Annotated in this window: 103 protein-coding genes (1 of these 103 running past the window's edge); 64 read left to right on the top strand and 39 right to left on the bottom strand. The window is 68.5% G+C overall.

The window, feature by feature from the left end; translation table 11 throughout:
• Positions 1-141: 141 nt before the first annotated feature.
• The gene (locus AC1DVU_RS12310; RefSeq protein WP_476922728.1) at positions 142-315 is read left to right on the top strand and encodes a hypothetical protein; all 174 of its coding nucleotides are present in this window, start codon (positions 142-144) and stop codon (positions 313-315) included.
• Positions 316-318: 3 nt separating this feature from the next.
• Here the strand turns inward: AC1DVU_RS12310 and AC1DVU_RS12305 are convergent, their stop codons facing one another.
• A complete protein-coding gene (locus AC1DVU_RS12305) occupies positions 319-1,566 on the bottom strand; it encodes a YibE/F family protein (protein ID WP_476922727.1) in 1,248 nt (415 codons plus the stop codon).
• 9 nt (positions 1,567-1,575) lie between these two features.
• Here AC1DVU_RS12305 and AC1DVU_RS12300 point away from each other — a divergent pair, with 9 nt between their 5' ends.
• Positions 1,576-2,334, top strand: coding sequence for a phosphotransferase (locus tag AC1DVU_RS12300; protein ID WP_476922726.1), 759 nt, complete (start codon positions 1,576-1,578; stop codon positions 2,332-2,334).
• Positions 2,331-2,753, top strand: coding sequence for a cupin domain-containing protein (locus AC1DVU_RS12295; RefSeq protein ID WP_476922725.1), 423 nt, complete (start codon positions 2,331-2,333; stop codon positions 2,751-2,753). The genes AC1DVU_RS12300 and AC1DVU_RS12295 overlap by 4 nt, the downstream gene beginning before the upstream one ends.
• Here AC1DVU_RS12295 and AC1DVU_RS12290 read toward each other — a convergent pair.
• The 3 genes from AC1DVU_RS12290 to AC1DVU_RS12280 all read right to left on the bottom strand — a co-directional run bounded on the left by AC1DVU_RS12290 (position 2,712) and on the right by AC1DVU_RS12280 (position 6,385).
• Positions 2,712-3,485 carry a YqjF family protein gene (locus AC1DVU_RS12290; protein WP_476922724.1) on the bottom strand — a complete coding sequence of 258 codons (774 nt, stop codon included), beginning with the start codon at positions 3,483-3,485 and terminating at the stop codon, positions 2,712-2,714. The genes AC1DVU_RS12295 and AC1DVU_RS12290 overlap by 42 nt on opposite strands.
• Before the next feature lie 65 nt (positions 3,486-3,550).
• Positions 3,551-4,792, bottom strand: coding sequence for an FAD-binding protein (locus tag AC1DVU_RS12285; protein WP_476922723.1), 1,242 nt, complete (start codon positions 4,790-4,792; stop codon positions 3,551-3,553).
• A 21-nt stretch (positions 4,793-4,813) separates the two neighbouring features.
• Entirely contained in the window at positions 4,814-6,385 is a 1,572-nt protein-coding gene (locus AC1DVU_RS12280) for an ABC-F family ATP-binding cassette domain-containing protein (protein ID WP_476922722.1), read from the bottom strand.
• 129 nt (positions 6,386-6,514) lie between these two features.
• Here AC1DVU_RS12280 and AC1DVU_RS12275 point away from each other — a divergent pair, with 129 nt between their 5' ends.
• Positions 6,515-6,781 (top strand): hypothetical protein, encoded by a 267-nt coding sequence (locus AC1DVU_RS12275; RefSeq protein ID WP_476922721.1) that lies wholly within the window; start codon positions 6,515-6,517, stop codon positions 6,779-6,781.
• 127 nt (positions 6,782-6,908) lie between these two features.
• On the opposite strand, the gene AC1DVU_RS12270 is transcribed toward AC1DVU_RS12275, so the two are convergent.
• A complete protein-coding gene (locus AC1DVU_RS12270) occupies positions 6,909-8,990 on the bottom strand; it encodes a S9 family peptidase (RefSeq protein WP_476922720.1) in 2,082 nt (693 codons plus the stop codon).
• A 70-nt stretch (positions 8,991-9,060) separates the two neighbouring features.
• Between AC1DVU_RS12270 and mshB the strand changes: the two genes are divergently transcribed.
• The 4 genes from mshB to AC1DVU_RS12250 are packed head-to-tail and all read left to right on the top strand — an operon-like array spanning position 9,061 to position 12,914.
• Positions 9,061-9,966, top strand: a complete 906-nt coding sequence (gene mshB / locus AC1DVU_RS12265; protein ID WP_476922719.1) for an N-acetyl-1-D-myo-inositol-2-amino-2-deoxy-alpha-D-glucopyranoside deacetylase — start codon at positions 9,061-9,063, stop codon at positions 9,964-9,966.
• A gap of 1 nt (position 9,967) precedes the next feature.
• Positions 9,968-10,303 (top strand): hypothetical protein, encoded by a 336-nt coding sequence (locus AC1DVU_RS12260; RefSeq protein ID WP_476922718.1) that lies wholly within the window; start codon positions 9,968-9,970, stop codon positions 10,301-10,303.
• Complete coding sequence (locus AC1DVU_RS12255; protein WP_476922717.1) at positions 10,300-10,833, top strand: flavin reductase family protein; 534 nt, start codon at positions 10,300-10,302, stop codon at positions 10,831-10,833. Before AC1DVU_RS12260 ends, AC1DVU_RS12255 begins: the two co-directional genes overlap by 4 nt.
• Positions 10,830-12,914, top strand: coding sequence for a VanW family protein (locus AC1DVU_RS12250; protein WP_476922716.1), 2,085 nt, complete (start codon positions 10,830-10,832; stop codon positions 12,912-12,914). Before AC1DVU_RS12255 ends, AC1DVU_RS12250 begins: the two co-directional genes overlap by 4 nt.
• A gap of 21 nt (positions 12,915-12,935) precedes the next feature.
• On the opposite strand, the gene AC1DVU_RS12245 is transcribed toward AC1DVU_RS12250, so the two are convergent.
• Positions 12,936-13,778 carry a dioxygenase family protein gene (locus tag AC1DVU_RS12245; RefSeq protein ID WP_476922715.1) on the bottom strand — a complete coding sequence of 281 codons (843 nt, stop codon included), beginning with the start codon at positions 13,776-13,778 and terminating at the stop codon, positions 12,936-12,938.
• Positions 13,779-13,819: 41 nt separating this feature from the next.
• Positions 13,820-14,788 carry a GNAT family N-acetyltransferase gene (locus AC1DVU_RS12240; protein ID WP_476922714.1) on the bottom strand — a complete coding sequence of 323 codons (969 nt, stop codon included), beginning with the start codon at positions 14,786-14,788 and terminating at the stop codon, positions 13,820-13,822.
• A gap of 94 nt (positions 14,789-14,882) precedes the next feature.
• On the opposite strand from AC1DVU_RS12240, the gene fdxA reads away from it, so the two are divergent.
• Positions 14,883-15,206: a ferredoxin gene (gene fdxA / locus AC1DVU_RS12235; RefSeq protein WP_476922713.1), complete on the top strand. Its 324-nt coding sequence runs from the start codon at positions 14,883-14,885 to the stop codon at positions 15,204-15,206.
• Entirely contained in the window at positions 15,203-16,309 is a 1,107-nt protein-coding gene (gene dapC / locus AC1DVU_RS12230; RefSeq protein WP_476922712.1) for a succinyldiaminopimelate transaminase, read from the top strand. The genes fdxA and dapC overlap by 4 nt, the downstream gene beginning before the upstream one ends.
• 76 nt (positions 16,310-16,385) lie before the next feature.
• Here dapC and AC1DVU_RS12225 read toward each other — a convergent pair whose 3' ends face one another.
• Genes AC1DVU_RS12225 through AC1DVU_RS12215 form a run of 3 tightly spaced genes read right to left on the bottom strand, consistent with a single transcriptional unit; the run spans position 16,386 to position 19,308 of the window.
• Positions 16,386-17,210 (bottom strand): VldE C-terminal domain-containing protein, encoded by an 825-nt coding sequence (locus tag AC1DVU_RS12225; RefSeq protein ID WP_476922711.1) that lies wholly within the window; start codon positions 17,208-17,210, stop codon positions 16,386-16,388.
• A 7-nt stretch (positions 17,211-17,217) separates the two neighbouring features.
• Complete coding sequence (gene dapD / locus AC1DVU_RS12220; RefSeq protein WP_476922710.1) at positions 17,218-18,162, bottom strand: 2,3,4,5-tetrahydropyridine-2,6-dicarboxylate N-succinyltransferase; 945 nt, start codon at positions 18,160-18,162, stop codon at positions 17,218-17,220.
• 24 nt (positions 18,163-18,186) lie between these two features.
• A complete protein-coding gene (locus AC1DVU_RS12215; protein WP_476922709.1) occupies positions 18,187-19,308 on the bottom strand; it encodes an LCP family protein in 1,122 nt (373 codons plus the stop codon).
• Positions 19,309-19,465: 157 nt separating this feature from the next.
• Here AC1DVU_RS12215 and AC1DVU_RS12210 point away from each other — a divergent pair, with 157 nt between their 5' ends.
• Positions 19,466-20,899, top strand: coding sequence for an LCP family protein (locus AC1DVU_RS12210; RefSeq protein ID WP_476922708.1), 1,434 nt, complete (start codon positions 19,466-19,468; stop codon positions 20,897-20,899).
• Between the two features lie 194 nt (positions 20,900-21,093).
• Entirely contained in the window at positions 21,094-22,401 is a 1,308-nt protein-coding gene (locus tag AC1DVU_RS12205; protein WP_476922707.1) for an LCP family protein, read from the top strand.
• A gap of 92 nt (positions 22,402-22,493) precedes the next feature.
• Here the strand turns inward: AC1DVU_RS12205 and AC1DVU_RS12200 are convergent, their stop codons facing one another.
• From AC1DVU_RS12200 to AC1DVU_RS12185, 4 genes are all read right to left on the bottom strand, one after another.
• Complete coding sequence (locus AC1DVU_RS12200; RefSeq protein WP_476922706.1) at positions 22,494-23,285, bottom strand: ABC transporter ATP-binding protein; 792 nt, start codon at positions 23,283-23,285, stop codon at positions 22,494-22,496.
• Positions 23,275-24,132 (bottom strand): ABC transporter permease, encoded by an 858-nt coding sequence (locus tag AC1DVU_RS12195; protein ID WP_476922705.1) that lies wholly within the window; start codon positions 24,130-24,132, stop codon positions 23,275-23,277. The genes AC1DVU_RS12200 and AC1DVU_RS12195 overlap by 11 nt, the downstream gene beginning before the upstream one ends.
• 82 nt (positions 24,133-24,214) lie before the next feature.
• Positions 24,215-24,880: a TIGR03089 family protein gene (locus AC1DVU_RS12190; protein WP_476922704.1), complete on the bottom strand. Its 666-nt coding sequence runs from the start codon at positions 24,878-24,880 to the stop codon at positions 24,215-24,217.
• A complete protein-coding gene (locus AC1DVU_RS12185; RefSeq protein WP_476922703.1) occupies positions 24,877-25,647 on the bottom strand; it encodes a 2-phospho-L-lactate transferase CofD family protein in 771 nt (256 codons plus the stop codon). The genes AC1DVU_RS12190 and AC1DVU_RS12185 overlap by 4 nt, the downstream gene beginning before the upstream one ends.
• Before the next feature lie 117 nt (positions 25,648-25,764).
• On the opposite strand from AC1DVU_RS12185, the gene AC1DVU_RS12180 reads away from it, so the two are divergent.
• From AC1DVU_RS12180 to AC1DVU_RS12170, 3 genes are read left to right on the top strand one after another with little or no spacing between them, the layout of a single operon-like run.
• Positions 25,765-26,019, top strand: coding sequence for a WhiB family transcriptional regulator (locus AC1DVU_RS12180; protein ID WP_056212467.1), 255 nt, complete (start codon positions 25,765-25,767; stop codon positions 26,017-26,019).
• A gap of 38 nt (positions 26,020-26,057) precedes the next feature.
• A complete protein-coding gene (locus AC1DVU_RS12175) occupies positions 26,058-28,856 on the top strand; it encodes a glycosyltransferase (protein ID WP_476922702.1) in 2,799 nt (932 codons plus the stop codon).
• The gene (locus AC1DVU_RS12170) at positions 28,853-30,202 is read left to right on the top strand and encodes a DUF5719 family protein (RefSeq protein ID WP_476922701.1); all 1,350 of its coding nucleotides are present in this window, start codon (positions 28,853-28,855) and stop codon (positions 30,200-30,202) included. The genes AC1DVU_RS12175 and AC1DVU_RS12170 overlap by 4 nt, the downstream gene beginning before the upstream one ends.
• Positions 30,203-30,206: 4 nt before the next feature.
• Here AC1DVU_RS12170 and AC1DVU_RS12165 read toward each other — a convergent pair whose 3' ends face one another.
• Positions 30,207-30,653, bottom strand: a complete 447-nt coding sequence (locus AC1DVU_RS12165; RefSeq protein ID WP_476922700.1) for a metallopeptidase family protein — start codon at positions 30,651-30,653, stop codon at positions 30,207-30,209.
• Positions 30,654-30,701: 48 nt separating this feature from the next.
• Here AC1DVU_RS12165 and AC1DVU_RS12160 point away from each other — a divergent pair, with 48 nt between their 5' ends.
• From AC1DVU_RS12160 to AC1DVU_RS12145, 4 genes are read left to right on the top strand one after another with little or no spacing between them, the layout of a single operon-like run.
• Positions 30,702-31,031 carry a DUF3499 domain-containing protein gene (locus AC1DVU_RS12160; RefSeq protein ID WP_476922699.1) on the top strand — a complete coding sequence of 110 codons (330 nt, stop codon included), beginning with the start codon at positions 30,702-30,704 and terminating at the stop codon, positions 31,029-31,031.
• Entirely contained in the window at positions 31,028-32,386 is a 1,359-nt protein-coding gene (locus AC1DVU_RS12155; protein ID WP_476922698.1) for a phosphomannomutase/phosphoglucomutase, read from the top strand. Before AC1DVU_RS12160 ends, AC1DVU_RS12155 begins: the two co-directional genes overlap by 4 nt.
• 10 nt (positions 32,387-32,396) lie before the next feature.
• Positions 32,397-32,567 carry a Trm112 family protein gene (locus AC1DVU_RS12150; protein WP_476922697.1) on the top strand — a complete coding sequence of 57 codons (171 nt, stop codon included), beginning with the start codon at positions 32,397-32,399 and terminating at the stop codon, positions 32,565-32,567.
• Entirely contained in the window at positions 32,567-33,547 is a 981-nt protein-coding gene (locus AC1DVU_RS12145) for a cation diffusion facilitator family transporter (protein WP_476922696.1), read from the top strand. Before AC1DVU_RS12150 ends, AC1DVU_RS12145 begins: the two co-directional genes overlap by 1 nt.
• A gap of 85 nt (positions 33,548-33,632) precedes the next feature.
• Here the strand turns inward: AC1DVU_RS12145 and mctP are convergent, their stop codons facing one another.
• Positions 33,633-35,300: a monocarboxylate uptake permease MctP gene (mctP, locus tag AC1DVU_RS12140; protein ID WP_476922695.1), complete on the bottom strand. Its 1,668-nt coding sequence runs from the start codon at positions 35,298-35,300 to the stop codon at positions 33,633-33,635.
• Positions 35,297-35,557, bottom strand: coding sequence for a DUF3311 domain-containing protein (locus AC1DVU_RS12135; RefSeq protein ID WP_476922694.1), 261 nt, complete (start codon positions 35,555-35,557; stop codon positions 35,297-35,299). The genes mctP and AC1DVU_RS12135 overlap by 4 nt, the downstream gene beginning before the upstream one ends.
• A 162-nt stretch (positions 35,558-35,719) precedes the next feature.
• On the opposite strand from AC1DVU_RS12135, the gene ahcY reads away from it, so the two are divergent.
• The 9 genes from ahcY to secA all read left to right on the top strand — a co-directional run bounded on the left by ahcY (position 35,720) and on the right by secA (position 47,476).
• Positions 35,720-37,147 (top strand): adenosylhomocysteinase, encoded by a 1,428-nt coding sequence (ahcY, locus tag AC1DVU_RS12130; RefSeq protein WP_476922693.1) that lies wholly within the window; start codon positions 35,720-35,722, stop codon positions 37,145-37,147.
• 79 nt (positions 37,148-37,226) lie between these two features.
• Positions 37,227-37,925: an MtrAB system response regulator MtrA gene (gene mtrA, locus AC1DVU_RS12125; protein ID WP_476922692.1), complete on the top strand. Its 699-nt coding sequence runs from the start codon at positions 37,227-37,229 to the stop codon at positions 37,923-37,925.
• A gap of 34 nt (positions 37,926-37,959) precedes the next feature.
• Positions 37,960-39,489, top strand: coding sequence for an MtrAB system histidine kinase MtrB (mtrB, locus tag AC1DVU_RS12120; RefSeq protein WP_476922691.1), 1,530 nt, complete (start codon positions 37,960-37,962; stop codon positions 39,487-39,489).
• Complete coding sequence (locus tag AC1DVU_RS12115; protein ID WP_476922690.1) at positions 39,486-41,246, top strand: LpqB family beta-propeller domain-containing protein; 1,761 nt, start codon at positions 39,486-39,488, stop codon at positions 41,244-41,246. Before mtrB ends, AC1DVU_RS12115 begins: the two co-directional genes overlap by 4 nt.
• A 60-nt stretch (positions 41,247-41,306) precedes the next feature.
• On the top strand, positions 41,307-42,014 hold the full coding sequence (locus AC1DVU_RS12110; RefSeq protein ID WP_476922689.1) for a ComF family protein: 708 nt from the start codon (positions 41,307-41,309) through the stop codon (positions 42,012-42,014).
• Positions 42,015-42,132: 118 nt separating this feature from the next.
• Positions 42,133-42,759 carry a ribosome hibernation-promoting factor, HPF/YfiA family gene (gene hpf / locus AC1DVU_RS12105; RefSeq protein WP_476922688.1) on the top strand — a complete coding sequence of 209 codons (627 nt, stop codon included), beginning with the start codon at positions 42,133-42,135 and terminating at the stop codon, positions 42,757-42,759.
• 42 nt (positions 42,760-42,801) lie between these two features.
• On the top strand, positions 42,802-43,464 hold the full coding sequence (locus tag AC1DVU_RS12100) for a response regulator (protein WP_476922687.1): 663 nt from the start codon (positions 42,802-42,804) through the stop codon (positions 43,462-43,464).
• Positions 43,465-43,508: 44 nt separating this feature from the next.
• The gene (locus tag AC1DVU_RS12095; protein ID WP_476922686.1) at positions 43,509-44,720 is read left to right on the top strand and encodes a winged helix-turn-helix domain-containing protein; all 1,212 of its coding nucleotides are present in this window, start codon (positions 43,509-43,511) and stop codon (positions 44,718-44,720) included.
• A 35-nt stretch (positions 44,721-44,755) separates the two neighbouring features.
• Positions 44,756-47,476: a preprotein translocase subunit SecA gene (secA, locus tag AC1DVU_RS12090; protein WP_476922685.1), complete on the top strand. Its 2,721-nt coding sequence runs from the start codon at positions 44,756-44,758 to the stop codon at positions 47,474-47,476.
• Positions 47,477-47,549: 73 nt separating this feature from the next.
• Here the strand turns inward: secA and AC1DVU_RS12085 are convergent, their stop codons facing one another.
• The 3 genes from AC1DVU_RS12085 to AC1DVU_RS12075 all read right to left on the bottom strand — a co-directional run bounded on the left by AC1DVU_RS12085 (position 47,550) and on the right by AC1DVU_RS12075 (position 49,074).
• Positions 47,550-47,939, bottom strand: coding sequence for a VOC family protein (locus tag AC1DVU_RS12085; RefSeq protein WP_476922684.1), 390 nt, complete (start codon positions 47,937-47,939; stop codon positions 47,550-47,552).
• A gap of 62 nt (positions 47,940-48,001) precedes the next feature.
• Positions 48,002-48,484: an Rv3235 family protein gene (locus AC1DVU_RS12080; RefSeq protein WP_476922683.1), complete on the bottom strand. Its 483-nt coding sequence runs from the start codon at positions 48,482-48,484 to the stop codon at positions 48,002-48,004.
• The gene (locus AC1DVU_RS12075) at positions 48,481-49,074 is read right to left on the bottom strand and encodes a LysM peptidoglycan-binding domain-containing protein (RefSeq protein WP_476922682.1); all 594 of its coding nucleotides are present in this window, start codon (positions 49,072-49,074) and stop codon (positions 48,481-48,483) included. Before AC1DVU_RS12075 ends, AC1DVU_RS12080 begins: the two co-directional genes overlap by 4 nt.
• A gap of 137 nt (positions 49,075-49,211) precedes the next feature.
• On the opposite strand from AC1DVU_RS12075, the gene AC1DVU_RS12070 reads away from it, so the two are divergent.
• Positions 49,212-49,715, top strand: coding sequence for a hypothetical protein (locus AC1DVU_RS12070; RefSeq protein ID WP_476922681.1), 504 nt, complete (start codon positions 49,212-49,214; stop codon positions 49,713-49,715).
• Here the strand turns inward: AC1DVU_RS12070 and AC1DVU_RS12065 are convergent.
• The gene (locus AC1DVU_RS12065; RefSeq protein ID WP_476922680.1) at positions 49,699-49,950 is read right to left on the bottom strand and encodes a helix-turn-helix domain-containing protein; all 252 of its coding nucleotides are present in this window, start codon (positions 49,948-49,950) and stop codon (positions 49,699-49,701) included. The genes AC1DVU_RS12070 and AC1DVU_RS12065 overlap by 17 nt on opposite strands.
• Positions 49,951-50,059: 109 nt before the next feature.
• On the opposite strand from AC1DVU_RS12065, the gene AC1DVU_RS12060 reads away from it, so the two are divergent.
• The 4 genes from AC1DVU_RS12060 to AC1DVU_RS12045 are packed head-to-tail and all read left to right on the top strand — an operon-like array spanning position 50,060 to position 53,620.
• Positions 50,060-50,722 (top strand): hypothetical protein, encoded by a 663-nt coding sequence (locus tag AC1DVU_RS12060; RefSeq protein ID WP_476922679.1) that lies wholly within the window; start codon positions 50,060-50,062, stop codon positions 50,720-50,722.
• Positions 50,722-51,870 carry a CpaE/TadZ family protein gene (locus AC1DVU_RS12055; RefSeq protein ID WP_476922678.1) on the top strand — a complete coding sequence of 383 codons (1,149 nt, stop codon included), beginning with the start codon at positions 50,722-50,724 and terminating at the stop codon, positions 51,868-51,870. Before AC1DVU_RS12060 ends, AC1DVU_RS12055 begins: the two co-directional genes overlap by 1 nt.
• A gap of 41 nt (positions 51,871-51,911) precedes the next feature.
• The gene (locus AC1DVU_RS12050) at positions 51,912-53,315 is read left to right on the top strand and encodes a WS/DGAT/MGAT family O-acyltransferase (RefSeq protein WP_476922677.1); all 1,404 of its coding nucleotides are present in this window, start codon (positions 51,912-51,914) and stop codon (positions 53,313-53,315) included.
• Positions 53,312-53,620 carry a hypothetical protein gene (locus AC1DVU_RS12045; RefSeq protein ID WP_476922676.1) on the top strand — a complete coding sequence of 103 codons (309 nt, stop codon included), beginning with the start codon at positions 53,312-53,314 and terminating at the stop codon, positions 53,618-53,620. The genes AC1DVU_RS12050 and AC1DVU_RS12045 overlap by 4 nt, the downstream gene beginning before the upstream one ends.
• Positions 53,621-53,630: 10 nt before the next feature.
• Here the strand turns inward: AC1DVU_RS12045 and AC1DVU_RS12040 are convergent, their stop codons facing one another.
• The 6 genes from AC1DVU_RS12040 to AC1DVU_RS12015 all read right to left on the bottom strand — a co-directional run bounded on the left by AC1DVU_RS12040 (position 53,631) and on the right by AC1DVU_RS12015 (position 60,430).
• Positions 53,631-54,116: a DUF2505 domain-containing protein gene (locus AC1DVU_RS12040; protein ID WP_476922675.1), complete on the bottom strand. Its 486-nt coding sequence runs from the start codon at positions 54,114-54,116 to the stop codon at positions 53,631-53,633.
• The gene (locus AC1DVU_RS12035) at positions 54,113-54,859 is read right to left on the bottom strand and encodes a PspA/IM30 family protein (protein WP_476922674.1); all 747 of its coding nucleotides are present in this window, start codon (positions 54,857-54,859) and stop codon (positions 54,113-54,115) included. The genes AC1DVU_RS12040 and AC1DVU_RS12035 overlap by 4 nt, the downstream gene beginning before the upstream one ends.
• 93 nt (positions 54,860-54,952) lie before the next feature.
• Positions 54,953-56,131 carry a glycosyltransferase gene (locus tag AC1DVU_RS12030; RefSeq protein ID WP_476922673.1) on the bottom strand — a complete coding sequence of 393 codons (1,179 nt, stop codon included), beginning with the start codon at positions 56,129-56,131 and terminating at the stop codon, positions 54,953-54,955.
• A 59-nt stretch (positions 56,132-56,190) separates the two neighbouring features.
• Entirely contained in the window at positions 56,191-58,218 is a 2,028-nt protein-coding gene (locus tag AC1DVU_RS12025; protein WP_476922672.1) for an ArnT family glycosyltransferase, read from the bottom strand.
• A 74-nt stretch (positions 58,219-58,292) separates the two neighbouring features.
• Positions 58,293-59,708, bottom strand: a complete 1,416-nt coding sequence (locus AC1DVU_RS12020) for a sensor histidine kinase (RefSeq protein WP_476922671.1) — start codon at positions 59,706-59,708, stop codon at positions 58,293-58,295.
• A gap of 5 nt (positions 59,709-59,713) precedes the next feature.
• Positions 59,714-60,430 (bottom strand): response regulator transcription factor, encoded by a 717-nt coding sequence (locus tag AC1DVU_RS12015; RefSeq protein WP_476922670.1) that lies wholly within the window; start codon positions 60,428-60,430, stop codon positions 59,714-59,716.
• 140 nt (positions 60,431-60,570) lie between these two features.
• Between AC1DVU_RS12015 and AC1DVU_RS12010 the strand changes: the two genes are divergently transcribed.
• Complete coding sequence (locus tag AC1DVU_RS12010) at positions 60,571-60,846, top strand: hypothetical protein (protein ID WP_476922669.1); 276 nt, start codon at positions 60,571-60,573, stop codon at positions 60,844-60,846.
• A gap of 23 nt (positions 60,847-60,869) precedes the next feature.
• Complete coding sequence (locus AC1DVU_RS12005; RefSeq protein WP_476922668.1) at positions 60,870-61,463, top strand: TetR/AcrR family transcriptional regulator; 594 nt, start codon at positions 60,870-60,872, stop codon at positions 61,461-61,463.
• Here AC1DVU_RS12005 and AC1DVU_RS12000 read toward each other — a convergent pair.
• Entirely contained in the window at positions 61,460-62,038 is a 579-nt protein-coding gene (locus AC1DVU_RS12000) for a hypothetical protein (protein WP_476922667.1), read from the bottom strand. The genes AC1DVU_RS12005 and AC1DVU_RS12000 overlap by 4 nt on opposite strands.
• 97 nt (positions 62,039-62,135) lie before the next feature.
• Positions 62,136-63,416 (bottom strand): HNH endonuclease signature motif containing protein, encoded by a 1,281-nt coding sequence (locus AC1DVU_RS11995; protein ID WP_476922666.1) that lies wholly within the window; start codon positions 63,414-63,416, stop codon positions 62,136-62,138.
• 148 nt (positions 63,417-63,564) lie between these two features.
• Between AC1DVU_RS11995 and AC1DVU_RS11990 the strand changes: the two genes are divergently transcribed.
• Entirely contained in the window at positions 63,565-64,569 is a 1,005-nt protein-coding gene (locus AC1DVU_RS11990) for an aldo/keto reductase family protein (RefSeq protein ID WP_476922665.1), read from the top strand.
• A 9-nt stretch (positions 64,570-64,578) separates the two neighbouring features.
• The gene (gene treZ, locus AC1DVU_RS11985; RefSeq protein WP_476922664.1) at positions 64,579-66,279 is read left to right on the top strand and encodes a malto-oligosyltrehalose trehalohydrolase; all 1,701 of its coding nucleotides are present in this window, start codon (positions 64,579-64,581) and stop codon (positions 66,277-66,279) included.
• Between the two features lie 5 nt (positions 66,280-66,284).
• On the opposite strand, the gene AC1DVU_RS11980 is transcribed toward treZ, so the two are convergent.
• Both AC1DVU_RS11980 and AC1DVU_RS11975 read right to left on the bottom strand, forming a co-directional pair.
• On the bottom strand, positions 66,285-67,307 hold the full coding sequence (locus tag AC1DVU_RS11980) for a hypothetical protein (RefSeq protein WP_476922663.1): 1,023 nt from the start codon (positions 67,305-67,307) through the stop codon (positions 66,285-66,287).
• A gap of 89 nt (positions 67,308-67,396) precedes the next feature.
• Positions 67,397-68,227: a PhzF family phenazine biosynthesis protein gene (locus AC1DVU_RS11975; protein ID WP_476922662.1), complete on the bottom strand. Its 831-nt coding sequence runs from the start codon at positions 68,225-68,227 to the stop codon at positions 67,397-67,399.
• Positions 68,228-68,484: 257 nt separating this feature from the next.
• Between AC1DVU_RS11975 and AC1DVU_RS11970 the strand changes: the two genes are divergently transcribed.
• Both AC1DVU_RS11970 and AC1DVU_RS11965 read left to right on the top strand, forming a co-directional pair.
• Positions 68,485-69,345: an NHL repeat-containing protein gene (locus tag AC1DVU_RS11970; RefSeq protein WP_476922661.1), complete on the top strand. Its 861-nt coding sequence runs from the start codon at positions 68,485-68,487 to the stop codon at positions 69,343-69,345.
• Between the two features lie 138 nt (positions 69,346-69,483).
• Positions 69,484-70,023 (top strand): universal stress protein, encoded by a 540-nt coding sequence (locus AC1DVU_RS11965; RefSeq protein ID WP_476922660.1) that lies wholly within the window; start codon positions 69,484-69,486, stop codon positions 70,021-70,023.
• 70 nt (positions 70,024-70,093) lie between these two features.
• On the opposite strand, the gene AC1DVU_RS11960 is transcribed toward AC1DVU_RS11965, so the two are convergent.
• Entirely contained in the window at positions 70,094-72,199 is a 2,106-nt protein-coding gene (locus AC1DVU_RS11960; RefSeq protein WP_476922659.1) for an acyltransferase family protein, read from the bottom strand.
• A 105-nt stretch (positions 72,200-72,304) separates the two neighbouring features.
• The gene (locus AC1DVU_RS11955) at positions 72,305-72,511 is read right to left on the bottom strand and encodes a hypothetical protein (RefSeq protein WP_476922658.1); all 207 of its coding nucleotides are present in this window, start codon (positions 72,509-72,511) and stop codon (positions 72,305-72,307) included.
• A gap of 150 nt (positions 72,512-72,661) precedes the next feature.
• Here AC1DVU_RS11955 and glgX point away from each other — a divergent pair, with 150 nt between their 5' ends.
• The 17 genes from glgX to AC1DVU_RS11870 all read left to right on the top strand — a co-directional run bounded on the left by glgX (position 72,662) and on the right by AC1DVU_RS11870 (position 100,844).
• Complete coding sequence (gene glgX / locus AC1DVU_RS11950) at positions 72,662-74,791, top strand: glycogen debranching protein GlgX (RefSeq protein ID WP_476922657.1); 2,130 nt, start codon at positions 72,662-72,664, stop codon at positions 74,789-74,791.
• Between the two features lie 150 nt (positions 74,792-74,941).
• Positions 74,942-75,415, top strand: a complete 474-nt coding sequence (locus AC1DVU_RS11945) for a VOC family protein (RefSeq protein ID WP_476922656.1) — start codon at positions 74,942-74,944, stop codon at positions 75,413-75,415.
• A gap of 125 nt (positions 75,416-75,540) precedes the next feature.
• On the top strand, positions 75,541-77,547 hold the full coding sequence (locus AC1DVU_RS11940) for a maltotransferase domain-containing protein (protein WP_476922655.1): 2,007 nt from the start codon (positions 75,541-75,543) through the stop codon (positions 77,545-77,547).
• 7 nt (positions 77,548-77,554) lie between these two features.
• On the top strand, positions 77,555-79,384 hold the full coding sequence (treS, locus tag AC1DVU_RS11935) for a maltose alpha-D-glucosyltransferase (protein ID WP_476922926.1): 1,830 nt from the start codon (positions 77,555-77,557) through the stop codon (positions 79,382-79,384).
• Between the two features lie 79 nt (positions 79,385-79,463).
• Positions 79,464-80,873 carry a maltokinase N-terminal cap-like domain-containing protein gene (locus AC1DVU_RS11930; RefSeq protein WP_476922654.1) on the top strand — a complete coding sequence of 470 codons (1,410 nt, stop codon included), beginning with the start codon at positions 79,464-79,466 and terminating at the stop codon, positions 80,871-80,873.
• A 115-nt stretch (positions 80,874-80,988) separates the two neighbouring features.
• Positions 80,989-82,854: a 1,4-alpha-glucan branching protein GlgB gene (gene glgB / locus AC1DVU_RS11925; protein WP_476922925.1), complete on the top strand. Its 1,866-nt coding sequence runs from the start codon at positions 80,989-80,991 to the stop codon at positions 82,852-82,854.
• 213 nt (positions 82,855-83,067) lie between these two features.
• Positions 83,068-85,887, top strand: a complete 2,820-nt coding sequence (locus AC1DVU_RS11920) for a hypothetical protein (protein WP_476922653.1) — start codon at positions 83,068-83,070, stop codon at positions 85,885-85,887.
• Entirely contained in the window at positions 85,829-87,463 is a 1,635-nt protein-coding gene (locus AC1DVU_RS11915) for a hypothetical protein (protein WP_476922652.1), read from the top strand. The genes AC1DVU_RS11920 and AC1DVU_RS11915 overlap by 59 nt, the downstream gene beginning before the upstream one ends.
• 188 nt (positions 87,464-87,651) lie before the next feature.
• Positions 87,652-88,431: an electron transfer flavoprotein subunit beta/FixA family protein gene (locus AC1DVU_RS11910; protein ID WP_476922651.1), complete on the top strand. Its 780-nt coding sequence runs from the start codon at positions 87,652-87,654 to the stop codon at positions 88,429-88,431.
• Between the two features lie 15 nt (positions 88,432-88,446).
• Positions 88,447-89,394, top strand: coding sequence for an electron transfer flavoprotein subunit alpha/FixB family protein (locus AC1DVU_RS11905; protein ID WP_476922650.1), 948 nt, complete (start codon positions 88,447-88,449; stop codon positions 89,392-89,394).
• A gap of 267 nt (positions 89,395-89,661) precedes the next feature.
• On the top strand, positions 89,662-91,305 hold the full coding sequence (locus AC1DVU_RS11900; RefSeq protein WP_476922649.1) for a peptide ABC transporter substrate-binding protein: 1,644 nt from the start codon (positions 89,662-89,664) through the stop codon (positions 91,303-91,305).
• 168 nt (positions 91,306-91,473) lie between these two features.
• Positions 91,474-92,400, top strand: a complete 927-nt coding sequence (locus AC1DVU_RS11895; protein ID WP_476922648.1) for an ABC transporter permease — start codon at positions 91,474-91,476, stop codon at positions 92,398-92,400.
• Positions 92,393-93,376, top strand: a complete 984-nt coding sequence (locus tag AC1DVU_RS11890; protein ID WP_476922647.1) for an ABC transporter permease — start codon at positions 92,393-92,395, stop codon at positions 93,374-93,376. The genes AC1DVU_RS11895 and AC1DVU_RS11890 overlap by 8 nt, the downstream gene beginning before the upstream one ends.
• Entirely contained in the window at positions 93,373-95,085 is a 1,713-nt protein-coding gene (locus AC1DVU_RS11885; protein WP_476922646.1) for a dipeptide ABC transporter ATP-binding protein, read from the top strand. Before AC1DVU_RS11890 ends, AC1DVU_RS11885 begins: the two co-directional genes overlap by 4 nt.
• A 139-nt stretch (positions 95,086-95,224) precedes the next feature.
• Positions 95,225-95,875: a hypothetical protein gene (locus AC1DVU_RS11880; protein ID WP_476922645.1), complete on the top strand. Its 651-nt coding sequence runs from the start codon at positions 95,225-95,227 to the stop codon at positions 95,873-95,875.
• Positions 95,876-97,399 (top strand): DNA polymerase Y family protein, encoded by a 1,524-nt coding sequence (locus tag AC1DVU_RS11875; RefSeq protein WP_476922644.1) that lies wholly within the window; start codon positions 95,876-95,878, stop codon positions 97,397-97,399.
• 49 nt (positions 97,400-97,448) lie between these two features.
• Complete coding sequence (locus AC1DVU_RS11870; RefSeq protein ID WP_476922643.1) at positions 97,449-100,844, top strand: error-prone DNA polymerase; 3,396 nt, start codon at positions 97,449-97,451, stop codon at positions 100,842-100,844.
• A 73-nt stretch (positions 100,845-100,917) separates the two neighbouring features.
• Here the strand turns inward: AC1DVU_RS11870 and AC1DVU_RS11865 are convergent, their stop codons facing one another.
• From AC1DVU_RS11865 to AC1DVU_RS11850, 4 genes are read right to left on the bottom strand one after another with little or no spacing between them, the layout of a single operon-like run.
• Complete coding sequence (locus AC1DVU_RS11865) at positions 100,918-102,432, bottom strand: ATP-dependent DNA ligase (RefSeq protein ID WP_476922642.1); 1,515 nt, start codon at positions 102,430-102,432, stop codon at positions 100,918-100,920.
• Between the two features lie 48 nt (positions 102,433-102,480).
• On the bottom strand, positions 102,481-102,996 hold the full coding sequence (locus AC1DVU_RS11860) for a hypothetical protein (protein WP_476922641.1): 516 nt from the start codon (positions 102,994-102,996) through the stop codon (positions 102,481-102,483).
• Positions 102,996-104,966, bottom strand: coding sequence for a DUF6571 family protein (locus tag AC1DVU_RS11855; protein WP_476922640.1), 1,971 nt, complete (start codon positions 104,964-104,966; stop codon positions 102,996-102,998). The genes AC1DVU_RS11860 and AC1DVU_RS11855 overlap by 1 nt, the downstream gene beginning before the upstream one ends.
• Before the next feature lie 43 nt (positions 104,967-105,009).
• On the bottom strand, positions 105,010-105,321 hold the full coding sequence (locus tag AC1DVU_RS11850) for a hypothetical protein (protein ID WP_476922639.1): 312 nt from the start codon (positions 105,319-105,321) through the stop codon (positions 105,010-105,012).
• Between the two features lie 158 nt (positions 105,322-105,479).
• Here AC1DVU_RS11850 and AC1DVU_RS11845 point away from each other — a divergent pair, with 158 nt between their 5' ends.
• The 7 genes from AC1DVU_RS11845 (at position 105,480) to AC1DVU_RS11815 (ending at position 112,615) form a co-directional block, all read left to right on the top strand.
• Positions 105,480-106,178, top strand: coding sequence for an NUDIX hydrolase (locus AC1DVU_RS11845; protein WP_476922638.1), 699 nt, complete (start codon positions 105,480-105,482; stop codon positions 106,176-106,178).
• A complete protein-coding gene (gene nadA / locus AC1DVU_RS11840) occupies positions 106,175-107,434 on the top strand; it encodes a quinolinate synthase NadA (protein ID WP_476922637.1) in 1,260 nt (419 codons plus the stop codon). Before AC1DVU_RS11845 ends, nadA begins: the two co-directional genes overlap by 4 nt.
• Before the next feature lie 10 nt (positions 107,435-107,444).
• Entirely contained in the window at positions 107,445-108,983 is a 1,539-nt protein-coding gene (nadB, locus tag AC1DVU_RS11835) for an L-aspartate oxidase (protein WP_476922636.1), read from the top strand.
• The gene (gene nadC / locus AC1DVU_RS11830; protein WP_476922635.1) at positions 108,976-109,821 is read left to right on the top strand and encodes a carboxylating nicotinate-nucleotide diphosphorylase; all 846 of its coding nucleotides are present in this window, start codon (positions 108,976-108,978) and stop codon (positions 109,819-109,821) included. Before nadB ends, nadC begins: the two co-directional genes overlap by 8 nt.
• A gap of 145 nt (positions 109,822-109,966) precedes the next feature.
• A complete protein-coding gene (locus tag AC1DVU_RS11825) occupies positions 109,967-111,094 on the top strand; it encodes a cysteine desulfurase family protein (protein WP_476922634.1) in 1,128 nt (375 codons plus the stop codon).
• A gap of 82 nt (positions 111,095-111,176) precedes the next feature.
• A complete protein-coding gene (locus AC1DVU_RS11820) occupies positions 111,177-111,737 on the top strand; it encodes a hypothetical protein (protein ID WP_476922633.1) in 561 nt (186 codons plus the stop codon).
• Positions 111,734-112,615, top strand: coding sequence for a hypothetical protein (locus tag AC1DVU_RS11815; protein WP_476922632.1), 882 nt, complete (start codon positions 111,734-111,736; stop codon positions 112,613-112,615). Before AC1DVU_RS11820 ends, AC1DVU_RS11815 begins: the two co-directional genes overlap by 4 nt.
• A 31-nt stretch (positions 112,616-112,646) precedes the next feature.
• On the opposite strand, the gene AC1DVU_RS11810 is transcribed toward AC1DVU_RS11815, so the two are convergent.
• Positions 112,647-113,003 (bottom strand): hypothetical protein, encoded by a 357-nt coding sequence (locus tag AC1DVU_RS11810; RefSeq protein ID WP_476922631.1) that lies wholly within the window; start codon positions 113,001-113,003, stop codon positions 112,647-112,649.
• A 169-nt stretch (positions 113,004-113,172) separates the two neighbouring features.
• On the opposite strand from AC1DVU_RS11810, the gene AC1DVU_RS11805 reads away from it, so the two are divergent.
• Positions 113,173-113,478, top strand: coding sequence for a hypothetical protein (locus AC1DVU_RS11805; RefSeq protein WP_476922630.1), 306 nt, complete (start codon positions 113,173-113,175; stop codon positions 113,476-113,478).
• A gap of 115 nt (positions 113,479-113,593) precedes the next feature.
• On the opposite strand, the gene AC1DVU_RS11800 is transcribed toward AC1DVU_RS11805, so the two are convergent.
• A protein-coding gene (locus AC1DVU_RS11800) for an FtsK/SpoIIIE domain-containing protein (protein ID WP_476922629.1) crosses the window boundary here: on the bottom strand, positions 113,594-115,343 show its 3' portion. It continues 2,816 nt past the right edge of the window; only the last 1,750 of its 4,566 coding nucleotides appear in the window; the start codon falls outside the window, past its right edge — the gene reads right to left on this strand; it ends in the stop codon at positions 113,594-113,596.

Raw genomic sequence — 115,343 nt, 5'->3', positions numbered from 1 at the left:
CATAGGGTGACTCTACGCTGCTAAAGCCTGTCGCGTTGCCGAAAAGGTCACCGATGTGCGGGACCTAGGTCCCTGTCGATCGCACCTGGATCGGGCGGCGACTCAGTGCTTGGCGATCGGACGCCGGGGTACGCCGTGCCCATGGCTGATCCCGAGGAAGCACACAACGACACGACCGACGAGACCCGTTCCGACGAGGACGGCGAGCTCGCCAACCCAGGCCCCGTGCCGCCGGAGCCTGAGGACGCCACCGACACCGGCGAGCGGCCGGGGGACCTGGCGCCGCAGGCCGGCGGACCGGCGCACGAGGACTGAGCGTCAGGCGCCTGCGGTCCCGGCGTGACTGCCGCGGCGCGAAGGGGGCGGGTCATAGGTGGCGTGCTCGTCCTCGCCCTTCGGCGCCAGCAGCACCGCGAAGGCCGTGGTGATCGGGACGGCGAGGACGAGCCCGATGGCGCCGACGATCGTACGGACGATCTCGGTGCCGATCTCCTCGGTCGTGGCCATCGTGCCGAGGCTCTGCTGGTAGGCCGTGATGAGCAGGAGGATCGTCATGGCCGAACCGGCATACGCGAACACCAGTGTGTAGACGCTCGAGGCGATGTGGTCGCGGCCGATGCGCATCGCCGACGCGAACAGCGTTCCGGCGCGCATCGCCGGTTGCAGCGCCCGGAGCTCCCACACCGCACTGGCCTGGGTGACCGTGACGTCGTTGAGCACGCCCAGCCCGGCGATGACCATCGTGGCGGCAACGACGCCGGACAGGGGGATGCCGGGGACTGTGGCGAGCAGGCGCTGATCGTCTTCAGAGCCGACGCCGGACAGACTCGTCCATGCCGTCGCGCCGAGGCCCATCAGGCCGGTCAACCCGATGCCGACGAGTGTCCCGAACAACGCCGACGTCGTGCGTATGGATATCCCGTGCGCCAGGTAGAGCACGACGATCATGATGACGGTCGAGCCCACGATCGCGACGATCAACGGCGACTCGCCGGCGAGGAACGCGGGGAGGATGAACTTGGTCAGCGCCAGCATCGTCACCGCGATGCCGACCAACGCGAACAGACCCCGCCAGCGCGCGACCACGACCACGAGCACCGAGAAGATCGCGGCGAGCGCCGTGAGCGGCAGCCCGCGCCGGAAGTCGAGGAACTCGTACGAGACCGACTGGCCCTTGGGCGCGATGCGCAGGATCTTGACCTCGTCGCCCGGCTTGATCCCGGCCTTGTAGCGCGCCGCGTCGAGGTCGAACGTCGCCGTGCCGTCATCGACCGTGGCCGTGATGTGGGCGCAGTCGCCCTTGACCTGCGGCATCCCGTCGGGACCCTCGCCACCGCTGTTGCAGTCGAACGGATCCACGCCGGTGACCTTGGCGTTGATCGTGCTCACGCCTTGCCCGCCGTACGGGTTCTTGTCGTGCGGCACCTTGTCGGACTCCGGCCAGAGGACGAACATCGCGGCAATGGCGATGGCGGCGATCGCCAGCACGATCACGGTGAGGATGACGGCGAGCCCGCGTCGGGGAGGTCCGTAGTCGGCCACGGCATGCGAGTGAGAATGTGCCACGATGAAAGAGTGCCACGTGACGACACACAGCCTGAGCACCTGCCCGGCGCGGTAGGAGGCGCGACGCGCGTCGGACGCACGGTTCGTCGCCCCACCGGAGCGTGGACTCCCGCCGTCCATGAGCTGCTGAGCTACCTGCACGACAACGGGCTGCGCGGCATCCCCGAGCTGCACGGCATCGACGACGACGGCCGCGAGATCCTGGAGTACGTCGAGGGTCGTGGCGTGCCGGTCGACAAGGAGATCGTCCTCGACAACGTGCTCTCCGAGGCCGTCACCTGGCTGCGCGACTTCCACGACCTCGTCGAGGGCTTTCGGCCGGATGGCGTACGCCGCTGGCGTGGCGGCGAGACCCAGCTCGCGGACGACGAGATCATTTGCCACCACGACCCCGGGGCCTACAACTGGATCATCCAGAGCGGCCACTTCGTCGCGATGATCGACTGGGACATGGCCGGGCCCGGACGTCCGATCGAGGACCTCGCGTTCCTGGCCTGGACGGGCATCCCGCTCTATCGCGAGATCCCCATCGATGACGTGGCCCGCCGGCTCGACCTGCTGGTCGACGCGTACGGCGAGTGGGGCCCGATGACGGTGCTCGACGCCGTGGTCGAGCGCATGTCCGCGGCCGGCGACCGGATCGAGGCTGGTCAGGCTCGCGGCGACGAGGGCTTCCTCAACCTCGGCAAGGTCGGCGAGCCTCAGCGGACCCGCGACCGCGTCGAGGCGTTCCGCGAGCGCATCCCTGCGATCGAGGCGGCGCTGTGACGCGCCCGCCGCTGGCCGAGGCCCTCGACCTCGAGCCCCACCCGGAAGGCGGCTGGTTCCGGCAGACCTGGGCCTCGCCCGTCGCGGTCGCGCTGGCTGACGGTCGCGTACGTCCGACGGCGACCTTGATCTACTTCCTGCTGCCGGCGGGAGAGGCGTCTGCGTGGCACCGGGTCTCGTCGGACGAGCAGTGGCTCGCCCACGAGGGCGCGGTCGTGCTCGAGCTCGGCGGATACGACGCGGAGCCTGGTCTCTGCGAGGCGCACGTCGTCGGTCTCGACCTGGGAGCCGGTGAGCTACCCCAGTTCCTGGTGCCGGCCGGTGTGTGGCAGCGGACCCGGCCGTCAGAGACGGACGCCCTCGTCAGCTGCCTGGTGTCACCTGGCTTCGACTTCGACGACTTCGAGCTCGCCGACTGAGCTGCGCACCACGACCGGGACGCCGAACTCGGTGCGAACCGTGTCCGCGTGCACGACCGAGTCAGGGGCGCGGCCCACGATGCCGGGCAGTCCGGCCGCCGCCACCAGGTCGTCGTCGAGCGACTCCAGCGTTGCGGTCCGAAGCGGCCAGGGTGCGTGGTGGTTCGGGATCCAGAGCGTCCGGCCGAAGTAGCGGCTGTGCAGCCCGAATCGGGCGGTGACGAACTCCTCGACCTCCGACGGCTGGGCGATCGGATCGCCGACCGTGACCGAGATCCGCGCCCCGGCTCGCCGTGGTCCCGGCCAGCGGCGCCGCGTCGTGTAGTCGATGCGGGCGCCGTCCTGACGGATACGCATGCGCGCCCACATGTAGGGCGTACCGAACGCGATGCGCGCGCCGAGCGCGACCAGGAGCCGGCTCGTCTCGAGCGACCGGAACACGATGCCGTGGTGGCCTTCGTCGTCGACGGAGTAGAGGCGGACGTTCGTCTCGGCGAAGTCACCGAAGAACGGGACTGCGGGCCCGCGGCCGAACCCAGCGCGCCGCATCTCGAACGGGATCAGCCCGACGTACGTCACGCCGTCGAGGACGTCGGGCCGGGTGCCGGCGGGCAGCAGTGGCGCGACCAGGGCAGGGTCGACGGCCCAGTGGATGAACGTCAGCCGGGTCCAGTCCTGGCGCATCAGCCGAGGCCCCATGAGGTCGACCGGCAAGGAATTGAACGCGTTCATATCTTCAGTGTGCCAGTGCGCGAGGTGGTTCAGGGCCCGAATCGGCAACGACTACGTCACATGGTTCAGAGGCCGAGCCACTCGGACGTCTGGGCGTTGCGGAACGTGGCGGTCGGGTCGAGCCGCTCCGCGAGTGAGCGGAAGTCCGAGATGCGCGGGTACGCCGTGTCGAGGTGGGCGCGGTCGCTCCGGAACACCTTGCCCCAGTGTGGTCGCGCCGAGAACGGCGCCAGCGCGTCGTCGAGCGCCGGGAGGAGCGCCGTCACCTCCGGCACATGCATCCGCCAGGTGAAGTGGATCCCGAGGCTGTCGACGTCGTGGCTCGGGCTGAGCCACAGGTCGTCGGCCGCGATCGTGCGCAGCTCGCTCACGAACAGGTGCGGCCGGATGGCGGCAGCCAGCGAACGTACGGCGTCGATCGCGGCGAGCGCGTGGAACCGCGGCACGAGGTACTCGGTCTGCAGCTCCTCGCCGTTGCTCGGTGTGAATCCCAGCCGGAAGTGTGGCAGTCGGTCCCACCACACGCCCGGAGCGCCGAGCTGACGCGTCGTGAACTCCGCCGACTCGTCGGGCAGGGGATGGAGCTCGCGCGTCGCAGGAGATGCGCCGAAGAAGTCGGCGGGCGGCGTCACGTCGGCGCGCGACTTAAGCCAGGCTTGCCCCGCGCCCGCGTCTCCCCAGTCGGTGAACATGCTGACGCTGTACGCGCTGGCGGTGATCGCGTCGAAGTTGTCCGCGATCGACTCCCACGACACGCCTTCGTACACGTCCTGGCGGACCTGGAAGGTCGGCACGATGTCGAGCGTCACCTGGGTGACGATGCCGAGGCAGCCGAGGGACACGACCATGCCGGCGAAGTCGGGATCGCCGCGTCGTACGCGCAGCACCGAGCCGTCACCCGTCACGAGCTCGAGCGCGGCGACCGAGCTGGCGAGGCTGCCGTTGTGGTCACCGGAGCCGTGAGTGCCGGTGGCGATCGCGCCGGCAACGGAGATGTGGGGGAGCGACGCGAGGTTGTGCAGCGCCCAGCCCGCCCGGTCCAGCTCCTCGACCAGCTCGCCGTAGCGGAGCCCGGCCGACACGGTGACCTGGCGCGCAGCCGGGTCGACCTCGATCACGGCTGGGAGGGCAGCGACCGACACCTGCACACCGGTGGTGTCGGCGATCGGGTTGAACGAGTGCCGGCTGCCCAGTCCGCGTACGAGCGGCTCAGTGGCGACGATCTCGCAGAGCTCGTCGACCGAAGTCGGCTCGAGCAGCTTCGATGCGCCGTACGTCAGGTTGCCCGCCCAGTTGGTCCCAGTCATGGCACCAGTGTGCTGGTCGCGTCACACGTCGATCCTCCGGGTGAGGGCGAGGTCGTCGAGGAACCTCCGGTCATGGCTGACGACGATGAACGCGCCGCGGTACGACTCCAGCGCCTCGACCAGGTGGCGGATGCTCGGCAGGTCGAGGTTGTTGGTGGGCTCGTCGAGAAGCAGGAGCTGCGGTGCCGGCTCGGCCAGCAGCAGGCACGCCAGCGTCGCCCGCAGCCGCTCGCCGCCCGACAGCGTCGACGCCGGCTGGTCTGCCGCCCGACCGCGGAACAGGAACCGCGCGAGCTGGGCCCGCCGGTCGTTCTCGGTCGTGCTGGGCGCGATCCGGGCGACGTTCTCGGCGACCGTGAGCGTCCCGTCGAGGAGGTCCATCCGCTGCGGCAGGTGGCGGATGGGCACGTGCGTCCGTACGGTCCCGACAGCAGGCTCGAGCTCACCCGTGATGGCCCGCAGCAGCGAGGTCTTGCCGGTGCCGTTGCGGCCCGTGAGCCCGACGCGCTCGGGTCCGCGGAGCTCGAGGTCGAGGGTCAGGTCGCCGTACGCCGGACGGACCCCGTCGAGCACCAGGACGTCGCGGCCGGCCGGGACGACGGTGTTGGGGAGGTCCACCCGTATCTCGCGGTCGTCGTGGACGAGCTCCTCGGCCTCGGCCAGCCGGGCGTTGGCGTCCTCGATGCGGTCGTCGTGCACGCCACGCAGCTTGCCGGCGGACACCTGGGCCCGGCGCTTGTAGTTGCCCATCGCGATCCTGGGCATCCGCTTCTCGGCCCAGGCCTTCTCGCCCTGCTTGCGCCGGGTCGCGAGGACCGACTCGGCCTCGATCCGGTCTCGCTTCTGCGCCCGCAGGTCGGACTCGGCCGCGCGTACCGCCCGTGCGGCGGCCTCCTGCTCGACCTCGACCGCGGCCTCGTAGTCGTCGAACCCGCTGCCATACCAGCGCACCGCTCCGCCGCGCAGGGACCCGATGTCGTCCATCGTGTTGAGCAGGTCGCGGTCGTGGCTCACGACGAGCAGCGTGCCCTTCCAGGCGGCGACGATGTCGATGAGTCGCTCCCGGGCGGCGCTGTCGAGGTTGTTGGTCGGCTCGTCGAGCAGCAGGACGGACGGACGCGTCAGCAGTCGTGCGACGAGCGAGAGCAGGACGAGCTCACCACCCGACACCGAGGCGACCGGGCGATCGAGTCCGAGGTGGCCGAGTCCGAGCCGGGCGAGCTCCGCCTCCGTACGCTCCGCAATGTCCCAGTCGTTGCCGATCGCGTCGAAGTCCGCCATCGCGGTCGACCCGGCCTCGACGTGTTGCAGTGCAGCGAGGGTCTCGGCAATGCCCAGGACGTCGGAGACCGTCCGGGTGGGGTCGGCGCCGGGGTCCTGCGGCAGGTAGGCGACGGGGCCGTCGACACCGATCGAGCCCTGCTGTGGCGTGAGCTCGCCGGCGATCAGCCGCAGCAGCGTGGACTTGCCGGACCCGTTGAGGCCGACGAGGCCGTGCCGGCCGGGGCCGACGCCGAGGTCGAGGCTGTCGAGGACGACGGTGCCGTCAGGCCAGGAGAAGGAGAGGTCGTTGACAGAAAGTGATGCACGCATGTGCGCTCCATGAGGTCGATGGGTGCGCAGGCCGCTGTGGGCTGCTGCGCGGGATCTGACCTCAGAGCTTCAACGGACCGGCTACCTGTTCCTCAGGGAATGTGTGCGAGCCCATCATACGATCTGACCGTGACAGGAATCTACTTCGACTCCGACGACGACGCTGAGGAGCTGGTCAAGGCCCTCGAGAGCGAGGGCTACTCGAGCGCGCTGAGGCGTGAGGCGTTCGCCGGCGAGGAGGACTGGGAGGACCGTGCCTGGGTGCTGCTGGTCGAGCCGTTCGACGACCGGGTCGTGGAGATGGTCGACGTCTACGGCGGCTGGATGCCCGGTGACGACCGCCTCCCGGAGGACCCGCCGGAGCTCCCCGGAGGCCCGAAGCGCCTCAAGGATTGATCTCGATACACCGCCTCATCCCGCCCCCTACTCGCTGCGCTCGTGGGGGGACCCCCAGGCGATCACTCGATCAGCGAGTGCTCGCTGGTCGAGTGATCGCGAGGAACGAGCGATCGTATCGAGACCACTAAGCTCCCAGGTGGTCCTTGAGGAACTGCACCTGCAGGAGCTTGAGGTTCTCGGCCACGACCTCCTGCGGCGTCATGTGGGTGACGCCGGACAGGGGCAGCACGGTGTGCGGCCGACCGGCCGCCAGCAGCGCCGACGACAGCTGGAGCGTGTGTGCCGCCACGACGTTGTCGTCGGCGAGGCCGTGGATGATCATGAGCGGCCGCTCGAGGCGCGGCGCCAGCGGCAGCAGCGAGTTGTGGTCGTAGACCTCGGGCTGCATGCGCGGATCACCCAGATAGCGCTCGGTGTAGCACGTGTCGTAGAGCCGCCACTCCGTCACCGGCGCACCGGCGACCGCAGCGTGGAACACGTCGGGTCGCTTGAGCACTGCGAGGGCTGACAGGTAGCCGCCGTAGGACCAGCCGGTGATCCCGACGCGGGCCGTGTCGACGTCGTCCGGGTACGCCTCGGCCACGGCGTCGAGCGCCGCGACCTGGTCGTCGAGCGTCACGGTGGCGAACTCGTGGAGCACCGCGCGCTCCCAGGCGTGACCACGGCCCGGCGTGCCCCGGCCGTCCGACACGATGACGCAGAACCCCTGGTCGGCGAGCCACTGTGCCTCGAGGAAGGCACGCGCCGACGCGAGCACGCGCTGGGCGTGCGGGCCGCCGTACGGGTCCATCAGCACCGGCAGCCGGCGTGATCCGGGCTCGTGGCCGGAGGGGAACAGCACTGCCGTGCGGAGCTGGTGCTCGCCCGCAGCAACCAGTGTGACGGCCGGCTCGTGCGGGGCCGGCTCGGCGAGCACGTCGACCGGCGAAGGCTCGGCGTCCTCTCGGTGCACGACGACGGTGGTGCCGACAGCCTCGAGGCCGGATCGGACGATGACCGTCGTGGGCCCGCCGATCACGGCACCGTGCACGGCGGCGCCCTTGGTGATCTCGGTGACGGTGCCGTCGAACCCGAAGCGGACGATGTGCACCTCGGTCGGCTCCTGTGACGCTGCCGCGACGACACAGTCCTCGAACACGTCGACGATGCTGCGGACCTGCCAGCCGTCACCGGAGACGGCCACGCCGTCGCGCAGCACCCGACGCCAGCCGTCGGCATCCTCGACCGAGACGAGGGAGCCGTCGGGCGCGAACCGCGGCGCCGACGAGAGCTCGACCCACGCAGGATCGCTGAGCTCGCGCAGGACGCTGGTACGTCCGGAGGTGGCGTCGACCGAGAGGATCTGGGACGACTTCTGGTCGCGGCTGAGCACCTGGATCACCGGCGCGCCGTGTGGTGTCCAGGTGACGCGGCCGAGGTACTCGTATGTTGCGTGGTCCCACGTGATCTCGGTGCGGTTGCCGTCGAGGTCGACGTGCCAGAGGGTGACATGGGCGTTGGGCGTGCCGGCGGCCGGGTAGCGCTGGGCGACGGGTTCGCGCTCGGGGTGCTCCGGGTCGGCGATGTGCCACGTCTGGACGGGCGCCTCGTCATACCGCTCGACGAGCAGCGAGCGACCGTCCGGTGCCCACCAGAACCCGCGGAAGCGATCCATCTCCTCCGCGGCGATGAACTCGGCCTGCCCCCAGACCTCGGTCGCCGACTCGGGTTCGACGAGGGCGCGCTCGTCCTGGCCGTTGACGCCGACGACGCGCAGTGCGCCGCCCGAGGCGTACGCGATGAGGCGTCCCGTCGGGTCGAGTCGGGGGTCGATGACCGCGCCGACGCTCGGCAGCGCGTGCACTGCCTTGGCGCCCAGGTGCACGGCCCAGAGCTGTCCCGACAGGGTGAAGCAGGCCCAGCGCCCGGTCTCGTCGACGTCGTAGCCGACCAATCCTGCGGCGGACTCGCGGCTGCGCTCGCGGCGGGAACGCTCCTCGGCGGACAGCTGCTCGCCCTCCTCACCCAGCAGCGTGGTCGGGTCGACCAGGATCGACTCGGTGCCGCTCGCGACGTCGTACTCCCACAGCTGGCCGGTGCGCGTGACGCCGTCGGGGGTACGGATGAAACGCACCGTGCCGCCGTCGGGCGACACCGTGATGTTGCGGGGGATGCCGAGGGTGAAACGCAGGGTGCGCGCGGCCAGACGGGGATACGAGACGGTCATGCTTTCGATCCAATCACGGAGCCTCTTGTGCGACGACATTGCTGTCGGCGCTGGTCAGTAGCCTTGGGGCATGACCTTGAGCGACCGGCGGATCCTCCTCGTGCATGCCCACCCCGACGACGAGTCGATCGGCAACGGCGCCACGATGGCCAAGTACGCCGCCGAGGGCGTGCAGGTCACCCTCGTCACGTGCACGGCCGGCGAGGAGGGCGAGATCCTCATGCCCGAGATCGAGCACCTCGCCGCGGATCGCGAGGACGGGCTCGGTCCGCACCGCGTCGAGGAGCTCGCCGCGGCGATGAAGGCACTCGGTGTCACCGACCACCGCTTCCTCGGCGGCCCAGGACACTTCCGCGACTCCGGCATGAAGTGGGCCGAGGACGGCAGCGCGACGGTCGCCGACGAGACCCGCCCCGACACGTTCTGGCATGCCGATCTCACCGTCGCAGCGGACCTGCTGGTCGAGATCATCCGCGAGATCCGCCCTCAGGTCCTGGTGACCTACGACCAGTTCGGCGGCTACGGCCACCCCGACCACATCCAGGCCCACCGGGTCGCGACCTATGCGACGTCGCTCGCGGCCGTGCGCTCCTACCGGCCCGAGCTCGGCGAGGCGTGGGACGTCCCAAAGGTCTACTGGGATGCCATGTCCAAGTCGCAGATGGCCGAGGGCATCCGCAAGCTCCGCGAGGCCGGCGACGAGACGAGCTTCGAGGGCTGGGACCCCGACAACCTGCCGTGGGGCGCCACCGACGAGGAGCTCGACGCGAAGGTCGAGGCCGACGACTACGCCGACGCCAAGATGGAAGCCATGAAGGCGCACGCCTCGCAGATCGCCGTCGACGGGCCGTTCTTCGCGCTGTCCAACAACGCCGGCTCGCAGGTGTGGGGCACCGAGCACTACCGGCTCGCCAAGGGCCAGCTCGGACCGGTCGGGCCGGATGGTCTCGAGGAAGACCTGTTCGCCGGCCTCTGAGGTGAAGCGTGCAGCGGTCGCCCTCCTGGGGGCCTACGTCGGCGTCATGGGCGCGTTCGTCCACCGGCACACCTGGCGATCACATGGGATCGACTGGCCGTGGGGACTGCTCCTCGCCATCGTCGCCACGTATGCCCTGGCGCTGGCCGCCGACCGGGTCACGGCGGTGGGCGGCGCCTGGTTCGGGCTTGGCTGGGGGCTTGCCCTGCTGGCACAGCAGTTCTCGCCCGGCGGCAGCTATCTCGTCGCGTCGGACTGGCTCGGCTGGTCGTTCACCCTCGGTTGCCTGGGGGCCATCGTCGTCGGGGTGTTTCGCACTCCTAGGCTGGGGCAATGACCGCGTCGGTGGACCAGCCCGCGTTTCGCGGTGCACTGGCTCGGTTCGCCAGCGGGGTCACGGTGGTCTCGACCGTGCAGGACGGTGTCGATCACGCCATGACGGCGAGCGCCTTCACCTCGGTGTCCCTCGACCCTCCGTTGGTCCTGGTGTGCTCGCACAAGTCGAGCCGTTTCCATGAAGCGGTGCTCGAGACCGGCTTCTGGGCGGTGTCGATCCTCGCTGAGGAGGGCATCGCGGCGTCCGCATGGTTCGCGCACCGCGGCCGGCCGCTGGAGGACCAGATGCAGGGCATCGTCTTCCATCGCGGCGAGTCGGGCGCCGCCCTCCTCGACGAGTCGCTGGCCTGGTTGGAGTGCACCACGGTTTCCGTCACGGACGGTGGTGACCATACGATCTTGGTCGGTGCGGTCACCGGAGCGGCGGTCAACGACAAGATCGACGATCCACTGCTCTACTACCGCTCGCACTACGGCACGATCGTGCGTCTGCCTGACTCGGAGAAGACCGTCTACGGGAGCAACACATGACCGACAAGCCTGACAAGGACCTCACGCTGGACGAGGTGCTCATGGATGACGCGCCCGCCGACGACGAGGTGGCGGCCCATGACGAGGTGGCCGAGCCCGACCTGGCCCACGAGGGTGACGGCGCCGTCGAGCCAGGCCTGGTGGTCGAGCACGACGAAGAGATCGAGCTCGATGAGGTCCCAGACGTCGCACCCGCCTACCAGCTGCAGCCCGGCGAGGACACGGTGCTTGAAGACGCGGCGTTCGCGTACGACCGCGACGCCGAGGACGACGATCTCGACGACGTCGTGGCCCCTCCGCTCGAGTCGGAGCCCGCGGCGAACGATGCCGGCGACGACAGCAGTGACCTCCGGCCTCTTGCCACGGACGATGGCGACGGTGGCTCGGCCCACTGGGGCCGGCGCGTCCTCCTGGGGCTCGTCCTCGCGCTGGGCGTCCTCTACGTCGGGGGCTACTTCCTGACAGGCGCCCGTATGCCGGCCAACGCGACGATCGGTGGCGTCGACGTCAGCGGCAAGTCGCCGTCGGCGGCACGTGAGGCCGTGGACAAGGCGCTGACCCCCGACGTCGACCGCGAGATCGTGCTGACCCACGGCAAGACCGAGTTCCGCATCAAGCCCAAGTCCGCCGGACTCGCATTCGACCTCGACCGGACGATCAGCGAGGCCGGTGGCGAACGCAGCTGGAAGCCCAAGGACATGGTGGGGCTGTTCTTCGGCGATCACGAGACCGATCCAGCCCTCGACGTCGACGACAGCAAGCTCCAGAGCACGATCGGCACGATCGGGGAGACGGTCAACCGGGACGTGGTCGAGGCGCTGATCACGTTCCCCAAGGGCAAGCCGACGCCGCGTGAGCCCAAGGCCGGACGCGTCATCGCCCGGGCGGACGCTGCCGATGCGATCCGCGGGGCATACCTCGTCAGCGACAAGCCGGTCGCGGTCCCGACGGCCGTTGTGGAGCCGGCGGTCGACGAGGCCGGCCTGGACGAGGCCATGAAGACGATCGCGAAGCCGGCCGTCAGCGCGCCCATCACGATCCGGGTCGGCGACAAGAAGGTGTCGCTGCCGGTGACGGCGTACGCCCCGGCGCTCCTCGTCCGCGTCAAGGACAACAAGCTCCAGCCCTACCTCGACCCCAAGAAGCTCGCCGAGCCCCTGACGGACTCGACGACCGGCATCGGCAAGAAGGCCGTCGATGCGACGGTCAAGATCGAGAACAACAAGCCGGTCATCGTTCCGGGCAAGGAAGGCGTCGGCCTGCAGCCCAAGGAGATGGCGGTCAAGCTGCTCCCGGCGCTGACCGAGTCCGGGTCGAAGCGGGCCGTCGAGGTCGAGGCCAAGGTCGTCGAGCCGTTGTTCTCGACCGAGGACGCCAAGGCGCTCAAGATCAAGGAGAAGATCAGCAGCTTCGAGACCCGGTTCCCCTACGCCGCCTACCGCAACACCAACCAGAGCCGGGCCGCTGCGCTGATCAACGGCACGATCCTCAAGCCGGGGGAGACCTTCAGCTTCAACAACACGGTGGGTGAGCGCACCGCCGCCAACGGTTTCGTCAACGGGTTCGTGATCAACGGCGGAGTGTTCCGCGAGGAGCTCGGCGGCGGCGTCTCCCAGGTGGCCACGACGACCTACAACGCCGGCTTCTTCGGTGGCATGGACGACGTCGAGCACCACCCGCACGCCTTCTACATCGACCGCTATCCGGTCGGCCGCGAGGCGACGGTCTACTACGGCAGTCTCGACCTGCGGTTCAAGAACCCGACGAAGTACGGCGTGCTGATGCGTGCCTACGTCGTCAAGAGCACCCCGTCGTCGCCGGGCATCATGCACGTCGAGCTGTGGAGCACCAAGGTGTGGGACATCAAGGCCGGCCAGTCCGCCCGCCGCAACGGTCGCACGCCCGGCAAGCAGTACGACGACACCGACCGCTGCGTGCCGCAGGACCCCATCGCCGGCTTCGACATCGACGTCTACCGCTACTTCTACCAAGGCGGCAAGAAGGTCAAGACCGAGACCGACACGGCGAACTACCAGGCCGCCGACCACGTCATCTGCGGCAAGAAGCCCAAGACCGAGTAAGGCTCAACCAGCTGCGACCACTTACACCGCGACGTTGAGCTTGATCGTCATGCCGTCGTCGACGTTGCCGGTGACGGTGGCCAGCTGCAGCGAGTGGCCGTCGCTGAAGACCATGTCGGAGTCCAGCGAGGTCTGCGCCAGGTTGCTGAGGCTCTGCTCGTACCCGGACGTCGCGTAGACCAGCTTGCTGGCATCCTCCGGCAGCGCGATCTGCGACGTGCGGAGCTTGTTGGTCGCCTTCTGGGCGTCTGCTGCCGTTTTGTAGACCTCGAAGTGGATGTGCGGCCAGCGTCCTTGGTAGGCGGCGGGAAAGATCGACGTGAACGTCAACTTGCCGTCAGCATCGGCGGCCTGCACGCCGCGGAGGTAGTTCTCGTCCGCGATCTCCGAGTCGTACATCGAGTAGCGGCCCTCGCGATCGCAGTGCCACACGTAGACGGCGGCGCCCTCGTACGGTGTGACGTCGCTGCCGTTCATGTCGAAGATCGTGAGCTCGATCGTCGTCGGGACCCCCTCGGCGGTCGTGCTCGTGCCGCCGAAGCTCGACCGGACGTCGCTGCGGACGACGCCGCTCTCGGTGAGGACGTTGACCCCGTTCGAGCCGTCTCCCGGGAAGGGGCCGCCAGTCTCCTCGGGCACCTCATCCTCGACGGCCGACGTGGCGCTGCCCGATGCCGAGGGTGACGTCGGCGTGCTCGTCGTGCTCGACCCGCCGGACGAGTCGCTGCCACTGCAGGCAGCCAGCGCGGCCGCCAGGCCGGCTCCGGTCAGCAAGCCCAGGGCGCGGCGGCGATTGAGCAGCGCCGGCAGGTCGTGGGACAGTCCGAGGTCGTGCTCGTGGGAGCCATCGTGATCGTGAGTCATGTCCTCACCGTACGAAGGTGGGCTGGGCGGCCGCCATGGCTTCACTGTGCGGAGTCTGTGTCCCCGGGCTCGAGGTAGCGGTAGTCGTGGTGGTCCACGAATCCGTACGGCCGGTAGAGCGCGATCGCCGCGTGGTTGGAGTGCATCGTCTGCAGGTATGCCTTGTCGGCTCCGTGCTCGACCGCCCAGGCCAGGGACGTCTCCACTACGCGGCGGGCCAGGCCTTGGCGGCGGTGCTCGGGGGAGACCTCCACGCCGGCGATCCCGGCCCACTCGCCCGTGACGACGACGCGGCCGATCGCGACCGCAGGCGTACCGATCGAGACGAACCCGACCGTCGCGGGTCCCTCCAGCACTGCCCGCGCGGCGACCGGATCGTTGACGCGTCCGTAGTTGGCCAGCCAGTCGTCGTCGGCGGTCGGTGCGATGCGCGCGGTCGGATCCGCTTCGTACGCGGGATCGAGATCGGCGACCTGCACGACGGCGCCACCGTGATAGCCCGACATCGGCACCCACCCCGCACGAGTGAACGCGCGCTCCTCGGCGGAACCGACAACGACTTGGGCAAGCGCAGGCGAGTCATGCGCCGCATAGAAGTCCCGCACCCGTTCGAGCGCGTCGTCGAAGGGCAGACCGGGATCGCCGTGCACGGCGACGGAGTTGGCGCGCCCGGTGAAACGCCCGGAGGAGCGCAGCTCCCATTCGCCGAGCGCGACCGACTCGATCGCCGGCCAGCCGCGCGACGTGATGCGGGTCAGCTCTGCAGGGTCGACGTCGATGGCCTTGCGGCGCCGGAGAGGGCGATCCGGGACGGGCTTCCACGTCACGACGTCGGCCAGGGCGACGACCTGCGTACGACCGTCCCGGCGCTCGATCGTCACGGCGGTCCCGTCGACAGCCTGGACCCGTCCGATGACGTCGCTCATGGCCGGTCCGCCCGAGGGTCCGGTGCCACCCACGGTGTACCGGACCACGACGCGATGGCCGACGGAGGCAGCGTCGAGAGGCATGGCACAACCCTTCCATGTCATGAGGTGGACCTCATGTGCGGGAGGTGGAGTGGAGGCGTGATACTAGTGCCAGCCCCTTGAAGGAGAAATGCTCGTGACGTACGTGATCGCCCAGCCGTGTGTGGACCTCAAGGACCGCGCTTGTGTGGACGAATGTCCTGTGGACTGCATCTACGAGGGCAACCGCATGCTCTACATCCACCCCGACGAATGCGTCGACTGCGGTGCGTGCGAGCCGGTGTGCCCCGTCGAGGCGATCTTCTACGAGGACGACACGCCGCCGGAGTGGAAGGACTACTACGCCGCCAACGTCGACTTCTTCGACGACATCGGTTCACCCGGTGGTGCGGCCAAGCTCGGTGTGATCGACAAGGACCACCCGCTGATCGCCGCGCTGCCCCCGCAGATCCAGGAATGACCTCCCGGGCCAACGTCTCGGCGAAGTTCCCGGACTTTCCCTGGGACACCCTCGCGGCTGCCAAGGCTCGTGCCGCCGCGCACCCTGGCGGGCTGGTCGACCTCTCGATCGGTACGCCGGTCGACGCCACGCCCGAGGTCGCCCGCGAGGCGCTCATCGCTGCGGCGGACGCCCCGGGCTATCCCACGGTGTTCGGTCCGGAGTCGCTGCGCCAGGCCGCGGTCGACTGGATCGAGCGTCGCTTCGACGTGACGGGCCTCAGCCCCTCGCAGGTGCTCCCGACAGTCGGCTCCAAGGAGCTCATCGCCAACCTGCCGACCCAGCTCGGCCTCGGCGCCGGCGACTTGATCGTCGTGCCCGAGCTGGCCTATCCGACTTACGAGGTCGGTGCGCGCTACGCCGGCTGCGAGGTCGTCGCGACCGACTCGACGCTGTCGCTCGGCCCGCGGGTGCCGGCCATCATCTTCCTCAACTCGCCGGCCAATCCCACGGGCCGCATCCTGCCGCCGGACCACCTGCGCAAGGTCGTCGACTGGGCTCGCGAGCGGGGCACGCTGGTCGTCTCCGACGAGTGCTACCTCGAGTTCGCCTGGGAGGGCACGCCCTACTCGGTGCTCCATCCCGACATCTGCGGCGGCTCGTTCGACGGCATCCTCGCGGTGCACTCGCTGTCCAAGCGCTCCAACCTCGCGGGCTACCGCGATGCGTTCGTGACCGGTGACCAGTCATTGATCACCGAGCTGCTCGAGGTCCGCAAGCACCTCGGCTTCATGGTGCCCACGCCGATCCAGGCGGCGATGGCCGCGGCCCTCGCCGACGACGAGCACGTCGACCTGCAGCGCAAGACATACGCGGCCCGCCGTCACGACCTGCGTCGGGCCTTCGAGTCCGCCGGCTTCACCATCGAGTACTCCGACGGAGCGCTCTACCTCTGGATGACCCGGGGTGAGCCGTGCCGCGACACGATCGACTGGCTCGCCGAGCGCGGCATCCTGGCAGCGCCGGGCGACTTCTACGGCGCCGCCGGTGCGCAACACGTACGTGCGGCATTCACCGCGACCGACGAGCGCGTCGCCGAAGCCGTCACCCGCCTGACCCACTGAGGCGCGACCCCACGATTTGTGGACTTGCAGGCGTCACATCGGCCGGATAGCGCCTCTAACCTCACAAATCGCGGGGCTAGTTCGTCGAGACCCTGACCGTGTCGGAGTCGGTGCCTGAGCGCGCGGTCCAGCCCTGGTCGGAGTCGTCGGCGCTCCACTCCCGGTTGCCGAACGAGATCTCGGTGATCCGCAGGCGTGAGGCATTCGCGACGAGGTAGTGGGCGAGTGCCCAGCCGCGTGCCTTGATGTCGGAGGCCTTGCCGGTCAACGGGTACGAAGCGTGGTCGCCTTCGGTCGAATACGGAATGCCGCCGAATGCGGCCTTGACGTCCTTGGTGACTCGAGTGATCGTGCCGCTGCCCTCGCGGTTGATCTGGCACGTGAAGCTGGCGGGGCTGTAGCCGCGGAGTGCCGACGCGAGCGCGCGGGAATAGTCCTCGTGCTGCGCGTAGGCACCCGGAAACGCCGACCGCTGGACTCGCTGGGCGGCCTCGGTGATCTTCATGGACTGATAGCCCTTGACCTTGACCAGAGCGTCGTAGAACCGGCCGATCGAGTAGTGCGGATCGCTGATCTGCGCGATCGTGCCCCAGCCCTGCGACGTCCGCTGCTGGAACAGGCCGACGGAGTCGCGGTCACCGAAGCTGATGTTGTGGATCTTGGACTCCTGGAACGCGGTGGCGATCGCGATCGACGTCGCGCGCGGGGGCAGCCCGCGGCGCTGCGAGATCGCCGCCATCAACGACGACCACCTGGCCTGCTCGAGGTCGATCTCGGCCCGGACCTGGCCGACCTCCGCGACGCAGTTCTCGGGGCGCAAGGGCTCGCGGTCGCGCAGCACGACAGCGACCATCACCGTGGCGGTGACGAGGCTGAGAACGACGATCCAGCGAAAGCGCACTGGAGCGTCAGTTGGCGTGGAGGTCAGCGTTGAGCTCGATGCCCGTACGCTCGCCGCGCGGCCGGGCCTCGATCGCGCCGGTCTGGCTGTTGGTCAGGAACAGGATGCCGTCCTGGCCGGACAGCTCGGACGCCTTGATGATCGAACCGTCGGGCATCGTGACCTTGGAGCCCGCCGTGACGTACGTTCCGGCGGCGACGACGCAGTCGTTGCCCAGCGAGATGCCGATGCCGGCGTTGGCGCCGATCAGGCTGTTCTCGCCGACCGTGATGACGGCCTTGCCGCCGCCCGACAGCGTGCCCATGATCGAGGCTCCGCCGCCGACGTCCGAGCCGTCACCGACGGTGACACCGGCTGAGATGCGGCCCTCGACCATGGCCGTGCCGAGAGTCCCGGCGTTGTAGTTGACGAAGCCCTCGTGCATCACCGTCGTGCCCTCGGCGAGGTGGGCGCCGAGGCGTACGCGGTCGGCATCACCGATGCGGACGCCGGACGGGATGACGTAGTCGGTCATGCGCGGGAACTTGTCGATGCTCGTGACCTGGACGTGCAGTCCGGCTCCACGGGCGCGGGCTCGGATCGCCTCGAAGCCGTCGACCGGGCAGGGTCCGAGCGAGGTCCACACGACGTTGGTCAGCAGGCCGAAGACACCGTCGAGGTTCTGGCCGTGCGGCGCGACGAGCCGGTGCGACAGCAGGTGCAGACGCAGGTAGACGTCGTATGCGTCCGTGGGCGGCGCCTGCAGGTCATCGATCGCGGTGTGGACGACGACCTTGTGCACCTCCCGGATCGCGTCCTGGCCGGCCAGCGCGGTCAGCTCGGCCGGCTCGGGGTCGCCGTCAGGCGCGGCGCCGAGCCGAGGCTCCGGGTACCAGACGTCGAGGACCGTGCCGTCGAGGGTCAGCGTGGCGACGCCATAGGCGTACGCGCCGGGGTGATCCGCAGAAGTCATGCCACCAAACCTATCTGGGCGACGTCAGCGCTTCGGCAGGCCGTCCTTGGTGCAGAGGTTGCCGATCTGGTCGGTGCGATCCTTCTTGATGAGGTCGAACATCTTGGGAGCGCGATCAGGGTCCCAGTTGACCGCGAAGTCCCGCAGCGGCACGGTGCAGTTGAGGCCGTCGCCGCCCATCGATGCCGACAGCGCGAGGGCGAACCGGAACAGAGCGATGGGGCTGACGTCGTCGCCGATGCGCAGCGAGCCGGAGGCACCCTTGGCCACGCTGAGGTAGCGGACGGGGTTGATCACGGTCCACGGCGACTTGGCCTTGTCAGCGATCGACCCCAGCACCTCGCGCTGGCTCTGCACGCGCTGGATGTCCTGCGTGGCGTACGTGTGACGGTTGCGGGAGTAGGCGAGGGCGGTCTTGCCRTCGGCGTTCTGGCAGCCCTTCTGGACGTCGAGGCCGGAGTCCTTGTCCTTGATGCGCGACTTGGGGCAGATCTCGACGCCGCCGAGGGAGTCGACGACCTTGACCAGGCCGCCGAAGCCGACCTCGATGTAGTCGTCCACCCGGATGCCGGTGTTGCCCTCGATCGTCCTCACGAGCAGCTTGGGTCCACCGAAGGCATACGCGGCGTTGATCTTGGTGCGTCCGTAGCCCGGGATGTCGACGATCGAGTCGCGGGGGAGCGACATCAGGACGCTCGGACCGCTGCCGGTGTGCAGGAGCATGATCGTGTCGGTGCGGCCACGGCCACCGCTGTCGCCGCCGGTCGCGAGCTCTTTCTGCTCCTCCTTGGTCAGACCGCGGCGGCTGTCCGAACCCACCAGCAGGTAGGTCGTGCCGGCCTGGTCGGCAGGGCGGCCGGAGGCGGGGGAGGCGTCGACCTTCTCGATCTGGCCCCAGGCCCATACCGGCACAGCGACGAGGAACACGATCCACGCCATCAGAGCGACCTCGATGATCCGGCGCCATCTGGGGCGCTTCCTCACCTTCCTGGGCTCGTCGGGCGGGACGTCGTCGGTGCGGCGACCGGGCGGCGGAAGGTTCGGCGGGGGCAGGTCGGAGGACGGGCCTTGCCGAGGTGTCGGAAGTGCCCCTTGGTCGTCGCCGTACAACCATCCGTAGTCACCGTCGGGACGCTGGTCTGACATGAGCAAGACCGTACCTGACCTCGGCTCATGCGCCCGGCAACCGCCCGTGTGCACCCCGAGGAAATTCCCCACCGCTCCTCGGCGCGCCCTCAACCTCAACTGGAGAGTTTGTGTGGATACTGAGAATCGCCTCAGCCTTCTTCCCCGTGAGGACACCATGTCTGACGTTCGCTCGAGTGTGATGGGTGGGTCGTATGCCCGCCCGGCCGACACCTCTGCTCGCATCCAGTTCCGCCGCGCACTGACCCTCACGGCGATGACCCTCGTCATGCCCGGATCCGCTCAGCTCGTCAACGGCAACAAGCGCATCGGCCGCATTGCCGTACGCGTGTGGCTGGGCTTCCTGGCTGTCGGCGCGGTGCTGCTGTTCCTGGCGATGAACTCCCGCAAGCAGCTGTTCTCGCTCGTCATCGAGACCCCGCTGCTGCCGGTCGGCCGGTGGATCCTCATCGCCGGAGCCGTCGCCTGGGTCGCCCTGATCATCGATGCGTGGCGCCTCGGCCGCCCGCTCGAGCTGCGCCGCAACCACCGGCTCTGGATGACCGGCATCAACAGCGTCCTGTGCTTCGCGACCGCCGGGGCGCTGTTCTTCGCAGCCCACCTGGTCTCCGTGCAGACCTCGTTCGTCGGCAGCGTCTTCGTCGCCGACACCGTCTCCAAGCCTCTGGAGGGCCGTTACAACGTGCTCCTGCTCGGCGGCGACTCCGGCCCCGAGCGCAGCGGTCTGCGCCCCGACTCGCTGACCGTGGCCAGCATCGACAAGGACACCGGCCAGACCGTGCTGATCGGCCTGCCGCGCAACCTGCAGAACGTGCCGTTCCCCAAGGGCTCGGTGATGGACAAGGAGTTCCCCAACGGCTTCAACGGCGAGGGCCAGTACCTCAACGCGATCAACACGTGGGCCAACGACCACGCGTCGATGTTCAAGGAGAAGAACCCCGGCCTCAAGGCGACGATGGGTGCCGTCGAGGAGATCACCGGCCTCAAGCTCAACTACTACGCCATGGTCAACATGCACGGGTTCTCCAAGCTCGTCAATGCCGTCGGCGGCGTACGCGTCAACGTCCAGCAGCGCACCGCGATCGGCGGGATCGGCTCACCGATCCGCGGCTGGATCGAGGCCGGCGAGCAGAAGCTGACCGGCGACCAGGCGCTCTGGTACTCCCGTAGCCGCGTGCAGAACGACGACTTCTCGCGCATGGGCCGGCAGAAGTGCGTCATGAACGCGATGCTGCACCAGCTCAGCCCGCAGAAGGTGCTGTTCAACGTCGAGAAGATCGCCAGCTCCAGCAAGGCGCTGCTGACGACCAACATTCCCAAGTCCGACCTCGACGTGTTCGTCGACCTCGCGCTCAAGGCCAAGGCCCAGAAGGTCTCGACCGTCTCGCTCGTACCCCCGGTGATCTACACCGGCAACCCCGACTTCAAGAAGGTCCGGCGCCTGATCGATCGCGCGATCGACAAGGCCGAGGGCCGCCCCTCGGTCGCGGGCGGCATCACTCAGGCCAAGCTGGCGCTGCCCAAGGCTGGCGGCGAGACCAAGGACCCGCGCAAGGCCAACCAGAGCTCGGACCTCGGCGCGGCCTGCTGACCGCCTGAGTTGTCGCTGAGATCACCAACGCGATGTCACCAAGGCCCCAGGCGTCGGTGATAATGGATGCTTCGTCGGTCACTCCGTAAAGGGAACTCATGTCGCATCGCGCGAGTATCCTGGGCCGCGGTTACCAGGACAACCACCTGGATTCGCCGCGCGTCCGGTTCCGCCGTGCCCTCCTGTTGTGCCTGATGACGGTGATCGTCCCCGGCTCCGGACACATCGCGGTCGGCAAGCGCGTCGTCGGCTGGTTCGCCTTCACCCTCTGGCTCGGCGCGCTCGGCGGCGGCGGCTATCTGCTCTGGAAGTACCGCACGGATCGTGCCCAGGTCCTCAGCTGGTTCACGGACACCGACGTCCTGCTCCTGGCCAGGGCCGGCATCGTGGCGATCGCGGTGCTCTGGGTCATCCTGTTTCTCGATGCGTGGCGCCTGGCGTCGCCGGGCCGGCTCAACTTCATGCGAGCAGCCCTCATCACGGTGCTCAACCTCGCGATCATCGGCGGTGTCGCCGGCTCCACGGCGTACGCCTCACAGCTCATCAAGGTCTCGCGCGACACGGTCAAGGTCGTCTTCAAGGAGACCAAGACGTCGGCTCCGCTCAAGGGCCGCTACAACATCCTGCTCGTCGGCTCGGACGCCCGCGCCGATCGCACCGGCATCCGGCCCGACTCCATGACCGTCGCCAGCATCGACGCCGACACCGGCAAGGTCGTGCTGATCTCGCTGCCGCGCAACCTCGAGAACGTGCCGTTCTCCGAGGGCTCCCCGATGCGCAAGCTCTACCCCTACGGCTTCAACTGCGGCTCGGAGTGCCTGCTCAATGCCGTGCACACGACGGCCCAGAACCGCACGGACCTCTATCCCAACAGCAAGGATCCGGGCCTCGACGCCACGATCGATGCGATCCAGGGCGTCACGAACCTCAAGATCAACTACTACGTGATGGTCAACCTCAACGGCTTCAAGGGCCTGGTCGACGCAGTCGGCGGCGTCACGATCGACGTCAAGTCCCGCATCGCGATGTTCGGCCACGACGACTCCTGGAAGAACACCTACATCGAGCCGGGCCGGCAGAAGCTCAACGGCCAGCAGGCGCTCTGGTACGCCCGCAGCCGCGTGCAGTCCGACGACTACACCCGCATGGGCCGGCAGAAGTGCCTGATGGCCGCGATGGCCGAGCAGCTCAGCCCCCAGACGGTCCTGCTCAACGCGACCAAGATCGCCAAGTCCGGCAAGGAGCTGCTCAGCACCAACATCCCGGCCAAGGAGCTCGGCCGATTTGCGGACCTCGCGCTCAAGACCCGCGGGCAGAAGATCCGTACGGTGTCGGTCGTCCCGCCGGCGTTCAGCACCGTGACGCCTGACTTCCCGGCGATCCAGGCGGCGATCCAGAAGGCCATCGACAAGTCCGAGGCGACGGCCGCGCCGACCAAGAAGCCCAAGGACACCTCGGGCCGGGCGGCCAACCAGACGGACGACCTCAAAGCCGTCTGCTGACCAAGGCCCGAGGGCGCTCTGCGCCCGACCGGTCGAGGTGGTTGAGGTGCAAGCGCGCTCCGCGCGCGAAGCCTCGAAACCGTCGTGAGGTCCTAGGCTCGGTCCTGGGCCTCTTCGTAGGCGTTGATGACCTCGTCGGTCTCGCCGTCCATGATGAGCGTGCCCTGGTCGAGCCAGACGACGCGGCTGCACGTGTCCCTGATGGACTGCATCGAGTGGCTCACGAGGAACACCGTGCCGGCGTTGTCGCGAATCTCCCGGATCCGCTCCTCGCTGCGGGCACGGAACTTTCGGTCACCGACAGCCAGCGCCTCGTCGACGATGAGGATGTCGTGGGTCTGCACACTGGCGAGCGCGAACTTGAGTCGAGCCGTCATGCCCGAGGAGTAGGCGCGCATCGGCAGGTCGATGAACTTCTCGAGACCGGAGAACTTCACGATCTCCTCGTAGTTGGCGTCGATCTCGTCCATCGTGAAGCCCATGGCCAGGCCGCCGAGGATGATGTTGCGCTCACCCGACAGGTCCTTCATGAGGGCGGCGCCGACGCCGAGCAGACTCGGCCGCGACGAGGCGTAGATCGCACCACGGCTGACGGGTGTGAGCCCGACGATGGCCCGCATGAGCGTCGACTTACCTGAGCCGTTGGTGCCGATGACGCCGATGCTGTCCTGCTCGTATGCCGTGAACGACACACCCTTGAGGGCATGGACCGTGCGCATCTGCTTGCCGCGGCCGCGCAGAACGTTGGAGCGGCGGTCGGCAGCTGTGGGACGCTTGCCGGTCGCGAAGACCTTGTACTCGACATGGACGTCATCGATGATGACGACCGGCTTCCGGTCTGCCGGCGGTTGGGGTGCTTGCACCCGGGTCTCGTCAGTCGACACGGCCGTACCTTTCCTCGGCACGCCAGAAGAACCAGACCCCGAACGTGAACAGGGCGATGGACCAGACAGTGGCGTAGAGCCAGTAGCGCTCGTCGATGGAATATGTGTCGCCGGCAAGAAGCGCCGAGCGGGCGAGGCTCAGGAACTCGTTGACGGGCTGGAAGTCGGCGATCCGCATGATGACGGGATAGTCGCCGAATCGCTCCTTGACACTGAAGAAGATGCCGGTCGTGTAGAAGAAGAACCTGGTGAGGAACGGCAGGAAGTTGTTGAGGTCGCGCCAGTGCGCCGCCAGTCGAGCCGTGACGAGCGCGAGCCCACAGAGGAAGACGTAGTAGAGGGCGACGATCGGGATGAGCAGGAGCCAGTGGATGTGCGGCGAGTTGCCGTTCAGGAGCAGGAACACCAGCATGATCGCGAGGGTGGGCACGAACTGCAGGAAGCGCTGGGTCACGGCGGCCAGCGGCAGGACCATGCGCGGGAATGCGAGGCTCTGGACCAGCGCGGCGTTGTTGGTGACCGACTTGCCACCCGCGGTCCACGCCTGCGAGAAGAACTCGAACAGGAACACGCCGATGATCAGGAACTCGACGAAGTGCGGGGGCCGGCCGCTCTTGCCGAGCAGGAAACCGAAGATCAGGCCGTAGACGAGGGCATTGAGGAGCGGCTTGAGGATGACCCAGAACATGCCGAGCGAGTTCTGCTGGTTGTCCGACTCGATCTTGAAGCGAGCCATCGAGAAGATGAAGACCCGGCGCTTCCAGACGTCAGTGACGTAGTCGCGCAACGGGGGCCGGCCGCCGACCCGGTGAAGGCCTAGGCGCGCCGCATCCTCGGCGGTTGTCATCCGTGTGGTTTCCCTACTGCTCAGACATTCGGGGGAGCCTGACGTCCTGCCGTCGAGGCATCGTTGAGTGTAATGGATCGACCTACTCGCCTCGGGCGCCCTCCTGCGCGCTCACGCGTGAAACCTGCTCGGGTGTGGCAGACGCCACGATCACGATCGAGCCGCCACCCAGGCAGGCGGCAGCGATCAGCTCCGCGTCGCGACGGGCGCTTCCCGGCACCACGAGTCGGCGGGCGCTGTGAGGCACGACGGAGGCGAGGAGGTCGGCGTGGGTGTCGGTGGTGCCCTCAAGGTCGAGGGCGAGTGTCTCCGGCTGCGGGGGGTCGAGGGCGACGAAGTGGTCTCCGTGTCCTGGCACCTCCGCTGCGAGGTCCAGGAAGCCCGTGGGCGGTTCGGTGAATCGGCCACCGAGCGGGCGCAGCGACGCGGCCACCCTCTGGGGCTCGTCGGCGACGAGGTCGGGACCACTCAGCCCGATGTCTGCGGTGTGATCGACGACCGCCGCGCCGACGTTCCACGCAGCAAGGAGCCACACTGTCGTGAGCCAATGGCTCGGCAGGCCGATGCGGATGCGGGTGCCGGGCGCGGCGTCGAGGTCGTCGACGAGGAAGTTGCTGGTCTTGGCGACCCAGTTGGCGGTCGTGATCGTGCTGAGCTCGACGCGTTCTCCAGTGGCCATGTCGTAGTAGGTCACCAGGGGCTGCGAAGGATCCTTCGCGGTGCGCAGCAGGCCGTCGAGCGTCCTCATGCGGCCGCGACCTTCCGTGCATGATCGAGCACCGCGCCCGCCTCGGCGGCCACGGGCCGGGGCCGGCCAGGATCGGCCTGCCGCAACCCGGCCACTCGTACGAGCTGGGCGGGCGCCGAGTCGTCGTGATCGACGACCAGCACCGGATGGTCGTCGTCGACCAGGTCGAGGAAGCCCGGTGTGCGAAGGACGGGGTCGATCGCGAGGGTGCGACTCGACGGCCCCAGTACCAGGACGTCGCTGTCGAGCAGCGCTTGCGAGACGGCCGAGGAGACCGAGATCTGGTCGGCGATCAGGAGCAGCTGCGTCGCGTCATGTGCTGCAGGGTCGTCGAGGTATTCGTCGACATGGACAGCGCGAGGCTCGTCCGAACCGACGACGACACGGAACTCGGCTCGGTCCTCGCACATCGGCAGCAGGCGGTAGGGGAGTGCAGCACGGATGCCGGCCGCGATCGTCGCGTCGGTGAGGGTGCTCCCGGTCATGACGAGCTCCGTGCGGACCAGCCGAGCCGCCACGTCCTGGTCGCTGGCCCGCTGCCAGCGCGGCAGGTAGCCGACCGACTCGAGGGCGTCGGCCACGGCGTACGTCGGACTGCCGGGGGTCGCGAGGAGGCCGTCGAGGTCCGGGCTCGCCTGCAGGCCGGCGGCGACGTGCCCACGGACGGTTGGAGCGATGACGGTCAGCTCGTCGTTGGAGCCGAGGAGGCCTCCGAGCTCGCGGGCGAAGGGTGCGCCGTCGGCGCCGACGACCAGCAGGATGCGCATGTCGGCCATTGTGTCGTGCCCATCGCGGCGTCGAGCAGGCGGGCGACACGCCGGGGATTTCATGAATCTTGCCATTCGGCTTGACTTGTGACAGGTGACAGGACTGTAATTCCATGTATGTCATTCGATCTGGGTCTGCCGCAAGAGCTCGATGAAGAACTCATGTGGCAAGAGCGCGCGCTGTGCGCTCAGACAGACCCCGAGGCGTTCTTCCCTGAGAAGGGTGGATCCACACGTGAGGCGAAGCGAGTCTGCCTGACGTGCGATGTCCGTGGAGAATGCCTCGAGTACGCCCTGGCACATGATGAGCGGTTCGGCATCTGGGGCGGTCTGTCCGAGCGTGAACGTCGCAAGCTGAAGAAGCGGGCTTAGAAGAGCGCGCTTTCCCTCGTCCACTAGAGTCGCTCTACGTGGACGAGACCAGCACGACGCGCCATTGGCTCGACGATCCGCCCACAGTCGGTGCCATCCTCGTGGCCCACAACGGTGCGACCTGGCTTCCCAAGGTTCTCGCGTCGTTCGCCCACATGTTCTACGCACCGACGACGTGGCGGGTCGTCGATGTCAGCTCGACGGACGGCAGCGCGGAACTCCTGCGCGACTCCTTCGGGGCCGAGCGCATCACCTACGCACCCTCGGGCACCGGGTTCGGCGAAGCCGTCCGACTGGGTCTCGAGTCGATGCCGCGTACGGACTGGATCTGGCTCCTCCACGACGATTCCTCGGTGCTGCCGGGCACGTTGTCGGGCCTGCTCGACACCGGGACCTCCGCACCCGACATCGCGGCCGTGGGCCCCAAGATCCGAGAGTGGCCCTCGTTGCGCCGCCTCCTCGAGGTCGGCCTGACGATCACCGCGACGGGCTCCCGTGAGACCGGCCTCGAGACCGGCGAGCCGGATGCCGGCCAGCACGACCGGCCGCGTGACGTCCTCGCCGTCAACACCGCAGGCATGCTGATCCGCCGCGACGTCTGGGACGAGCTCAACGGTCTCGACCCCAACCTGCCGCTGTTCTACGACGACATCGACCTCGGCTGGCGGATCGCCCGGGCGGGCTACCGCACGAGGACGGCACCGACCGCCGTGGTGTTCCACGCCGAGTCGAGCCGGCGGGGCACCCGCACGCGTACGGCTGGGGACATGCCGCACTGGGAGGAACGCCGGGCCGCGATCTACACGCTGCTGGCCAACACCCCGATGCCGCGCTCCCTGTGGCAGTACGTCCGATTGTTCTGCGGGTCACTCCTGCGCGTCGCCGGGCTGTTGATCGGCAAGGATCCCGAAGCCGCGAGCGATGAGCTCCTGGCGCTGCGCTCGGCGTACACGCATCCCTTCAAGCTACTCAAGGCCAGGCGTCGGAGAAGGGCGACCGCCAAGCGCTCGCACCGGTCGATCCGTCACCTGCTTGCGCCGTTCTGGCTGCCTTATCAGCACGGTTTCGACATGGTGCGCGACACCGCCACCGCGCTGATCAAGCCCGAGGCGGTCGAGACGATCGGCCGACGGTCCACGACGCTCGACCAGGCACCCGATGAGGCGGAGGACCTCGACGACGGTCCGTCATTGCTGCAACGCCGCCCGTGGCTCGCCACCGTGCTGGTGCTCCTGGTGCTCTCGGTGGTGGCCGGCCGCGGCCTGTTCGGCGCCGACCTGCATGGCGGGGCGTTGCTTCCTGCCCCGGGATCGTCGGCGGGATGGTGGGACCTGCTGTTCGGTGCGCGTCACGACGTCGGGCTCCCCAGCGACACGCTGCCGCCGATCTTCGCCCTCCCGCTGGCTGTGCTCTCGACACCGGTGTGGTTCCATCCCGGCCTCGTGATCACGACCGTCATGGTCTTCGCGGTGCCGCTCGCGGCCCTGACGGCCCACCGGTTCGGACGGCAGATCAGTCCGCACCGCATCCCGCGCATGGTCTGGGCGGTCTCCTACGCGTTGTGCGTCGTCGCGATCGGAGCCGTGAGCCAGGGCCGGCTCGGCACCGTCGTCGCCCTCGTCGTGCTCCCGATCATCGCCAACACGGCGTGGCAGCTGGCCGAGAACCCGGGCTGGCAGCTAGCCCTCCGGCTCGGCATCTGGGTCGCCTTCGCCTCGGCGTTCGCCCCGATCGTCCTTGCGATGAGCCTCGGTGGCCTGTTGATCCTCTGGTACGCCGAGGGTCGCTGGGTGCGCGGGCAGCTCGTCATCGCGGCGGTCGTGCCGCTCGTCCTGCTCGGCCCGTGGCTGGCCCAGCGCGCCCTCCGCCCGTGGCGAGCCTGGTGGGAGGCCGGCTATCCGATGCCCGGCTCCGCCACGGTCCGTGACGTGGTGCTCGGACGCGCGGGAGGACCCGGTGCGGCCCCCGAGTGGCTGACTGTCGGTGTGCTCGTCCTGGCGCTCGTTGCGCTCGTGCCGCGTCGCACCCGCACGGGCGTGTTGCTCTCGTGGCTGGTCGCCCTGCTCGGGCTCGGCGCGGCTCTCGCGGGGACGCTCGTCACATACTCGACCCACGCCGGTCCTGCCGACATCACCCCGTGGGTCGGCATCCCGACCGTCGTGTGGATCGGCGGCCTCCTGACCGCGGTCCTGCTCGCAGTCCCGGCGACGCTGTCGTGGCCCCGACCCGCGCTCGCAGCGGTTGTGGTCATTGCGCTCGTCCTGCCGGTCGGCACGGCCGGCTGGTGGCTCGTTCGAGGCGACGCGGATCCGATCGACGACGGCCGAACCAATGTCGTGCCGGTCTTCCTCGCCGAACGTCCCGGCGACACCCTGGTCGTGACGGGGAGCATCGATGACGGCGTCGACTACCGCGTCGTCGCCGGAGACGGGCCGTTCCTGGGCCAGGAGGCCGTGACCGCGTCGTCGTCGGACTCGGCCAGGCTCACAGCGGTCGTACGCCGGATCCTCGCGCAGGCGACAGCCGCCGACATCGACGCCCTCGGGGCGCTCGGCATCGACTCGATCTACGCCCCGAGCGCCGACCCCGAGGTGAGCCGGCGGATCGACGCCGCGCCACGGCTCTCACCGGCGGGCAGCGACCAGCCGGGCTCGCGCGTCTGGACACTCTCGCCGCAGCCGAAGAACGACGTCGCCACGGCACCGTGGTGGCACCGCTGGTTCATCGGGGTCCAGGCACTCGCCTGGCTCGTGGCGATCGTGCTGACCGCCCCCGTACGCCGTCGCGCCGCGCCCGAACCGTTGGACGAGCAGGACGAAGCGGAGGTCACCGCATGAGCGGCATGAAGGACTTGCGCATCCTGATCCTCCCAATAGCGGCCGTCGCCCTGGTGCTGCTGGCCCTCGTCGCCCCGTCCAGCTCCGAGTCCGCCCGGCCGCCGTCGCGGGTCACCGTCACCCAGGCGTCGTACGCCTGCCCGGCAGGTTCGACGATCACCGTGGCCGCCGGGCAGGTCAAAGCCGGCTCCGGTGCGGCGGCCCACGTGTTCCCCGGCCGCGGTCGCGATGCCGAGCTCGAGGACGCATCGTCCTGGCGTACGTCTGTCGTCAGCGGTTCGGGGGTCATGGTGCAGCAGGAGGGCCGGGCATCCGGCCCCGTCGGGTTCTTCGCCGGCACGGCGTCCAAGAAGGGCGGCGGAGGACTGGTCGTCGGCTCGTGCCCCGGCGTCGTCGACGACGCCTGGCTGCTGGGCCTCGGCTCCGGGGGGAAGCACTTCTCGACGCTGATCCTGACGAACCTCGCCGACACACCCGCAGCCGTCGACCTCTCGCTCTGGGGTCCCAAGGGCAAGATCGACGCCGTCGGCTCCGAAGGCATCGTCGTCCAGCCGTCCTCGGTCAGGCGCATCCGGCTCGACGACCTGGCGGCCGGCGAGGCCGAGCTCGCGATGCACGTCCACCGTCGCCGTGGGTCGCTGTCGGCCATCGTCAACGACAGCTCGACGTCCGTCTTCAGCGGCACCGAGCCCGTCGCGGCGACCATGGCGCCACGACGCTCCCAGGTCGTCGGGGGACTCGTGCAGGGCGCCGAGGGCCGGACGCTCATGATGGTCAACCCCGGTCAGTCGACGGCCCGGGTCGACGTCAAGGTCATCGGCCCGAAGAACACGTTCTCGCCCTCGGGGCTGGACCAGGTCAAGGTCCCGGCGGGTTCGACGCGGTCGATCACCGTTCCCAAGTCGGCCGGCTCGGGTGCGCAGGCGTTGCGCTTGACGTCGGACCAGCCGATCTCCGCCACGGTGCGGATCGCGCCAGGCGACAAGGACTATGCCTATGCCGAGGCGGTGCCGGCGTTGACAGGCCCGGCGATCGTGCCGGTCCAGGTCGGGCCCAAGATCGGCGCGCCGAGGCTCCTCCTGACTGCCCCCGGTGGCGCGGCGTCGGTCGACGTCCAGGCCTACGACGCCTCGATGCGGCCGCTTGCGTCGAGCACCCTGAAGATCAAGGCCGGCACCACGACGTGGTCGCGGCTCGAGACATCTGGCGCGGCCTACTTCGTCGTCACCCCACATGGCAAGGTCGTCGCGGCGGCGACGTACGTCAAGGGTGACGGCATCAGCTCGCTGGCCCTCACGCCGGCGCCGGTCACGGTGCTCAGCCCTCAGGTCCGGCCGGTCTCCTGAGCGACTAGCGCGGCCGCGGGTCGAGGTCGTCCGGTGACATGTGCCAGACCTCGGCGAGCCGGTCGAGGACGACCGACCACACGAGGTCTTCGAGGTCCTCGTTGCTGGCGCAGCGCTGAGCGATCGGGATGCGGAACAGCACGACGCGAGCCCCCTCGGGCTCCGGCGCGACGATGCTGAGCGGAACGTCATCGGTCCATTCCGGCGGCAGCAGCGGCGCCTCCTCGACGACGACCTGCACGTGGTCCGGCTCGACGGCGAAGTGTGGCTCCAGCGCCGCGATCACGTCACCGACCAGCAGGTCGAACGCCGCCCGCGCGGGCCGGTGCACCGGGACGCTACGGGGCGAGAGCGGGCCGGGCAGGGCCATCGGACCCCGGGGCCCACGGCCTCGCCGGTCACGCATCCGGCCGGGTCGTGGACCGCTGACGGCGCCGCCGAAGTGATCCATGCGGTGAGCCTAACGCGCAGGGTCGGGAGTGGGGGATAACCTCGCCTCGTGGGTGCGGTGAGACGATGCACGCGTTCGGCGTGCTCCCAGACGGCAGTGGCGACGCTGACCTATGTCTATGCGGATCAGACGGCGGTGCTTGGTCCGCTCGCGACCTACGCGGAGCCACACACGTACGACCTGTGTGCCGAGCACTCGCAGCGCATGTCGGCGCCGCAAGGGTGGAACGTCCTGCGCCTGGCTCCCGACCCGGCGGCTGCCGAGCCCACCCGCGACGACCTGCTGGCGCTGGCCGACGCGGTCCGCGAGGCCGGCCGGCCCCCAGCACCAGCTCCTGATGGACCACCCACCCTTCGACTCGTGAGGCCCGAATCTTGATCGACCCCCGTCTGGCTGAGGTGGTCAAGGCGTACGACGTGCGCGGCCGCTCTCCCGAACAGCTCGACCCTGCCCTGACCCGTGCCCTCGGCGAGGCGTTCGCCCTCGAGACCGGCGTCACCGATGGCGGCAAGGTCGTCATCGGGCACGACATGCGCGACACGTCTCCGCTCCTCGTCGAGGCGTTCTCCGACGGCGTACGCGCGCAGGGCGGCAACGTCATCGGCATCGGCCTGGCCTCGACCGACCTGCTCTACTTCGCCTCCGGCGACCTCGACCTGCCCGGCGCGATGATCACCGCGAGTCACAACCCTGCGGCCTACAACGGCATCAAGCTGTGCCGCGCTGGCGCCAAGCCGATCGGCTACGACACGGGCCTCTCGGCGATCGCCGAGCAGGCGACCACGTTCCTGGCCCGCACCGAGCTGCCCGAGCCGACCGGCACATACGAAGAGCTCGACGCGTTGAGCCGCTACGCCTCCTACCTCCACGAGATCGTGCCGATCCCGGATCGCCGCCGGCTCAGGGTCGTCGCCGACGCCGGGAACGGCATGGCGGGTCACACCGTGCCGTCGGTCTTCGCGACGCTCAACGTCGAGCTGACCCCGATGTACTTCGAGCTCGACGGCACATTCCCCAACCATGACGCGAACCCGCTCGACCACAGCACCCTGGTCGACCTGCAGGCCAAGGTCCGCGGGACCGGAGCCGACATCGGCCTGGCATTCGACGGCGACGCCGACCGCTGCTTCGTGATCGACGAGCGCGGCGACGTGGTCTCCCCGTCGGCGATCACGGCGCTCATCGCCTCGCGCGCCCTGCTGACGACGCCCGGCGCGACGATCCTGCACAACGTCATCACGTCCAAGGCCGTTCCGGAGATCATCGCCGAGAACGGCGGCACCGCAGTCCGTACGCCGGTGGGCCACTCCCTGATCAAGGCCGAGATGGCGCGCACGGGCGCGGTGTTCGGCGGCGAGCACTCGGGGCACTTCTACTTCAAGGACTTCTTCCTCGCCGACTCCGGCATGATCGCCGCGCTGCACGTCATGGCCGCACTGGCCGAGACCGACGGCACGGTCTCCGAGCTCATGGCCCAGTACGAGCGCTACGTCTCGTCCGGCGAGATCAACAGCACGGTCGAGGACGGCCCCGCGATCCTCGAGGAGCTGGCCCGCTCCTACGCCGACCTGCCGCAGGACACTCTGGACGGCCTGACGATCACGGGCGATCGCTGGTGGTTCAACGTACGGGCGTCCAACACCGAGCCGTTGCTGCGACTCAATGTCGAGGGTGACGACGAGGAGACCATGGCCCGGGTACGTGATGACGTCCTCGCCGTGATCCGTCGGTAGGCTGCTGAGCATGAATCTTGACCCCGCCCTGCTCGAGATCCTGGTGTGCCCGCAGTGCCGGGCCACCCTGGCGGTCGACGACGAGGCCAGCGAGCTCGTCTGCTCCGCCTGTGCCTTGGCCTATCCGGTCCGTCGCGACATCCCCGTGATGCTCGTCGACGAAGCCCGGACCATTGGCTGATGGCGACTGAAGGCGGCAACAAGGCGGTCATTGCTGCGCTCCTGGCCAACACCGGCATCGCGATCACCAAGTTCATCGCGTTCCTGCTCACGGGCTTCTCATCGATGCTCGCCGAGTCGATCCACTCGCTGGCCGACTCCGGCAACCAGGTGCTGCTGCTCGTCGGCAGCAAGCGGTCCAAACGCGAGGCGACCGAGGAGCACCCCTTCGGCTTCGGCCGTGAGCGCTACATCTACGCGTTTGTCGTGTCGATCGTGCTGTTCAGCGTCGGAGGCCTGTTCGCGCTCTACGAGGCCTATCACAAGTACCACGAGATCCACGACGGTCACGACGGCGGACTCGACAGCAAGTGGCGGCTCGTCCCGCTCGTCGTCCTGGGCATTGCGATCGTGCTGGAGTCGCTGTCGTTCCGCACCGCGATCATCGAGAGCAACAAGGTCCGCGGCGCGCAGAGCTGGTGGTCGTTCATCCGCAGGGCCAAGTCGCCCGAGCTCCCGGTCATCCTGCTCGAGGACTTCGCTGCGCTGCTCGGCCTCGTCGCTGCGTTCCTCGCGGTGAGCCTTTCGTTGATCACCGACAACGCCTACTTCGACGTCGTCGGCACGGGCTTCATCGGCGTGCTGCTGATCGTCGTCGCGGTCATCCTGGCGATCGAGGTCAAGAGCCTGTTGATCGGCGAGGCAGCCAGCAAGGACGCGATCGGCAGGATTCGCACGGCGATCGAGTCGACGCCCGGCGTCACCCAGATCATCCACATGAAGACGCTGCACATCGCGCCGGAAGAGCTGCTCGTCGCGGTCAAGATCGGCATCGAGGCCGACGCCACCGGAGCCCACATCGCGGCGGTCATCGACGCGGCGGAGCGCAATGTGCGCGCGGCCGAGCCGATGGCCCAGCAGGTCTACGTCGAGCCGGATGTGTTCCGGGCCGACCACGTCACGGACGAACGCCCGGCGGCACCGAGCGCCCCCGGCCACTAGCCCGACACCCCCGAGATGTGGATCCTGCTGCACCACGATCGCACTGTGCGTGGTGCAGGTTGATCCAAATCTCGGGGGACCAGGTCTAGTCCACCGGTGGGGTCGCCAGCGGGTCGAGCCGGTCGACGACTTCCGGGTCGCCGGCATCGGCGAGGTAGTCCGTCGGGTGCGTGTCATCCGTGCCGGCATCGACGTCGAGCGCACGGCAGATGAACGTACCGACGACCGCGACGATGAGGTTCAGGACGAGAGCGGTCAACCCGAAGTAGATGAGGTTGTCGCTCAGGCTGATGCCGAACACCTCGAGCGGAGCGACCGAGCCACCGAAGTGCGACCCCGGATCACCGACGACCTCGGTGTTGTAGGCCGCGATCGTGCCCCAGACCATGCCGACCGCCCAGCCGGCCAGCAACGCGTACCGGTGCAGCCAGCGGGTGTAGAGACCGATCACGATCGACGGCAGCGTCTGCAGGATCCAGATGCCGCCGAGCAGCTGCAGGTTGATCGCGAAGTCCTTGGGCAGGGCGAGCACGAACATCAGGGCGCCGAACTTCACGAGCAGGCTGGCGATCTTGCTCTGCTGGGCCTCCTGCGCGTCGGTGGCGCCGGGATTGATGAACGCCTTGTAGATGTTGCGGGTCCACAGGTTGGCGGCCGCGATCGACATGATCGCGGCGGGGACGAACGCACCGATCACGATCGCGGCGAAAGCGACGCCGGCGAACCATGGCGAGAACTCCTGCTCGAACAGCTGCGGGATCGCGAGCTGCGGGTTCTTGACCTGGATGCCGGCCGCGACCGCGGCGAGACCGAGCAGGGCCAGGAGCCCGAGCAGGAAGGAGTACGCCGGAAGCAGCGCGGCATTGCGCCGGATGATGTTGCGGTTCTTGGTCGACAGCACCGCGGTCACCGAGTGCGGGTACATGAACAGCGCCAGCGCCGAGCCGAGAGACAGTGACGCGTAGGCCCATTGCGAGACGCCGAGTCCGGGGATCAGGCCCTTCGGTCGGGCCTCGCCGGCCGCGATGGCATCGGCGCTGTCCTTGTTGAACGTGTCGAACGCCTTGCCGGCCGAGTCGAAGATGCCGCTCCAACCGCCCAGCTGCGTCGGCAGGTAGATCACCGCGACGATGATGACGAGGTAGATCAGCGTGTCCTTGACGAACGCGATCAGCGCCGGAGCGCGGAGGCCCGAGGAGTACGTGTAGGCCGCCAGCAGGGCGAATGCGATGAACAGCGGCAGGTCCTTCTTGAACCAGTTGTCGCCCTCGCCGCCGAACCCGATGACGTCGAGCACCGCCTGGATGCCGACGAGTTGCAGCGCGATGTAGGGCAGAGTCGCGAGGATGCCGGTGAACGCGACCGCCAGCGACAGCGCGCGGGAGTCGAAGCGACCCTGCACGAAGTCGGCCGGCGTGACGTACGAACGGCGGTGCGAGACCGACCACAGACGCGGCAGGAAGATGAAGATGATCGGGTACAGGATGATCGTGTAGGGCACCGCGAAGAATCCTGTGGCGTTGCCGGCATACAGCAGCGCAGGCACGGCGATGAACGTGTAGGCCGTGTAGATGTCGCCGCCGATCAGGAACCAGGCGACGAACGTGCCGAAGCTGCGTCCGCCGAGGCCCCACTCGTCGAGGTTGTCGAGGGTCTCGGCCTTGCGCCACCGTGCGGCGAGGAAGCCCAGCACCGTGACCAGGAGGAAGAAGAACAGGAAGACGGTCAGCGCGACCGGGTCGACGTCGTTCATCGCTGGTCCCCGTTCGTGCGGCCCTCGGCGAGGCGACGCTTGCGCTCATGGTCGATCACGAGCTTGTAGGCGATCGAGGTCAGGACGACCGAACCGATGACCATCAGGAACTGGTACCAGAAGAAGAACGGGATGCCCCACAGCTCTGGATCCTCCTTGGCATACGTCCAGACCAGCAGCGGGACGACGATGGCAATCGCCAGCGCCACCCCCGCCCCGATCAATGGACCCTTGCCCGGCGGTGTGTGCTCTGGCATTGACGTGACCCCCAAGTCAGTCCGGCCGTGACCCCCGTCACAGTTCCACTTCGAAGGTACGCCCGGGTGGGCACGCGCGAAAGTTGGGGGTGGTCATGTCGCCTCGCTCACATGTTTGCGCCGATTCGGTGCGAGTCACTACCCGCCGGTACGCTGTCGATCATGGATTACAACGTCGCAGACCTCTCCCTGGCGGAGTTCGGTCGCAAGGAAATTGACCTCGCCGAGCACGAGATGCCGGGACTCATGGCCATGCGCGAGCGCTACGGCAAGGACAAGCCGCTCGCCGGAGCCCGCATCGCCGGGTCGCTGCACATGACGATTCAGACGGCCGTGCTCATCGAGACCCTCGTGGACCTCGGCGCCGACGTGCGCTGGGCSWCGTGCAACATCTTCTCGACSCAGGACCACGCCGCGGCGGCTGTCGTCGTCGGCCGTGACGGCACCGTCGACAACCCGCAGGGCACCCCGGTGTTCGCATGGAAGGGCGAGACGCTCGCCGAGTACTGGGACGAGGCCGAGAAGGTCTTCGACTTCCCCGAGGGTGGCCCCAACGTCCTGCTCGACGACGGTGGCGACATCACGATGCTGCTGCACCTCGGCGTCGAGTACGAGAAGACCGGCTCCGTGCCGTCGCAGGACAGCACCGACAACGAGGAGTTCAAGGAGGTGCTGCGTGTCCTGGCCCGTTCGGTCGCCAACAAGCCGCAGCACTGGACCAACATCTCCAAGGACATCAAGGGCGTCTCCGAGGAGACCACCACCGGCGTGCTCCGCCTCTACGACCGCTTCCGTGAGGGCACGCTGCTCTTCCCGGCGATCAACGTCAACGACTCGGTCACCAAGAGCAAGTTCGACAACAAGTACGGCTGCCGCCACTCGCTGATCGACGGTCTCAACCGCGCGACCGACGTCATGATCGGCGGCAAGGTCGCCGTCGTCTGTGGCTACGGCGACGTCGGCAAGGGTTCCGCCGAGTCGCTGCGTGGCCAGGGCGCGCGCGTCATCATCACCGAGATCGACCCGATCTGCGCGCTGCAGGCAGCGATGGACGGCTACGAGGTCAAGCGCCTCGAGTCGGTCGTCGAGACCGCTGACATCTTTATCACGACCACGGGCAACTTCGACATCATCCGGGTCGAGCACTTCGAGAAGATGAAGCACCAGGCGATCGTCGGCAACATCGGTCACTTCGACAACGAGATCAACATGGCGGGCCTCGCCAAGATCCCCGGCATCGTCAAGGACGAGATCAAGCCGCAGGTCCACCAGTGGATCTTCCCCGACGGCAAGAAGCTCATCGTCCTGTCGGAGGGTCGTCTGCTCAACCTCGGCAACGCGACGGGTCACCCGTCGTTCGTCATGTCGAACTCGTTCACCAACCAGGTCCTGGCGCAGATCGAGCTGTTCAGCAAGGCCAGCCAGTACGAGCTGGGCGTCCACGTGCTGCCGAAGCACCTCGACGAAGAGGTCGCCCGTCTGCACCTCGATGCCCTCGGCGTCGAGCTGACCGAGCTCACCAAGGAGCAGGCCGCCTACCTCGGTGTCGACGTTGCTGGTCCCTACAAGTCGGATCACTACCGCTACTGAGTTCTGCGGACCACAGCTCCGGGCGCCAGGTGTTCGCATCTGGCGCCCGTCGCTGTACCAGGCTCCGTATCATCTATCTATGAGCTATCGACGCACGAAGCGTGATCGCGTGCTCGTCGTCGACGATGACGCCTCGCTGGCCGAGATGCTCACGATCGTCCTCGAGGGCGAGGGACTCACCGCGGCCGTGTGCCGCTCCGGCGATCGGGTCATGGCGGCATTCATGCAGTTCAAGCCCGATGTCGTGCTGCTGGACCTGATGCTGCCGGGCCTCGACGGCATGAGTGTGTGCCGCCAGATCCGCGAGAAGTCGGCCGTCCCGATCATCATGCTGACCGCCAAGTCGGACACCCCTGATGTCGTCGCCGGGCTCGAGGCGGGCGCCGACGACTACATCACCAAGCCGTTCAAGAACACCGAGCTGGTCGCCCGTGTCCGGGCCCGGCTCCGCCGCTCGGACCAGCTCGCCGAGCCGCTGATCTTCGGTGACATCGTGCTGGACCCGGCCGGGCACACCGTGACGCGCAAGGGCGAGCCGCTCGAGCTCACGCCGTTGGAGTTCGACCTGCTGGCCTGCCTGCTCAGCGATCCTGCGCAGGTCTTCACCCGGGAGACGTTGCTGCAGAAGGTCTGGGGCTATCACCACCCCGGTGACACCAAGCTCGTCAACGTCCACATGACGCGTCTGCGGTCCAAGATCGAGGACGATGCCGAGAACCCGCAGATCATCCGCACCGTGCGCGGCGTCGGCTACCAGGCGATCACGCCACCGGCATGACTCAGCAACGCCCCTCCGGGGAGGCGTGCCCTAGATGCGGCGCCTGACCCGCATCTGGCGCCGATCGATCCAGGCCAGGGTCGTGACCAGCACGATCGTGCTCAGCGCCCTGGTCATCTCGCTGACCGGCTGGGCCCTCCTGCGAGACGTGGCCGGCGGCCTGGCCGACAGCCGGCGGGTCGCGGCGATCTCCGAGGCTCGGTCCGGGTTCGACTATGCGCAGACCCAGCTCGACGCGACCGTCGAGACCGAGCCCGCGACCCAGTCCCAGGCTCTGACCCAGATGGTCGACTCACTCACGAGCTCGCGCGGCGCCAAGCGTACGTACGAGCTGGTGCTCGAGGGTCCGTTGCTCACCGGCACCGGCGAGGTCCCCGTACGCTCGTCAGCCGCGATCGAGCCGGGATCGCTCCCGGCTGACCTCGACAAGGCCGTCAAGGCCAAGCCGGGGACCTACTGGCGCTACTCCGACCTGACTCTCCTGGGCTCGTCAGATACGGATCCGTCGGTCGTGGTCGGCAGCCAGCTGCGCGCGCCCGGGACCGGCGACACCTACGCGCTGTACTACTTGTTCTCGATGGAGGACCAGCAAAAGACGCTGGATCTCGTGCGCCGGGCGCTCCTGCTCGGCGGACTGGCGATGGTGCTGATGGTCGGTGGCGTCGCGTGGCTCGTGTCGCGGCAGGTGCTGGATCCCGTACGGCTCGCGCGCCGCATCGCCGAGCGCTATGCCAGCGGCAACCTCGAGCAGCGCATGCACGTCAGCGGTGAGGACGACATCGCCCGCCTGAGCTCGTCGTTCAACCAGATGGCGGCGAGCCTGCAGAGCCAGATCCGCCGCCTGGAGAACCTGTCGAGGCTGCAGCAACGCTTCGTGTCCGACGTCTCGCACGAGCTGCGCACGCCGCTCACGACGGTGCAGATGGCCAGTGAGGTGCTGTACGACTCGCGAGACCGCTTCGACCCGCAGACGGCCCGATCCGCCGAGCTGCTCAAGGGCGAGCTCGACCGCTTCGAGTCGCTGCTGTCGGACCTGCTGGACCTCAGCCGTTTCGACGCGGGAGCGGCCAGGCTCGAGCTCGACACGATCGACCTCAGCCAGGTCGCGCGGCACTCCGCTGAGGACCCGACGGTCGCCCGCAAGGGCATCGAGGTCAAGCTCATCGGCGTCGACCAGCAAGCGATCGTGGAGGCCGACATCCGTCGGATCGACCGCATCGTGCGCAACCTGCTGACGAATGCCGCCAAGTACAGCGGATCGTCACGCATCGAGGTCGAGGTCGCCCAGAACGAAGAGTGCGTCTCGTTCGCGGTGCGCGACTTCGGGGTCGGCCTCTCGGGTGACGAGAACCTCCGGGTCTTCGACCGGTTCTGGCGCGCCGATCCCGCGCGTACGCAGGGCGGTACGGGTCTGGGCCTCGCGATCTCCCGTGAGGACGCGGCGCTGCACGGCGGGACGCTGCAGGCCTGGGGCCGGCCGGGAGAGGGCAGCGAGTTCGTCCTCACGATCCCCAAGCCCGAGGGCGCGGCCAAGCATCCCGCCATCGTCTCGGTGTTCGCATGAACTTCACCCCACGAAACCGCTCGCGCACCTTGGCGCTCGCGATCCTCACGCTCCTGGCGGTGTCCGCATGTGCCGGCATCCCCTCGTCCGGCCCGGTCACCAGGGTCGCCGATGACGGCGGCCTGGGCGAGAGCACGGTGCGCTACTCGCCGGCGCGCCCCGCCGAGGGTGCCTCGCCGCAGCAGATCGTGCGGGGCTACCTGGACGCGATGCTGGCCTACCCGTCGTCCTCAGGCACCGCCACGGCCTTCCTGACGCCCTCCGGCGCCAAGAAGTGGAGCCCGTCGGCTGGAGTGCGGATCTACTCCTCGATCGGGATCTCCAGCCCGACGCTGGCGGCCGGTGAAGACGGTGAGACGACGGACAAGACCCGCAATCCCGTCGAGCTCCAGACCCGTCTCGTCGTGGACGCAAGCCTCGACCAGCAGGGCCACTACACGCGGACCGCCCGTCCCGCAGAGCTCACCTACCGGCTCGAGCGCGTCGACGGCGAGTGGCGTATCGCCAATCCGCAGGCCGGCCTCCTCGTGAGCCGGAAGTTCTTCGACGACTACTTCCGCCCGTTCAACATCTACAACTTCGACAGCTCGGGTCGCAGGCTCGTTCCGGACCCCGTGCATCTCCTCGTGGGCGACCAGCTCGCCACGGGGCTCGTCACCAGCCTGGCGCGGGGCCCGGACGCGTCGACGGGCGGGGCGGTTCGCACCTACGTGCCGCCGCTGGACTCGCTGCGACCGTCAGTGCCGGTGTCCGACGACGGCGTCGCGGACGTGGAGTTCAGCGCGGACTTCTCGGCGATGGGCGAGTCGGCCCGCGACCGCCTGTCAGCCCAGGTCGTGTGGACGCTGCGCCAGGTCCCGGACGTGACGGCCGTACGACTTGCCGGCTCGTCGACGGTGCTCTCGGGTGCCAGCGGCCCTCAGGACGTCGGCTCCTGGGGCGGGTACGGCCCGAGCATCGCGCGAGGGCATGCCTACGCGATCAGCGACGACCGAGTCGTACAGATCGACGACAACAGCGTCAAGCGACTCAGTGGGGCCTGGGGACGGGATGCGCGCGGTGCGGTGTCCATCGGCGTCTCCGAGGACGGTGTCGCCGGTGTGCTCGCGGGACGCGCGCTCGTGCGGGTCACCAACCGCAAGGGCACCGCGGCTCGTACGTTCGCCGGTTCGCAGTTCATCACGCCGCAGTGGGACGGCGACGGCAACGTCTGGCTGCTTGACCGCCAAGGCTCCCGGACCCGCGTCCGGCTGGTCAGCGGAGACCGGGTCAGGACGCTCAACACCGGCCGGCTGGCTGGTCTTGACGTCACGGCGTTCGCCTTGTCACCCGACGGTTCGCGCTACGTCGTCACGGCACAAGGCGCCGCCGGGCCCTCGATCCGCATCGGCTGGGTCAAACGCAACGCCAGCGATCGCATCCTGGGCCTCGGCGACCCCAGCGAGGTCTACACGCCTGCCCGGTTGCCGCGTTCGGTGTCCTGGTCATCGGGCACCGAGCTCACCTACCTCGCCGAGAGCCAGTCCGGCCGGCAGGTCTACACCACGGCGATCGACGGGTCGTCGACCTCCGGCGGGCTGTCCCGTGGAGGCGCCTTGCTGCCTGACGTACGTCCGATCGCGCTGGCGATCGGTGTGGGTCCGAGCCCCAACCGCTATGCGACGGATGCCCGCGGCCGGCTGTGGTTCCTGGAGCCGGGCGAGTCGTGGCAGCTGTTGGCCGGCACGAAGGTCACAGGCCTGACGTACGGCCGCTGACGTCCACAGCGTCGTCGCGGCCACGTGCGGGGGAGTGGTCCGTGTCGCCATGCTCGAGGGATGCGTGACCTCCTCGTCCCGGCCGCCGATCTCCTGCTCGGCGCCCAGTGCGCCGGTTGCGGCCGGCCGGCGCTGACCCTGTGTCGTACGTGCGGCGATGCCATCCGCCCTGAACCCGCTGTCGCCTGGCCGAAGCCGTGTCCACGTACGCTGCGCCGACCCACCCGCGTGACCCCGATCGCCGCAGGCGCCAATGCCGACGTCCTGCGGCGTGTGCTCGTGGCGTGGAAGGAGGCCGGCAACACGCGCTTGACCTCGGTGCTCGACCACCTCCTCGCGGCGTCAGTCGTCGAGCACGCCCGCCCGGCTCATCCGATCGTGCTCGTCCCGGTCCCCACATCGCGGCGCAGCAGGCGAGAGCGCGGCTGCGACCTCGTCGACGAGCTCGCCCGCTCTGCCGTGCGCCTTCTGCGGCGGGTCGGGATCGACGCGCAGGTCTCCCAGGCCCTCGCGCCCGCAAGGGCGACAGCCGACCAGGTCGGGCTCAGCGCTGCCGAGCGCGCGGACAACCTGTACGGCGCCTTCAGGTTGCGCACGACGAGGGCTCTGGCGGGCCGGGACGTCCTCGTGGTCGACGACATCCTGACGACCGGGGCGACCGTCTCGGAGGCTGTGCGGGTCCTCGGCGCGGCCGGTCACCGACCCGTCGGCGTCGCGGTCATCGCGGCAACCCCTCGCATTCCAGAGCTTCGCCACGAACTTTCCTGAGCATCGCAGATGAAGTTGTCGGCCACTCTGGTGATTCCTTGGAGGGCGGTCTACCGTCACAGGTATGGCATGACAGCTGCGCCGAATTCGAGCGCGACACCGAGGCAAGGGAGTTCCCATGGAAATTGTCGTCAACGGTCGCAACAGCGAAATCTCCGAACGCTTCCGCGAGCACGTCGAGGAAAAGCTTCTCCGGCTCGAGAAGTACGACTCCCGTCAGAAGATCAGTCGCGTCGAGGTCGAGGTCACGCACGAGAAGAATCCACGTCAGCAGGACACCGCGGCCAAGGTCGAGATGACACTGCGATCCAGGGGCCCGGCGGTGCGCGCCGAGGCAGCCTCCACCGACCAGCACTCGGCCCTCGATGCCGCGATCGACAAGCTCGAGTCCCGCCTGCGGCGCTCCGTCGACCGGAGCCGCATCCACCACGGCCGGCACGCCCCGACGTCCCTGTCGTCGGCCGCCGCCGAGCTCCCACTGGAAGGTCTCCAGACCGACGAGCCCGTCGACGACGTTCCCGCCGGGCAGACCTCACCGATCGACTCCGAGGGTGACTGCCCCATCGTGGTGCGCGAGAAGACGCACCAGGCTCCGGCGATGACGCTCGACCAGGCGATGTACGAGATGGAGCTCGTCGGCCACGACTTCTACCTGTTCCTCGAGAAGGATTCGATGCGGCCGAGCGTGGTCTATCTGCGCAAGGGTTACGACTACGGCGTCATCCACCTCGATGTCACTGAGTAGCCCTTGCCAGCATCCTGACCCATCCCGTGGCATGATCGGAACGTGACTTCTCGGGACACAAGCATTCGGGTGCTACTGGTTGACGACCAGGAGTTGTTCCGACGTGGCGTGAAGATGGTGTTGGGTGCCGACGACGCACTCGAGCTCGAAGAGGTCGACGACGGCGACAAGGCGCTCGAGATGGTCGCCGAGAACCCCTACGACATCGTGCTGCTCGACGTACGCATGCCGGGCCGCAGCGGTGTCGAGGTGTGCGCTGCGATCAAGGAGATCTCGCCGACCACGGGCATCATCATGCTCACGGCGAGCGACGACGAGTCCGATCTCTACGAGTCGATCCGCAGCGGTGCCTCGGGCTATCTGCTCAAGGACGGCTCGACCTACGAGCAGGTCGCCGAGGCCGTACGCCTCGTCGCCTCGGGCCAGTCGTTGATCAGCCCCAGCATGGCGACCAAGCTGCTCGACGAGTTCGTCCACATGTCCAAGAGCCCGGCGCCGACGACGAACCTCACGCCGCGTGAGCTCGGCGTCCTGCGCCACGTCGCTCGCGGACGGAGCAACCGCGAGATCGCCGAAGAGCTGTTCATCAGCGAGAACACCGTCAAGAACCACATCCGCAACATCCTCGAGAAGCTGCAGATGAAGTCGCGCATGGAAGCTGCGATGTACGCCGTGCGCAGCAAGCTCGTCGACGACATCCCATGATGTCAGCGCTCTAAATGTCGGCCCTGTAGACGACGATCGGGTCCATGAACCTGACCACGACGCAGGCCCGTCGGATCGCGCTGGCTGCCCAGGGGTTCACCCGCCCACGTCCGGGCCTCGACGGAGACGTCGCGTCGCGCCACGTCAACCGCGTCATCGAGCGCCTCGGGTTCTTCCAGATCGACTCGGTCAACGTGCTGGCCCGGGCGCACTACATGCCGCTGTTCTCACGCTTGGGGCCATACGACCAAGAGCTGCTGCACCGCGCGGCATCCCGCCGGCCGCGCAGGCTGTTCGAATACTGGGCGCACGAGGCAGCGCTCGTCGACATCAAGCTCTGGCAGGCATTCCAGTTCCGCATGCAGGCCGGCGCGCGCATGTGGGGCAACATGGCGCGGATCAGCCAGGAGAAGCCCGAGTTCGTCGCGTGGGTGCTGGACGAGGTGCGCGACAAAGGGCCGCTGACCGCTCGCGAGGTCGAGCACGATGCGCCACGCGACAAGGACAACTGGGGCTGGAACTGGTCCGAGGTCAAAATGGCCCTCGAATACCTCTTCTACAAGGGGCAGGTCACTGCCGCCAGGCGCAACTCGGCGTTCGAACGGGTCTACGACCTGCCTGAGCGGGTCATCCCGCAGGCCCAGCTGGACGAGCCGCCGCTCGACCCGGCGGGCGCCCATCGAGTGCTGGTCAGCCACGCCGCCCGTGCACTGGGCGTCGGCACGGCCCAGTGCCTGCGCGACTACTTCCGCATGGCGCCCGAGCCCACCAAGGCGGCGATCGAGGACCTCGTCGAGACCGGAGAGCTCGTCCCGGTCACGATCTCGGGCTGGAAGCGTCCGGCATACCTGCATCGTGACGCCGTGCGTCCCCGCAAGGTGAGCGCCAGGGCGCTGCTGAGCCCGTTCGACCCCTTGGTGTTCGAGCGCACGCGGACCGAGCAGCTCTTCGACTTCCGCTACCGCATCGAGATCTACGTCCCCGCCGACAAGCGTGTGCACGGCTACTACGTTCTGCCGTTCCTGCTGGGCGACCGGCTGGTCGCGCGGGTCGACCTCAAGGCCGATCGCCAGAGCGGCGCGCTCCTGGTGCACGGGGCGTGGGCGGAGTCGCACGCGCCCGCCGAGACCGCTGACGAGCTCGCTGCGGAGCTGTGGCTCATGGCCGGGTGGCTCGGGCTCGAGAGTGTCGTGCCGCCGGACAAGGGTGATCTGGCTGGGGAACTCACGAAGTCTCTTGCACGTCACCTAGACTGAACAGGCTCTCAATTCTTTCTCCAGGAAGTACTTTCGTGCCCAAGGTCATCGACAAGATCCTTCGCATGGGCGAAGGCAAGATCCTCAAGCAGCTCCAGGCGGTCGCCAAGCAGGTCAACGCCCTCGAGGACGAGTTCCACGCCATGAGCGATGACGAGCTCCGCGGCATGACCGAGGAGTTCCGCACCCGCCTCGACGAGGGCGCGACGCTCGACGACCTGATGCCCGAAGCATTCGCGACCGTGCGCGAGGCTGCGCTGCGCGTGCTCGGCCAGCGGCACTTCGACGTCCAGATCATGGGCGGTGCGGCGTTGCACCTGGGCAACATCGCCGAGATGAAGACCGGTGAGGGCAAGACCCTGGTCTCGACCCTGCCTGCCTACCTCAACGCCCTCAGCGGCGACGGCGTCCACGTCGTGACGGTCAACGACTACCTCGCCAAGTACCACGCCGAGTGGATGGGCCGGGTGCACCACTTCCTCGGCCTGACCGTCGGCATGATCCTGCCGTCCATGTCGCCCAACGAGCGACGCGAGGCTTACGCCGCCGACATCACCTACGGCACCAAAAACGAGTTCGGCTTCGACTACCTGCGCGACAACATGGCTGACAACATCGCCGAGTGCGTCCAGCGCGGCCACAACTTCGCGATCGTCGACGAGGTCGACTCGATCCTCATCGACGAGGCCCGCACGCCGCTGATCATCTCGGGACCCACCGAGGAAGAGGTCAAGTGGTACGCCGAGTTCGCCAAGATCGTCGGAGCCATGAAGATCGACGAGCACTACGAGGTCGACGAGAAGAAGCGCACCATCGCGGTGACCGAGGAGGGCATCGACCGGGTCGAGGACCAGCTCGGCATCGAAAACCTCTATGACGCGGTCAACACGCCGTTGATCAGCTTCCTCAACAACGCCATCAAGGCCAAGGAGCTGTTCAAGAACGACAAGGACTACGTCGTGATGGAGGGCGAGGTGCTGATCGTCGACGAGCACACCGGCCGCATCCTCGACGGGCGCCGCTACAACGAGGGCCTGCACCAGGCGATCGAGGCCAAGGAGGGCGTGCGCATCCGCGAGGAGTACCAGACCCTCGCCACGATCACGCTGCAGAACTACTTCCGGCTCTACGACAAGCTCAGCGGCATGACCGGTACGGCGCTGACCGAGGCGTCGGAGTTCGACAAGATCTACAAGCTCGGCGTCGTGCCGATCCCGACCAACCGCGAGGTCGCCCGCGTCGACCAGCCCGACCTGGTCTACCGCACCGAGCAGGCGAAGTTCGACGCCGTCGTCGAGGACATCGTCGAGCGGCACTCCGCCGGCCAGCCGATCCTCGTCGGCACGACGAGCGTCGAGAAGAGCGAGCGGCTGTCCAAGCAGCTTAAGAAGCGCGGCGTCCCGCACGAGGTGCTCAACGCCAAGCAGCACGACCGCGAGGCGGCGATCGTCGCGATGGCCGGGCACAAGGGCGCCGTCACGGTCGCCACCAACATGGCCGGCCGTGGCACCGACATCATGCTCGGCGGCAGCGTCGAGTTCCTGGCCGACCAGGCGCTGCGCAAGCAGGGCCTCGACCCGCTCGAGGACTCCGAGGCATACGAAGCCGCGTGGCCCCGGACGCTCAAGCAGATGGAGGAGCAGGTCGCGGCCGAGCACGACGAGGTCGCCTCCGTCGGTGGCCTGGCCGTCATCGGCACCGAGCGTCACGAGTCCCGTCGCATCGACAACCAGCTGCGCGGCCGCTCGGGCCGTCAGGGCGACCCGGGTGAGACTCGCTTCTACCTGTCGCTCGAGGACGACCTCATGCGGCTGTTCAAGGCCGACTGGGTCAACTGGGTCCTGCAGACCATGAAGATCCCCGACGACGTGCCGATCGAGAACAAGCGCGTCACGGGCGCGATCGCCTCGGCGCAGGCCCAGGTCGAGGCGCAGAACTTCGACACCCGCAAGAACATCCTCAAGTACGACGACGTCATGAGCCGCCAGCGTGAGGTCATCTACGCCGAGCGCCGTCGGGTGCTCGAGGGCGAGGACATGCACGAGTGGGTCACCTCGATGATCAGCGAGGTCGCCGGTGCATACGTCCACGGTGCCACCGAGGGCTTCCCCGAGGAGTGGGAGCTCGACCAGCTGTGGACCGCTCTCGGAACGCTCTACCCGATCGGTGTGACCATCGAGGGCGTCGAGTCCGAGGTCGGCGGGCGCGAGGGTCTGTCACGGGAGTACCTCCAGGAGGTCATCGCCGAGGACGCCCTGGCGGCCTACGCCAAGCGCGAGGAGGATCTCGGCTCCGAGGTCATGCGTGAGCTCGAGCGTCGCGTCGTGATGAGTGTGCTCGACCGCAAGTGGCGTGAGCACCTCTACGAGATGGACTACCTGCGTGAGGGCATCGGTCTGCGGGCGTACTCACAGCGCGACCCTCTGGTGGAGTACCAGCGCGAGGGCTATGACCTGTTCAACGCCATGATGGAGGGCATCGCCGAGGAGTCGGTCGGGTTCTTGTTCAACCTCGACGTCCAGGTGGAGCAGGCCGCCGAGGAAGAACCGCAGCTGACCGCCAAGGGGTTGAGCGCCGACAAGAAGCCTCAGGCGCTGTCCTACTCCTCGCCGAGCGAAGCAGGCGAAGCCGAGGTGCGCGGTGAGACCGCGACTGAGGAGACGCCGGAGTCCGAGGCGCGCCGCCAGGCCAACGCCAAGAACAAGGCGCGGCAGAAGGCCAAGCAGCAGCGGAAGTCCCGCAAGAACAACCGTTAAACCGCGCGCACTTCACCGCACTTTGCCCGGGCGCACTCAGCGCGCTCGGGCATCGTTGCGTCGTACGCGCTGGTCAGTTCTCGACGCGCTCGTGCAGGCAGAGGATGTTGCCGTCGGGATCGCTGAACCATGCTGCCCGCTCGTCACCCATCTCGCAGATGTGGTTGACGGTCTTGAGGTCGGGCAAGTCGTAGTCCTCGAACCTGACGCCGTGGCCCTCGAGCTCGCTGATCTCTGACTCGATCCCGTGGACCTCGAAGCTCATCGCGGTGTTCTTGGACTGTGATCCGGCGGGCAGCTGGCGAAGGACGAGATGAGATCCGCCTCCGAGCTGGAACATCAGCTCGCCGGCGTCGTTGGCTCCTTCGAACGGCAGGCCGAGACGGTCGGCGTAGAACTCCTGCGCGGTGTCGGGGTTCGTGATCGGCAGCATCAGCTCGACTGGACTCTGGGCAATGGACATGGTGACCTCCTGGGTGAGATCTCTCCATCGTGCGCCTGGGCATTTCCACTGTCCATAGGTCGTCAGGCCCAGGTCAGGGCGGTGCACTTCCAGACCTGGTCGCCACGGTGGGTGGTCTGCAGCTCCAGGCGTACGGCGAGGGCGCGCGAACGGCCGCGGTGGACCATGCGGCCGGCGATCTCGGCTGCGCCCTCGTGGACCATTGCGACGTGGACCGACGCGATGCGGGCGCCGTGGCCTGATCGCGAGCGCAGCGGCACCCGCGCGTGGGCGGTCAGGCGACTCGTGAGCTGGTCGTAGACGTCGGGCGCCATCCACGCCGCCATCTGCCGAGCCGCCCGCTCGCCCGAGAGAACCTCGACGAGCGCCTGCATGAACCGTGCGGCGCGTTGGCGCATCGGCCGTGCATCGCCACGCTCGACCGGGACCGGCAACACGGGGCTCAGGCCGGGGAACGGCAGCGGGATCTGACCGGGTGCCGGTTCGACGGGGCCGGCGAACGATGGTTGGAGCGAGGGGACGAGCAGAGCGGTCGCGGTCTTCATGTGGGGTCCTTCCCGAGCGGCGGAGCGAGACGTTGCGTGGGGAAGATGAGGTTGGGATCGTCACCGATGACGTCACGATTGGCCGCGTGCCACTGGGCGCACGCCCGCGCGATCTGCGCGTTGGTGGCACCGGCCGGCAGGGAGCGCGCAGCGATGGCCCACAAGGTGTCGCCCGGACGTACGACCACGGCGGTCGGACCTGCGGAGACCGGGGACGGAGCCGCGACCGGGCGGTCCGGCAGCCGCAGGCCGACCAGGTCGTGGTGCGCAGGCCCGCTCGGCGGCATCACCCGATCGGCGTGCACCGGAGTCATCGCCAGCGCACCGGCCGTGCCCGCGAACAAGGCGCGGCGCAGCAGGCGAGGCGAGACCGCCCGGACCAGTGGGGCAGGTGCGTGCACCAAGAGGAGAACGACCGGGAGGAGCACCCAGGCCGAGAGGGCCAGCTGGACCAGGGTGCCGAGTCCGAGCAGCGCGGCGGAGAAGCTCGGCCCGTGCAGGTCGCTGGCCGCGCGGCTCGCGTCAGGAGCCAGCAGGGCCAGGCTCGGCCCGGCCAAGCCGGTCAGCACCCATCCAGCACGTGACAGCATGCTGACCCCCCGATCAGTTTGGCGACGTTTGATGACGTTTGATTACAGACAAGACCGTTTGGGGTTATCTGTCAACACGGTGTGCACAGCGTTGTTGACACTGTTGTGGTGGGGCGCGGCTGGGATAGCGTTCCGGCATGCGGTGGGAGCGGTTGTTCGCGGACCTGGAGGCGCAAGCGGCGGACCTCGAGCTCGACGAGCGCGACGCCCTGGTCGACGAGCTGCGGGACGGCGACTGGGCCGAGACGTCATGGCGACAGCTGCTCGGCGGTCGTGTCGTGCTGGCCGTGCGCGGTGCGGATCGCGTCGAGGGCCACGTGACGCTGGTCAACGACCGGCTCGTGCACCTGCGCGGCGACTCCATGGATCAGGTCGTCAACGCCGCCGCCGTCATGGCCGTGCACTCCAGCGAGCGTCGGGCGGATGAGCCGACCGCGGTCGGTGCGGCGCTCGGCTGGGGCCACGTGTTCCGGGCGCTGCGCGAGGCCGGCGACGAGATTCGCGTGCGGCTCGTCGACGGATCGGTCCGGAACGGCTCGGTGCTGGTGGCCGGACGCGACTTCGTACGCCTGAGGGCCGAATCAGGACGCGATCAGGTGGTGCCGTTCGACTCGATTGCAGTCGTCAGCGGTCGGACGTGACGTCGTCGTTGGAGGAGACGCGCTCGTCGGCGTCGTCTGGTGACTCGGCACGCGCGTACTGGCGCGCGATGTAGTCCTCGAGCTGATCGTTCTCGATGCGCCACTGGCCGCGGCCACCGATCTGGATGCCGCGCAGGTCGCCGGAGCGAACCAGTGCATACACCTGACGCACCGTGACGTTGAGGACCTCCGCGACGTCGGCCAGCGTGAGGAACCGCGGGCTGGTGGGAGGCATGGTTCTAGTTTCCCACGTCGCGGTGTCATCGTCGTCCCGGGTTCGGCTCATCTGTGGACAACCTGACTGGGGTATGGACGAAGTCTCGCGGAGTCTGTACAACCGATGCATGACGAACTGGCGGGGGCCTGGGGGATCAGGCAGGACATCAGCGCAGCGACTGCGCATCCGACCGTGGCGGGACCCACGACTCCTGATCGGGCTGCTGCTCGTGCTGGGGGCGACGCTCCTCGGTGCCCGCCTCGCGGCCGCCAGTGACGACACGGTCGAGTACTGGTCCGTGAGGTCCGCGGTCGCGCCTGGCGACCCGGTCAGCCGTGACGCGCTCCAGGCCACCCGCGTACGCCTGTCGTCGGCGACGAAGGGCAACTACCTCCGCACCGACGAGGAGTTCGAGGCGCCGCTGGACGACCTGGTCTGGGCGCACGGCGTCTCGGCCGGGTCGCTCGTCGACAAGAAGTCGCTCGTGCCTCGATCCACCACGACCCGCAGCCAGCTGCCGCTCAGCGTCGCCGACGGGGCTGCGCCGGCCGACCTGGACCGAGGTGACCTGGTCGACGTGTGGGTCGGGCCCGGGCCCGGCGACGAGCCGGTGGACAAGGCCAAGCTCGTGCTCGAGGCCGTGCGGGTCATCGAGTCGGGCGACGACGCGGCCGCCCTCAACGGCTCGCTCGCCCAGACCGTGCTCGTGGACGTGGACAAGTCACAGCTCCAAGGCGCTGTGGTCAGCACGGTCGCCGCCGGTCACGTGACGCTCGTCAGGGTGTCCTGATGGACGTGGTTCTCGCCGCTGGTGGTGCTCCGTGGGAGGCGGCCGCGATCCGCGAGATCGAGGGATCCGGGTCTCTCCGGCTCGTACGCCGGTGCGTCGACGTCGCTGACCTGCTGGCCGTAGCCGACACCGACCTGACGACGGCTGCCTTGGTCACGGCCGACCTGGCGGGTCTCGACGCCGATGCGGTCTACCGCCTCGAGCACGCCGGCATCCGCGTGGCAGCGGTCGAGTCCGACGAGGGGTTGTGCCGTGCCCTGGGCATCGAGCGCAGTCTGCGACTCGGGTCGCTGGACGTCGTCGCGCGCGATGCACCTGCGTCACGACAAGCGCTGCAGGAGGACCGCGCTCCGTTGATCGCGGTCTGGGGCCCGGCTGGCGCGCCGGGACGCAGCACCGTGGCGTTGGGCCTTGCCTCGGCCGCCGCTGCCCAGGGCACCGACACGGTGCTGGTCGACGCCGACACCTACGGCGGCTCGCTCGGCCAGGCCTTGTCGGTGCTCGACGACGTCAGCGGCTTGGTGGCCGCGTGCCGCGCCGCCAACACCGGACGGGCGGCCGAGGTCGCCGATCACCTGCTGGACATCGACGACAACCTTCGTCTGCTCACGGGCCTGCCGCGTGCCGACATGTGGCAGCAGGTGCGCACCGGGGCGTTCGAGCTCGTGCTGGCCCGCCTGCGCTCGGTCGCCGGACTCCTGGTCGTCGACTGTGGGTTCTCGCTCGAGTCGGGTTCGGGCCAGGCCGGCAACCGCAACCAGTCGACCCTGCAGGTCCTGGACCAGGCCGACGCCATCGTCGCCGTCGGCCGGCCCGACCCCGTGGGCCTCGCGCGGCTCGTGCGAGGTCTGCACGACCTGGCCGAGACGGTGCCGGGCCGCGTCCCGACCCTCGTCATCAACCTGACGCGTACGTCCTTGGGCTGGCGTGAGCGCGAGATCGACGCGACGCTTCGGCGACTCACCGGCATCGTGCCGACGACCTACTTGCCGTTCGACCAGTCCGGGCTCGACCTCGCCGCGGTCAGCGGCCGAACCCCGCGCGAGGTGGCGCCGTCGTCGCCGTTCGTGACCCGGATCGAGGTCCTGGCGAGGAGTCTTGTGTCACAGCTCGAAAACCCCGGCGTGCTCTCGGCTGCCGCACCATGACCCGGTGGTAACTTCTCTGCAGGACGTCCCCAAGGAGAGTCATGCAACGGTTGAGCCCGCTGGATGCGATGTTCCTGCAGCAGGACAGCCCGACCGTTCCCCGTCAGATTGCGTCGCTGGCGATCCTGGAGCCCGGTGAGCACCCGCTCGACTACGACCGCCTGATCCACGTGATCAACGAGCGCATCGACCTCGTCCCGCGCTACCGCCAGGTGCCGCGCACCGTCCCCGCCTCGCTCGGCACCCCCGTGTGGGTCGACGACGAGAACTTCGACATCTCGTTGCACGTACGCCGTTCGGCACTCCCGCGGCCCGGCACTGCCTCCGCGCTGCACGAGCTCGTCGGCCGCCTGATCGCCCGCCGGCTCGATCTCGACCGGCCGCTCTGGGAGCTCTACCTGATCGAAGGGCTCTCCGGAGGTCGTGTCGCGCTGCTGTTCAAGGCCCACCAGGCGTTGGTCGACGGCTCCGAGACGGTCGACCTCGCCCAAGTGCTGCTCGAGGAGACGGCGCACGACCGCGACATCCCTCACGAGGAGTGGAACCCGCGCTCCGAACCCCACGCCGCCGAGCTGGTCGTCGGCACGCTCAACCGCAACCTGCGCCATCCCGGCGAGGCGCTGCGGGTCGCCGAGCTCAACCTCGGCCGCATCGCCCGTCGGCTGCCGGTGATCGGCGTCGACGGCCAGCCGCCCAACAGCGTCCTGTCGACCGAGCTGTCGCGGCATCGCCGGTTCGCCTCGCTGGCCGCCAAGCTCGATGACTTCCGCCGCGTCCGCGAGGAGCATGGCGGCACGGTCAACGACGTGATTCTCGCGGCGATCGCCGGCGGCATCCGCGGCTGGATGCTGACCCGGGCCGAGCCGGTGACCCCCAAGACGAGCTTCCGCGCGATGGTGCCGATGTCGGTCGTCGCCGAGGACGGCCTGCCGACGTCGCTGGGCTCCAAGGTGCGCGGGCACCTGCTGTCGCTGCCGGTCGGCGAGTCCAATCCCGTCGTGCGGCTGCACCAGGTGTCGTACGCGCTCAAGGACCACCGCGAGACCGGCTCGGCGGTGGCCGCCAACAAGCTGGCCAACCTGCCCGGCTTCGCGACCTCGACGTTCCACGCGGTCGGGGCGCGGGTTGCGGACGCCGAGGCGGGCCGCGGCCACCAGATCGTCATCACCAACGTGCCCGGCCCGCAGGATCCCGTCTACATGGCAGGGGAGGCGGTCAGCGAGGTCTATCCGTGCATACCGCTCAGTGGCCGCCGCGCCGTCTCGATCGGGGTGACGTCCTACAACAGCATGGTGTTCTTCGGGATCGTCGCCGACCGGGAGGCTGTGCCCGACGTCGACGTGCTCGCGCAGTGCATCGAGGACGCGTTGCTCGAGCTGGTCGACTCCGTTGATGGCCGCCGCACCCGAGCGCCCCGTGGTCGCCAACGGCCGGCCAAGACATGAGGGTCTATCTCGCGGTCGGCCGTGAGGAGCTCACAGTCCTGGCGACGGGCGGGGCGGTCAGCGCTCCGGCGTTCCTGGCTGCATCGGAGGACGAGGAGGACGAGCTCGCGGCACTCGAGGAGGCGGCGGAGCACGCCGTCGCCGTCGCCGCTGCCGAGCTCGCCGATCCCGACGGACCGGTGACGCTCGACGACATCGTGTCGTTCCACCTCGACATCGACGGAACGGGAGACCTCGCGTGGTACGCCACGCAAGAGATCGACGCCGTGCTCAGCACCCTCACGGGGCCGGGCACGGCGTCGTGAGCCGTACGACCTAGAGCTTGGTCTGTCCGTACTCGACCTCTTCGCGCAGCGAGGACCGGATCGCCTTGGCGACCTCGGGCTCGATCTTCTTGCCGATGAACGGGATCGACACCTTGACGTCGCCGTTGAGGGTGAACGCCGTCGCGGCGCCGTTGGCAACCAGGTTGGCCTTGCCGGTCATCTCGGCGGGCTGGCCGATGATGCTGACCTTGACGTCGGCGCTGCGGTTGCCGCTGGCGTCGGGGCCGCTCCACACCTCGGTCTGCTTGACCTTGACAGTGCTGCCGGTCAGCTTCTTGACGAAGTCCGGCATGTCGGCCTCCTGCGTACGCACGACCGTCACGGTCGCTCCATCGCCGGCCGGCTCCACCGTGACCTCGTAGTCCATCGACCCCTGGTTGGCGCACGACTCGGTGCGGAACGCCTGATCGGTGATCAGGGCATAGACGGCCTCGACGTCGGCGCCTTCGTAGCTGAACGACTCGGTGAGCTTCATTCGGCCACCGGCTCGGTCGACGTTGTGCCGGCACCGAGGCTCTTGAGCTCGGACAGCCGGGCCTCGACCTCGGCATCGGTCGACGACGCCTCGAGCTCCTCCCACGGATCGGCCGTCGCCGCGTTGAGCTCAGCCTGTCCGGCAACCTGCGCCTCGGAGCGGCGTACCTTGTCCTCGAACCGGCCCAGCTCGCTGGTCGGGTCGAGCACATCGATCGACTTGACCGCGTCCTGGACCTTGGCCTGCGCCTCGGACATCTTGGCCCGGGCGACGAGCTGGTCGCGCTTGGTCTGCAGCTCGCCGAGCTTGGCCTGCATGCCGATCAGCCCGGTCTTGAGCTTCTCGACCGTCTCGTTCTGCGACGCGATCATCGGTGCAGCCTGCTTGGCCTCGGCCTCGAAGCCGATCTGCTTGGACAGCGCGATCTTGGCGAGCCGGTCGAACTTGTCGGCCTCGCCGGCCTGGCCCGAGGCGCGGAGCGAGTCGGCCTTCTGCGACGCGGCGAGCGCCTTCTGGCCCCATTCCTTGACCGCGGCGACGTCCTCGGCGTGGTCCGCCTCAGCCAGGCGGAGGTTGCCGATCGTCTGGGCGACGGCGTCCTCGGCCTCGGCGATCGAGTTCGTGTAGTCGCGCACGAGCTGGTCGAGCATCTTCTCCGGGTCCTCGGCCTTGTCGAGCAGGGCGTTGATGTTGGCGCGCGTCAACTGTCCGATGCGCCCGAGGATGGACTGTTTCTGAGCCATGGTCATCACTCTCTGTCAGGGATACTCGTCGTCTCCCGTCGATCTTGGTGCATCGCGGAGGCCGAGACAACCGGTTTCGGCGGCGTGGCCTGCTCAGACTGCGGTTTCCGGCTCTGCCCGTGCACCCCGGAAGATCCAGATCCGCATCAGGACGAATCGCATCACGGTGACGAACAGGTTCGCGGCGGTCAGCAGCACGACCTCGACCAGCGGATGCCCGTCGCCGCGCACCGCCCGCAGCGACCACAAGGCGCCGCTCGTCACGCCCAACCCGCAGGCGAACACGAGCAGGCCTTGCAGCTGATGGCGCAGCGCTCCGTCGGGCCCCCGGAACCCGAACGTGAACCGCCGGTTCGCGGCCGTGTTGGCGATCGCGGTCGCTGCGAGCGCGAGGGCGTTCGCCTCCTGGGCGCCGAGGCGGCCGCGCAAGGCGACGTACAGGACGCCGTACGCGAGCGTCGACAGGATCCCGATCAGCGCGAACACGACCATCTGCGCGCTGAGCCGGCCGCCGGCGCTGCGGGCGGTCGTACGCCCGAGCGCGCCCGCGACCTCCGCCAGCGGCACCCGCCCCCGCAGGAGGGCCCAGCCGAGCCGACCCATGCCGCGCAGGTCGGCCGTCGCGGTGCGCAGGATGTCGACCCGGCTGTCGGGGTCGTCGACCCAGTCGACTGGCACCTCGTGGATCCGCAGGCCGGCCCGCTCGGCGACGATCAGCAGCTCGGTGTCGAAGAACCACTCGTCGTCCTCGATGAGCGGCAGGAGCTGGGCCGCGACGTCACGGCGGATCGCCTTGAAGCCGCACTGGGCGTCGGAGAACCGGGCCCGGAGCGCTCCGCGGAGCATCACGTTGTACGTCCGGGAGATCAGCTCGCGCTTCGGCCCCCGTGTCGTGCGCGCCGACCGCGCCAACCGGGATCCGATGGCGAGATCGGAGTGCCCCGACAGGAGCGGCGCCACGAGCGGCAGCAATGCGTTGAGGTCGGTCGACAGGTCGACGTCCATGTAGACCAGCACCTCGGCGTCCGATCGCGACCAGGCTCGCTTGAGGGCTCGGCCGCGACCCTTCTGCGTCAGGGAGACGACCGAGACGTCCGGGTAGCGGTGCGCGAGCTGGTGGGCCAGCAGGCTGGTCCCGTCGGTGCTCGCGTTGTCCGCGATCGTCACCCGCGACGCGTACGGCAGGGTGCGCAGGTGCGCGCGCACGGTCTCGACCGACTGGACCAGCGTCCGCTCCTCGTTGAAGACCGGAATCACGATGTCCAGGACCACGCGACGTGGCCTGTCCGGAAGGGTCGCGGAGGAAGGCGACTCCGACGCAACGCTGGTCATCACTGGATGCCGCCCGAGAGGTCGTAGATCGTGACGCCGTCGACCGTCTGGGCGGTGAAGTTCTCCGACACCCATGTCGAGATCTCCGAGCTCGTGCTGCCGCCTGCGTTCATCCCGCCGCTGCCGCCGCCGATGAAGTAGTGAACCTCGCCGTCGGCGACGTACTGCTTGAACTGGGCAAGCGTCGGGCTGGGATCGGAGCCGTTGAAACCGCCGATCGCCATGACCGGAAGCTCGGTCGCGAGCTGGTAGCCGGACGCGGTGTTGGACCCGATCGCCGCGGCGACCCAGGTGTACGAGCTGGCGTCCGACGTCAGCAAGGCGTTGATCTCGGCGGTCGACGTCGAGCCGTTGAGGAGCCCGCCGGCGTTGCCACCATTGCCTGTGGGGCCGCCTGTTGTGCCACCCGGTGCCTGGCGGGCGCCGTTCTGCGTCGGCGGCTGACCCATCGGTCCACCGCCTCCGCCACGGCCGCCTCCACCGAAGCCGCCACCCGTGCTGGGTCCGGCGCTCGGGATCGAACCGGTGTGCGGTGTCGACGCGGTGTCCAGGGCGTACGCCGTCGGGCCCGCGAGCATCGTGATGAGTGCTGCGCCGGCGACCACGAGCATGGCGCGGCGGGGGAGGAGCCGGTGGACCACGATCAGGAGCGCGGCGCCGATGCCGGCGACCACCACGACGTACTTGAGCCATGGCACGAACCCGTCGGCCCGGTTGAGCAACGCGTAGCTCATCGAGGCGGTCATCGCGAGCACGAACGCGGCGCCGAGCGTCGCGACGAGGGACGCGCGGTGCTCCCACAGGATGCTGGCGCCGATCGCGACGAGCGCGGCGATCGCCGGGGCCAGCGCGACGGTGTAGTACGCGTGGAAGATGCCGGCCATGAAGCTGAACGTCAGGGCGGTGACGAGCAGCCACCCGCCCCACACGACGAGGCCCGTGAGCTGGCGGTCCGTGCGTCCGGCCCTGCGGCGGAACCACACACCGAGCACCAGGAGCGCGAGCGCCGCCGGGAGCAGCCACGCGACCTGGCCCCCGATCTCGGAGTTGAACAACCGGAACGGCCCGGTCGCGCCCCAGTTGCCTCCACCGGCGTTGTTGCCACCCCCGACGGAGCCGACCTCGTCGCCGTTGAGCCGGCCGAAGCCGTTGTAGCCGAGCGTCAGCTCGAGGATCGAGTTGTTCTGCGAGCCCCCGATGTACGGGCGGCTGGATGCGGGCCACAGCTCGACGATCGCGATCCACCAGCCGGCGGCGGCGATCATCGAGCCGAAAGCGATGAGCAGGTGACGCAAGCGCTTGCCGATCGTCGGCTTCGCCGCGACGAGGTAGACCGCCGCGAGCGGCGGCAGGACCAGGAACGCCTGCAGCATCTTGGTGAGGAAGGCGAAGCCGACCAGCGCACCGCCGAGCACGAGCCACCGCACCGCCCGTTCCGGCGACTCGATCGCGCGGATCGTCGCGTAGACCGAGGCGATGAGGAACAGTGTCAGCAGCGCATCCGGGTTGTTGAAGCGGAACATCAGGACCGCGACCGGCGTCAGCGCAAGGATCGCGCCGGCGAGCAGCCCGGCCCACGCGTTGCGGGTCGTACGCCGGACTGTCGCGGAGAGCAGGCCCACCGATCCGACGCCCATCAGCGCCTGCGGCACGAGCATGCTCCACGACGACAGCCCGAAGACGCGGACCGACAGCGACATCGGCCACAGCGACATCGGTGTCTTGTCGACCGTGATCGAGTTCGACGCGTCTGACGAGCCGAAGAAGAACGCCTTCGATGACGTTGAGCCGGCCTGCACGGCAGCGGAGTAGAACGAGTTGGCCCACCCGGAGGCGCCGAGTCCCCACAGGTAGAGCAGGGCGGTGCCGAGCAGGAGCGCGAGCAGCGCCGGGCGTACGAGCGGCGAGTCGTCCGGATTGCCGCGCCAAAGGCGGACCGGCAAGGACGGGGCGGCGTGGATGGGGTCAGCTGGTGGCGCCACGGTGCGGCGCTCGGCCGCCGGCGCGATGAGGGTCGTCTGGTTCATGCCTCCACCGTGCAAGTCCGGACTGGCACGACCGTGTGGTCAGTCTGTGCCACCTCTGTGAGCGGGGCGGTCCATCAAGAGACGGGCAGCGCGAGGGTGAACGTCGTGTCGCCCGGCTTGCTCTGCACGGTTGCCGTGCCGTGGTGGGCGTGCATGATCGCGCGTACGAGCGACATTCCGAGGCCGGCGCCGCCCGACGCACGGGTGCGGGAGGAGTCACCGCGCACGAAGCGCTCGAAGATCGTCGGGACGAGATCGGGGTCGATGCCGGGACCGTCGTCGTGCACCTCGATCCGCGCGTCGTCCTCGACCCACAGGCGTACGTCGACGGTGGTCTTCGGCGGAGTGTGGCGGGTGGCGTTGGTCAGCAAGTTGGTGACGGCCTGGTGCAGCCGCTGCTCGTCGCCGGTCACCGTGACGGGCTCGTCGGGCACGTCGAACGTCCACTGGCGCTCGGGGTCGACCACGCGTGCATCGTTGACGGCTTCCACGAGCAGGCGGGTCAGGTCGACGGGCCGGCGGTCGACCTCGCGGCCGGCGTCGAGCCGGGCGAGCAGCAGCATGTCCTCGACCAGGGTCGACATGCGGCCCGCCTCGGACTCGACCTTCGCGAGGATCTGGTCAGGATCGTCACGGCCGGTACGCCTGCTCAGCTCGGCATACCCCTTGATGGTCGACAAAGGCGTGCGCAGCTCGTGCGAGGCGTCGGCGAGGAACTGGCGGACCTGCTGCTCGCTCTCGTGCCGGGCATCCAGCGCCTCCTCGACGTGGCCCAGGAGCTGATTGAGCGCCCCGCCGACCTGGCCGACCTCGGTTGCCGGATCCGTGAGCTCGGCCGGCACGCGTACCGTCTCGCCGATCTCGCCCGACGACAGCGGCATCGCGATGACCTCGTGGGCCGTGGCCGCCACCTCACGCAACGGCCGAAGCTGTCGGCGTACGAGGATGCGACCCGCGACCGCGGCGGCCGCAGTGGCTCCGAGTGCAAGCAAGGCCTCCCACCAGATGAGGCTCGAGAGCGTGGAGTCGACGTCGTCCTTGGGCAGGCCGACGACGAACGTCGCCCCGTCCGCGCGCTTGTCCGCCAGTACGCGGTAAGAGCCATAGGCGGGGAGGTCGATGTCGTGCGCCTGGTCGTCGGTTCTGACGTTCGCCAGCAGGTCGCGGGCCGCGGTCGAGATGCGAGGGGCATCGCCCTGCTCGGTCACGATCGAGCCGGGGAAGCCAGTCACGACCGTGATGAGCCCGACATCCTGACCGCGGCCCGGGTTGGGGCGGCCTGCCGGCCCACCAGTGCCCTCCCCGGCGAACACCGGACCGTGCTGGGCGCGCTCCATCGACTGTTCGAGCTTCTCGTCCAGGCGGTCGGTCAGGTAGTTGCTCATCACCAGGGTCACCACCCCGGCCACGAGCAGGCTGGCCACAGCGACGAGCGCCACGACCGTGACAATCAGCCGTCCGGTCAGCGAGGAGGGGAGGAGCTTGCGCACGCGCACTACTCCGCGGGCTTCAGGACGTAGCCGGCACCACGCTTGGTGTGGATCATCGGCTCGTGGCCGGCGTCGATCTTCTTGCGCAGGTACGAGATGTAGAGCTCGACGACGTTGGCCTGGCCGCCGAAGTCGTAGTCCCAGACCCGGTCGAGGATCTGCGCCTTGGACAGCACGCGACGCGGGTTGCGCATGAGGAAGCGCAACAGCTCGAACTCGGTGGCGGTCAGCTCGATCTCGCGACCGTCGCGCTCGACGTCGCGGCTGTCCTCGTCGAGCGTGAGATCGCCGACCGTGATGACGGAGTTGGGCCTGGCATCCATCGCACCGGCGCGTCGCATCAGACCGCGGAGCCGGGCGACGACCTCCTCGAGGCTGAACGGCTTGGTGACGTAGTCGTCGCCGCCAGCGGTCAACCCCGCGACGCGGTCCTCGACCGAGTCGCGGGCGGTCAGGAACAGCACCGGGATCTCGGGGGACTGGGCGCGGACCTTGCGCAGGACCTCCATGCCGTCATAGTCGGGCAGCATCATGTCCAGCACGATCGCGTCGGGCGTGAAGTCCTTGGCGGCGGCGACAGCCTTGCGCCCGGTGTGCGCCATCTGGATGTCCCAACCCTCATAGCGCAGCGCCATCTGCAGCAGCTCGGCGATGTTGATCTCGTCGTCGACGACGAGGACGCGCAGAGGTGTGCCGTCCGACCGGGTCAGTGTGGAAGCCATGCGTCAAGTGTGGAGCGCCCAGCCGGGGGATGCGTGAGAACGACCTGTGAGAACTCTGTGAGCGTCCGACCACATCCCGTCCCAGCCGATGATGGGCTCGCTCACAGCCGCATGACAGGTCGTACGGCCACGGTGGCCGCATGAGTGACATCGAAGACGACAGCTCCGCCCAGCCTCCGGCCTGGTCCACCCGTACGCTCGTGGCGTCCGCGATCGCCGCGGTCGTCCTCGGCCTCGGCGCCGGTGCGGCCATCGGGTCGGCGGGCGACGGCGCCGGCAGTGGCCGCAGCGGACCCGGCGGCGGACCCGGGATGCAGCGTGGCCAGATGCCGCCAGGCATGCAGCAGCCCCCGGGAACGCAGCAACCGGGCGGCCAGCAGCCGCTGCCACCTCAGGGGAACGCCTCCGCCACCTGACGGCAGTCACCTACGCTGAGCCCATGACGCGGCTCACCCGATCGCAGCTGCAAGAGCTCAATCGCGAGACCGTCCTGACGGTGGCCCGCGGCGCGTTCCTCCGGGACGGCTATGTCGCGACGTCGCTGGCCTCGGTCGCCAAGGAGGCCGGGTTCACCACAGGCATCGTCTACTCGAGCTTCGGCAGCAAGGCAGACCTGGCGCTGGGCGTGCTCGAACGCCTGCAGGCCGAGCAGATCGGCGCCCTGGGCGAGCGGGTCGAGGGTGCCATGGCGTCCGACGGCGTCCTCGAACAGGTCCGTCAGTGGGCCGCCGAGGCGATGGCGTCGGGTTGGGTCAGGCTCGAGCTCGAGCTGCTGCTCGACACGATGAACGATCCGCGGCTCGCTGCCGCGCAGACGCAGCGGCAGACCGCGTCGATCCAGCAGGCGGTGTCGGTCGTACGCTCGCTCGCGCCGTCGGACTCGATGGACGACGAGACGCTCGAGGTGCTCGCCGAGGCAGCCGTCGACTACGCGATCGGGCTCGCGATGCGGCAGTCCGTCAATCCCGACGCCAAGCCCGATCGCCTGCTGCGGTTGATCGAACCACTCGTCGCCTCCATCACGCGCCTTTAGGGATAGCTGCGGGTCTTCCCGTCGGGGGTGCCGCACTGGGTGCCGGCAACGCTTGCCGGGAAGCGGTACTTCTCGAGGACCGCGCAGTCCGGCAGCGTCTGCTGGCCCCAGACCTGGCGCCATCCTCCGGCGACCTTGGCCCACAGTGCGGCGTCGCCGCCGCACTTCGGGATGAAGTTCGTGCCCGCCGCCCACCCGCGCGTGTCGATCCGGGCCACGTGGATCTCGGGCGTCCGGACGCATACGCCGGTTTCGCTGTCCTGCTGGCGTTGCAGGTCGGCGGCGATGAATGCCTTGAAGTCCGCAGGTGCCCCGGTCAGCTTGGCGACGTCAGCAGGGGTCGCCACGATGACCTCGTCGTCGCCGTAGTCGATCAGCGTCGAGTTGCTCGTCGACTTCGTCGGGGCTGGAGCAGGCGTCGTGGTCGGGGCAGTGGTCGTGGCGGTGGTCTGGGTGGTCTCCGTTGGCGCCGGGGTCGTCGTCGGATCGGCGCCCTTGCCGTCAGGATCGTCCGACCCGCCGCACCCCGCAGTGAGCATCAGCATCGCGATGGCCAGCAGCGGAGCGCGTCTCATGCTGTCCAGTATCACCGAGCCCGATGGGTCCGGTAGTCAACGACTTGCTGGAAGGTCGGCCGGTTCTGCCAGTCGATCGGCCGTGAGTTACACACCGTCAGGGTCGCCATCGGTGGTTTCGTTGCCAGATGCCGCCGGGTTTCTTGATTTCGATGTGGCCGTCGGGGGCTTGGCGGAATTGCCAGTTTTGGTCGTGGGCTTGGTGGTGGTGCAGGGAGCAGAGGAGTGCGCCGTCGTTGATGTTGGTGGTGGCGCCGTGGGCCCAGTCGTCGCGCCAGTGGTGGCCTTCGCACCAGCCGGGGGGTGCTTCGCATCCGGGGGTGATGCAGCCGAGGTCGCGGTTGGCGATGGCGATGCGTTGGGCGGGGGTGAACAGGCGCTTGGAGCGGCCCATGTCGAGGGGGAGGGAGGCGCCGTTGAAGACCATGGGCAGGATGCCCTGGGTGCAGGCGATGCGGCGCAGCTCGCCGGAGCTGATCCGGGTGCCGGTGGTCAGGGTCGCGGCACCAACCTGGTCCTTGAGGTGGTCCAGGTCGATGTTGACGGTGATCAAGGCCGGGGTGCGACCGGCGGTCGGCAGCTGGTCGGTGGGCAGGTGCTCGATCAGGCCGGCGAACGCCCGGCCCATCCGTTGGGAGTAGGTCAGCTCATCCTGGTCGCGCTCTTGCTGGGCGGTCAGGTGGCGGCGGCGGGGTGCGGCGATCGCGTCCAGTGACGACTTGAGCATCTCAGCCTGCACGGCTGGCAGGCGTCCGCCGAACCGCCAGGTGCCGTCCTGGTCATCGACCATCCACATCTCGGTGCGCGCCCAGGCCCGCCGTTCGCGCAACCGCAGCGCTTCGTCCTCATCAGCTGCGGCTTCGGCCGGCTCCTTGAACACATCGGAGATGCGCAGTGCCCTCTGGCGCAGATCCTTGATCGGGAACCGTTTGGCGTCGGCGATCAGCGTGGTCTCGCACGCGTCGCGCTGCTCGGCGGTCACAGTCTCAGGCAGGTCGGCCATCGCGCCGGCGATGACGGCGGCCTGGGTCTCGGCCAGCTCGCCGGAGGCGAGCGCGTCCTCAGTCTTGGGTGCGGCCAACAGCGTCTTGGCGACCCGGACGGTGCGGTCCGCTTCGTACTTGTCCCTCCCGAACCCACGGGCCAGCATCTCACCGGTGCGGGCCTTGTCACCCAGCCCGGCATCCAGTGCGCGGACGGCGGCCAGCTCCTGCCCAGCAACCCGAGCCTTGATCCGCCGCAACCGTTCGACCGCGTGCCGCTGCAAAGCCGGATCCAGATCCGCATACGCATCCGTCGGCATCGAGTCCAACACGGCATCGAGCGCGTCCAGGCACCCCACCAACGGTGGTGGCGATAGCACGAGCTCGGCGACCATGATCCCCCGATCATTAGAACATACGTTCGATTGATCCCAATCTAGACCACACCTCTGACACTGTCCATCAACCCAGAATCACCCTGTGGAAACCTGCCGTCGCTGACCGCAAAGTGCCGTTCAGGAACTCCCCACTAGGCTCGAATCCATGGACTTCAGATACCTCGGCAACAGCGGACTCAAGGTCAGCGAGATCATCTACGGCAACTGGCTCACGCACGGCTCGCAGGTCGAGAACGACGCGGCACTGGCCTGCGTACGGGCGGCACTCGACTCGGGCATCACGACGTTCGACACCGCCGACGTCTACGCCAACACCAAGGCCGAGTCGGTGCTCGGCGAGGCGCTCAAGGGCGAGCGCCGGGCGTCTCTCGAGATCTTCACCAAGGTCTACTGGCCCACCGGCCCCGGCGGACCCAACGACACGGGCCTGTCGCGCAAGCACATCATGGAGTCGATCAACGGCTCGCTCGAGCGGCTCGGCACCGACTACGTCGACCTCTACCAGGCGCACCGGTATGACTACGAGACTCCGCTCGAGGAGACGATGCAGGCGTTCGCCGACGTGGTCCGCCACGGCAAGGCCCTCTACATCGGCGTCAGCGAGTGGACCGCCGACCAGATCCGCGCCGGCCACGCGCTCGCGCAGGACCTCGGCATCCAGCTGATCTCCAACCAGCCGCAGTACTCCATGCTCTGGCGCGTCATCGAGGACCAGGTCATCCCGACGAGCAAGGAGCTCGGCATCTCGCAGATCGTCTGGTCGCCGATCGCGCAGGGCGTGCTCAGCGGCAAGTACAAGCCGGGCGCCGCACCGCCCGAGGGCAGCCGCGCCACCGACGAGAAGGGCGGCGCCGACATGATCAAGCGCTTCCTCGACGACGAGGTGCTGACCGCCGTGCAGAAGCTCCAACCGATCGCCGACGGCCTCGGCATCACGATGGCGCAGCTCGCCGTCTCCTGGGTGCTCGCCAACGACAACGTCGCCGCGGCGATCGTCGGTGCCTCACGGCCGGAGCAGGTCGAGTCCAACGCGCAGGCCTCCGGCATCACGCTCGACGACGACGTGCTCAAGGCGGTCGACGAGGCACTCGGCGACCTGCCCGAGACCGACCCGGCGAAGACCAAGTCGCCGGCCGCGCGCGCCGTCTGAGCACTGACGGTGGAGTTCACGGTCTGGTGCCCCGACCTGCAGCGCGTACGTCTGCGAGTCGGCGGCACCGACCACGAGATGCAGTCGGGTGAGGGTGGCTGGTGGCACGCCGAGGTCGGTGCCGAGCCAGGCACCGACTACGCCTTCCTGCTGGGTGACGACGAGACGCCGCTGCCCGACCCGCGGTCGACGTGGCAGCCCCGCGGAGTGCACGAAGCGTCGCGGACGTACGACCACGAAGCCTTCGCCTGGACTGACGCCGACTGGCAGGGCCGCGCGCTCGAGGGTGCGGTGATCTACGAGCTGCACATCGGCACCTTCACCGGAGGTGAACAATCAGGCGGAGTCACGCCAGGGCGTACGTTCGACGCCGCCATCGAGCGGCTCGACCACCTCGTCGACCTCGGCATCGACCTCGTCGAGGTGCTGCCGGTCAACTCGTTCGACGGCGATGCGGGCTGGGGCTACGACGGCGTGCTGTGGGGCGCGGTGCACGAGCCGTACGGGGGACCCGACGGGTTCAAGCGGTTCGTCGACGCATGCCATGCGCGCGGGCTCGGGGTCGTGCTCGACGTCGTCTACAACCACCTCGGGCCGTCGGGCGCCTACCTCGACCGCTTCGGCCCCTACTTCGCCGGCCAGAACGACTGGGGGCCCGGGCTCAACCTCGATGGGCCGCAGTCCGACGAGGTGCGGCGGTATGTGCTCGACAACGCCATGGCCTGGTTCGAGCACTTCCACGTCGACGCGCTGCGGCTCGATGCCGTGCACGCGCTGGCGGATCGGCGCGCGCTGACGCTGCTCGAGGAGCTGTCCGCGGAGACCTCGCGTATGTCCGACGCTCTCGGCCGGCCGTTGTCGTTGATCGCGGAGTCCGACCTCAACGACCCGCGCATGGTCACGCCCCGCTCGGCGAACGGACTCGGCATGGACGCGCAGTGGTCCGACGACCTGCACCACGCACTGCACGTACGCCTGACGGGGGAGACCGACGGCTACTACTCCGACTTCGCCGCACCTGGCGCGCTGGCCACGACATTGCGTGGCGCGTTCTTCCACGCCGGCACGTGGTCGTCGTTCCGCGAACGTACGCACGGCCGTCCCGTCGACACCTCTCTGCTGACCGGCACCTCCTTCTTCGCGTACCTGCAGAACCACGACCAGATCGGCAACCGCGCCACCGGCGACCGCATCTCGGCGTCCATCTCGCCCGGACTGCAGGCGTGCGGTGCTGCGATCGTGCTGCTCGGGCCCTACACGCCCATGCTGTTCATGGGGGAGGAGTGGGCGGCCAGCACGCCGTGGCAGTTCTTCGCGTCGTTCCCTGACCCCGAGCTCGCCGAGGCCGTACGCACCGGTCGCCGCCGCGAGTTCGGCCGGCACGGGTGGGGCGAGTCCGAGGTGCCCGACCCGATGGATCCCGCGACCGTGGAGCGGTCGACGCTCGACTGGTCGGAGCCCACCTCGCCGGGTCACGCAGAGATGCTCGACCTCTATGCCTCCCTGATCGCGCTGCGCCGGTCACACCCCGAGCTGGCCGATCCGTCGCTCGATGGTTTCGTCGTCGAGGTCGCCGACGATGACTCCTGGCTCGTTATGCACCGCGGCTCGCTCCGTGTGGTCATCAACTTCGTCGAAGAGTCCTTCGAAGTCCGTACGCCCGACTGGTCCCCGGACTCACCTGAGCACGTGCTGTTCTCGTGGGCGTGAGGACGTCAGTCACGATCCCGGTTGCGGGTCGGCCCGTCCTTCTCGCGTGCGAGCCGGTTGCGCCGCTCCTCTTCTCGCTTGGAGTACGTGGCCGCACGGATGGCCTCGTCCGACTCCAGGCCACTGCCGAGGCCGCCGCCGACGGTCGCTGCGGATGCAACGAACCAGGCAAGTACGAACAGCTCTTGGTGACCGAATGACCGGTGCAGATAGCCACCCATCACTGAGGGATCGAGGACGAACATCGCCCATGTGAGGTTCACGAGATACAGGGCGAGATAGCAGATGATCACGCCGGTAGTCAGTGTGATCAGGGTCGAGGCGTTGTAGAGACGAGATCGGTCCCGAGCTTCGGATGAGTCGTCGTCTGGGCGATCCCACAGCTCGCCATCGATCACGAGCCAGGCGACGACGAGGGAGATGGAAGCGATCGTCGCGACTGTCAGCCGCCACCACGACAAGGAGTCGGCGAGCAACCACACTGTCGAGTTGATCGTGGCGACTGCCCCGGTTGCCAATGCCGCGACAAGCGCGGACTTCAGCCCTGGCACGAGCAGCCACGGGCGGTTTGCCAGCACCATTCCAAGAAGTACGCGCCAGCGGCCACCTAGTCGTGCCAGGGGGATGCGGCGTCGGTCCTGGAACGAGGAGTCGGACAACCCATCGACGAGCTCACGGACCGCGTGCCGGGTGCGCGCCTCCAGACGAAGACCGCCCAGTGCGGGCAGGGACAACACAGCTGCCCGTTGCTCCGGATCAGTCTGGACGAGCAGGTACCGGCTGTCGTCGTCGCGCAGCGGAAGCTCCGTCAAGCCCACCACCAGATCCCAGTTGTGCCCCTGGGCCTCGTCCTGAAGACGGCCCAACGCGGTGTCGACGTCCTCGCAACCGTCCGTGAACGGCTGACTCACCACCTTGATGTCCCAGCCGCCGGAGTGGCCGCTTGGCGGTTCGAGGTCCCCGATCTCGCGCGCGATCTGAGTGGGCAGAGCTGGATCGGCCACCAGGCCGACTTGGAGCTGCTTCATGTCAGCGGACTACCCACCATGCTCATTCCGACACGTGGGAACCTGGGCGACGACAAATTCTGCGATCTTGTCGGCACAGCGGGGCTCGCCTACAAACCCACCGTCCCGCTGATCCCGACCACGGTCTCTCCGCCGATCCAGATGTCTTCGCCGACCTGGTCGACGTGGATGCGGCCGCGGCGACGGATGACAGTGCCTTGGGCGGCGACGTACGACGAGGGTGCGCGGCCGGTGCCGATCAGCCATTGGGCGATCGAGGCGTTGAGGCTGCCGGTGACCGGATCCTCGCCGCCGGGGCTGGAGGTGAAGGCGCGGATCTCGAAGGCCGCCTCGGATCCCTCGGGATGAGGACCGACGACGCCAACGCGGTTGTTCTCGCCGAACAGTGCCTGATCGGGCACGAGGTCCAGCACGGTCTGGGCGCTGTCGAGCAGCACGGCGACCCAGCCGGGACCGTTGTCGGCCCACTTGGCATCGACGACGCGAGCCGGGTCGACGCCGAGCCCGTCGATCACCTGCTTGAGGTCAGCTGCGTCTACAGCGCCGTCGCGTACGAGTGGGGGAGCCGCGAACGCGAGCCGCTCGCCGTCCTGGCGGATGCGGATGTTGCCGGCAGCGCACTCCTGGACGATCGCGCCGGGAGTGCGAGGCGTACCGCCGGCCTCGAGCCAAGCCCGCGCTGACCCGAGCGTGGGGTGGCCGGCGAAGGGGAGCTCGCGCTGCGTGTTGAAGATGCGTACGCGGTAGTCCGCGTCGGGGTCCGTCGGCTGCAGCAGGAATGTGGTCTCTGCAAGGTTGGTCCACCGCGCGAAGGCGGCCATCTGCTCATCGCCGATGTCGTCGGCGCCGTGGACGACGGCAAGAGGGTTGCCCTCGGTGATGGTGGAGGTGAACACGTCGATCTGGCTGAACTGATGCACGCTGCCAATCTGCCACGTCCGACCCAAACGCCTGACAGCCCGGGTGGCCAGGTTTAGCGTGGATGGGCAGACCACTCGGGGGTGATCCGAGGAGGTGCAGGGTGAAGCTCATATCGGTCTTGGTCCTGCTGCTCGTCTGGGTCGCCGGATGCGGGTCAGACGACGAGGGATCCGATCCCAAGTCGACCAAGGCGTCGCCGCCCGCGATCATCAAGCCTGAGCTCCCGGCCCCGATCGGCGCCAGGGGAGCCCCGACCGTGAAGCTCAAGGATGTCGAGACCACGCGCGTCGAACTCAGCTCGCCGGACTGGCTGGCGACCACGACGGGCGCGTTGTGGGTGAGGCTCGACGGCGGCCAGGTGGTCAAGCTCGATCCCGTCACCGGAGCGATCCAGGAGCGCATCGATTCGCCACCAGGGAATGGGCATTGCCAAGCCTTCGGGGCGGCTGGTGACGAAGCGGTCTTCTCTTGTGCTTACGAAGGCATGATGGCCCGGATCGATCCGGCCAGCAATGAGGTCGTGTCCGAGGTCGAGGTCGACTTCTCGTCCGATCAAGGTCATGTGGTGACGGCGGACGACAACATATGGGTCCTCAATCCTGACGGCGACAAGATCACCCCGATCCATGTCAACGACAACTCGCTCGGCAAGGCGATCGACCTGGGCAGCTTTTGCGTCGAGCTCGCAGCTGACGGGCCGGTCATCTATGCCACGTGCACGAGCGACGGACTGGTCCTCCGCATCGACTCCACGCGTCGCGAAGTGACCCATCGCCTCGCGTTGACGGACCCACGGACCATCTGGGCGTCGCCCTCGGGGGTGTTCGTGAGCTTTGAGGGCGGCGTCGCCCAGCTGGATCCGAAGAGCCTCGAACCAGCGGCGGTGTACGACGTACCGCTCGACCTTGGCGGGGGGATCTTTGCCGATGCCGAACGCGCTTGGCTACGCGCCGAAGGCGGCCCGTTCCTGACGGTGATCGACCCGGCCGCGCACAAGATCGTCCAGATCGTCACCGCGCCCGATCTGCCGAGCGGCGGCAGCGCCTTGCGCGTCGGCGACATCGTATGGGCGACCGCGTCCAACGACGGTTCGCTGGTGGGGATGAAGACCAAGTAGTCAGGGGACCAGTAGCGGATCGCCGTCGCCCCCGCCGCAGCCGCGAGCGGCCTTCGCACCTCAACCACCGGGACTCTCCGCTTGACGTTGAGGTGGGCCGGGCGGAGCATCGAGATGAGACGGAATCGGGTGACAGCCATGAGTTCCCACAGCCCCGAAGAGCACACGGAATCGCACCGTCACCGGGCTGAGCACCCGGAGCCCATCATGGTGTACGAGTCACATCCCGAGAACGAGTCGGACACGCACATCGTGGTCGGCTTCGACGAGGAGCCGCAGAGCCAAGTTGCGCTGACATTCGCGATCGACCTTGCTCGCCGGCTGGACGCCCACCTCGACGTCGTCCACGTCGTCGACCTGCGCGACTACCCCGTCGACCCGGACAGCGACCAGTGGGAATCGGGTTCGAGCGAGAGGCTCGCCTTTGCAGTGGAGCTCGTACGCGCTGGAGTGGGCAAGAAGAGCACCCAGAGCTGGAGCTACCACGCCTGGCGAGGCGATCCGGTCCACCTGCTCGCCACGGTGGCAGAGGAGAACGGGGCGCTGATGATCGTGGTCGGCACGCATGGCGCGGGCCTCACCGCCACGTTGCATCGGATCACGAGCGGTTCGGTGTCCCGAGGGCTCATCGGGCACAGCCACGTCCCGGTCCTCGTCGTGCCGCCTCGCGCTGACTGAGCGTTAGTGGTTTCGAGGCTACGGCCGCGGGCGGCCTGCGCACCTCAACCACCGGATGCGCCTCCGCACCTCAACCAGCCGCTGCGTTACGAACGGCTGCGGCGAACTCGTCGGAGAGTGTCTTGGCGAAGGTTGCCGTGAAGTGGATCTTGTCGCGGTAGACGACGATGTCATCGACCACCGGATAGCAGGTGCCGTCGGGGCACACAGTCGCATTGGGCTCGACCAGGGTGACCCGGTCGCCCATCGCGCGGGCCGTGGTCTGCATGACTGACACCCGCTGGGCCGGCTGGAAGGTGCACTTGCTGACGTCGCGTTCCTTTGCGAGGCACGAGGTGGTCGAGAACGGTGAGCGGTTGGGGGAGTCCGACAGGACGACGCCGATGCCGGCGTCCCGCAGGCGCTCGACCGTACGCTCCAGGCCCTTCGTGGACCGGTCGGCCGCCTCCTGCCCGAGGACCCGCTTGCCGTCGACCGCGAGGCCCGTCGAGGATCCGCGGCTCATCGCGATGACGACCACGTCGGGCCGCCGTTGAACGATCTCGCGGAGCACGGAGTCGCGGAACGCGTTGCACTCGTCATACACCCCGCCCTGCTTGGCCTCGAACTTCGTGACGTCGGCCATCGGGCACCGGCTCTTGGCCCATGCCGTGATCGCCCAGCCGTGCTCGTTGCCGGCCTTGATCAGTGCGGGGGCGATCGCGCCGGCGATCGAGTCACCGATCACGACGACGTGCTTGTCGGCCCCGGTGTCGGCGAATGTGCAGGCATCCCACGGCGGGGCGGAGACCGCGTCGTACTCGACGTGGCAGCCCTTTTCCTTCAGCGGGATCGTGTCATCGAATGCCTTGTCCAGGGCGGGTCGCACGGTCTGCAGGTTGGCCACCGGCTTCTCCGCGACGTCCGTGGAACCCTTCGGCTGATCGGAGGGGGCGACGACCACGGTGTCGATCGACTTGGTCTCCGAGGCGTACGCAACGGTGGGAATGACGGCCGCGACAAGGGCCGCGCCGACGGCAAGGCTGAGGGCCGGGCGCCTCGCCAGGACTCGGGCGCGGCGGATCGGGTTCTCGACGAGGTGATAGCTCGCCACGCTGAGCCCGAAGCCCAACGCGACGAGCGCGACGCGCGCCTCCGGCGTACGGGAGTCGAGCGCCTCGAAGCCGATGATCAGCACCGGCCAGTGCCACAGGTAGAGCGAATAGGACAGGTCGCCGACATACGTCAGCGGCCGGACCGAGAGCATGCGATTGAGCCACGAGTACGGACCCGTGCCGGAGACGATCAGCAGCACGCCGGCCAAGGTCGGCGCGAGCGCCAGCCACGACGGATAGGGAATGTCGGCGGAGCCGGACTCCTCCAGCACGTAGACGCTGAGGCCGAGCAGCATGAGCCCGACGACACCGAGGGTGGCTCGGGTTCGGCGCTGCCAGCGGACGATCACCGGCACGACCAGCGCGGTCAACGCGCCCGCGGCGAGCTGCCAGGCACGGGCGGGTGTGCCGAAGAACGCGTACGGCTGATGGGTCGCGGTCGTGTGGATGCAGTACGCCAGCGACACCACGATCACGGTGACGAACGCCGCACCGAACACCGAGGCGTACACCACCGCGTGCCGGCGTGACAGGCGCCAGATCGCGGCGAGGACGAGAAGGAGCAACGGCCAGACGAAGTAGAACTGCTCCTCGACCCCGAGGCTCCAGTAGTGCAGGACGGGCGACGGGGTCCGGTCGCTCGCGAGGTAGTCGGTCTCCTGCTGCGCGAACCGCCAGTTGCCGGAGAACAGCGCCGACCACAGGACGTCGGTGCCGATCGCCTTGCGCTCGACCGGGCTGATGAACTCGCGCACCGCGAGCATCGTCGCGATCAGCACGAGAGCCGACGCAGGAATGATGCGCCGCGCCCGGCGGGCCCAGAACCGGCGCAGGCTCACCGTGCCGGTCGCTGCGATCTCGCGCAGCATCAGCTGGGTGATCAGGAAGCCGGAGAGGACGAAGAACAGGTCGACGCCGACGAAGCCGCCCGAGACGTGCGGCAGGCCCGCGTGGTACGCCACGACGAACAGGACCGCGAGGGCGCGCAGCCCCTGGATGTCATCCCGTTTGGCCAGGGCCGTCTCTCGCTCGACACGCACGGGGGAGCTGACCCCGCGCTGCTCGTACGCCGTCAACGCCACAAGACCCACCCTTCCGAGAACACTGTCGTCATCGGGAGAGATGCCAAGAGAGGGGGAAAGGTTGCGCCGAGGTCTCGGCGATCGTGGCGCGTGCTCATCGAGCCCCTACAGGTGCGCGCGGCTCCGCGGGGAACCCGGCTCCGACGAATGGGCGCGACGTACGCGGTTCAGCGCCGGAGCGCCTTGACGACGGTGTCGCGACTGCGGACGCTGGAGCGTCGACTCCATGTGCACGGCCATCATCAACATCATGCAGAGCGAGGCAAAGAACGTCAGGATCACCAGCACCGAGGCGCCCAGGCTCGCGGTCATCGTGTGCCTCTCCCCAGCCTCGTCATGTGCCCGGAGGTACCCGACGGCGGAAAACTGAAAACACGGAAACCGCGATTTTTCAGGTCAAACGTGCACATCGTCACGTCCGCTCGAGTCGTCTCGCGCGGACCCACCTGAAAGAATCGACGCATGGCAACGCACCCCACCTCTGACACGCAGGTCCTCGCCGGTCGACCGTTCCCTCTCGGAGCGCACCCGGAGGCCGGCGGCGTACGTTTCGCGGTCGCCAGCAGCGTTGCCGAACGGGTCGAGCTGTGCCTCATCGATGACGACCTCAACGAACGCCGCATCGAGCTGACGGAGCGTACGTTCGGCGTCTGGCACGGGCTGGTGCCCGGAGTCACGCCCGGGCAGAAGTACGGCTTCCGCATCCACGGGCCGTACGAGCCCAAGACCGGGCTGCGCTGCAACCCCAACAAGCTCCTCGTCGATCCGTACGCCCGGCGCATCAGCGGCACGATGACCGACATGGACGCGGCGCTCGGCTATGCCGACGACCCCGAAGGCGTCGAGCCGTCCCAGGTCGACTCGCTCGGCTCGGTCCCGCTGAGCGTCGTGACGAGTCCCGGCGGGCCCGACACCGGGGTCAAGCCCGAGATCCCGTTCGAGGAGACCGTGATCTACGAGCTCCACGTCAAGGGCTTCACGCAGCAGCACCCCGACGTTCCCGAGCCACTGCGCGGGACCTACCTCGGCCTCGCGCACCCGGCCGTCATCGAGCACTTCGTACGTCTCGGCGTCACCAGTGTCGAGCTGTTGCCGGTGCAGACGTTCAGCGACGAACCGTCACTCGTACGCGCCGGCCGGCACAACTACTGGGGCTACTCGCCGCTCGGCTTCTTCGCCCCGCACGCCGGATATGCCAGCGAGCCGGGCCGTGAGGTCGAGGAGTTCCGCACCATGGTGGCTGCGCTGCACGCCGCCAACATCGAGGTCATCGTCGACGTCGTCTACAACCACACCTGCGAGGGTGGACCCGACGGGCCGACGCTGGCCTTCCGCGGCTACGAGGCGCCGGCCTACTACCTGCACGACGAGGACGGCCACATGGCCGACATCACCGGCTGCGGCAACACGCTCGAGTCCAGCTCGCCGACGGTCGTTCGTATGGTCACCGACTCGCTGCGCTACTGGGCGACCGAGCTCGGCGTCGACGGCTTCCGATTCGACCTCGCGAGCACGCTGGGACGCCCCAATGGCGGCAAGTTCGACCGTGACTCGACGCTCCTCACCGCGATCGCCTCGGACCCCGTCCTGTCGCGCTGCAAGCTGATCGCCGAGCCGTGGGACGCGACCGGCGAGGGCTACAAGGTCGGCGACTTCGGCGCGCAGTGGGCCGAGTGGAACGGCATCTACCGCGACACGGTCCGCGATTTCTGGCGCGGCGCCGCCGGGGGAGTCGACGACCTGGCATACCGGCTCACAGGCTCCTCCGACCTGTACGACCACACGCTCCGGCGGCCGTGGCAGTCGATCAACTTCATCGACGCGCACGACGGGTTCACGCTGCGCGACCTCGTCTCGTACGACGGCAAGCACAACGAGGCCAACGGCGAGGACAACCGCGACGGCACCAACGACAACCGCTCGTGGAACCACGGCGTCGAGGGCGAGACCGACGACCCCGCGATCAAGTCGCTGCGGCAGCAGCAAGCGCGCAACCTGTTCGCGACGCTGCTCCTGTCGACCGGCACGCCGATGTTCGTCGCCGGTGACGAGCGGTGGCGCACCCAGGGCGGCAACAACAATGCGTACTGCCTCGACGACCCCACCTCCTGGGTCGACTGGACCGAGACCGACGAGACCCAGTCGATGCTGGCGTTCGCCCGGCGCGTCGTGCACCTGCGCGCCAACAGCCCGGCGCTGCGGCAGCCGGAGTTCTTCGACGGCCGCACGACGCCGACCGGTCGCCCGGACCTGATCTGGTTGCGTCCCGACGGCAACGAGCTCGAGGAGGCGGACTGGGAGGAAGACGACCGCCGCACGCTCGGCATGTGGATCGACGGGTCCAACAGCCAGTCCCGTACGCGCGAGGGCGAGCTGCTCACGGATCACTCCTGGCTGCTGCTGATGCATGCCGGTGCTGAGCCGATCGACGTCGTCCTGCCGGGCGTCGAGTTCGGTGAGACGTTCGAGCCGACCCTCGACACGACGACGCCTGATGGTGCGCCCGCGTCGACCGAGCCGCTGTCGGCCGGCAGCTCCCTGACCTTGGCGGGCCGATCCCTGCTGCTGCTCAAAGCCCCCCGCGCGGACTGACGAGGTCTCGATACACCTCCCTCGCAGAGCTCGGTCGGCTACTCGACCGGCGAGAAAGGCTCGCGTCACCACTCGGTGGTCGAGTGATCCCGAGGGACGAGGGATCGTATCGAGACCACACGGGGCGCGGCGACGTCGTAGCGTCGGGACATGACTGAGAACTCAACAGGTCCCGTCGTCCAGCTCCGCCTCGTCGTCGAGGCCGATGACTACGACCAGGCCGTCACGTTCTACCGCGACGTCCTCGGACTGCAGGAACAAGAGGCGTTCGAGGCGGAGGGTGAGGGCGCCAAGGTGACGATCCTCCACGCCGGCTACGCGACGCTCGAGATCGCCAACCCGGCGCAGCGGCGGATGATCGACGAGGTTGAGGTCGGGCACCAGACAACGCCGCGGCTGCGGGTCGCGTTCGAGGTGATGGACGCCGAGGACCGGACGCAGAAGCTGGTCGATGCCGGCGCCTCGTTGGTGGCTCCGCCGACCGAGACGCCGTGGAAGTCCCTCAACTCGCGGCTCGATGCCCCTGCGGGTCTGCACATCACGCTCTTCCAGGAGCTGCTGACGCTCGAGGAGCGCGCGAAGCTCGAAGGCTTCGGCACCGACGCCGAGCGTCGCGGCGACTGACGCGGAACTCGACCGGCGAGTATTCGGTGGGTTTGCAGTGGTCTCGCTTCTTCGGAATGCGCTGGGGTGGGTCCACCCGATAGGTTCGAAGTGACCGACGCACTCGACGTACGGGGGAGCACTGCATGACAGGCCGACTCGGGATTGACGACGTCAGACCTCTGTCCGGAGATGGCACCCATCCGTCCAAGGCGGTTGCCGGCGAACACGTACCCGTCACGGCGACCGTCTGGCGCGAGGGCCACGACGCCGTCGCCGCCACCGTGGTGTGGCGCGGCCCCGGCGAACGCCGTGACCGGCAGACCCGCATGCACGAGACGGGCAAGGACACCGACCTCTTCACCGCCACGATCGTCCCCGACGCCACCGGGCTCTGGTCGCTCCGCGTCGACGCGTGGGGCGACCCGTGGACGACGATCCTGCACTCGATCGAGGTCAAGCTCGGCGCCGGTCAGACCGCCACCGAGCTCGCCAACGACCTCGAGCTCGCCGCCCGGCTACTCGACGAGGTGGCCGCCCGCAAGGAGCGCAAGACTCACCGGCCGACTCTCGTCGGCGCCGCGACCGCGCTTCGGGCCACGGAGCTGCCCCTCGGCGCGCGCACTGGCCCGGCGCTGTCCGACGAGGTCCGCGCGATCATGCACGACTTCCCCGTACGCCAGGTCGTCACGAAGGGCCCGGTGCGCAAGATCTGGGTCGACCGAGAGCGCGCGGCATACGGCTCCTGGTACGAGTTCTTCCCACGCTCGACCGGTGGCACGGACAAGAAGGGCAAGCCGATTCACGGCACGTTCGCGACCGCCGCCAAGGAGCTCGAGCGGGTCGCCGACATGGGCTTCGACGTGGTCTACCTGCCGCCGATCCACCCCATCGGCCGGGTCAACCGCAAGGGACCCAACAACTCCCTGACACCGAGCAAGACCGATGTCGGCTCCCCGTGGGCGATCGGGGCCAAGGAGGGCGGCCACGACGCGATCCACCCTGCGCTCGGCAGTGAGAAGGACTTCGCCGCGTTCGTGCAGCGCGCCAACGACCTCGGCATGGAGGTCGCCCTCGACCTCGCGCTCCAGGTCGCGCCCGACCACCCCTGGGTTGAGCAGCACCCCGAGTTCTTCACGACGCTGCCCGACGGCACCATCGCGTACGCCGAGAACCCGCCGAAGAAGTACCAGGACATCTACCCGCTCAACTTCGACAACGACCGGAACGTCATATACGAAGAGATGCTTCGGGTGGTGCTTGTTTGGGTGACCAAGGGAATAAGAATCTTTCGTGTAGATAACCCTCACACGAAGCCGCCGGACTTCTGGGCGTGGCTCATCGAGCAGGTCAAGGCCAAGCACCCCGACGTGCTGTTCCTCGCCGAGGCGTTCACCCGCCCGGCGCGGCTGTGGGGCCTGGCCCGCGCCGGCTTCACGCAGAGCTACACCTACTTCACCTGGCGTACGACCAAGGCCGAGCTCACCGAGTTCGGCGAGGACCACCGCGACCACTGGGACATCGGCCGGCCCAACCTGTTCGTCAACACGCCGGACATCCTCCCCGAGCACCTGCAGGTCGGCGGCCCGAGCATGTTCGCGATCCGGGCGGCCCTCGCCGCGACGCTTGCCCCGACGTGGGGCGTCTACTCCGGCTTCGAGCTCTACGAGCACGAGGCGGTCAGGCCCGGCAGCGAGGAGTACCTCGACTCCGAGAAGTACGAGCTGCGGCCCCGCGACTTCGACAAGGCGCTCGCGGACGGCGAGTCCCTGCAGCCGTGGCTGACGCGGCTCAACGAGATCCGCCGGGCGCACCCTGCGCTGCAGCAGATGCGTACCCTGCACTTCCACCACATCGACCACGACGCCCTGATGGTCTACTCCAAGCAGGACCCGGCCACCGGCGACACCGTGCTGGTCGTGGTCTCGCTCGACCCGCACGAGCCCCGCGAGGGCACGATGTGGCTCGACCTGCCGGCGCTGGGTTTCGCTCCCGGTGATCGCCTGATCGCACACGACGAGGTCACCGGCGAGACCTACGACTGGGGCGAGTCCAACTACGTACGCCTCGACCCGTTGAGGGCCGTCGCGCACATCGTGAGCCTGACCAGACGCACGTACGCCGATGCCGACGACACGACCCTGAATGCCTGACCGAGAGGTGACGCACATGCCCCAAGACACCGCGCCCGACGCTGGCCTGGTGGGTCTCGAGGAGACGCCGCACACCGGGGAGGCCATCGCCGAGGACGGCACGCTCGTCGAGCCGCAGGCCGACGACTTCGGTCACGCCGAGCAGGCGACGGATGACCCCGAGTGGTTCAAGCGTGCGGTGTTCTACGAGGTCCTCGTGCGGGCGTTCGCCGACTCCAACGGCGACGGCACCGGTGACCTGCGCGGGCTCGCCGGCAAGCTCGACTACCTCCAGTGGCTCGGCGTCGACTGCCTGTGGCTGCCGCCGTTCTACGCCTCGCCGTTGCGCGACGGCGGCTACGACATCAGCGACTTCCGCGCCGTGCTGCCGGAGTTCGGCACCGTCGACGACTTCGTCTACCTCCTCGAGGAGGCGCACAAGCGCGACATCCGCGTCATCACCGACCTCGTGCTCAACCACACCTCAGACGCGCACCCGTGGTTCCAGCAGTCGCGCAACGATCCCGACGGCCCATACGGCGACTACTACGTGTGGAGCGACGACGACTCGTCGTATGCGGACGCGCGTGTCATCTTCGTCGACACCGAGTCCTCCAACTGGACGTACGACCCGGTGCGCGGGCAGTTCTTCTGGCACCGCTTCTTCAGCCACCAGCCCGACCTCAACTTCGAGAACGAAGAGGTCCAGGAGGCGATGCTCGACGTCCTGAGGTTCTGGCTCGACCTCGGCATCGACGGCTTCCGGCTCGACGCCGTGCCCTACCTGTTCGAGGAGGAGGGCACCAACTGCGAGAACCTCCCGCGTACGCACGAATACCTCCGCAAGTGCCGCGAGACCGTCGACCGCGAATATCCCGGTCGCATCCTGCTGGCCGAGGCCAACCAGTGGCCGTCCGACGTCGTGGAGTACTTCGGCGATCCCAAGGTCGGCGGCGACGAGTGCCACATGGCGTTCCACTTCCCGCTGATGCCGCGCATCTTCATGGCCGTACGCCGGGAGTCGCGCTTCCCGATCTCGGAGATCCTCGCGCAGACGCCGGAGATCCCGACCGGCACCCAGTGGGGCATCTTCCTGCGCAACCACGACGAGCTGACGCTCGAGATGGTGACCGACGACGAGCGCGACTACATGTACCAGGAGTACGCCAGCGACCCGCGCATGAAGGCCAACATCGGCATCCGCCGGCGGCTCGCGCCCCTGCTCGACAACGACCGCAACCAGCTCGAGCTGTTCACCGCGATGCTGTTGAGCCTGCCCGGTTCGCCGGTGCTCTACTACGGCGACGAGATCGGCATGGGCGACAACATCTGGCTCGGTGACCGTGACGCCGTACGTACGCCGATGCAGTGGTCGCCCGACCGCAACGCCGGCTTCTCACGGTCCGACCCGGGGCGCATCTACCTGCCGCCGATCATGGACCCGACCTACGGCTACGAGGCGATCAACGTCGAGGCGCAGCAGGGCAACGCGATGTCGTTGCTCAACTGGACGCGCCGGATGATCGAGGTCCGCAAGCAGCACAACGCGTTCGCCGAGGGGGAGTTCGTCGATCTCGGTGGCTCCAACCCGAGCGTGCTGGCGTACAAGCGGGTGTGGGAGCGGCCCGACGGCGAGCAGGACGTCGTGCTCTGCGTCAACAACCTCTCGAGGTTCCCGCAGCCGGTCGAGCTGGACCTGTCCGAGCACCTGACCTACACACCCGTCGAGCTGACCGGCAGCGTGCGATTCCCCCGCATCGGCGAGCTGCCCTATCTGCTGACCCTGCCGGGCCACGGCTTCTACTGGTTCCAGCTGTCGGAGCTCGGCGACGAGGGCGAGAGGAGGAGCCAGGCATGAGCGAGCGCCAGCGAGCGAATCATGAGACAGGGATCATGCCGTCGCATCCGTATCGTGGGCTTCTTTTGGAGGTGACGGCATGAGCGGCCCCGTTGAGACGAACGAAGCGGTGACATCGAGAGAAGAGCTCGTCGAGCACCTCGCACAGGCGCTGCCCGCATGGCTGCCGACCCAGCGGTGGTTCGGCGGCAAGGACCGCGAGATCACGGCCGTGCGCCCGTTGTCGTGGACGACGCTGCTCGACGGCGATCCGCTGCTGATCCACCTCGTGGTCGAGGTCGAGCAAGGTGACCGCCGCGAGCCCTACCAGCTGCTGATCGGCAGCCGCCAGAGCCAGGTCCCGGACGTCGCGGCCTCGGCCTCGATCGGGCTCGAGAACGGTCTGACCTGCTACGAAGCCAGCGGCGACGCCGACCTCACGGCCTGCCTGCTCGAGCTGATCATCGCGGGTGAGGAGGTCGATGGCCTGCGCTTCGAGCGCGAGCCGGACGTCGAGCTGATCAGTGGTCTGCGCGCTCATCCGATCACGTCCGAGCAGAGCAACACCTCCCTGGTCTACGGCCACCACTACATCCTCAAGCTGTTCCGCAAGCTGTCGCCGGGGCTCAACAAGGACCTCATGCTGCACCGCGCACTCCGCGACGTGGACTCCCCACACATCGCCGACCCGCTCGGCTCGATCTCGGGCGAGCTTTACGGCGAGGAGCTGACGATCGGGATGCTGCAGCGCTTCATGCCCGACGCCGCCGACGGCTGGGTCATGGCGACGACCAGCGTGCGCGACTTCATGGCCGATCCCGCAGGCCTTCCGCCGGAGGAGCTCGGGGGCGACTTCGCCGGCGAGGCATACCGGCTCGGCAAGGCTGTCGCCAGGGTTCACGCCGATCTGGCCACGGCGCTCGGCACCGAGCAGGCCGACCAGGCCGAGCTCGAGCGCACGGTCGCGGCGATGGTCGAACGCCTCGACCGGGTGACCGCCGAGCTCCCGGAGCTGGCCGGCCACGGCCCGGCCCTGCGCGCGGCCTACGCCAAGGTCGCCCACATCCAGGAGCCTGTGGCGATGCAGTACGTCCACGGTGACCTCCATCTCGGCCAGGTGCTGCGCACGATCAACGGCTGGCTGCTGCTCGACTTCGAGGGCGAGCCCGCCGCGAGCCTGGCCGAGCGCTCGCGGCTGCGGTCGCCGTTGCGCGACGTCGCCGGGATGCTGCGCTCGTTCGACTACGCGGCACAGCAGCTGCTGGTCGGCCAGGCCGAGGACCCCGAGCGGACCGCTCGTGCGATGCAGTGGGCGCGGCGCAACCGCACGGCGTTCTGCGACGGCTATGCCCATGTCGCCGAGAGCGACCCCCGCGACAGCGCCGACCTGCTGCGAGCCCTCGAGCTCGACAAGGCGGTCTACGAGGTCTCCTACGAGCATGCGAACCGGCCCGACTGGCTGACGGTGCCGTTGGCATCGATCGAGCGGATCATGACGGAAGGGGAGTAATGAGTGAGCGCCAGCGAGCGAACAATGAACCCTTCACGGCGACGGCTCCGTACCGTGGTTCTTTTCATACGGAGGTGACGCCGTGAACAACCAGACGTACTCCTGGCCTGCTGCGGTGGGCGAGCTCGACCTGCACCTCATCAGTGAGGGCCGACACGAGCGGCTCTGGGAGGTGCTCGGCGCCCACGTGCGTACGTACGACGGTCCCGAAGGTCCCGTCGAGGGCACATCATTCGCCGTCTGGGCGCCCAACGCGCAGGCGGTGCAGGTCGCCGGTGACTTCAACTTCTGGGACAGCGGCAGTCATGCGATGCGCTCGCTCGGCGATGCCGGCGTGTGGGACCTGTTCGTCCCCGGCATCGGCATCGGCACGCACTACAAGTTCCGCATCCTCGGGCCCGACGGGCAATGGCACGAGAAGGCCGACCCCATGGCGTTCCGCGCCGAGGTGCCGCCGGCTACGGCGTCGGTCGTCACGACACCGCAGCACACCTGGGCCGACGATGCGTGGGTCGCCAAGCGCAACGCGACGACGTGGCTCGACGCGCCCATGAGCATCTACGAGGTCCACCTCGGCTCGTGGCGCCCCGGACTCGACTACCGCGAGCTCGCCGACGAGCTGGCCGACTACCTCACCGAGACCGGGTTCACGCACGTCGAGCTCATGCCGATCGCGGAGCATCCGTTCGGCGGCTCCTGGGGCTACCAGGTCACCTCCTATTACGCGCCCACCTCGCGCTTCGGCTCACCGGACGACTTCCGCTGGTTCGTCGACGAGCTGCACCAGCGCGGATTCGGCGTCATCGTCGACTGGGTGCCGGCGCACTTCCCCCGCGACGAGTGGGCGCTGGCGCGCTTCGACGGCACACCTCTCTATGAGCACCCGGACCCGCGTCGCGGCGAGCAGCCCGACTGGGGCACGTACGTGTTCGACTTCGGGCGCCCGGAGGTCCGCAACTTCCTCGTCGCCAACGCGCTGTTCTGGCTCGAGGAGTTCCACCTCGACGGGCTGCGTGTCGACGCCGTCGCCTCGATGCTCTACCTCGACTACTCCCGCAAGGACGGCCAGTGGGTCGCCAACAAGCACGGCGGCCGGGAGAACCTCGAGGCGGTCCAGCTCCTGCAGGAGCTCAACGCGACGGTCTACAAGCACCATCCCGGCGTCGTCATGGTCGCCGAGGAGTCAACGGCGTGGCCCGGCGTCAGCAGCCCGACCGACAGCGGCGGCCTCGGCTTCGGCTTCAAGTGGAACATGGGTTGGATGCACGACACGCTCGACTTCCTCGGCCACGAGCCGGTGCACCGGTCGTACCACCACGGCGAGATGACGTTCTCGATCGACTACGCCTGGACCGAGAACTTCATCCTGCCGCTGTCCCACGACGAGGTCGTCCACGGCAAGGGCTCGCTGTGGCAGCGCATGCCGGGTGACGACTGGAACAAGGCGGCCGGCGTACGTTCGCTGCTGGCCTTCATGTGGGCGCACCCCGGCAAGCAGATGCTGTTCATGGGCGGCGAGTTCGGCCAGGAAGGCGAGTGGGCGGAGGCTCGGTCGCTGGAGTGGCACGAGCTCGACCAGCCGCTGCACTCCGGCATCCTGCAGCTCGTCAGCGATCTCAACACCTACTACCGCTCGGCGCCGGCGCTCTACTCCGCTGACAGCCGTCCCGAGGGTTTCCAGTGGATCGATGCCAGCGACGTGGCCGGCAACGTCATCTGCTTCCTGCGCATCGGCTCGGACGGGTCGACGCTGGCCTGCATCGCGAACTTCTCCGGCGGACCGCATCACGACTACCGTGTCGGCCTGCCGTCGACCGGCACGTGGCGCGAGGTCATCAACACTGACAGTGAGATCTACGGCGGTTCCGGGGTCGGCAACCTCGGCGCGGTCGAGGCGGAGGAGGAGCCATGGCACGGCCAACCGGCCTCCGCGTTGCTGCAGCTTCCGCCCGCCGGCGTCGTGTGGCTCGCCCCTGCGTGACCACGTCCCGCGTGGACACGCACGATGACAGCAAGACGTCCCGGAACATGACTTTCGGGCGGTGACGATCGTTGATCCTGACGTGACTCCAGCGAGCCGCCATCCGGCATGCCCGGCGCGGTCGGATGGGTCGCGTGAACCAATGTGACACACGGTACGCATGGGGCATACTGAGCAGCGAAGTGCCACCCGCGGTGTAGATGAAAGGGAGTCATGACCGACTCAGAGTCCAATCAGCCGGTCGAGCGTCGGCGCGCCGACCCGTTGAAGGTCGCGGCAGACATGCTCGCGGAGGAGGAAGCGCACAACGCTCCCGCCCAGACCCGCAACACTGGCGCGAGCAGGGACGACTCCGCTCCACGCCGCACCACTGGTGATGCCCTCTCCCAAGCCGCAGCGAGCATCGCGGACGAGTCGTCCGACGCAGACGCCGACACCAACGGCGACGACAACCCCCGCGCCCGCCGGGCAGCTGCGCGAGCCGCGCGTCAGGCTGCCGCCGACAAGCGCAGGGCCGAGCGCGCCGCCGCCAAGGCCCACGCGGCGTCCAAGCGCCACGCCGTACGCAACGACGACTCGCCTGCCGAGGAGGCTCCGAAGGAGCGGACTCTCGCGCAGAAGCTCGATGCCGCACGGGAAGCCGTCTCGACGCCGCCCAACCGGGTGGAGTCAGAGCCCGAGCGCACCCAGACGTTCGAGGCTGTCCGCGAAGCCCCGGCGCAGGCTGAGGAGCAGCCCGCGGAGGCACCTGTCGCCGAGCAGCCCGAGACCATTCGTTTCGAAGAGCCGGCCGAGACCACCGCGGAGCAGCCCGCCGTCGACGACAGTCACCACGGTTCACCGTTCTCCCGCCTTGGGAGCGCTCCGACTGCAGGAGAGCTCTCGGTCGACGAGGCCCCGTCCGCGCCGCAGCCCGACGCGGCCGAGCAGGACCAGCAGCCGCAGCCGCAGGTCGTGGAGGAGCGGGTCGTCGAGACGATCGAGAACGAAGCTCCCGCCGAGGAGCAGCCCACCCCGGTCGCCGATCAGCAGCCCACCCCGGTCGCCGAGCAGGAGCGTGCCCCGATCGCTGAGCAGCAGCTCACGCCGGTCGCCGAGCAGCAGCCCACGCCGGTCGCCGAGCAGCCTGCTCCGGTGGCCGAGCAGCCTGCTCCGGTCGAGGCACGTGAGGAAGCTCCGGTGCCCCAGCCGTTCCCTGAGCGCGCCGCCGAGTCGATCCCCGCAGAGCAGCCCGCTGCAGCCCCGGCGACCTTCGCCGAGAAGCTTGCCGCGGCAAGCGCGGCCGCCCAGCAACGCGTCGCGGCCGCTCGCGCCGAAGCCGCCCGCCTGATGGAGGAGGCTGCCCGCGAGCGTGCGGAGGTCTCCGCACGGCTGCAGTCCGACGAGGCCGCGCAGCGCGAGATCGCCGCCCAGAAGCTCAAGGCAGCCGAGCAGGCCGCCGCCGAACGCGTGAGCGCCGCCCAGCAGGAGGCCGATCGGGTCTCAGCAGAGATCGAGCGTGAGCGCGCAGCAGCCGCAGCCAAGATCGCCGAGCTCCAGCAAGCCGCCGACGAGCGTGTCGCGGCTGCCAAGGCCGAGGCCGAACGACAGGCGCAGCAACGCATCCAGCAGGCCAACGCCGAGGCGATCCGCCTGGCGGAGGAGGCCGAGGCCGAGGCCAAGCGGGTTGCCGAGCGTCGTCTCGCCGAGTCCGAGAAGGCTGCAGAGGAGGCCGCCACCCGGCGTCTCCAGGCTGCCGAGCAGGATGCCCAGCGTCGCATCGAGGCCGCGCGGGCCGAGGCCGAGAAGGTCGCCGCGCAGGCTGCCGCCGACCGTGAAGCGGCTCTGACTCAGCTGGCCAAGGAGCGCGAGGCCGCTGACGCCCGCCTCGTCGAGGTCAAGGCCGAGGCCGAGCGCATCGTCGCCGACGCAGACCGCACGTCGGCCAGCCACGTGGCAGCGGCCCAGGCCGAGGCAGAGAAGGTCGCACAGCAGGCCGCAGCCGACCGCGAGGCCGCCCTAGCCCAGCTGGCCAAGGAGCGCGAGGAGGCTGACGCCCGCCTTGCGGAGGTCAAGGCCGAGGCCGAGCGCACGGTGCGCGAGGCCGAGGAGTCTGCCGGGGCTCACGTCGCCGCTGCCAAGGCCGAGGCAGAGAAGTTCGCCCAGGAGACCGCCGCGGAGCGCGTCGCCATTGCCGTACGCGTGTCTGACGCCGAGCGTGCCGCTGAGGAGAAGCTCGTCGCGGCCAAGGTGCAGGCCGATCGCCTGGCAGCCGAAGCCGCGCAGCGTCACGCCGAGGCTGCCGCTGAGCTCGCGCGCGAGCGCGACGAGGCCAAAGCCCTCGTCGAACGCGCCAATGAAGAGGCCGACAAGCTCGCCAAGGAGGCCGAGGCCGAGCGCGCTGAGGCTGCAGCCAAGCTCGCCGAGGCCGAGCGCATGGCCGCCGAGAAGATTCGCGCCGCGCAGGCCGAAGCCGAGCGGGTCGCCGCCGAGGCCAACGAGGCCGCACGTCTCGCCGGCGAGGCGCGCGAGAAGGCCGAGCGCAAGCTTGCCGAGGACGTCGAAGCGGCTCGCCTCGACGCTGAGCGCAAGATCGCCCAGGCCGAGAAGGACGCCGCCGAGCGGATCGCCCAGGCCCAGGCCGAGGCGCGCCGGCTCGCCGAGAAGTCCGAGGTCGACGCCCGCGAGCGGGTCGCCGCAGCCCAGGCCGAGGCCGAGCGGGTCACGGTCCAGTCCAAGCGCGACGCCCAGGAACGACTCAGCCAGGCCGTCGCCGCGGCTCGGTCCGCTGCTGAGGAGAAGCTGCAGGAGGCCGAGCGTACGGCGCTCGAGTGGGTTGCCGCCGCCGAGGCCGAGGCCGAGCGCGTTGCGCAGGAACACATCGTGATGGCCAATCACTCGTCAGTGTCGACGCCACTGACTTCACCTGAGCCGTTCGTCGATGAGTACGTCGACGAGGCGCCGGACAGCGATGATCATTCGCCCGAGGAGGTGAATGACGACTCTGGGCAGGTCGCCCCCAAGATCAAAAAAAGGGTCGTCCGCCGCAAGTGAGGTCCTGACTGCCGGTTCGATCGTCGCCGATCTCGACGACGAGACGCGGGACGAAACCGCATCCGCAACGGATGCCGGTGCCCGCAACGTCGTCGACCCGGTCGAAGACGGGCCCGCGCCTGACTCGCAGCCCAGCCGTCGCGAGCTCAAGGCCGAGGCCAAAGCCGCCCGTCGGCAGGAACGCGAGGAGGCCAAGGCAGCCGCGCGCCGTCAGCGTGAGGAAGCCGCTCAGGCGAAGCTCGAGGCCAAACGGCAGGCCCGGGAGGAGCAGGAGCGCGCCAAGCAGCAGGCTCGCGAGGAGAAGGAACACGCCGAGCAGCAGGCCGCCGCGGCACGCGAGCAGGAAGCCGCTGATCGGGAGCTGAAGCAGGCGAGTGAAGCTGCCGAGGAGACGCCGGCCGACGACACACCTGCTGACGGCACCGCTGCTACTACGGACACCACCGAGCCGGAGCCCCAACCAGTGGCGCCGACCGCCGCCGCGGTGGGTCTGACCGAGCGACTCGAGGCCGAGCGCCTGCGCCTCGCGGAAGAGCGCAAGGAACACGACGGTGAGGAGCGGCAGCGACTCGAGCGCGAGAAGGCCAAGGCCGACGCGGCCGAGGCGAAAACCACGGCGCAGCGTGAGCGCGACGAAGCCAAGTCAGCCTCGCGGCAGGCGCGGATCGATGCCAAGGCTGACCGCAAGCAAGCCAAGGAAGCCCGCCTTGCGGCCAAGCAGGCCGCCCGTCAGCAGCGCAACGACGAGAAGGCCAGGGCGGCCGCCGCCAAGATCCAGGCTCGTGCCGATGCCGCTGAGGCGAAGGCCGCTGACCGGGTCGACACGCGTACGGCCGACATGGAGGCGCCGGAGGTCACCGAGCTGGCCGCTGCTGCCGGCACCGAGGCGCCTGCCGCAGCACTGCAGGACACGGATGCGGACGCCGTCGAGGCCGTGACCGAACCCGACGCTGCGCCGGAGTCCGAGGACGCCCCCGAACAAAAGTCTGAGGTGGAGGAGCCGGCTGTCGAGGTCGAGGCCGAGGCCGAGTCCGACGCCAAGGAGGCCAAGCTGGCCGCTCGCCGCGAGCGCGAGGAGGCCAAGGAGGCGGCTCGCCGCGAGCGCGAGGAGGCCAGGGCGGCTGCGCGCAGTGCCAAGGCGGCCGAGCGCGCCGCGAAGAAGGCCGAGAAGAAGGCCGACCACATCGTGGAGGCCCCGCGAGAGCCCAAGGCGTCGTTCCTCGACCGAAGGCGCCAGAAGGCGGCTGCCGGGGAGCCGGGTGGCCGTTTCGGTGGCCGCAACGCCATCTCGGTGCTGGCCGTGGCGATCGGTGTCGTGGGCCTGGTGTGCTCGCTGATCCTGGCGATCGGTGCCCTCATGGCGGCCCTCGGCACGACCGACAGCAACGGGACGTACGACACGCTCTCCTCGCTCTGCGACGTGCTCGTCGGCCCTCTTCGTGACGTCTTCACGTTCTCCGGCTCCAACGCCGAGATGAAGGAATCGGTCGTCTCCTGGGGCGCCGGATCGATGATCTACGTGCTGGTCGGGATGTTCGCCCAGTCCTACCTGCGTTCCCGCGCCGACGACGACTGAGGCGTGCGGGTGTGACCTAACCCATGCCCGTGACATGTCGCCCCCATTGCTACCTCTAGGTAACATTCAGATGACGAAGGGCCGCCTTATTCGGCGCCAAATGGCGTGGGATGGTGGCTCTTGCACAGTCCAGAGACTGCCGTGACGGCCGTTCGGTCGTTGCGCCCCAGATTCACAGGAGGGTCCTCGTGACCAAAATCGTTGTCGCTGTGAAGTACGTGCCGGATGCCACGGCTGACCGGACCTTCAGCGCCGATAACACCGTCGACCGTGTTGGTGTGGATGGTCTGTTGTCCGAGCTCGACGAGTACGCGGTCGAGCAGGCGTTGCAGGTCGTCGAGGCCGGCGAGGGTGAGGTCACGGTGTTGACCGTGGGCCCCGAGCAGGCCTCCGACGCCGTACGCAAGGCGCTGCAGATGGGCGCCGACGCCGGCGTGCACGTGCAGGACGACGCGATCCACGGTTCGGATGCGTTCGCCACGTCGCTCGTGCTGGCCGAGGCCATCAAGAAGCTCGACTACGACCTGGTGTTCTTCGGCATGGCCTCGACCGACGGCGGACTGGGTGTCGTCCCGACCCTGGTCGCCGAGCGCCTCGGCCTGCCGGCGGTCACGTACGCGCAGGAGGTCACCGTCGACGGTGACACGGTCAAGATCCGCCGCGACGGCGACGTCGCCACGCAGGAGATCGAGGCGTCCGGCAAGGTCGTCGTCTCGGTGACCGACCAGTCCGGTGAGGCCCGTTACCCGTCGTTCAAGGGCATCATGGCGGCGAAGAAGAAGGACGTCCAGGAGTGGACGCTGGCCGACCTCGGCATTGACGCCGGTTCGGTGGGCCTGGACAACGCCTGGACCAAGGTTGAGTCGTTCGAGCCCCGCCCGCCGCGCACCGCCGGCGAGATCGTCACGGACGAGGGAGACGGCGGCGCCAAGCTCGTCGAGTTCCTCGCCTCCAAGAAGTTCGTCTGAGAAGGGCACTGACACATGACTGAAGTACTCGTTCTGATCGACGCCCCCGACGGCAAGGTCACCAAGCCCTCGCTGGAGCTGCTGACGATCGCCCGCCGCATCGGCGAGCCGTCGGCCGTGGTCTTCGGCAACGCCGACAACGCCACGCTCACCGAATACGGCGCGGAGAAGATCTACACGTACGACGACCCGGCCTTTGATGAGTTCCTGGTCGGCCCCAAGGCCGAGGCGCTCGCCCAGCTGGTCGCCGAGAAGTCCCCGGCTGCGGTGCTGGTCGGCGCCAGCACCGAGGGCAAGGAGATCAGCGCCCGAGTGGCGCTGAAGACCGAGTCCGGGTGGATCAGCGACGCGGTCGACGTGCAGGCCGATGGTGGCACGATCACCACGACGCAGTCGGTGTTCGCCGGCAACTTCACCGTCAAGGCCAATGTCACCAAGGGTGCGCCGGTCATCACGGTCAAGCCCAACTCGACCGCACCTGAGGCCGCTCCGGCCGCTGGCGCTGTCGAGGCGGTCACCGCTGACATCTCCGACGCAGCCAAGACCGCCCGGATCACCTCGTCCAAGCCCAAGGAGGCCTCGGGTCGCCCGGAGCTGACCGAGGCCGCGATCGTGGTGTCCGGCGGCCGTGGCACCGGCGGCGACTTCACCGAGGTCGAGGCATTCGCCGACAGCCTCGGCGCAGCTGTTGGCGCGTCGCGTGCGGCGGTCGACTCCGGCTGGTACCCGCACTCGTTCCAGGTGGGTCAGACCGGCAAGACCGTGTCGCCGCAGCTGTATGTGGCCAACGGCATCTCCGGTGCGATCCAGCACCGCGCGGGCATGCAGACGTCCAAGACGATCGTCGCGGTCAACAAGGACGACGAAGCACCGATCTTCGAGCTCGTCGACTTCGGCGTCGTGGGCGACCTCAAGGCCGTCCTGCCCCAGGCCACCGAGGAGATCAAGAAGCGCAAGGGCTGATCAGCAGCTCCTGACGACGACCGGCCCGCGCCTTGTGGGCCGGTCGTTTGTCGTCCTTGGGCGTCCCAGCATGCGGTACGAACGTCTCACCCGTGAGAACCATCGCGGATGAGTCCGCAGAACTATTGACTTCCGTGCGCCGAACGACCTCTACCTTTTGGTAACACTTTGATTAAGCAGGCTTGGAACGCTGTCCGGTGGGCATGCTGTGGTGATAGTCATAGGGGGCGCGCGCCAGCGTGCACCAGACAATCACAGGAGGAATCCATGCGACTCTCTCGGCGTACCCGCCTTGCGGGTGTGGCGTTGATCGCGGCCGGCAGCCTTACCCTGGCAGCTTGCGGCGGCGGCAGCGACGACAAGGGCGAGGGCGGTAGCAAGTCCGTCATCACGGTCTATGGCACCAACCCCCAGAACCCGCTGATCCCGACCGCAACCAACGAGGTAGGCGGCGGCGACCCGCTCGACAACATGTTCTCCGGTCTGGTGGCCTACAACACGGACGGCTCCGTCAGCAACGAGGTTGCCGAGTCGATCGAGCCTGACGCGGACAGCAAGGTCTGGACCGTGAAGCTCAAGGACGGCCAGAAGTTCACCGACGGTTCGGCCGTCACGGCTGACTCGTTCGTCAAGGCGTGGAACTACGGCGCCAACCCCGCGAACAAGCAGCTCAACAACTACTTCTTCTACCCGATCGAGGGCACAGACGACATCGGCAACACCGTTGGTGGCGCCAAGGAGCTCTCGGGCCTCAAGGTCGTCGATGACAAGACCTTCACGATCACGCTGAAGGAGCCGGAGTCGGACTTCCCGCTGCGCCTCGGCTACTCGGCGTACTTCCCGGTTCCGGACTCGGCCTACGACTCCTCCGGCAAGATCACCAAGGCGTTCGGCGAGCACCCGATCGGCAACGGCCCCTACAAGCTGACCAAGTCCGGCTGGGAGCGCAACAAGCAGATCTCGCTCGAGCCGAACCCGGACTACCAAGGCATCCACAAGCCCAAGAACGGCGGACTGGTCTTCAAGTTCTACGCCGGTGGTGGCACGGACGCTGCCTACACGGATGTCCAGTCGGGCAACCTCGACGTTCTCGACCAGGTGCCGCCGAGCGCGCTGCCGACGTTCGAGAAGGACGGCGAGGTCACGGCCTACAACGAGCCCGGCTCGAACTTCTCGTCCTTCACGATCCCGGAGCGCATCGCGCACTTCAAGGGTGAAGAGGGCGAGCTGCGTCGCGCAGCGATCTCGATGGCGACCAACCGCGACGAGATCACCGAGAAGATCTTCAACAACACTCGTACGCCTGCGACCGACTTCACGTCGCCGGTGCTCGACGGCTGGACCAAGGACGTCGCGGGCAACGAAGTGCTGAAGTTCAACCCCGAAGAGGCGAAGGCCAAGTGGGCTCAGGCTGACAAGATCAGCAAGTGGTCGGGCAAGTTCCAGCTCGCGTACAACGCGGACGGCGCCGGCAACAAGGAGTTCAGCGAGGCCATGGCGAACCAGATCAAGAACACGCTGGGGATCGACGCCGAGCCGAAGGTCTACGCAACGTTCGACGAGCTGCGCAAGCAGGTCACCGAGCGCACCATCAAGACGCCGTTCCGCACCGGCTGGCAGGCTGACTACCCGTCGATGCTCAACTACCTCGGACCGATCTACGCGACCGGTGCAGGTTCGAACGACGGCGACTACAGCAACAAGGACTTCGACAAGCTGATCCAGCAGGCGTCCGCCGAGACCGGCGACGCGCGCTACAAGCTGATCGGTGAGGCGCAGACCATCCTTCTGAAGGACCTGCCCGCGATCCCGCTGTGGTACCAGAACGCCACCGCGGTGACGGCCAAGGACCTCAAGGGGTTCGAGTTCAACTGGAAGCAGAAGCCGGACTACTACAAGCTCACCAAGTAGTCCTGCTGGTGTGACGGACGGAGGTAGCCCTCGACGGGTTGCCTCCGTTCGTCCCGCCAAGTCCTTTGGCCGGCGCCGCCGGCCTCATCCCCGGTCGTTGCGTTTGCGGAGTACCGTGAAGCGGGACCGTTCGGGGTCCACGCTTTCACGAACTTCAGGAGATCAATCGTGTGGTGGTATGTCGTCAAACGGCTGTTGCAGACCATCCCGGTATTCCTCGGTGCGACGCTCATCCTGTTCATTTTGCTCAAGCTCCGACCAGGTGACCCGATCCTCAACCTGGCCGGCAACAAGCCAGTCTCCCAGGATGTCCGAGACGCGCTGGCGGCGCAGTACCACCTCGACGACCCGCTGTTCGTGCAGTGGCTCGAGTTCGTCAAGAACGCCATCACGCTCAACTTCGGTGAGACGTTCTCTGGTCAGCCAGTCATCGACCTGATCAAGGAAACCTTCCCGGTGACGGTCGTGCTGGCCATCATGGCGCTGACCATCGACGCCGTCCTCGGGATCGGCCTCGGCACGATCGCCGGACTGAAGCGCAACGGAGTCTTTGACTCCGTGGTGTTGGTCGTCTCGCTGGTCCTGCTCTCGGTCCCGATCTTCGTTGTCGGCTTCGTGATGCAGCTGGTGTTCGGCGTCAAGCTTGGCTGGACCTCGCCGACCGTCGGTGGCGACTGGACCGTCTCGGACCTGATACTGCCGGCGGTCGTGCTCGCGATCGCCAACTTCGCCTACACGATCCGGCTGACCCGCACCTCGGTCGGCGAGAACCTAAGTGCCGACCACGTCCGCACTGCCCGCGCCAAGGGTCTCGCCGAGAGGCTCGTGGTGCGCAATCACGTGCTGCGCAACTCGCTCGTGCCGGTGGTCACCTACATCGGCATCAATCTCGGCTCGCTCATGGCCGGCGCCATCATCACCGAGACGATCTTCAACATTCCCGGCATCGGAAACGCCGCCTACAAAGCCATCCAGCAGGGTGAGACCTCAACAGTGGTCGCGATCGTGACCTTCATGGTCATGGTCTACGTCCTGATGAGCTTGTTTGTCGACCTCCTCTACGCCGTACTCGATCCGAGGATCCGCTATGTATGAGACACAGCCGGGGACGCGCCCGGGCCAGGAGCGCTTCGTCGCTCCCATCGATGAGACCCCCCTGCGAGCGATCGACGCCGTTGACGTCGAAGCGGTGCCGGAGAACCAGTGGAAGGAAGCCTGGAAGCGGCTGCGCACGGCGCCGCTGTTCTGGACCGCGATCGCCATCTTGTTGGTGATCGCGCTCATGATCTTCTTCCCGACTCTGTTCACCGATCAGGATCCCAAGAAGGCCAACCTGAGCGACAGCTTCGCGCCGGCGCGCGAAGGCCACCCCTTCGGCTTCACCCAGCAGGGTGCCGACGTGTGGGCGCGCACCGTCTACGGTGCTCGCGCCTCGGTGGCAGTCGGACTGCTGACAACGATCCTGACGGCCGTGCTCGGAATGATCACAGGCGCGATCGCCGGATACTACGGCGGCCTCTCCGACTCGCTCATCTCACGGCTCAGCGACATCTTCTTCTCGATCCCACTGCTGCTGGCGGCGATCGTCGTGATCTCGGTGCTCAACAACATCTGGCCGGACCGCGGTTTCTGGGCCTCGGTCCTGGTCGTGGTGCTGGCGCTCGCACTGTTCGCGTGGCCGCAGATCACCCGTCAGATGCGGGGTGCGGTGCTCGAGACCAAGAATTTGGAGTTCGTCGACGCCGCGACCGCCATCGGCGCATCCAGGATGAAGAACCTGCGGCGGCACATCGTCCCCAACTCGCTCGCGCCGGTCATCGTGGCATCGACGATCTCACTCGGCGTGTTCATCGTCGCGGAGTCGTCGCTCTCGTTCCTCGGACTCGGCCTCCCGCAGAACGTCGTGTCGTGGGGCAACGACCTGTCCGACGCCCAGAACCAGGTGCGCTCCGGCCAGCACCTCAACGTCATGTACGTGCCTGCAATCGCGCTGGGGATGACTGTCCTCGGCTTCATCCTGCTGGGTGAGGCGGTCCGCGAGGCCCTCGATCCGAAGGCGAGGAAGAAGTGAACGGCACACAGCCCCTGCTCGAAGTCCAGAACCTGAGTGTGGGCTTCAGGGCTGGCAAGCAGACCCTCACCGCGGTCGACCAGGCCAACCTGACGATCTATCCCGGTCAGACCATCGCGGTCGTGGGTGAGTCCGGCTCCGGCAAGTCCACGCTGGCACATGCGGTCATCGGGCTGCTGCCTGGCAATGGAAAGGTGCTGGGAGGTGCCATCCAGTTCGATGGCGCAGAGATCAGCAAGTCCTCCCGCACCAAGATCCTGGCGCTCCGAGGTTCCAGCATCGGTCTGGTGCCGCAGGACCCGATGTCCAACCTCAACCCCCTGTGGAAGGTCGGATCCCAGATCAAGGAGGCGCTGGTCGCCAACGGCGTCGCCAGCGGCGCCGAGGCCGACAAGCGGGTCGTCGAGCTCCTCGAGGAGGCCGGTCTGCCGGACGCCGAGCGGCGGGCTCGGCAGTATCCCCACGAGTTCTCCGGCGGCATGCGTCAACGCGCACTCATCGCGATGGGTCTCGCGGCACGACCGAAGCTCCTGATCGCCGACGAGCCGACCTCGGCGCTCGACGTGACGGTGCAGAAGCAGATCCTCGATCACCTCGACACCTTGACCGACACCCTCGGAGTTGCGGTCATGCTCATCACGCATGACCTCGGACTGGCAGCCGAGCGGGCGGACCACCTCGTGGTGATGTATCGCGGCCGGGTCGTCGAGTCCGGTCCCGCCCGTGCGATCTTGCAGTCGCCGGAGCACCCCTACACCCAGCGCCTCGTGTCCAAGGCGCCTTCTCTGGCGTCGCAGCGACTGTCGTCCGTCAAGGCGCGAGCGGAGGTGCGCGAGCTGGCTGTCCAAACGGCCGCCGAGATTGCCGAGGAGATTGCCCACAGCGATGCCCAGTTCGGCGAGGGCCGCAGCGACATCATCGTCGTGGAGAACCTCACGAAGGTCTTCTCCTTGCGTGGCGCCAAGCCGTGGCAGAAGATCGACTTCACTGCAGTGGACGATGTCTCGTTCCGACTGCGTCGCGGCACGACGACGGCGATCGTGGGGGAGTCGGGGTCGGGCAAGTCGACCGTGGCCCGGATGGTGCTTGACCTGCTGCCACCCACCTCGGGCAACGTGATCTTCGACGGCAGGAACATCCGCGAGCTGAAGTCCAAGGCAGAGCGCCTGAAGCTGCGTCGCCAGATGCAGCCGGTGTTCCAGAACCCCTACGCCTCACTCGATCCGCTCTACTCGATCTACCAGTCGATCGAGGAGCCCTTGCAGCTGCACGACGTCGGCACGAAGAAGCAGCGCCAGGCGCGCGTACGTGACCTGCTCGACAAGGTCTCCTTGCCGACGACCGTGATGTCGCGCTACCCGGGCGAGCTGTCGGGTGGCCAGCGCCAGCGCGTGGCCATCGCCCGTGCGCTCGCCCTCGAGCCTGAGGTCGTCATCTGCGACGAAGCCGTCTCCGCTCTCGACGTGCTGGTCCAGGCGCAGATCCTCGAGCTCCTCAACGACCTGCAGGCCGAGCTTGGCCTGAGCTACCTGTTCATCACCCACGACCTCGCGGTGGTCCGGCAGATCGCCGACGACGTCCTGGTGATGCAGGACGGCAAGGTCGTGGAGGCCGCACCCGTCACCCAGGTGTTCGACAACCCGCAGCAGGACTACACCCGCAAGCTGCTGGACGCCATCCCCGGTGCGTCGATCGAGCTGGGCGCCTGAGTTTTCGCGGGCAACCCGCCTCAGGGCGCTGTGCGGCTCTGGGGCGTCTGGGCACGGTCTTCGTCGGCATGTGGTGACCGGGTGGAAGTAGTTCAATCGGCGGATTGACTCCTTCGAACACATGTTCGAAGATGGGTGAATGACCGTAGCTCCTGCCCCGACCCTGGATGAGCTGCGCGCCCGCGTCGACCAGATGCAGGGCCGCCCGGCGGCCCAGCCTGTCGCGACCCATCCGGCCTTCGCCGGACTGCTGCAATTGCAGACCGGATCGAGCTATGGCGTCGACTCTGCCAGCCTCGCGATGGCCCTCATGGCGGGGCCCTCGGCCGATGGCGCCTGGTGCGGTGTCGTGGGCTCGGCGGAGTTCGGGCTCGAGGCCGCCGCTGCCGCCGGAGTCGACCTGCGGCGGACGATCCTGGTGCCCGATCCGGGCGAGGCCTGGCTCGAGGTCACGGCCGCGTTGATCGACGTGCTGGGCGTCGTCGTGGTGGCTGCTCCCTCAGAGATCTCCGGCAAGGACGTCAGCCGCATCAGCGCCCGGCTGCGGCAGCGTGGGGGCGTCCTGATCTCCTACGGTGACTGGCCGCGTTGTGACGCCCGGGTGTCGCTGCGTGACGCCGAGTGGGTGGGGCTGGGTCGGGGGCACGGGCACCTGCAGGCTCGACAGGTCACGGTCGAGGTCCGGCGCGGCACGGCGCCGGCCCGCACGGGTCGGCTGTGGCTGCCCGACCGGGCCCAGGTCATTCGCCGGGTCGAGGAACAGCCCACCCAGCTGCGGAGCGTGAGCTAGGTGTCTGCTCCCGCACGTGGCCGGACCATGGTGCTGTGGGCGCCGGACTGGCCCATCGTCGCGGTCGAGAGCTCGGCCTCGACCCCCGCCGCGGTGCTCCACAAGGGCCAGGTGCTGGCCTGTTCGCAGGCCGCGCGCGCCGAGGGCGTACGCCGTGGCATGCGCCGGCGCGATGCCCAGTCGCGGTGTCCGGGACTGGCTCTGCACGACTACAACCCCGATGCCGATGCGCGAGCCTTCGAGGCGGTGCTGACCGCGATCGAGGAGCTCAGCCCCGGTGTCGCGCCGCTGCGACCCGGGCTCTGCGCCATCAACGTGCCGGCCCGGTTCTACGGCGGCGAGGCCGAGGCGGCGGCGATCATCGCCGAGCGGCTCGTACGCCTGGGGGTGTGGGACGTCCGTGCCGGCATCGCCGACGGGCTCTTCGCGGCCGAGCAGGCGGCTCGCCGGGCGCTGGCCCAGGACAGCCTCGTCGTACCTCCCGGCGGATCGGCCCAGTTCCTGCGCGACCTGCCGATCGATGCGCTCGACGACGAGTCCATCGTGGGTTTGCTGCGCCGCATGGGGTTGCTGACCCTGGGCGACTTCGCTGCCTTGTCGCCGGCCGACGTGCACACCCGCTTCGGCACGCACGGTGAGCTCCTGCATCGCATGGCCCGTGGCCTCAACCCCCAGCCGATCAGCCGGCGACAGGTGCCGCCGGAGTTCGAGGCGACCCTCATGCTGGAGCCGCCCCTTGACCTGGCCGAGCAGATCGCGTTCAGCGTGCGGACGACCGCTGAGAAGTTCGTGACCGACCTCGCCGGTCATGGCCTGGTGTGCACGACTGTCCTGATCGAGGTCGACACCGACGGCTCGCTGGCGACCTCCCGGCGGTGGATGCATCCGCGCTGGTTCGGGCCAACTGACCTGGTCGACAGGGTTCGCTGGCAGCTGCAGGTCGATGGCGCGATCCGGGCGCCGGTCGACGCCGTGCGCCTGATCCCCGAGGTCACCGAGCCGCTCGGCGACCATGCCGACAGCCTCTTCGGTGGCGGTCCGGACGAGCGGGTCGAGCGCGGGGTGGCGCGCGTGCAGAGCATCGTCGGCCACGAGGCAGTCGTCTCGGTCTCCGTCCAGGGCGGTCGCGGGCCGGCCGAGCGGCGGCTGCTCGCACCATGGGGTGAGCGTCCGGTCGCCGCGCGTGCGGTGGGACTGCCGTGGCCCGGCAGCTTGCCTCCGCCGGCACCCGCGACGGTCTACACCGAGCCGCAGCAGGCGATGGTCGTGGGCGCCGAGGGGCAGGCCATCGGCGTCACGGGTCGCGGCATGGTCACGGGGGAGCCCGCCCGGTTCCGGGCCGCAGCTGGCCAGGACTGGCAGCCCGTGGCTTCGTGGGCCGGGCCGTGGCCGGTCGATGACCAGTGGTGGGACGAGGCCGCTGCGCGCCGCATCGCCCGCTTCCAGGTCGTCGGCGTCGACGGCAGTGCGTACCTCATGATCGTCGAGGCCGGTTCCTGGTGGACGGAGGCCCGCTATGACTAGTCAGCCCACCTCTTGCGCAACGTCATGGTTACGAGGCGGGGTGAGCTGAGTGGGGTGGAACAACCCGGATGTCTCGTGGCGTGAGCTCGAGCGGCGGCTGTCGGGGCGGCCAGAGCCGGACGGTGGCGACGCGCCGGGCTGGTCGCGCAAGCGGGCCAAGACCCAGCCCAAGGAGATCAAGCGGCCCGAGGGGCCGATCGTGCCCTACGCCGAGCTGCACTGTCACAGCAACTTCAGCTTCCTCGACGGGGCCAGCGGTCCCGACGAGCTGGTCGAGGAGGCGATCGGCCTGGGTCTGCACGGGCTGGCGCTGACCGATCACGACGGCTTCTACGGCGCACCGCGGTTCGCCGAGGAGGCGGTGAAGTATGACGAGTCGGGGCTCAAGACGGTCTTCGGCGCCGAGCTGTCCCTCGGCCTCAGCAAGCCGCAGAACGGCACCGCCGATCCCGAGGGCAGTCACCTGCTGGTGCTCGCGCGCGGCGTCGAGGGCTATCACCGCCTCGCGGCCGCGATGACCGACGCGCACTTCCACGGCGACGAGAAGGGCCGCCCCGTCTACGACCTCGAGGAGCTCGCCGAGCGAGGCCGTGACCACTGGCTGATCCTCACCGGCTGCCGCAAGGGTCACGTACGCCAGGGGCTGGCGACGGGCGGGCTTGACGCCGCCGCGACCGCCCTCGACCGGCTCACTGGGCTGTTCGGTCTCGACAACGTCGTCGTCGAGCTGATCGACCACGGCTTCCCGGCCGACAGCGTCACCAATGACGCCCTCGCCGAGCTGGCCGCGATGCACGGGCTGCCGACGGTGGCGACCAACAACGTGCACTTCGCCAAGCCCGCTGCCCGCCAGCTCGCCGCTGCGATGTCAGCGGTCCGGGCCCGCCGCAGCCTCACCGACATGGACGGCTGGCTGCCGGCCACTGGCGCGGCGCACCTGCGGTCCGGCGCGGAAATGCATCGGCTGTTCCGTCGTCACCCGGGCGCCGTCGAGCGTACGGTCGCGATCGCGGACGAGCTGGCGTTCGACCTGCGGGCTGCGACCCCCAAGCTGCCCCACCGCGGCATCCCCGAGGGACACACCGCGATGAGCTATCTGCGCGAGCTGGCCGAGCAGGGCATCCGTGAGCGCTACGCCCACAACCCCGACGAGGCGCGCGAACGCATCGACCGCGAGCTGCAGGTCATCGAGGAGAAGGACTTCCCGGGCTACTTCCTGATCGTCCGCGACATCGTCATGGAGGCCAGGCGACGCAAGATCCTGTGCCAGGGCCGGGGCTCCTCGGCCAACTCCGCGCTCTGCTACGCGCTGGGCATCACGGCGGTCGACTCGATCTTCTACAACCTGCCGTTCGAGCGCTTCCTCGCCACGACGCGCGAGGAGGAGCCAGACATCGACGTCGACTTCGACTCCGACCGGCGTGAGGAGGTCATCCAGTGGGTCTATGAGACGTACGGGCGGCACAACGCCGCGCAGGTCGCCAACGTCATCAGCTACCGGCCTCGCTCGGCCATACGCGATGCGGCCAAGGCGCTGGGCTACTCGCCCGGCCAGCAGGACGCCTGGTCCAAGCAGATCGATGCCTGGAGTGCGATCTCGACCGACGAGACCTCGGACGTACCTCCGCAAGTCGTGTCCCTCGCGCAGCAGCTGCTCGGCGGTCCCCGGCACCTCGGCATCCACTCCGGCGGCATGATCCTCACCGAGCGGCCGATCGGTGAGGTCTGTCCCATCGAGCGCGGTCGCATGGACAACCGCACGGTCCTGCAGTGGGACAAGGACGCGTGCGAGTGGATGGGGCTGGTCAAGTTCGACCTGCTGGGCCTCGGCATGCTCGGGGCGCTCGACCACACGATGCGCATCGTCGCCGAGCACCTGGGCGAGGAGTGGGACCTCGCCTCGATGCCCAAGGAGGAGGCAGCGGTCTACGACATGCTGTGCCGGGCCGACTCGATCGGGGTGTTCCAGGTCGAGAGCCGAGCCCAGATCGGCACGCTGCCACGGCTGCAGCCCCGCTCCTACTACGACCTCGCGATCGAGATCGCGCTGATCCGCCCCGGCCCGATCCAGGGTGGCGCGGTGCATCCCTACATCCGGCGGGCCACGGGGCGGGAGCCGGTCACGTACGCGCACCCCGTGCTCAAGGAGGTGCTCGAACGCACGCTCGGCGTCCCGCTGTTCCAGGAGCAGCTCATGCAGATGGCGATCAAGCTGGGCGGGTGCACCGGCGACGAGGCCGACCTGCTGCGCCGGGCGATGGGCTCCAAGCGGGGCATCGAACGCATCGAGTCGCTGCGGCTCAAGCTCTACGAGGGCATGGCCGGCCACGGCATCACGGGGGAGGAGGCCGATGCGATCTACGTCAAGATCCAGTCGTTCGCCAACTTCGGCTTCGCCGAGAGCCATGCGCTGAGCTTCGCGCTGCTGGTCTACGCCAGCTCATGGCTCAAGCTGCACTATCCCGCGGCGTTCCTCGCGGCGCTGCTGCGCAACCAGCCGATGGGCTTCTACTCCCCGCAGTCGCTCGTGACCGATGCCCGCCACCACGGCGTCACGATCCTGCGGCCCGACATCATGCACTCGCAGGCGCAGGCCGATCTCGAGGTGCTGGAGTCCGCCGAGGTCACAGGGCTCGACAGCTGCCTCGCCCGCGAGCAGCCTCCGGTCAAGCGGTTCGTCCGCGACACGCCTGACCCGACCCCCGAGCACCGCCGCGACGGTGGCTTTGCCGTACGCCTGGGGCTCGACGAGGTGCAGGGTGTGGGTCTCGAGGTCGCCCGGCGCATCGTGGCCGAGCGCGACCGGCAGCCGTACAAGGACATGGCCGACGTGTCGCGACGAGCCGGGCTGACCGTCGTGCAGATGGAGTCGCTGGCCACTGCAGGGGCGTTCGACGTGTTCGGCCTCTCGCGCCGGCAGGCGTTGTGGAACGCCGGCTACGTCGAGAATCCCGACCAGCTCGAGGGCACCTCGGTTCAGTCGCCGCCGCCGATGCTGCCGGGCATGACCGAGGTTGAGGAGACCATGGCCGACCTGTGGGCGACCCGGATCTCGCCGGAGAAGCATCCTGTCGAGTTCCTCCGCCCCCTGCTGGAGTCGGAGGGCATCCACTCCGTGGCAGGGCTCGCCGGTGCCGAGTCGGGCCGCCGGGTCAGGGTCGCCGGGCTGATCACGCACCGGCAGCGCCCCGCGACGGCTGTAGGGGTGACGTTCCTCAATGTCGAGGACGAGACCGGGATGCTCAACGTCGTGTGCTCACAGGCGTTGTGGAACCGCTATCGCCGGGTCGGCCGCAACTCAGCCGGCTTGATCATCCGCGGCAAGCTCGAGCGCTTCGACGGCGTCACCAACCTGGTCGCCGACAAGCTCGAGCGAATCGAGACCGTATATCCCGAGGCCGCCGCAGCAATCCCTGCCAAGCACCAAGGCCGCAACTTCCGCTGACCTCCGCTGACGCTGGGGGTACCCCCACGAGCTCTGCGAGTAGGGGGCGGGTTGCGCCAGCTGAGGCGTGGGTTCAGCCGGCGAGGAAACCGCGCACCATCTCGATCGTGTCGGCCTCGGCCGGGGACTTGTCGTCGCGGTAGCGGATGACGCGGGCGAACCGGAGCGCGACGCCCCCGGGGTAGCGGGTCGACCGTTGGACACCGTCGAACGCGATCTCGACGACCTGCTCGGGCCGGACCGTGACGACATAGCCGTCGTCGCCTGTCTGCAGCTCGCGGAATCGCTCGGTCTGCCACGCGAGGATCTCGTCGGTCATGCCCTTGAACGTCTTGCCGAGCATGACGAACTCGTCGCCGTCGCGCGCTCCCAGGTGGATGTTGGAAAGCCACCCGCTGCGGCGGCCAGAACCGCGCTCGACCGCCAGCACCACGAGGTCGAGGGTGTGCACGGGCTTGACCTTGACCCAGGTTGCCCCGCGCCGGCCGGCRGCGTAAGGCGCCGTCAGGCTCTTGACCACCACACCCTCGTGCCCGAGTGCCAGCACCTGTGCCGCGAACTCCTCGGCCTCGCTGGCGTCGGCGGTGACGAGCCGGGGGACACGGTGCGGTTCGGGGACGACGTCCTCGAGCGCGGCGAGGCGCTCTGACGTCGGGGAGTCGACGAGGTCTCGCCCATCGAGGTGGAGGAGGTCGAAGAACGCGGGAGTCAGCCGGACCGTGCCGCCCACTGTCGCCGCACGGGATGCAGTCTCCTGGAACGGTCGGGGCCGGCCCTCGGGGTCGAGGGCGAGGACCTCGCCGTCCAGCACGACATCGCGGCAGGGGAGGGCGCGCGCGACCGAGACGACCTCGGGGTGACGGTCGGTGACGTCGTCGAGCGACCTCGTGACGACAAGGACCTCGTCGCCTCGTCGGTGCACCTGGATGCGGACACCGTCGAGCTTGGTGTCGATAGCCACCTCACCGCCTCCGGCCTTGGCCATCGCCGCTTCGACCGTCGGGGCGGTCGAAGCCAGCATCGGCAGCACAGGCCGACCGACCTCGAGCGTGAATGCCGCGAGCGCGTCCTCTCCACCGGTCAACGCTGCGACGGCGATGTCGACCGTGGACCCGGCCATCATGGCGGCTCGGCGGACGGACCCGACAGGGATGCCGCCGGCGACGGCGAGCCCCTCCTGAACCAGTGAGTCGAGCGCACCCTGCCGGACCTCACCCGTGACGATGCCGCGTAGCCACCGCTGCTCGTCGGCCGTGGCGCGAGCGAACAGGCTCCGGGTCGCCTCAGCGCGCGCGACCTGCGAGCCCGCGCCCGCCAGCACGGCGAGACGTTCGAACGCCGCGTCCACCTCTTGCATCTCGAGGGTCGCGGTCGCCGCAGGATCGGGCAGGTTCTGCAACGACCGCCAACCCAGACCGGTCCGACGCTGCCGCAGCACCCCGGCGAGGTATGACGTGACGATCGGGATGGCGTCGGGCTCGTTGTCAGCGACTCGTCGCAACAGGTCAGCGAACGCAGCGACCTTTGCCGTGCGTGATCGGGTGGCGGTGACCGCGGCCGAGGTGGCGACAACGTCAGCGAGGAGCATGACACCCATCATCGGCATCACGACCGACAGTTCAACTTCCGCGCCGGGCTAGGACCAACCCTCGGGTTGGCTGGCTTCGCCGCCCGGTGAGGCGTAGGTCAGGCAGCCGATCTGGTCCCACACCGGTTCGCCCAGGTGTTGCCAGTCAACCGTGGCGTCGGGAACCTCTCGGACGCTGATGCGTGCCGTCACGTTGCCGCAGGTCCAGACGACGGCGTTGTCGCGCCGGTAGCCGACACCTCCCCGGTACGTGTACCGGGTCTTCTCCTGGCGGGCCTTCGCCGCTTCGACGTCAGCAGCGGCGTCGGGGATGATGCCGGCCTCGACGACCACCCGGTTGTCGCCGCGGTCTGCCGAGCAGCTCGTGCGACCCGGAGCCGACGCGGTGAGCGGGACGTCGGTGAGCCTCTCCTCCTCGGCGGTGAACCGATCGGAGCCCAGCAGCGTGCTCACGACTGCGGCATCGAGGGAGCAGGCCTGGTCGTGCGGGTAGACGGGCGTGGAGCTGCAGGCTGCCATGCCAAGCAGCGCCACCGAAGCCAGGGCGGCGGACCACACCCGCATCAGCCGTACTGCTTCTGGAGCGTGTCCATGCCCGACATGGAGCTCTTGTACGCGGCGGCAGCGTAGCCGTTGTTCTTGTCTGTGCCCGTGATGGACGCGATCACGTCAGTGCGCTCCCCGCTGCTCATCTCGTTGGGGTTCTTCAGGTTGCCGTAGTCGTCGGTGGGCCAGTCATCCCGCAGGCTTCCTGCCGGGAAGTCGGCGGCAGCGTCGGACGCGACCAGCGTGTGCAGTGACTGCAGCAGCGTGAAGGTACGGACCGAGTTGTAGCCGTCCTCCGCCTCCGTGACCGCAGCCGACGCTCCGCCGCCCACGAACTCGTTCTTGACCAGGTCCTTGACCTGGCCGACCACGTAGCTTCCGACCGGTCCTCCCGGAGCCTTGACGAACTCGGTGGGGACCATCAGGAGCTTCCACACCCGCTCCTGTGCCGCGTCGTCCTCCTTGGCGTCGGCGATGCTGCCGTCGTAGAGCCCGTCGTAGAGGAAGCCGGTGATGGACGCGTTCGTGTAGGTGGCATAGGAGAATGGGTCGTCTTCGCCGATCTCACCTCCAAGGCTCCCGCTGCTGACCGTGGTGTGGACTGCATCATCCAATCGAGCCTGGGTGAACCTGCCTGCCGCGTCACCGATGATCGAGACGGCACTGTCATTGTCCCCGATGTCGCCGAGCAGGTTGTTCAAAGCGGTGCGGTCCAGGGTGATGCCGTACGGCGGGAACCCGTCACCCTCGAACAAGCCGTTGGGCAGGTCATCGGATCCGTAGATGCCAGGCTCGTCTGCCGAGTCAGGATCCAGGGCTACGCGGCTCACGTCACGGATGTAGGTGGCGACGATGCCGCCCAGTTCTTCCTTGAGCCCGTCGCGCGGGTCGGCCTCGCCGCCGAAGTGGTTCAGGGCCCACGACGAGATCGTGGCGGCGTTCTCACCCATGGTCCCTGAGTTGAGCGCCTCCTCGACCGTTGCCGCGGCGAGCACGTCGCCGGCCGCCCCGCCCTCGACGTCCTCGTAGAGGTAGAAGCGCTCGTCGAGGAGGTACGCGGCGCGCTCGGGATCCAGCAGCTGGTCCTGGGAGGCCGCACCGTTGTGCCGGAGGGCTTCCATCCACTGCAGGACAGGGTCCTGCATCGAGTCCATGTCAGCGGTTCCGAACTGGGTCGGTATGCCCATGCCGCTCCAGTACATGCCGCCGAGGCCGTCCTCTCGTTCGAGGAGGGCGTTGCCCGCGTCGTTGAGGAAGTCGCGGGCGAAGACGTCCCCGTGGCGTCCGGCGTAGTCGAAGATGATGGCCGCCGTGGATCCGTGGCCGTAGTTGGCGAGGTCGGTGGCATAGGAGTCAGGGAAGTCCTTCCACAGCGATCCCGTCGCGAGCGAGTCGGCCATCAGCGCCGCAATGCCGTCCTGGAACTGGATCGCCAGCTCGGAGGCCTCCGAATAGCTGGGGGTCGAGTCACCCGACAGGGACAGGATGCCGTTCTGGTACTGCCCCAGGGGATCGGTGAGTGTCCTGGCCTTGTCCATGAGCTGCGCCAGCCCCTCAGGCCCGAGCTCGGTGTGGAACGCCCCGCTGACCACGATGTCGTCCTTGTAGCGGTCCAGTATGACCATCAGGTTCTGGAAGTCTTCGATGTCCTCCGGCGAATCGAGGTCATCGAAGTCAGCCATGTGTTCGGCGAGCTCGGAGCCCAGCTTGGCGCGAAGATCGTCGATGGCGCCACTGCCCTCGAACTCCACCGTGCCGCCCTCGGTGTCCAGCAGCCGCGCCAGGTCCCGCACGACCCGCAGCGGTTCGGCGACCTGGTCCGTCATCCAGTCGCGGACCCGGGTGAGCTGGGTTCCCTCGGCGAGGGAGGCCAGCTCGACCGGGCTGTCCTTGATGCACCAGTTGCGGTGGAAGTCGATGGCGGACGCCAGGTCCTCCAGCGCAGACATGGCCGAGTCCAGTGCGTCAGCGTCCAGCTTGACCGTCACGGTGTTCCCCTCTGCGAAGTGTGATGTGGTGAGAGAGCCGGCCTCAGCGGGTGTAGGCGTCTCCGCGCCAGTTGCCCTTGTGCACGTCGGTGGGCTCGGCCTTGACCAGCGCGGCGAGATCGGCCTCCGCGGTCTCGAAGAAGCCCTGGATCGTCAGGGCCTTGGCGCGGACCTCGTCCATCCAGAGGTCGGCTTCATCGCACTGCCAGCCCGAGGTGACGTGGTTGATGATGCTCTGCCCGGGGTTGCCGTCCTCGCCCCACGTGTTGACGACATTGGTGACGGTGCTCTTCGCGTCAACCAGGTGATCGCGGTACTTGTTGTGCTCCTCAGTCGGAGCTTCTTCCTCGGCCATTGGTCCCCCTGATCATTGGCTGAAAGGCCCAGCCTAGATCATGGGCCCTCGCCTGCGACAGCATGTCACACCGACTTAGGGTTGACATGACTTTAAGGGGACCGCTAGGGTGACCTTAGAGTCAAAGCAACCTTAAGTAGGACTGAGAGCAGGGAGGCATGCGCGTGACGATGCAGTCGGCGATCGACCAGCGGGTCTCCCTGGCCGTCTCGACCGTGATCTTCGCGCTCCGCCCGCACCCCGAGACCGGGCTCATGACGTTGTGGCTGCCGCTCGTGCGCCGCATCCGCGAGCCCTACGAAGGCCAGTGGGCGCTGCCCGGTGGACCGTTGGAGGCCGACGAGGATCTTGCCGGCAGCGCCCGCCACACCCTCGAACGTACGACCGGGCTGACCCCCAACTATCTCGAGCAGCTCTACGCGTTCGGCAGCCTCGACCGCTCGCCAGACGACCGCGTCGTCTCGATCGTCTACTGGGCGCTCGTGCAACCCGACGAGGTCGCCCGTGCCGTCGATGGCGAGAACGTCGAGTGGTTCGTCGCCGACGAGCTGCCGCCGCTGGCGTTCGACCACACCGAGATCGTCGACTACGCCCTCGCCCGCCTGCGTGCCAAGATCACCTACACGCCGATCGCGCACGGATTCCTGCCCCGCGAGTTCACCCTCGCCGAGCTGCGCGCCGTGCACGAAGCCGTCCTGCGTACTCATCTCGATCCGGCCAACTTCCGCCGCCAGGCGCTGGCCAGCAAGACCCTCGTCCCCACCGGCACCTGCCTGCAGGGCACGAGCCACCGGCCTCCGGCCCTGTTCCGCTTCGAGGCAGGACCCCCGTCAACCGCCCCTGAGGAGCGCAGATGACCACCTCCATCAATGACCTGATCGTCGCGGCACCAGACACCAGCTGCGACGTCGAGCTCGCCAAGGGGCCATGGGAGTTCGACACGTTCCCGGGCTACGGACCGGGTGCGTCGGAGAACGACGTCATCCCCGAGCCGGTCGTGCGCCCCGGGCAGCTCCCCGCTGAGTACCAGCGGATGACCGACGACGAGCTGCACGCCCGCATCCGCGCCGCCAAGGACGCGCTCGGCAGCCGCCTGGTGATCCTCGGGCACTTCTACCAGCGTGACGAGGTCATCCAGTACGCCGACTTCGTCGGTGACTCGTTCCAGCTCGCCAATGCGGCGCTGACCAAGCCCGACGCCGACACGATCGTGTTCTGCGGCGTGCACTTCATGGCGGAGACCGCCGACATCCTGGCGCGGCCCGAGCAGCACGTCATCCTGCCCAACCTCGCGGCCGGCTGCTCGATGGCCGACATGGCCGACGAGGACTCGGTCGAGGCGTGCTGGGAGGAGCTCATGTCTGTGTACGGCGAGGAGTCCGACGCCGACGGCAAGCAGCCGGTCATCCCGGTGACCTACATGAACTCCTCGGCGGCCCTCAAGGCGTTCTGCGGACGCCACGGCGGCATCGTCTGCACGTCGTCCAATGCCGCGACGGTCCTCGAGTGGGCCTTCGAGCGTGGCCAGCGCGTGCTGTTCTTCCCCGACCAGCACCTCGGCCGCAACACCGCCAAGGCGATGGGCATCGCGTTGGAGCAGATGCCGATGTGGAACCCCCGCAAGGAGCTCGGCGGCAACACCGTCGAGGAGCTCAACGATGCCAAGGTCATCCTGTGGCACGGGTTCTGCTCGGTGCACAAGCGCTTCTCGGTCGCCCAGATCGACAAGGCGCGTGCCGAGCACCCCGGCGTCAAGGTCATCGTGCACCCCGAGAGCCCGATGCCGGTCGTCGACGCAGCCGACGCCGCGGGATCGACCGACGCGATCCGCAAGTACGTCATCGCGTCCGAGCCGGGCGACGTCATCGCGATCGGCACCGAGGTCAACATGGTCAACCGGCTCGCCGCGGAGTTCCCGGACCGCACGATCTTCTGCCTCGATCCCGTCGTGTGCCCGTGCTCGACGATGTATCGCATCCATCCCGGCTACCTCGCCTGGACGCTCGACGGTCTCGTCGCCGGCGAGCTCCGCAACGAGATCATCGTCCCCGACGACATCGCCACCGAAGCCAAGGTCGCGCTCGAGCGCATGCTCGCAGCGCTCCCCAAGTAAGGACAACGCCATGCGCAACAGCATCATCGTCGTCGGCAGCGGGGTGGCCGGCATGACCGCGGCCCTCGAGGCCGCCGAGGCGTACGACGTCACGCTCTTCAGCAAGGCCGACCTGGCCCAGAGCAACACGCGCTACGCGCAGGGCGGCGTCGCCGTGGTGATCGACGCGATGAGCGATCCCGGAGCGCCGCACCTCGGCGACACGATCGAGTCGCACGTCGGTGACACCTTGGTGGCCGGTGCGGGCCTGAGCGACGAGGACACCGTGCGCATCCTGTGCGCCGAGGGTCCCGAGGCGATCGATGAGCTCATCGCCCGTGGGGTGCCGTTCGACCGCCACGACGGCGAGCTGTCACACGGACTCGAGGCCGCACACACCTACGCGCGCATCCTGCACGCCGGGGGAGACGCCACCGGCGCGGGCATCGCTTACGCCCTGATCGACCGGCTCCGCGAGAGCACGGTGACGATCCGCGAGCGTACGACCGTGGTCGACGTGATCATCCAGGACGGGACGGCCGTCGGCGTACGCCTGCTTGACGGCGAGGAGGTCCGAGCCGACTCGGTGATCCTCGCAACCGGGGGAGCCGGCCAGCTCTACCCCTACACGACCAATCCCGAGGTCGCCACGGCCGATGGGCTCGGCATGGCGCTGCGCGCCGGCGCTGTTGCCGCGGACCTCGAGTTCTACCAGTTCCATCCGACGTCGCTCGACGCCCCAGGCAACTTCCTGGTCTCCGAGGCCGTACGCGGTGAAGGTGCGACGCTGATCGACTCCGCTGGCAAGCGCTTCATGCTCCACGTGCACCCCGACGCCGAGCTGGCGCCGCGGGACGTCGTTGCCCGGGGCATCGCCGCCCAGATGGCCAAACACCCGGGCATCCCCGTACGCCTGGACGCCACCGGGCTCGGTGCGGCGTTCCTCGCCAAGCGCTTCCCCAACATCGACGCCGCCTGCCGCGCGCAGGGGTTCGACTGGGGCGAGGTGCCGATCCCGGTGACCCCTGCGGCGCACTACTACATGGGCGGCATCCGGACCGACGAGTGGGGACGCACGTCGATCCCCGGTCTCTACGCCGTCGGCGAAGCAGCCTGCAACGGGCTGCACGGCGCCAACCGGCTCGCCTCCAACTCGCTGCTCGAGGGCGCGGTCTACGGCACGCGGGTCATCGAGGGTCTGAGCGACCCGGCTCCGCTCACTGAGTTCGATGCCGACTGGCCCGCGCCGATCGCGGTGGACCTCGCAGACGATCCCGACGGTGACGACGTCAACCGCAGCGACCTGCAGCAGCTCATGTGGGACGCCGCCGGACTGTCGCGCAACGGGGAGGACCTCGAGCGAGCCCTCGCGACGCTTGGGCAGTGGCGGGCGCCGACTGCCACCGACGCCAAGTCCGCCGAGGACGCCAACTTGCTCGTCGTGGCCCGTGCCGTGGTCGCCAGTGCCTTGGCTCGCCGGGAGTCGCGCGGCGGCCACTACCGCACCGACTTCCCCGAGAGCGATCCTGCTCAGGCCACGCACTCGTCGATCGCGCCGCAGCATGCTTGAGCGCCGGCAGATCCAGCGCGTCGTCGACCTGGCCCTCGACGAGGATGCTCCGTTCGGCGACCTCACGTCGCAGACACTGGTCCCCGCGACTGCTGTCGCGCGCGCCGACCTGGTCGCACGAGAGCCCGGCGTGTTCGCCGGAGCCGAGGTTTTCGAGGTCGCGATGACGACCCTGGATCCGGCGGTCAAGGTCACGCTCGAAGCATTCGACGGCGACCGGTTCGAGACGGGTGCTGTACTCGCCCACGTCGAAGGACCCGCGCGCGCCGTGCTGCAGGCCGAGCGGGTCGCGCTCAACCTCGTGCAGCGCATGACGGGCATCGCGACGCTCACGGCGACGTACGTCAACGCTGTCGCCGGCACCCAGGCTCGCGTGGTCGACACGCGCAAGACCACGCCGGGCCTGCGCGCGCTCGAACGCCACGCCGTACGCTGCGGCGGCGGGCACAACCACCGCTACTCGTTGTCGGACGCCGTGATGGCCAAGGACAACCACCTGGCCGTGATCCCCGACATCGCGGCGGCGTTGCGTCAGGCCAAGGCCGATCTTCCGCACACGACCCACATCGAGGTCGAGGTCGACCGACTCGATCAGCTCGACGCAGTGCTCGACTCTGGCGCGGCCGGCACGATCATGCTCGACAACTTCAGCCTCGCGGACCTGCGGACCGGAGTCGAGAAGATCGCCGGCCGGGCGATCGTCGAGGCCAGTGGCGGCATCACGCTCGACACAATCGCGGAGGTCGCCAAGACCGGCGTCGACGTGATCTCGGTGGGCGCGCTGACCCACAGCGTGCGCGCGCTCGACCTCGGACTCGACATCACGGTGTCGGGTTGACCTGGGTGGTTGAGGTGCGGAGCGCAGCGGAGCCTCGAAACCATCGGTCGATGTGGGTGGTTTCGAGCCGCCACTCGTTCCGCCCCCTGCTCGCAGAGCTCGCGGGGGGACCCCCAGCGGCCCCTCAACCACCGATGGGTGCTCCATGATCTATCTGGACGAGGCTGCCACCACTCCTCTTCGGCGTGAGGTGCTCGAGGCGATGTGGCCGTATTTCGGGCCGGACTTCGGCAACCCGTCGAGCCACCACGAGGTCGGGGAGTCCGCGAGCCGGGCGCTCGAGCAGGCCCGCGCCGATGTGGCACAGGTGCTCGGCGCGCGCGCCTCGGAGGTCACCTTCACGTCCGGCGGCACCGAGTCCGACAACGCCGCGATCAAGGGCATCGCCCTGGCGGATCCGCGTGGCAAGCACGTCATCGTGTCATCGATCGAGCACCCCGCAGTGCTCGAGTCGGCCGAGTTCCTCGGCCGACTCGGCTATGAGGTCACGATCCTCGACGTCGACCACGACGGCATGGTGCAGCCTTCAGCGCTCACCGCTGCTCTCCGCGACGACACCACGCTGGTCAGCGTCCAGTACGCCAACAACGAGGTCGGCACGATCCAGCAGATCGAGACACTCGCGAGGCTCGCCGCCAGCAAGAGCGTCCCGTTCCACACCGACGCCGTGCAGGCGGCCGGCTGGCTCGACCTCGCCGTCGAGCGACTCGGCGTGCAGGCGATGAGCATCTCCGGGCACAAGCTCGGCGCCCCCAAGGGCATCGGCATCCTGTACGTCCGCCGTGGCACCAGGTTCGAGCCGTTGATCCACGGTGGCGGGCAGGAGTCCGGCCGACGGTCAGGCACCGAGAACGTCGCGGCCGCCGTCGGCATGGCCACGGCACTGCGTCTCGCGGGCGGCTCGAACGACGAGACGATCGCTCGGCGCGACGCCTTCATCGGTCGGGTCCTGGCCGAGGTGCCGGAGGCCGAGCTCACCGGGCACCGCAACCACCGGCTGCCCGGCAGTGCGTCGTTCGTCTTCCCGGGACGCAGCGGCGAATCGATCCTGCTCGACCTCGAACGACGCGGCATCGTCAGCTCGAGCGGCTCGGCGTGCGCGGCCGGCAGCGACGAGCCGTCCCACGTGCTCACCGCGATGGGCTACCCGGCCGAGGTCGCCCAGACCGCGGTGCGCTTCACGTTCGGTCGGTCGACGACGACCGAACAGCTCGATCTCGTGGCCGACGAACTGGCCAGTCTCGTCGTTCAGCCCGATCAGTCTGGCCCGTAAGAACCACGCGACATGGTCCATTAGGATGATGCTGTTCGAGACAGGCTGAGACCGGCCGATCTGACAGGAGCAGCCAGTGGTGATGAACGGACCGAATCTGCGCGCAGCATGTGCAGCGATCGCGCTGGTGATCCTCGCGGGATGCGGTGGTGGTGGCGGCTCCGAGGGGCCGCCGACCGCGAAGCCCCCGTCGTCGACCACACCGACTCCGGCCGCCGTGACCAGCGGACCGCGCCCTGACGATGTCCGGTCCGATGCGGGAGCCATCGCCTTCTCCAAGTTCGCGGTGGAGCGCATCGTGGCTGTGACGTCGGGCGCGAAGGTGGACGACGTCCTGGGCCTGGCCAGCGCTGACTGCAAGGGATGCATCAAGCTCGCCAAGGACATGAAGAAGGCCGGCACGGTCAAGCAGCAGTTCGCAGCCGCGCCTGTCATCAGTGACGCCAAGGTCATCGACACCAGCGGCGACCAGTATCTCGTGGAGCAGGTGCTCGAGCTGGCTCCCGGGCGCAAGGTTGACACCGCGACGGGCAAGACGGTCGAGACCTTCAAGGACAAGACCCGGCTCGACGTCAGGATCTTGATGACGTGGACCGATGACCGGTGGATCCTGTCCAACTACTCGTCGGAGCAGGCGTCATGACGGTCTCCCACCGGGGCGCCTCGCGGTTGGCGCTACAGCTCGTTGCGGTGGCTGCCGTCGTGATCGGCATGGCGGGATCCGCCGCGGCCACTGATGGCCCTGACATCTCCGGTGACGACGACGCCGTGATCATCAAGGACAGCGACACCGGTGCCGACCAGTCCGGCGGCGACGATTCTTCGCCGATCGTGACGATCCCGAAGCCCTACAAGGAGTACCGCTACGTTCCCAACTGCTCAGCCAACAGCGTCGAGGGCGGGGACGTGCTGTGCGGTTCGGCGGTCTACACCTGTCCCGAGGACGGCGACATCAGGTATCAGGTCTACACGCTGCAGCACGACGCCAACGGTGACGTGAGCGAGGGCGCCGACTGGGAGTACGTCGGCACCGTGTGCCGCGGCGCCGACGACCCGCCGGAAGGTGGTCCGGTCGTCATCACGGCGGCCGACATCGCCGCCGAGGCTCGCAAGGCCGCACCGGCGACCGTCGTGCACGTCGAGCCGGGCGGGAAGTCGTACGTCAACCTGCCGACCAACTTCTATGCCGACACGGCCGGCCGGGAAGCAACGGTCCAGGTCCTCGGGCAGACGATCGGACTCAGGTTCGAGCCGTCCGGCTACGCGTGGAAGTACGGCGACGGTGCCACCGGTGCTGGCGCCGGCGTCCGGGGTGTCTCGGTCGGCGGCCCGGGTGCCGTCGAGCACGCCTATCGGCGGTCAGGCGAAGTGAGCGTCACGCTGACCCGCACGTTCAACGTCGCCTACACGTTGCCAGGCGGCCGGACGGGGACGCTGCCGGCACCCGGTGTGAGCAACACCAGCGCGCCCTACGACCTGACGATCGGCGAGATCCAGACAACCGTGACAGGCGTCCGCTGACCCCGAGTGGCAAGGCGCCACCTGAATCAGCTCAGCGCATCCGTTGTTCCATGGACCAGGTGCGGGGCCAGTTGTTGCCCCGCCAGTCGTTGGCCGGCACCTTCTCGGGCTGGGAGCCGGCCTCCCTGCGCACGACATCGATCGCGTCGTCGAAGGCGTCGAGGATGCCGGTGCAGTGCTCGGTCAGCTCGGTCACCCAGTTGGTGGCCTCGGTGCAGACCCACCCGCCGTCACCCAGGGGGTTGGCGATCGCGTCGGCCGGCGAGCCGGAGCCTTCGTGCACGTCGTCCCGGCACCCCGGAATCAGCGTGTCGCGGCAGCGCTCGAGCGTCGCCAGATAGAGGTTCGTCTCTTTCGGCTCTGCGGTGTCTTCTTCTTCGCCGGCCATGTGACCCCCCGTGAGTCATCACCAAAATGTTCGAACAGGAAGTATATGCGTATGGGTGTCGCAACCCCTCGCGGCGCCTTGGTCCACCTGGTCTACTATCCAAGGAAACACCGACGTGGGTCCTTCGGCGGGGTGTCGGGGGACGGACCTATCAGAGGAGAGCAGCCGCATGGCTAGAGCAAGAATCGAAGACCTCGAGGCGCTGTACAAGACGCTCGAGAAGTCGATGCAGGACACGGATCTCATGATCAGCGACGTCGACGGGTCGCTGAACGTCGCGAACGAGGAGTGGACCTCCAAGGGCGCTTCGGAGTTCAACGAGGCGTGGGGCACGTTCAAGACGTCGCTCACCAAGCTGTGCCAGGCGTTCTCGTCGGCCGGCACCGATGTCGCCTACCAGCACAACAAGTTCGCCGAAGGCGCGAAGGAAGCGGACCTGCACCCGGTGCTGGCACCGCTGACGTCGCCGCGCTGAACATCGCAAACGGCGTGAGGGGAGTGGCTTCGGCCGCTCCCCCTCACGTTTTGTAGGCCGCCCGGGACGCACTCTGTGATGGTGCGCCCTGCTGTAGCAGCGAGCGCGGCTCCGATCAGGCCTTCGGCACCTGGACCCACCGCCAGCCGCCGGCATGCGTCAGCACGCCGCGGCCGACAGGCAGCGACGCTCCGACCGAGCGCGGAAGGCGGGCGTTGAGCACGTCGCCGTCGTTGCTGGCACGCGGCGCGAGCACGAGGCCCGTACGACCGCGCTTGAGCTCGACCGGCAGACCTCGGTAGAGCGAGAGGATCTCGTCGATGTTCGCGGCGACGACCATGATGCTGGTCGTGTCGCGCAGCGTCCCGTAGTGCTCGGCCAGGAGCTGGCCCAGCGGTGTGTCAGCGCCGATGACGTCGAAGTCGTCCACCACGATCGTGTGCTCGCCGCGGAGCGCCGCGAGCGCATCCTTGAGGTCGTTGATCGGCTCCTCACCGGTGAAGACCCGCAGGTTGCGGCCGGCCTTCTGCTCACGAAGCGGGGAGATGCGCGGCGTGAACACGATGACGGTGCGGCGCTGGTCGACCTGCTGGCGCACGATGCCCTGCAGCGTGTTGCTCTTGCCCGACCGCGGCGGCCCGGCGACCAGGAATCCCGGTCCGTCACGCAGCGGGTCGAAGCCGAGCAGGGAGAGCGTGTCGCCGCCGACGCCGACGGGCACGAAGCTCCGGCTCGGCGACTCCGGCTCGAGCTCCATGGCCTCCGTGAGTCCGAGGGACGCGGGGAGCTCGTCGATGCGCTGCGGGCGTCTCGAGCGTGGCAGGTCGGTGAAGCGTTCGTGCGAGGCTCGACCGATCTCGTGGAGCGCGCGCACCTGGTCGGTGCCGATCCCGGTCTCGTCGAGCAACGCCCACTGCATCTCACGCGGCCGCTCGCCGCCGCGGAACGCCCGACCCGGCAGCATGACGGACGGCACGTCCTTGTTGCTCAGCCCGATCGCGGAGAAGTCGCTCGGATCGCTCATCGAGAGCATGATGCGGTCCTCGACGAGGGTCGAGATCCGGCCGAGTACGCCTGACCGGTCGGCGGCGATGACGAACCGGATGCCGACACCCGCGCCCTCCTGGAGCAGCCCCGTGATGCGGTCGACCAGCACGCCGCCGTCAACCGACTCGAACGCGGCGGTGTAGCCCTCGAGCCGGTCGAGGAGCACGACGAGGTAGGGCAGGCGCGCAGCGGGCTCCACTGACCGGCGCTGCTCACCGATGTCGGCGTAGCCCTGTTCGGCGAGGGACTGCTGGCGGCGGGCCAGCTCCTTCTGCAGGAAGTCCAGCAACCGATAGACGCGGTCGACCTGCGTACGCGTCACGACCGCGCCGACATGGGGCAGCGAGACGAGGGGGAGCAGCGCGTTGTTGCCGGCGTCGAGGCCGTACAGGTGCACGTCAGCCGGGGAGCACTGGCGTGCGATCGCCCCCGCGAGCAGCCGAAGCGCCGAGGAGCGGCCGGAGCGCGACTGCCCGGCGATCATCAGGTGCCCTGCGCCCTCGAGGTCCCACTGCTCGTCGACCTGCAGCTGACGGTGCGGGATGTCGGAGCGCCCGAGCGGTATGGGTGGCACGATGCCGTCCCTGGGCTCGGCCAGATCGAGGCTGTCGAGCGCGAGCATCTCGGGCAGCGGGGGAAGCCACGGCTTGCGCATGGGCGGCAGACCGATGAGGTCGTTCGCCGACTGGACGGCAGTGACGAGGCTGGCCAGGTCGGTCGGGGTGCTGACGTCGTCCTCGGCCTCCTCGACCACGACCCGCTGGCCGGCGTGGGGGAGATCCCTCCAGCCGAAGGCCTGGGAGACGAGCTCCTCGCCT

This window comes from Aeromicrobium sp. P2_G6 (genome assembly GCF_056403535.1).
The sequence above is the reverse complement of the archived record's forward strand: the minus strand, read 5'-3'. Positions and strand labels throughout refer to the sequence as shown.

Coding starts and splice junctions, on each gene's coding strand:
- AC1DVU_RS12310 (WP_476922728.1), top strand. CDS start 142: ATGGCTGATCCCGAGGAAGCACACAACGACACGACCGACGAGACCCGT.
- AC1DVU_RS12290 (WP_476922724.1), bottom strand. CDS start 3,485: ATGAACGCGTTCAATTCCTTGCCGGTCGACCTCATGGGGCCTCGGCTG.
- AC1DVU_RS12285 (WP_476922723.1), bottom strand. CDS start 4,792: ATGACTGGGACCAACTGGGCGGGCAACCTGACGTACGGCGCATCGAAG.
- AC1DVU_RS12280 (WP_476922722.1), bottom strand. CDS start 6,385: ATGCGTGCATCACTTTCTGTCAACGACCTCTCCTTCTCCTGGCCTGAC.
- AC1DVU_RS12270 (WP_476922720.1), bottom strand. CDS start 8,990: ATGACCGTCTCGTATCCCCGTCTGGCCGCGCGCACCCTGCGTTTCACC.
- mshB (WP_476922719.1), top strand. CDS start 9,061: ATGACCTTGAGCGACCGGCGGATCCTCCTCGTGCATGCCCACCCCGAC.
- AC1DVU_RS12255 (WP_476922717.1), top strand. CDS start 10,300: ATGACCGCGTCGGTGGACCAGCCCGCGTTTCGCGGTGCACTGGCTCGG.
- AC1DVU_RS12250 (WP_476922716.1), top strand. CDS start 10,830: ATGACCGACAAGCCTGACAAGGACCTCACGCTGGACGAGGTGCTCATG.
- AC1DVU_RS12245 (WP_476922715.1), bottom strand. CDS start 13,778: ATGACTCACGATCACGATGGCTCCCACGAGCACGACCTCGGACTGTCC.
- AC1DVU_RS12240 (WP_476922714.1), bottom strand. CDS start 14,788: ATGCCTCTCGACGCTGCCTCCGTCGGCCATCGCGTCGTGGTCCGGTAC.
- dapC (WP_476922712.1), top strand. CDS start 15,203: ATGACCTCCCGGGCCAACGTCTCGGCGAAGTTCCCGGACTTTCCCTGG.
- dapD (WP_476922710.1), bottom strand. CDS start 18,162: ATGACTTCTGCGGATCACCCCGGCGCGTACGCCTATGGCGTCGCCACG.
- AC1DVU_RS12210 (WP_476922708.1), top strand. CDS start 19,466: ATGTCTGACGTTCGCTCGAGTGTGATGGGTGGGTCGTATGCCCGCCCG.
- AC1DVU_RS12205 (WP_476922707.1), top strand. CDS start 21,094: ATGACGGTGATCGTCCCCGGCTCCGGACACATCGCGGTCGGCAAGCGC.
- AC1DVU_RS12195 (WP_476922705.1), bottom strand. CDS start 24,132: ATGACAACCGCCGAGGATGCGGCGCGCCTAGGCCTTCACCGGGTCGGC.
- AC1DVU_RS12190 (WP_476922704.1), bottom strand. CDS start 24,880: ATGAGGACGCTCGACGGCCTGCTGCGCACCGCGAAGGATCCTTCGCAG.
- AC1DVU_RS12185 (WP_476922703.1), bottom strand. CDS start 25,647: ATGCGCATCCTGCTGGTCGTCGGCGCCGACGGCGCACCCTTCGCCCGC.
- AC1DVU_RS12180 (WP_056212467.1), top strand. CDS start 25,765: ATGTCATTCGATCTGGGTCTGCCGCAAGAGCTCGATGAAGAACTCATG.
- AC1DVU_RS12170 (WP_476922701.1), top strand. CDS start 28,853: ATGAGCGGCATGAAGGACTTGCGCATCCTGATCCTCCCAATAGCGGCC.
- AC1DVU_RS12165 (WP_476922700.1), bottom strand. CDS start 30,653: ATGGATCACTTCGGCGGCGCCGTCAGCGGTCCACGACCCGGCCGGATG.
- AC1DVU_RS12150 (WP_476922697.1), top strand. CDS start 32,397: ATGAATCTTGACCCCGCCCTGCTCGAGATCCTGGTGTGCCCGCAGTGC.
- AC1DVU_RS12145 (WP_476922696.1), top strand. CDS start 32,567: ATGGCGACTGAAGGCGGCAACAAGGCGGTCATTGCTGCGCTCCTGGCC.
- mctP (WP_476922695.1), bottom strand. CDS start 35,300: ATGAACGACGTCGACCCGGTCGCGCTGACCGTCTTCCTGTTCTTCTTC.
- AC1DVU_RS12135 (WP_476922694.1), bottom strand. CDS start 35,557: ATGCCAGAGCACACACCGCCGGGCAAGGGTCCATTGATCGGGGCGGGG.
- mtrA (WP_476922692.1), top strand. CDS start 37,227: ATGAGCTATCGACGCACGAAGCGTGATCGCGTGCTCGTCGTCGACGAT.
- mtrB (WP_476922691.1), top strand. CDS start 37,960: ATGCGGCGCCTGACCCGCATCTGGCGCCGATCGATCCAGGCCAGGGTC.
- AC1DVU_RS12115 (WP_476922690.1), top strand. CDS start 39,486: ATGAACTTCACCCCACGAAACCGCTCGCGCACCTTGGCGCTCGCGATC.
- AC1DVU_RS12110 (WP_476922689.1), top strand. CDS start 41,307: ATGCGTGACCTCCTCGTCCCGGCCGCCGATCTCCTGCTCGGCGCCCAG.
- hpf (WP_476922688.1), top strand. CDS start 42,133: ATGGAAATTGTCGTCAACGGTCGCAACAGCGAAATCTCCGAACGCTTC.
- AC1DVU_RS12095 (WP_476922686.1), top strand. CDS start 43,509: ATGAACCTGACCACGACGCAGGCCCGTCGGATCGCGCTGGCTGCCCAG.
- AC1DVU_RS12085 (WP_476922684.1), bottom strand. CDS start 47,939: ATGTCCATTGCCCAGAGTCCAGTCGAGCTGATGCTGCCGATCACGAAC.
- AC1DVU_RS12080 (WP_476922683.1), bottom strand. CDS start 48,484: ATGAAGACCGCGACCGCTCTGCTCGTCCCCTCGCTCCAACCATCGTTC.
- AC1DVU_RS12075 (WP_476922682.1), bottom strand. CDS start 49,074: ATGCTGTCACGTGCTGGATGGGTGCTGACCGGCTTGGCCGGGCCGAGC.
- AC1DVU_RS12070 (WP_476922681.1), top strand. CDS start 49,212: ATGCGGTGGGAGCGGTTGTTCGCGGACCTGGAGGCGCAAGCGGCGGAC.
- AC1DVU_RS12065 (WP_476922680.1), bottom strand. CDS start 49,950: ATGCCTCCCACCAGCCCGCGGTTCCTCACGCTGGCCGACGTCGCGGAG.
- AC1DVU_RS12060 (WP_476922679.1), top strand. CDS start 50,060: ATGACGAACTGGCGGGGGCCTGGGGGATCAGGCAGGACATCAGCGCAG.
- AC1DVU_RS12055 (WP_476922678.1), top strand. CDS start 50,722: ATGGACGTGGTTCTCGCCGCTGGTGGTGCTCCGTGGGAGGCGGCCGCG.
- AC1DVU_RS12050 (WP_476922677.1), top strand. CDS start 51,912: ATGCAACGGTTGAGCCCGCTGGATGCGATGTTCCTGCAGCAGGACAGC.
- AC1DVU_RS12045 (WP_476922676.1), top strand. CDS start 53,312: ATGAGGGTCTATCTCGCGGTCGGCCGTGAGGAGCTCACAGTCCTGGCG.
- AC1DVU_RS12040 (WP_476922675.1), bottom strand. CDS start 54,116: ATGAAGCTCACCGAGTCGTTCAGCTACGAAGGCGCCGACGTCGAGGCC.
- AC1DVU_RS12035 (WP_476922674.1), bottom strand. CDS start 54,859: ATGGCTCAGAAACAGTCCATCCTCGGGCGCATCGGACAGTTGACGCGC.
- AC1DVU_RS12025 (WP_476922672.1), bottom strand. CDS start 58,218: ATGAACCAGACGACCCTCATCGCGCCGGCGGCCGAGCGCCGCACCGTG.
- AC1DVU_RS12015 (WP_476922670.1), bottom strand. CDS start 60,430: ATGGCTTCCACACTGACCCGGTCGGACGGCACACCTCTGCGCGTCCTC.
- AC1DVU_RS12010 (WP_476922669.1), top strand. CDS start 60,571: ATGAGTGACATCGAAGACGACAGCTCCGCCCAGCCTCCGGCCTGGTCC.
- AC1DVU_RS12005 (WP_476922668.1), top strand. CDS start 60,870: ATGACGCGGCTCACCCGATCGCAGCTGCAAGAGCTCAATCGCGAGACC.
- AC1DVU_RS12000 (WP_476922667.1), bottom strand. CDS start 62,038: ATGAGACGCGCTCCGCTGCTGGCCATCGCGATGCTGATGCTCACTGCG.
- AC1DVU_RS11995 (WP_476922666.1), bottom strand. CDS start 63,416: ATGGTCGCCGAGCTCGTGCTATCGCCACCACCGTTGGTGGGGTGCCTG.
- AC1DVU_RS11990 (WP_476922665.1), top strand. CDS start 63,565: ATGGACTTCAGATACCTCGGCAACAGCGGACTCAAGGTCAGCGAGATC.
- AC1DVU_RS11980 (WP_476922663.1), bottom strand. CDS start 67,307: ATGAAGCAGCTCCAAGTCGGCCTGGTGGCCGATCCAGCTCTGCCCACT.
- AC1DVU_RS11965 (WP_476922660.1), top strand. CDS start 69,484: ATGAGTTCCCACAGCCCCGAAGAGCACACGGAATCGCACCGTCACCGG.
- AC1DVU_RS11955 (WP_476922658.1), bottom strand. CDS start 72,511: ATGACCGCGAGCCTGGGCGCCTCGGTGCTGGTGATCCTGACGTTCTTT.
- glgX (WP_476922657.1), top strand. CDS start 72,662: ATGGCAACGCACCCCACCTCTGACACGCAGGTCCTCGCCGGTCGACCG.
- AC1DVU_RS11945 (WP_476922656.1), top strand. CDS start 74,942: ATGACTGAGAACTCAACAGGTCCCGTCGTCCAGCTCCGCCTCGTCGTC.
- AC1DVU_RS11940 (WP_476922655.1), top strand. CDS start 75,541: ATGACAGGCCGACTCGGGATTGACGACGTCAGACCTCTGTCCGGAGAT.
- AC1DVU_RS11930 (WP_476922654.1), top strand. CDS start 79,464: ATGAGCGGCCCCGTTGAGACGAACGAAGCGGTGACATCGAGAGAAGAG.
- AC1DVU_RS11920 (WP_476922653.1), top strand. CDS start 83,068: ATGACCGACTCAGAGTCCAATCAGCCGGTCGAGCGTCGGCGCGCCGAC.
- AC1DVU_RS11915 (WP_476922652.1), top strand. CDS start 85,829: ATGACGACTCTGGGCAGGTCGCCCCCAAGATCAAAAAAAGGGTCGTCC.
- AC1DVU_RS11905 (WP_476922650.1), top strand. CDS start 88,447: ATGACTGAAGTACTCGTTCTGATCGACGCCCCCGACGGCAAGGTCACC.
- AC1DVU_RS11900 (WP_476922649.1), top strand. CDS start 89,662: ATGCGACTCTCTCGGCGTACCCGCCTTGCGGGTGTGGCGTTGATCGCG.
- AC1DVU_RS11890 (WP_476922647.1), top strand. CDS start 92,393: ATGTATGAGACACAGCCGGGGACGCGCCCGGGCCAGGAGCGCTTCGTC.
- AC1DVU_RS11880 (WP_476922645.1), top strand. CDS start 95,225: ATGACCGTAGCTCCTGCCCCGACCCTGGATGAGCTGCGCGCCCGCGTC.
- AC1DVU_RS11860 (WP_476922641.1), bottom strand. CDS start 102,996: ATGCGGGTGTGGTCCGCCGCCCTGGCTTCGGTGGCGCTGCTTGGCATG.
- AC1DVU_RS11850 (WP_476922639.1), bottom strand. CDS start 105,321: ATGGCCGAGGAAGAAGCTCCGACTGAGGAGCACAACAAGTACCGCGAT.
- AC1DVU_RS11845 (WP_476922638.1), top strand. CDS start 105,480: ATGCGCGTGACGATGCAGTCGGCGATCGACCAGCGGGTCTCCCTGGCC.
- nadA (WP_476922637.1), top strand. CDS start 106,175: ATGACCACCTCCATCAATGACCTGATCGTCGCGGCACCAGACACCAGC.
- nadB (WP_476922636.1), top strand. CDS start 107,445: ATGCGCAACAGCATCATCGTCGTCGGCAGCGGGGTGGCCGGCATGACC.
- nadC (WP_476922635.1), top strand. CDS start 108,976: ATGCTTGAGCGCCGGCAGATCCAGCGCGTCGTCGACCTGGCCCTCGAC.
- AC1DVU_RS11825 (WP_476922634.1), top strand. CDS start 109,967: ATGATCTATCTGGACGAGGCTGCCACCACTCCTCTTCGGCGTGAGGTG.
- AC1DVU_RS11820 (WP_476922633.1), top strand. CDS start 111,177: ATGAACGGACCGAATCTGCGCGCAGCATGTGCAGCGATCGCGCTGGTG.
- AC1DVU_RS11815 (WP_476922632.1), top strand. CDS start 111,734: ATGACGGTCTCCCACCGGGGCGCCTCGCGGTTGGCGCTACAGCTCGTT.
- AC1DVU_RS11810 (WP_476922631.1), bottom strand. CDS start 113,003: ATGGCCGGCGAAGAAGAAGACACCGCAGAGCCGAAAGAGACGAACCTC.
- AC1DVU_RS11805 (WP_476922630.1), top strand. CDS start 113,173: ATGGCTAGAGCAAGAATCGAAGACCTCGAGGCGCTGTACAAGACGCTC.